Genomic DNA, 113,611 nt, shown 5'->3' on the forward strand with positions numbered 1-113,611 from the left:
TCTTCCACGGCGCGGTCGTCGAGCACCTCGTCGGCGTCGAGGTGCAACTGCCACTCGAAGTCCTGCTCGACCTGCGAGATGGCCCAGTTGCGCTGGTCGCTGTAGTTGCTGAAGGGCCGTTGCACCACGGTGCAGCCCAGCGCCGCGAGCAGTTCAGGGCTGCCGTCCTTGGAAAAGGAGTCGACCGCGAAGACCCGCGGGCTCACTTTCAGCGCCTGGGCCACCGTCTCCGGAATGATCTCGGCGGAGTTGAAGGTCAGGATGACGACGACGCAGCGGGAGGGTTCCATGGGGTTCGGGGCATCGCGCAGTTCAGGCAGAACGAGGGGGCGCGAGGAGTGGGGGAACGCCAAACTTTAGCACCAACTTCTTACTTTTCGACCCGCCTAGTCCGATTGGACAGGGTTGGATAGGCGCGTAAACACCGAAAAAAGTCACAAATGTGAACTGCGCGATTGGCCAGGGGGCTGGGGGCCGGCGTGGCCGCCGCCCGGCCGGCGCTGGTCAGCCCAGGCGCGCGCGGTGCCGCGCCACCTGGGCCCGGACCTGCGCCGGCGCGGTGCCGCCCAGCACGTTGCGCGCATTCAGCGAGCCGCGCAGGCTCAGCACGTCGTACACGTCCTTCTCGATCGACGGATTGAACTGCTGCAGCACGGTCAGCGGCAACTCGGAGAGGTCGACCTGGTGCGAAATGGCCGCCTTCACCGCGTGCGCCACCGTTTCGTGCGCGTCCCGGAAGGGCAGGCCCTTCTTGACCAGGTAGTCGGCCAGGTCGGTGGCGGTGGCATAGCCCTTGAGCGCGGCGCGTTCCATCGCTTCGGGCTTGACCGTGATGCCGCCGACCATCTCCGCGAAGATGCGCAGCGTGTCCTTGAGCGTGTCGACGGTGTCGAACAACGGTTCCTTGTCTTCCTGGTTGTCCTTGTTGTAGGCCAGGGGCTGACCCTTCATCAGGGTGATCAGCCCCATCAGGTGGCCGACCACGCGGCCGGTCTTGCCGCGCGCGAGTTCCGGCACGTCCGGGTTCTTCTTCTGCGGCATGATCGAACTGCCGGTCGTGAAGCGGTCGGCGATCTGGATGAAGCTGAAGTTCTGGCTCATCCACAGGATCAGCTCCTCGCTGAAGCGGCTGATGTGCACCATGCACAGGCTGGCCGCGGCGGTGAACTCGATGGCGAAGTCGCGGTCGCTCACGGCGTCCAGGCTGTTCTGGCACACGCCGTCCATGCCCAGCGTCCTGGCGACCAGCTCGCGGTCGAGCGGGTAGCTGGTGCCGGCCAGCGCGGCGGCGCCCAGCGGCAGGCGGTTCAGGCGCTTGCGCACGTCGACCAGGCGCTCGGCGTCGCGGCTGAACATCTCCACGTAGGCCAGCATGTGGTGGCCGAAGCTCACCGGCTGCGCCACCTGCAGGTGGGTGAAGCCCGGCAGGATCACCTCGACGTTCTTCTCCGCGATGTCGACCAGCGCCCTCTGCAGGTCGACCAGCAGGCCGCCGATCAGGTCGATCTCGCTGCGCAACCACAGGCGCACGTCGGTCGCGACCTGGTCGTTGCGGCTGCGGCCGGTGTGCAGGCGCTTGCCGGCGTCCCCGACCAGCTGGGTCAGGCGGGCCTCGATGTTGAGGTGCACGTCTTCGAGGTCGAGCTTCCAGTCGAAGGTGCCCGATTCGATTTCGTTGCGGATCTGCGTCAGCCCGCTTTCGATCGCGGCCAAGTCCTGCGTGCCGATGATCTTCTGGGCGGCGAGCATGCCGGCATGCGCCAGGGACCCCTCGATGTCCGCCTGCCACAACCGCTTGTCGAAGAACACGCTGGCGGTGTAGCGCTTGACGAGGTCGCTCATGGGTTCGGAGAACAGGGCCGACCAGGCTTCGGATTTCTTGTCGAGTTGGTTTTGGGTCATGGAAGGCCTTGGCAAGGCAATAATGGTTCGGTTACCCGATGTGTCTGTGATGCGCAACCCGTCGATTTTATCGGCCACCTCTTCGACGCCTTCGTCGCCTGCGCGGTCTGCGGTCCGCGGGCCTTCGCGCGCCGGAACCGGGGGGCTGTTCGACGCCTGCCAGATCGGGGTGGTGCTGCGCACCGTGCTGCTGGTGGAGGCCGTGGTGGCGGTCGCGACGCTCTTCGTCGGCGCCACACCCGGCGAGTGGCTGGTGCTGGCCGCGACGGTCACCGGCGGTGCCTTGCCCGCCACGCTGCTCTGGCTGGTGGCGGCCTGCGCCCTCAAGAAGATCCTGGCGCGCCTGTCGCGCCCCGCGCAGTACGCGGCGGGCGCCACGCTGGGGGCGCTGTCGGCCCTGTATGGCTGCGCCTTGCTCTGGCTGACCGGCGTGGTGGCGACGGCGCCCTGGGTCGCCAGTGCGGCGGCCGGCGCGATGTTCGCGGCCGTGATCATGGCGGCCCTGGTGCTGCGCGCCCGCGGCCAGACCCCCGCTGCCGTGACGGCGCGGCTGGAAGAACTGCAGGCCCGCATCCGGCCGCACTTCCTCTTCAACACCCTCAACAGCGCGATCGCCCTGGTGCGCGAGGAACCGGCCAAGGCCGAGGCCATGCTGGAAGACCTGAGCGAGCTGTTCCGCCGCGCGCTGGCCGACCCGGACGAATCGGTCACGCTGGCCGACGAGATCGCCCTGGCCGAACGCTACCTGGCGATCGAGCAGGTGCGCTTCGGCGATCGGCTGCGCATCCGCTGGGACATCGACCCGGCCGCCAACGCGGCGCGGCTGCCGCCGCTCTTGCTGCAGCCGCTGGTGGAGAACGCGGTGAAGCACGGCGTGGAGCCCAGCCCCGAGGGCGCCAAGCTGCGCATCCGCACCGAGCGGCGCGGCGGCATGGTGGTGATCGAGGTGGTCAACAGCCTGCCGCCGCTGCGCTGGGCCGACCAGCCGCTGCCGCGCGGCCACGGCATCGCGCTGGCGAACGTGCGCGACCGGCTGCGCCTGCTGCACGACATGCAGGCCCAGTTCAGTGCCGGGCTCGAACAGAAGAATTACCGCGTGCGGATCGTGATCCCGGTGGGTTCATGAGTTCAGCCGGTTCGCCGCGACGAGGAGACCACATGGCCCTGAGAACCCTGATCGTCGACGACGAGGCGCTGGCGCGATCCCGCCTGCGCACGCTGCTGGGCGACTGCACGTCGCCCGCGGCCGAGGTGGTCGCCGAGGCGTCGCACGCCGAGCAGGCGCTGCAACATCTCGACCGGCTCGCGCTCGACCTGGTGCTGCTCGACATTCACATGCCGGGCATGGACGGCGTCGACCTCGCGCGCCAGCTGCACGGCCGGCCGGGCGCGCCGGCCATCGTGTTCGTCACGGCGCACGCGGCGCATGCCGTGACGGCCTTCGAGCTGGACGCGGTCGACTACCTGACCAAGCCGGTGCGCGTCGAGCGGCTGCAGCAGGCGCTGCAGAAGGCCGAGCGCCATCTGAAGGACCGACGCGGCGCGGCGGCCGACGCGCCGCCGGCGGAGCACCTGCTCATCCAGGACCGCGGCCGCACCGAGCGCGTGCCGCTGGCCGAGGTGCTCTACCTCAAGTCCGAGTTCAAGTACCTCACGGTGCGCACCGCGACGCGCAGCCACATCCTCGATGGCTCGCTGGCGGAGTTCGAGGAGCGCTACCCGAGGCGCTTCGTGCGCGTTCACCGCAACGCGCTGGTGGCGCGTGCAGCGATCCGTTCGCTGGGCAAGCACGACGACGGCGAAGACGCCGAGGGCTGGGCGCTGCGGCTCGAGGGCGTGCCGGAGCCGGTGGTTGTTTCGCGGCGCCAGTTGGCGGCCGTGCGTGAAGCGTTGAAGGAATCCTCATCATGACCACGAACGTCGGCACATTGCCGGACGCAGAGCCGACCGAGCCGCCCGCCGTTCCCGTGCCGACGCCGGAAGGCACCACCGACGAGGAGCGCCGCGAACTGAAGGCGCTGGCCATGGCCGAGGCCGTGAAGGAAGAGCGCGAGCGCGTGCTGCTGCAGATGCCGGTGGACGTGCGCAGTGCGTCGCTGGTCGTGGTGGCCGCGCTGGCCTCCATCTTCGCGCTGCACTGGGCGCAGGCCGTGTTCATCCCGCTGATGCTGAGCCTGATCCTCACCTACGCGCTGTCGCCGCTGGTCGACCGCCTGGAGCGCTGGCGCCTGCCGCGGGCCCTGGGGGCGGCGCTCATCCTGCTGGGCATCGGCGGCGCCTTCGGCTGGACCGGCTATTCGCTCTCGGGCAGCGCGGCGCAACTGGTCGACTCGCTGCCGGTGGCCGCGCAGAAGCTGCGCCTGGCCGTCACCCGCGGGCCGCGCGACAACGCCAGCGCGCTCGACACCGTGCAGAAAGCCGCCGCACAGCTGGAGCAGGCCGCCGCCGCCGCGCCCGCCATCCGCCGGGGCGTGCAGCGCGTGATCGTCGAGCGCCCGCCCTTCAACGTGCGCGACTACCTCTGGAGCGGCACGGTCGGGCTCGTCACTGCCGCCGGGCAGCTCACGCTGGTGGCCTTCCTCACCTTCTTCGCGCTGTGTTCGGGTACCACCTTCCGGCGCAAGCTGGTCAAGATCACCGGCCACAGCCTCGAGAAGAAGAAGATCACGGTGCACGTGCTCGACGACGTCACCAGCCACATCGAGCGCTACCTGCTCGTGCAGATCGGCAGCAGCGCACTGGTCGGCGTGGCCACCGGCCTGGCGTTCTGGGCGCTGGGCCTGGAGAACGCCGCCGTGTGGGGCATCCTGGCGGCGGTCACCAACCTGATCCCCTACGTCGGCTCGATCATCGTCATGGGCGCCTCGGCGCTGGTCGCCTTCCTGCAGTTCAACGGGGTCGAGATGGCGTTGATCATCGGCGGCACGTCGCTGCTCATCCACACGCTGGTCGGCAACCTGCTGGTGCCCTGGCTCACCAGCCGCACCAGCCGCATGAACCCCGTGGCCGTCTTCATCGGCGTGATCTTCTGGGGCTGGATCTGGGGCATCTGGGGCCTGCTGCTGGGCATCCCGATCATGATGATCGTGAAGTCGATCTGCGACCGCGTCGAAGACCTGCAGCCGATCGGGGAGTTGCTGGGGGATTGATCGCGCGCGGCGTCAGTCGCCGTCGCTCACCGACAGCCAGACGGTATCGGGCCGGTCGGCCGAAGGCGCGCCCTCGGTGTCCTCGCTGCGCAGCGAGCGCCAATCGATCCAGCTGCCCGGCGCCAGCGCGATGCCCCGCGTTCGGGCGTCGCCCTGCTGCAGCCGAAGCACGCGCCCACCCAGCCGCAGCACCATCTCGAACCCCGGCCAGTGCGACGGCACGCGTGGCGTGATCGACAGCCGGTCACCGCGCACCACCAGCCCCAGCAGCGTCTCGACGGCGGCGCGGTGCAGCCACGCGGCCGAGCCGGTGTACCAGCTCCAGCCGCCGCGCCCGACGTAGGGCGCGGCGCTGTAGATGTCGCCGGCCATCACGTAGGGCTCCAGCTCGTAGGCCGGGCCGCGTTCGGGGTGACGGGCGCGGTGCGCCGGGCTCAGGCCCTCGAAGCTTTCCCACGCGGCTTCGGTGTCACCGGACAACGCCTGCGCCATCAGCGCCCACACGGCGGCGTGTGAATACTGGCCGCCGTTCTCGCGCACGCCCGGCGGGTAGGCCTGGATGTAACCCGGGTTGTTGGCCGAATGCGCGAGCGGCGGATCCAGCAGGCGCAGCAGGCCGGCCTGCGGGTCGTGCAGCTGCGCCTTCATCTCGGCCAGCGCCGGCTGCGTGTGCGCCGCGTCGGAGGCACCCGAGAGCACCGACCAGGCCTGCGCGATGAGGTCGATGCGGCATTCGTCGTTGCTCGCCGAGCCGAGCGGCGCGCCGTTGTCGAAGAAGGCGCGGCGGAACCAGGCGCCGTCCCAGCCCGCCTCGTGCAGGGCCGTGATCCAGCCCTGCCGGGCGATGCGCCAGCGCTCCGCGCGCTCGGCCTCGCCGCGCGCCTCGGCGATCGGCGCGTAGCGCTCGACCACGCTGCAGAGGAACCAGGCCAGCCACACCGATTCGCCCCGGCCTTCGTGGCCGACGCGGTTCATGCCGTCGTTCCAGTCGCCGGTGCCCATCAGCGGCAGGCCGTGCACGCCGACCGCCAGGCTGCGGTCGATGGCGCGCGCGCCGTGCTCGTAGACGCTGGCGGTCTGCGAACTGAGGCGCGGTGCGTAGTAGGCATCCTCGGCCCCGTCGGGGATGCCCGGTCCGTCGATGAAGGGCACCTCGTCGTCGAGCAGGCCGGTGTCGCCCGACACCTCGACGTAGTGCGCCACCGCGTAGGGCAGCCACAGCAGGTCGTCGGAGAAATGCGTGCGCACGCCGGCGCCACCGGGCATGTGCCACCAGTGCTGCACGTCGCCTTCGGGGAACTGGCGCGCCGTGTTGACCACGATCTGCTCGCGCAGCCGTGCCGGGTCGGTCAGCGCGAAGGCCATCGCGTCCTGCAGCTGGTCGCGGAAGCCGAAGGCGCCACCGGCCTGGTAGAAGCCGGCCTTCGACCAGAGCCGGCAGACCAACGTCTGGTAGATCAGCCAGCGGTTGACCAGCGCGTCGAACAGCGGGTCGGGCGTGCGCACCTGCAGCCGGCCGAGCAGGTCGTCCCAGAAGCCGCGGGCGTGGGCCAGCGCCCCGGCCACGTCGCGGGTCTGCCAGCGCTGTGCGAGCGCCACGGCGGCGTCGGCATCGTCGGCCTGGCCGAGCATGAAGCTGAAGGTCGCGTGCTCGCCGACCGCCAGCGTGAATTCACCCGCGATCGCCGCGCAGGCGTCGAGCCCGCTGCCGGCGCGCTGGCCCAGCGTGTCGGGCACTTCGATGCCGCCATGGCCGGCGAAGAACTCGCTGCGCTCGCAGGTCCATTGCGAAGGCGCATCGATGCCGGCGAGGGCGACGAAGGCGGTGCTGCCGCCGAAGCCCGCGCTCGACTCGCGCTGCTGGCCGAACACGGCCGGCAGGTCGTCGCCCTTCCAGCTGTGCACCGTGCGGCGCTCGCCGCGCGCGGCGCCCATCTGCCACTCGACCATGGCCAGGGCGCGCAGGCGGCGCCGGCCGCTGCTTGCGTTGCGCACGGTCACCTGCACCAGCTTCATGCGCTCGTCGCGGTCGGCGAAGAAGGTGGTCTCGAGCACCATGCCGCGGTGCAGGCACTCGAAGACGCTGTAGCCCTGGCCGTGCCGCACGCGGTGCCGTGCGGTGCTGGCGCCGCGGCTGGCGGGTGTCAGCGGCAGCAGCTCGCGCGTGTCCAGGTCCTGCAGCAGGTAGTGCTCGAAGGCCGGGTCCTGGACGGGGTCGTTCGACCACGGCGTCAGCTGGTGCATGCGGCTGTTGACGGCCCAGGTGTAGCCGGTGCCCGACTCCGACACCTGGAAGCCGAAGCCGGCGTTGGCGATCACGTTGACCCAGGGCTTGGGCGTGCGTCGGTCCAGGTCGACCTCGAAGCGGAACTCGCCGCTCGCTGCGTCGAAGCCGCCTTGCGGCGTCTGCGCGCCGTCGTCGATCCGGGTGGGCGGCGGCAGCAATGCGAGTGGCGTGTGAGGCACCGCCGTGGCGGCGCCCGCAGGCGTCGCGGCTTCGCGCAGGCCGGCCACCTGCGCATCGAGCGTGCGGCCATCGGCATTGAAGATGGCGCGCGCGAGGGTCGACAGCGCCGCCCTCTCCGACGGCGCCACCTCGGCGTCGCGCAGCAGGTAGAAGCCGGCGGCGTCGTTGCGCGGAAAGCTGTTCTGCGTCTCGAGGCTCACGCGGCTGCGCACGCCTTCGATCTCGCGCTGCAGCGGCATGAGGTACGAACCCGGTTCGCCGTTGAGCACCACCAGGTCGCAGGCCACGCCGCCGAAGCCCCACCAGGGCTGCGCCCGCAGCAGCGTGTTGACCAGGCCGATGCCGATCATCGAATGGATGCGCACCAGCACGATGGGCTTGTCGCCCGAGATGCCGAAGCGCCAGATCTGCCGCAGGTCGATCGGGCCCCGGTCGCTCATCACGCGCGGCGTGGTGTAGGTGAGGATGGTCGTCAGGTCCTGCAGCGCCCGCGTCTTCACCGGATCGATGGCCAGGTCGCGCAGCCGCACCTGCGCCAGCGTGGCGGCCATGCGCATCGCCCGGTCGACGTGCATCGGCTGCATGTAGCGGTCGATGCGTGGCAGCAGCGTGTCGACGTCCTCGTCCGCCGTGGTCGCGAAGGTGAAGCGTGCCGTCGCGCCCGGCGCGATCTGCAGGCGCACCCGCAGGCAGGCGATCGGGTCGAGTCCGTTGACCGGCGCGCCGGCGACGTCGACCGGTTGGGCCTCGAGCAGGGGCGTCGCCAGCGTGTGGTTGCGGCCGATGAAGGCGCGTCGGTCGGTCAGGCAGTCGACCGACAGCACATGCGCATCGGTCGAGGCCAGGAAATGCGCCACGACCACCACCGCGTCGCCCTGCAGCCGCGGCTTGCGCGACAGGATCAGGGCGCGCAGCGACGGCTCCCAGCGCGTCTGGACGAACAGGTTGGCGAAGGCCGGATGCGCCTCGTCGGCCTTAGGCAGGGACAGCACCGGCTCGAAGTAGGACACGAGTTCCAGCGTGCGCGCCGTGTCGCCGCTGTTGTGCAGGGTGACGGTGCGCAGCTCGGTGTCGTCCTCCGGGCTGATGAGCACGGTGATGCGGGTCTGCAGGCCGGCACCGCTCGCCTCGAACTGGGCCTGGTCGGCCAGGAAGCGGGTGCGGTAGGTCCAGCCCGGGCCCGGCGCGGGCAGGGCCGTGAGCGAGGTGGGCGCCAGCTGCCCGACGTCGCGCACGAAGAAGAAGGTGCCGTGGCCGTCGCGCAGCGGGTCGTCGCGCCAGCGCGTCACGTTGAAGGCGTGCCAGCGACTCACGCCGGCACCGTTGGCGCGCAGCGCCACGGTGTAGCGGCCGTTCGACAGCAGGTGCGTGGGCTGGAAGCCCGACGCCATCGGGTCGACCAGGCGCGGCTGGTGCGACGGCGCTACGTCGGCCGTGCTGGGCTCGGGCGGCGGCCGCGGGTCGGCGCTGCGGATGATCTGGCGTGGCGTGCGCTCGTGCAGCATCGCGGCGTGGGCCTGCACCAGCGGCGCGCTGCCGAACCAGCGTTGCGGCGCACCGCAGCGCAGCACGTTGCACAAGGCCACCAGCGACATGCCCTGGTGGTGCGCCATGAAGTTGCGCACCACGGTCAGCGGCTCGCCCTCGGGCTGCCGCGACAGGGTGAAGTCGACCGCATCGAAGAAGCCGAAGTCGCCCCGGGCGCCGAGCGACTCGAGCCGGCGCAGGTTGGCGACGGCGTCGCCGGGGGCGAACAGCGCGGCCATGGCGCTGGCATAGGGCGCGACCACACGGTCGGCCGGCGGCGTACGGCGCAGCGCGAGCCGGGGCACGCCGAAGGGCGAGTACTGGTAGGCCAGCGAATGGTCGCGCGCGAAGTACGCGGATTCGGACACGCCCCAGGGCAGGCCCTGCGCGCGGCCGAAGGCCTGCTGCTCGCGCACGGCCGCGAGGTTGGCGACCTGCAGCAGCCCGTCGTCGGGCTCGGCCATGACCAGCGCGGGCATCAGGTACTCGAACATCGAGCCCGACCACGATTTCAGTCCCGGCTGTGCGCCCACCGACAGGAAGGGCCGGCCCAGCGCCATCCAGTGGCGGCGCGGCACGTCGCCCTTGGCGATGGCGAGAAAGCTCAGCAGGCGCGATTCGGAGGCGAGCAGGTCGTAGTAGCTCGCGTCGAGCACGTCGTCGTCGACGCGCAGGCCGATGTGGAAGAGATGGCGCTTCGGGTCGTAGAGGCCGCGGAAGTCCATGCCGTGGCACAGCGTCTCGCAGCGCGCGGCGATCGAGCGGAGCGCGTCGCCGGTCGCCGTGTCGGCGGCGTCGGCGGCGTCGGCGCCGGCCGCGAAGCCGCGGCAGGCCTGCGCTACCGCCAGCAGGTGGCCGGCCAGGTTGCCGCTGTCCACGCTCGACACATAGGCCGGCTGCAGCACCGCGAGCGTCTGCGTGTCGTACCAGTTGTAGAGATGGCCGCGGTGCCTGGCGAGGCGGTCGACGCTGTCGAGCGTGGCGGCCAGGCGCGCGGCGAGCGCCGCGTCGTCGAGCCAGCCGAAGTCGCGCGCGCAGCAGCTCGCCAGCAGGTACATGCCGATGTTGGTGGGCGAGGTGCGGTGCGCGAGGCTCGCTTCGGGTTCGAGCTGGAGGTTGTCGGGCGGCAGGTGGTGGTCGGCCGCGCTCACCGCGTGCTCGAAGAAGCGCCAGGTGTCGCGCGCCAGTGTCTCCAGGTAGGCGTGCTGGTCGGCGGGCAAGGCGCCGTGGTCGACCGCCGGCACACGGCTCGCCCACCAGGCGGCGATGGGTGCCAGCGCCCACAGGCCGAAAAGCAGCAGGCCGGCCAGCGGGTGCGGGCTCCACAGCGCGGCGACGGCGAGCGCGATGCACAGCGCGCTGACCGGCATGCCGCCGCGCACGAAAGAGGCCAGCCGGTAGCGCGCCTGCGCCTGCGACTGTGCGGCGGTGGTCCATTCGAGCAGGCGGCGCCGGCTCGCGGCGAGGCGCCAGAGGGCGCGCAGCGTGGCATCGACCAGCAGCCGGGTCTGCGCCGCGAGCTGCGTGAACTGCCAGGCCGCGCCGGCCAGTGCGCGTCCGAGCTCGGTCAGTCCGACCACGAAGAAATGGCGCAGCGCGATCGAGCGGCGCGTGGGCACCAGCCCCGCGAGCGCACCGAGCGACGGCCCGAGGGCGAGCGCCGCGGCCACGGCGCCGAAGGCCCAGGCGAGCGGCAGCGCGTCGGTGAAGACGGTCACGGCGAGCAGCGCAAAGGCGGCCGGCACCACCAGCGCACGCCGCAGGTTGTCGCTCATCTTCCAGAGTCCGAGCGCGTCGATGCCGAAGCGGCCTGCCCGCGCCATCAGCGGCAGCAGTTGCCAGTCGCCGCGGGTCCAGCGGTGGATGCGCGAGGCGGCCACGCCGGCGTGGTGCGGGTGGTCCTCGATCAGCACCAGGTCGCTCACCACCGCGCAGCGCGCGATGCTGCCTTCGATCAGGTCGTGGCTGAGCACCGCGCCGTCGGGCAGGCGGCGGTCGAGCGTGGCGTGCACCGCGCGCACGTTCAGCAGGCCCTTGCCGGTGAAGGAGCCGGTGCCGAACAGGTCCTGGTAGATGTCCGATGCGCCGCTGCTGTACGGGTCGAGCCCGCATTGGCCGGCGAACATCCAGTGGAAGGCCGAGCGCTCCTCGCGCGTCGGGAAGGGCGTGACGACGCGCGGCTGCAGGATGCCGAAGCCGGCGACGACGCGTTGCGTGGTCGGATCGATCTGCGGTGCGTTCAGCGGATGGGCCGCGATCGCGACCAGCTCGCGCAGCGTGCCGGGCGGCAGGCCGGTGTCGCTGTCGAGCGTCAGCACGTAGGCGATGCCATCGGCCAGCCGCAGGCCGGGCGCCATCGGCGCGAAGCCCTCGGCGTCGCCGGCGGCGATCAGGCGCAGCAGCATCTCCAGCTTGCCGCGCTTGCGCTCCCAGCCGATCCAGCGCTGCTCGGTGTCGCTCCAGCGGCGCGGGCGGTGCAGCAGCAGGAAGCGCGGCGGCGCGCCCGTGTCGACCGGGTACGTGGCGTTCAATCGGGCGATGCGCGCGAGCGCGTCGTCGAGCAGCGCGCCGTCGTCGGGTTGCATGGCCTGCGGCGCGTCGGCCCAGTCGGTCAGCAGCGCGAACTGCGCATGCGGCTCGCGGTTCGCGAGCCAATGCAGTTCGAGTCGCTGCGCCAGCTGTTCGTTGGCGTCGACCGAGCCGAGCAGGGTGGGGATGACGACCAGCGCGCGGTGTGCCGCCGGAATGCCCGCGGCGAAGTCCAGCCGCGGCAGGGGCTGCACCCGAGTCGATTCCGCGACGATGCGGTTCACCAGCGCGATCACCGCCTCCGACAGCGGCCACGCCATCAGCAGCAAGGCGACGACCGTCGCGACGCCCGGTTCGTCGCGCCCCGCACGGTGCAGACCGTGGACCACGAGCGCGAGCAGCAGCGCCGTACCGAGTGCGATGCAGCCGAGGTACGTCGGCAGACGCCAGGCCCGTGTCGTGGCGGCGGCCGCGCGTCGTACGGGCGGCCCCGTGTAGGCCACTGCGAGCGCGGCGAGCAGGGCGGCCCGACCCGGGCCGAAGAGGTGGTAGCCGGCCGTGAGGTCGGCACCGGTGCCCGGATCGCGGGGTGCGACGCTCGCCCGGGCCCGCTGCAGCACCGCTTCGGCCACGCTGCGTTCGGTGCGTCCGCTGATGCGCGCCACCTGCTCCATGGCATGCGTGATCTGCTGGCGCGTGAGTTCGCTCTCCTGCGCAAAGCTCGGCAATTCGCGCAGCACCCGTAGCGAACGGCTCACCGGTTCGATCAGGTCGGCCCATTCGACCTGGCCGATCATGCGCAGCGTGGTGATGATGTTGCCGACCGTCAGGTTGGCGGCGGCCTGATCGGTCTGGGCCTGGTCGATCAGCGCCGGTCCGTGGGGGCAGTGGTGTTCGGTCCAGGCGACGAGCGCCGGCGGTCGCGCGGTGCGTTCGCCGGGCAGGCGTTGCCACAGCTGGGTGCAGTAGCTGTGTTCCAGTCCCCGCTCACGGATGGTGGCGAACAGCACGTCGAGGTCGCCCGCCGACAGCGTCTCGGCGCTGTCCCAGACGGCATGCGCCAGCTCGCGCGCCACCTTGTTCTGCGCGATGCTCTCCGCCACGCGGCGCAGGTTCTCCAGCAGCACCACGCGCAGGGTGGTGGGCAGTGCCCACAGCTCGCCCAGCGTGAGTTCGTCGACGTCCTGGTAGGCGTCGAGGAAGGCGGTGAAGAGATCGCTGTTGAGCACGCTGTCGGTGTGCGCGACGTACGCCCACGCGATGCCGTAGACGCGCGGCAACCCGGCCAGCGGTGCTTCGGCCAGCTTCGGCAGGCGTGCGTAATAGCTGCGCGGCACGCCTTCGCGGATCTGCTGGAGTTGCGCCTCGACCAGATGGAAGTTGTCGAGCAGCCACTCGGCCGCAGGCGACACGTAGCGTCCGCTCTGCGAAATCAGCGCGATGTAGTCGAAGGCGCCGCGCAGCGACGCCAGGTTCTCGTCGACGCGGGGGAAGAAGGGCGCATTGCCGCGCGCGGGGCCCTGCGCCTCGACCGGCTGCGCGCGGGCGAGGCTGCGCCCATGCTGGCGGAAGCGCTGCAGGCCGAAAAGTTCGGCGCGGATGGGGGGCTGGACCGGCGCGTGCGGCCGGTTGAGGAGCTGGCGGGCGTAGTCGCTGAGCGAAGCGAGGCGGTCGATCACCGCGGTGTCGCTCACCGGTCAGGCAGCGATGGCGAATCCGATGCCGACGACGACCGCCACGCAGGCGAGCGTGACGATGTGCCCCGCAGCGATCGCACGAACGTGCTGAAGGCGGCAGCGTGCCATCGACCAACGCCCGTGCGCCGTCGCGCATTGCTGCATGTGGGACGCCAGCGCATCGAAATCGCTTCGTATGAAGTCGATGTTCGACGGGGCGAGCGAGTGCGGATAAGACATGACACGGTTCCTGTGAAGACGTTGTTTCAACCACCGCGCGAGAGAGAGCGAAAGCCACTGACGTAACAGACAGGGTACTCCCCATGTCAAGTCGCCTCGGCACGTCGAGGCACAGGTCCACGTGTAGGAGGGCACGCACTCTTTTTGAGGGTGCACTGCCCGAGTGCCGGTGTCAGCCGGTGTTGCGCAGCCCGGCCGCCACCCCGTTGATCGAGATGTGGATGCCGCGCTGCAGCCGCTCGCCGCCTTCGCCGGCGCGGTAGCGCCGCATCAGTTCGACCTGCAGGTGGTGCAGCGGGTCGATGTAGGGAAAGCGATGGCGTACCGAGCGCTGCATGTCCGCGTTGCCTTCGAGCCGCTGCTTGGCGCCGGTGATGAGCGTGAGCGCGTCCGACGTGCGGTGCCACTCGGCCTCGATCAGGCCGAAGACCTTCTGGCGCAGCTTGCGGTCGGCCACCAGTTCGGAATAGCGCGAGGCGAGCGCGAGGTCGCTCTTGGCGAGCACCATGTCCATGTTCGACAGCAGCGTGCGGAAGAAGGGCCATTGCGCGTACATGCGCTGCAGCAGCGCCTGGCGTTCCTTCTTCGCGGCGGCCGTGGCACCGCCCGCGACGAACTGTTCGATGGCCGAACCGAAGCCGTACCAGCCCGGCAGCGTGAGCCGGCACTGGCCCCAGCTGAAGCTCCACGGCACGGCGCGCAGGTCTTCGATCTTGTGGCTCGGATTGCGCGACGCGGGGCGCGAGCCGATGTTGAGTTCGGCGATCTCGCGGATCGGCGTGGCGCTGAAGAAGTAGTCGCCGAAGCCGGGCGTTTCGTAGACCAGGTGCCGGTAGGCCGCCATGCTGGCCGAAGAGAGTTCGGCCGCAGCCGCCAGGAAGGTGGCCGGCGGCGCCTTGGCCATCGGCAGCAGCGTGGCTTCGAGCGTGGCGGCGACCAGTGTTTCGAGGTTGCGCCGGCCGATCTCGCGGTTGGCGTACTTCGAGCCGATCACCTCGCCCTGTTCGGTCAGGCGGATCTGGCCGCGCACCGTGCCCGGCGGCTGCGCCAGGATCGCCTGGTAGCTCGGCCCCCCGCCGCGGCCCACCGTGCCGCCGCGGCCGTGGAACATGCGAAGCCGGATCGACGGCTCCTGCGACTTGTCCTTTTTATTGCTGCTGTTCGTACCATTGAGCTCGTCGAACAGCGCCACCAGCGCGAGCCCGGTGCGGTAGAGCTCCCAGTTGCTGGTGAAGATGCCGCCGTCCTTGTTGCTGTCGCTGTAGCCGAGCATCACGTCCTGCAGCGCCCCAGAGCGCTGGACCAGCGCCTTGATGCCGGGCAGCGCGTAGAACGCCCGCATGATCGGCGCGGCATTGCGCAGGTCTTCGATCGTCTCGAACAGCGGCACGACGATGAGGTCGTTGGTCGCGTTTTCGTCCAGCGTGCCGCGCAGCAGGCCGACTTCCTTCTGCAGCAGCAGCGCCTCCAGCAGGTCGCTCACCGTCTCGGTGTGGCTGATGATGTAGTGGCGGATGGCCGCAGCGCCGTAGCGGGCACGCGCGGTGCGGGCGGCGGCGAAGATGGCGAGTTCGCTCTGTGTGAGCGGCGCGTAGTCCGCGTCGGGCACGCGCAGCGGGCGCGCCTCGTCGAGCAGTCTCAGCAGCAGCGTCTGCTTGGCGTCTTCGGCCAGCGCGGCGTAGTCGGGCTCGATGCGCGCCTTGGCCAGCAGTTCGGCGACCACCGCCTCGTGCTTGTCCGAACTCTGGCGCAGGTCGACGGTGGCCAGGTGGAAGCCGAACACCTCGACCGCGCGGATCAGCGGGCCCAGGCGCTGCGCGATCAGCGCGGCGCCGTGCTTGTCGGTGAGCGACTCCGCGATGGTGCGCAGGTCGGCCAGGAATTCTTCGGCGTTTGGGTACGGGTTCTGCGGCGCCACCGCATGGCGCGCTGCCTCGCCGCCGGTCAGCTCGCGCAGCGTGGCGGCCAGGCGCGAATACACGCCGGTCAACGCACGGCGGTAGGGCTCGTCGACGCGGTGCTCGCTGTGGTCGGGCGAGCGCTCGGCCAGCGCCTGCATCTCGACCGACACGTCGACCAGCGTGGCCGACAGCGACAGTTCGCCGCCGAGGTAGTGCACCTCGGTGAGGTAGTGGCGCAGCACCAGGTCGGCCTGGCGGCGCAGCGCGTACTCGAGCGTCTCGGCCGTCACGTTCGGGTTGCCGTCGCGGTCGCCGCCAATCCACTGGCCCATGCGCAGGAAGGGCGCGATGCCGTCGTGGCCCAGCGCGCGCTCGAGTTCGGCGTAGACGCGCGGGATCTCGCGCAGGAAGGTCGCCTCGTAGTAGCTCAGCGCGTTCTCGACCTCGTCGGCGACGGTGAGCTTGGAGAAGCGCAGCAGGCGGGTCTGCCAGAGCTGCGTGACGCGGATGCGGATCTGGCTCTCGTTCTCGGCGTATTCCAGGGGCGTGAGCGCGTCCTTCTTGCCGGCGAAGGCCTGGCGGCGCCAGCCGATCTCGTCGCGTGCGGTGAGCAGCTGCGCGATGGCGCGCTCGGCGTCGAGGATGCTCTTGCGCTGCACCTCGGTCGGGTGCGCGGTGAGCACCGGCGAGACGTAGCTGTGGGCCAGCGACTCGACCACGGCGGCGCTCGACACGCCGGCCTTGCGGATGCGGGCCAGCGCGGTCTCGAGGCTGCCGTCGGCGCTCTCGCCGGCGCGTTCTTCCTCGGTGCGGCGGCGGATCTGGTGGCGGTCCTCCGCCAGGTTGGCCAGGTGGCTGAAGTAGGTGAAGGCGCGGATCACGCGCACCGTCTCGACCGCGCTCAGGCCCTTGAGCAGGTGCTTGAGCGCGCGGTCGGCGGCGTGGTCTGCATCGCGCCGGAACGCGACGGACAGCGTGCGGACCTTCTCGACCAGCTCGTAGGTGTCCTTGCCCTCCTGCTCGCGGATCACGTCGCCGAGGATCCGGCCGAGCAGCCGGATGTCGTCGATGAGCGGCTGGTCTTCGCTGCGTGCACGCCTGGGCGTCTGCTGGGTTGCGGTTGCCGGCGCCTTCTTGCCTGTCGTCATTCGCGTCATCTCCTCGTTGGGGAAGGGTGCGCCGCCTGCGTTGTTGCGGCGCAACATGCTAGCATCCCGCGGGTCTTCTTCACCACTGGAATCCGGCCTTGAGCAACATCGTGATCGCCACGCGCGAAAGCCGTCTGGCCCTGTGGCAAGCCGAGCATGTGCAACGGCTGCTGCAAGAACGAGGCCACGCGGTCCGCCTGCTCGGCATGACCACCCGCGGCGACCAGATCCTGGACCGCTCGCTCAGCAAGGTCGGCGGCAAGGGCCTGTTCGTCAAGGAACTCGAACTCGCACTCGAAGAGGGGCGCGCCGACATCGCGGTGCATTCGCTCAAGGACGTGCCGATGGAGCTGCCCGAGGGCTTCGCGCTGGCCTGCGTGCTCGAGCGCGAAGACCCGCGCGATGCCTTCGTCTCGCCCGCCTACGCGTCGCTCGACGCGCTGCCGCAGGGCGCCGTCGTCGGCACCTCCAGCCTGCGCCGCGTGGTGCTGCTGCGTGCGCTGCGGCCCGACCTGCGCATCGAACCCCTGCGCGGCAACCTCGACACGCGGCTGCGCAAGCTCGACGACGGGCAGTACGACGGGATCATCCTGGCGGCCGCCGGCCTGAAGCGGCTGGGGCTCGAAAGCCGCATCCGCACCGCCTTCGAGCCCGAGACGATGCTGCCCGCCGCCGGGCAGGGCGCGCTCGGCATCGAGGTACGCGCCGATCGTGCCGACCTCATCGCACTGCTCGCACCGCTCGCGCACCGCGAAGACGGCCTCGCCACGGCTGCCGAACGCGCCGTGAGCCGCGCGATGGGCGGCAGCTGCTCGATGCCGCTGGCGGCGCACGCGCGCTGGCAGGCCGACGGCAGCCTGCGCATCGAAGCCGCCTGGGGCGACGTGGACGGCGTGGGCGCGCTGCTGCGTGTCGAGGCGCAAAGCGCCGTCGGCGACGCCGCGCAGGCGGAGGCGCTCGGCGACGAGGCCGCGGCCCGGTTGCGCGCGGCCGGCGCGCACTGACCGCTGCGTCGCGCGGATGAACCGCCGTGTGATCGTCACCCGACCGGCGCACGAGGCGTCGCGCTGGGTCGACGCCTTGAACGGCGCGGGGCTGAGCGCCGTGGCCTTGCCGCTGATCGCGATCGAGCCCTTGGAGGACACCCGCGCCTTGGAGGCGTCGCGCCGCACCGTGGCCCGTCGGCACGCGCTGATGTTCGTCAGCGCTGCGGCCGCGTCGCATTTCGTCGACGCCCGCGTGGCGGCCGACCTGGCCGCGGACCCCGCGCCGCGCTGCTGGGCCACCGGCCCCGGCACCGTGCGGGCGCTGCGGGAAGCGGGTGCGCCGGCCTCGTGCATCGATGCCCCGGGCGACGACGCGGCGCAGTTCGATTCCGAAGCCCTGTGGGCGGTGGTGCGTCCGCAGGTCGCGCCCGGCACGCGCGTGCTGATCGTGCGCGGCGGCGACGCCGCCGGCCAGCCGGGCGGGCGCGACTGGCTGGCGCGCGCCGTTCAGTCGGCCGGCGGCGAGGTCGAGGTCGTGGCGTCGTACCGGCGGCTCGCGCCGCGTTTCGGCGACGCCGAGCGCCGGCTGGCGACCCAGGCCGCCAGCGGGGGCAGCGTCTGGCTCTTCAGCAGTTCGGAAGGCATCGCGAACCTGCGCCAGGCGATGCCCGGGGCGGACTGGCGCGCGGCGTGCGCCGTGGCCACCCATCCCCGCATCGGCGAGGCCGCGCGTGCGGCCGGTTTCGGCACGGTCGTGCTGTCGCAGCCGGGGCTGGGTGCGCTGGCCGCGTCGATAGAATCGTTGCCATGAGTTCCGTGTCCGCGACCCCCGATGAAACCGTGCCGGAGTCTGTCGTGCGGACCACGGTGCCGGTCGCGATGCATCCGGCGCCCTCCCTCGGTGCCGTGGTGCTGTCGCGCATCGCCCTCGGCCTGCTGGCGATGATCGCGCTGGTGGCCCTGGTGCTGGTGATCGTGCTGTGGCAGAAGGTCGGCGGCATGCAGGAGCAGCTCGCCCGCCAGAGCGCGGACGCGATGGCGCAGTCGCTCGAGGCGCGCACGCTGGCACGGCAGGCGCACGAGACCGTGCGCGACACCGCCGCGCGGCTGGCGCTCACCGAAACCCGCGTGGCCGAGGTGACGCTGCAGCGCGCCCAGCTCGAGGAGCTGATGCAGAGCCTGTCGCGTTCGCGCGACGAGAACCTGGTGGTGGACATCGAATCGGCCGTGCGTCTGGCCTTGCAGCAGGCGCAGGTCACCGGCAACGTCGAGCCGCTGCTGGCCGCGCTCAAGGCGGCCGACGTGCGCATCACGCGCGCCGCCCAGCCGCGGCTGGCCCCGCTGCAGCGCGCCGTCCAGCGCGACGCCGATCGCCTGCGGTCCACCGCCAGCGGTGACGGTGGCGAGGCGCTGCAGAAACTCGATGAACTGATGCGCGGCGTGGATGATCTGCCCACGCTCAACGCCGTCGGCGTGCGCAGCGGCGGCGCCGGTGCCAGCGCGTTGCAGAACGAGCCGATCCCCGCCGATGCGCCCTGGTGGAAGCGCATCCTCATGGCGGTGCAGGCGGAGGCGCGCTCGCTGGTGCGCGTCGGCCGCATCGAGCGGCCCGAGGCCGTGCTGCTGTCGCCCGACCAGACCTTCTTCCTGCGCGAGAACCTCAAGCTGAAGCTGCTCAATGCACGCCTGGCGCTGCTGTCGCGCCAGGTCGACACGGCGCGCAGCGAACTGGCGCTGGTGTCGGCGTCGCTCAACCGCTATTTCGACCCGGCCTCGCGCCGGGTGCAGGCCGCGGCGACCCTGCTGCAGCAGTTGCAGCTGCAGGTGCGCACGACGGAAACACCGCGCGTCGACGACACGCTCGCCGCGCTGGCCACCGCAGCGGCCGGCCGCTGAGCGTCGACGATCCATGCGCGCCGCCCTCTGGCTCCTCGCTCTCTTCGGCATCGCCGCCGCGGTGGCGCTCTTCGCGGGCAACAACCAGGGCACGGTCACCGTGTTCTGGCCGCCGTGGCGGGTCGACCTCTCGCTCAACCTGGTGCTGCTGCTGCTGGCCGGCACCTTCGTGCTGCTGTACGCGGCGCTGCGGGCGTTGGCGGCGCTGTTCTCGTTGCCGCAGCAGGCGCGCCAGTGGCGGGTGCAGCAGAAGGAACGCGCCTTGCACACCGCGCTGCTCGACGCCATGGTGCAGCTGATGGCCGGGCGCTTCTCGCGCGCGCGCCGCGCGGCCATGGCCGCCCTGGCGCAGGAGCGCACGCTGGAGGCGCTCGATGTCGAACTGCCGCAGGCGCGCCAGCTGCGCGTGCTGTCGCATCTTCTGGCGGCCGAAAGCGCCCAGTCCCTGCAGGACCGGGCCGCGCGCGACGCGCACCTGCAGCAGGCCCTCAACGAAAGCGCCGAGCGCGGCGTGCTGAGCCCCGAGACGCGCGAAGGCGTGCAACTGCGTTCGGCGCGCTGGGCGCTGGAAGACCGCGACCCGTCGGCGGCCCTGGCGCGTTTGAAGGAGCTGCCGCAGGGCGTGCAGCGCCGCACGCTGGCGCTGCGCCTGCATCTGAAGGCGGCACGGCAGGAACGCCGCACGCTCGAGGCGCTTCAGACAGCCCGCCTGCTGGCCAAGCACCGCGCCTTTTCCGAATCGGCCGCGCAGAGCATCGTGCGCGGCCTGGCCGTGGAACTGCTCTCCGGTGCCCACGATGCGGCGCAGTTGAACCGCGCCTGGGCCGACCTGGAGGCCGGCGAGCGCGAGATGCCCGAGGTCGCCATCCATGCGGCGCAGCGGATGGTGGCGCTCCACGGCGATCTGGCCGTGGCGCGGGGCTGGCTGCTGCCGGTGTGGGCGTTCATGGTGAGCCACCCCGACGGTCTCGGGAGTGGCTTGCGGGTGAAGCTGGTCCGGGCCCTGGAAGCCGGTCTCGCATCGGTCGACGCCGACTGGCTCGCCCGCATCGAGTCGGCGCAGCGCAGCAATCCGCGTGACGCCCATCTCCAGTATCTGGCGGGCATGGCCTGCATGAAGCGCCAGCTCTGGGGCAAGGCGCAACAACTGCTCATGCAGGCCGGCATGGGCTTACAGGATGTCTCCCTGTACCGCAGCGCCTGGTGTGCCCTGGCAGAACTCGCCGAAGCGCGAGACGATGCCGCCCAGGCCCTGGTCGCCTGGAAGCGCGCTGCGCAGACCACAGACCTCTGAATTCGGTCGGGATTTCGGCGCAAGCGCGGGTTTCCGCGCAACCTGGCAACGCGCGGAATCCCGCGCTGTGTGAATTTTTTCACGGGTTTGATCGCATGTCGGAAGAGGTACGGCCAGAAACAATTCAACGCTGGGTCTGGAGCTGAGGTACAGTAGGAACTGTTTCCAAAAGTATTCATTTTGGTCAACGCGGAGCCAGATTTGAAAAGTTTCTTAGTACATGCCGCCTTGTTCACTTCTGCAGCCCTGCTGTTGCAGGGCTGTGCCCCGTTGGGGCCGGGCTTCAGTTCGGCCAGCGGCGATGCCGACCAGGCGGTGTCGCCTTCGGGGTTCTCGGGACCCAACGAGGATCCGCCGCCGGCCGGCGCACTGACGGCGATCACCCCCGCGCTGATCCAGGCGCAACGTGACAACGCGGTCAGGCCCGTCCCCTCGGAGGTCCAGGCCCTGATCGGCGAGGCCGAGCCATACCGTATCGGCGCGGGCGACGTCGTGGGGATCGTGGTCTACGACCATCCCGAGATCGCGTTCAGCGCCACGCCGGCCACCACCGTGGCCGACTCGGCCAGCATTTCGCCGGCGCCGGGCTTCATCGTGTCCAACACCGGGCAGCTGACTTTTCCGTACGCCGGGCCCGTCACCGCGGCAGGCCTGACCATCCAGGAACTCGAGGACATGCTGGTTCGCCGCCTGTCCCGCGTCTTCAAGAACCCGCAGCTCAGCGTGCGTGTGACCGCGTTCCGCAGCAAGCGTGCCTACATCGAAGGTGAGGTTCGCGCGCCGGGCCTGATGGTGTTCACCGACATCCCGATGACCCTGGCCGAAGCGCTCAACCGCGCGGGCGGTCTCTCGGCCAACGGGGACCGCTCGTTGGTGACGCTCACGCGCAACGGCAAGACGATTCCGCTCGATCTGATGGCACTGACCGACGCCGGTGTCGACCCGACCCGCATTCCGCTCAAGAACGGCGATCTGGTGATGGTCCGCGGCCGTGACGAACGCAAGGTGACGGTGATGGGCGAGGTGAGCCAACAAGCCGCCATCCCGATGCGCAATGGCCGTCTCAGCCTCAACGACGCGCTGATCGAAGCCGGCGGGGTGAACCTGAGCCAGGCGAACCCGCGTCAGATCTATGTGGTGCGCAACGAGCCGAAGGGCGGCCGGTCGCTGTTCCATCTGGATGCGCGCACGCCGATGGCGCTGGCACTGGCCGACCAGTTCGCGCTGCGTCCCAAGGACGTGGTCTTCGTCGATCCGGTGCCGCTGGTGCGCTGGAACCGCGTGATCAGTCTCGTCCTCCCGTCCACGACCACCGCCACGTCCGTACGCGAACTGAGCCGGCCGGTCGGCACGAACTGAACGACCGTGTCCATCCGGAACATCCTGATCGTGTGCATCGGAAACATCTGCCGCAGCCCCATGGCCGAAGGCCTGGTGAAGGCGGCCATGCCCGATCGCCAGGTCGTCTCGGCGGGCCTGGGTGCGCTGGTCGGCCAGGGTGCCGACCCGATCGCCTGCGCGCTCATGAAGGAGCGCGGGCTGAGCATCGATGCGCATCGTGCGCAGCAGATCCAGAGCGACATGTGCCGGCGTGCCGATCTCATTCTCGTGATGGACGGCGGGCAGCGGCGCGAGATCGAACAGCGCTATCCCTTCGCCCTCGGCCGCGTGTTTCGCCTGTGCGAACGCTCCGGCCAGGATGTGCCCGATCCGTACCGCGCCGGTGACAGCGCCTTTCGCACGTCCTTCGCGCTCATCGAGAACGGCGCGCAGCAGTGGGTCCAACGCATTTCAAGAGTGTCCAGCTGATGAATTCCACATTTCCCCATTCCACCAGCGCTGTCCCGTCCAACGCCGTCGATGACGACAGCGATCTGGACGTCGGCCGCTATGTCGATGTGCTGCTGGCGCACAAGTGGCTGATCCTCGCCATCACCCTGGTGGTGCTCGCGATCGGCACGGCCTACGCGCTCATGGAGCGGCCGGTCTATCAGACCGAGGTGCTGATCCAGGTCGAGGACTCCGACGGCAGCGCCAGCAAGGGCGTGCTGGGCGAGGCGGCCGGGCTGTTCGACGTGCGCACGCCGACCAGCGCCGAGATGGAGATCATCCGCTCGCGGATGGTGGTGGCGCCGGCGGTGGAGGCGACCAAGCTCTACATCTCGGCAAGCCCGCGCTACATCCCCTACATCGGTGGCTGGCTGGCGCGTCGCTCCAACGCGCTGTCCGACCCGGGCTTCCTGGGCTTGCAGGGCTATGTGTCGGGCACGGAGCGCATCGTGGTGTCGCAGTTCGACGTGCCGGCGCCGCTCGAAGGCGCGCTGTTCCGGGTGACGGCCAAGGGCGGCGGGCAGTACACGCTGGAGCATCCGCGCCTCGCGGCGCCGTTGACCGGCACGGTGGGCTCGATGCTCAACGCGCAAACCGAAGAAGGCCCGATCACGTTGCAGGTCGACCAACTCGCCGGAAAACCGGGCGCGGAGTTCGACCTGGTGCGCTCGGGCAAGTTGCCGACCGTGGCCGGCGTGCAGTCCGAGCTGGCGCTGAGTGAGCGAGGCAAGACCTCCGGCATCATCGCCGTGTCGATGATGGGGAGCGACCCCTACAGGATCACGCGGGTGCTCAATGCCGTCGGCGCGCAGTATGTGCGTCAGAACATCGAGCGCAAGGCGGCCGAGGCCCAGAAGACCCTGGCCTTCCTGGATGTGCAGCTGCCGCAGTTCAAGAAGCAGCTGGAGGCGTCGGAAGAGGTCTACAACCGCTTCCGCAACCAGAAGGCGACCGTGGCGTTCAACGAGGAAGCCACCGCGGTCCTGACCGAGTCCGTCGATCGGCAAACCCGCCTGCTCGATGCCCAGCAGCGCCGCCGCGAACTCGAGAGCCGCTTCACGGCCGCGCACCCGGCGGTGCAGACCCTCGATACGCAGATCGCCGCACTGCAGCGCGAGATCGCGAACATCCAGACCCGCATCAAGGGCCTGCCGGCCATCCAGCAGGAAGCCGTGCGCATGGAGCGCGACGTGAAGGTCAACACCGAGCTGTACCAGTCGCTCCTGAACAATGCGCTGCAACTGCGTCTGGTCAAGGAAGGCAAGGTCGGCAACGTGCGCGTGCTGGACGATGCGGTGGTGCCGGAGGTGCCGGTCAAGCCCAACCGCAAGGTCATCGTCGGCGCGGCGCTGGCACTGGGGCTGTTCCTCGGCATCGTTGTCGCCTTCCTGCGCAACGCCTTCATCGAGCAGCGCATTCGCGATCCGCACGAGGTCGAAACGCACACGGGCCTGCCGGTGTTCTCCACGATCCCGATGAGCAATGCCCAGGATGCGATCGCCAAGCGTCGCCTCACCGGTGCCACCGGCGTGCGGCTGCTCGCGATCGAGCACCCGGACGATCCTGCCGTCGAGAGCCTGCGGAGCCTGCGCACGGCCATGCAGTTCGCGATGCTCGAATCGCCCAACAACCGCGTGCTGATCACCGGCGCGACGCCGGGTCTGGGCAAGAGCTTCGTGTCGGCCAACTTCGCGGCGCTCATGGCTGCGGCGGGCAAGCGCACGCTGCTGATCGACGCCGACCTGCGCCGCGGTCATGCCCATCAGTACTTCGGGCTCCAGCGTCATGGCGGCCTGTCGGAACTCATCGCGGGCAGCTTGACGGTGCAGCAGACGGTGCATCGCCAAGTCGTCCCCGACCTCGACTTCCTGGCCACCGGCCAGCTGCCGCCGAACCCGTCGGAACTGCTGGTGTCGGAGTCGTTCAAGGCGACGCTGGAGCGGTTGTCCGAACTCTACGACCTGGTGGTCATCGATACGCCGCCGGTGCTGGTGGCGGCCGACACGATGACCGTGGCGATGCATGCCGGCACCGTGCTGCTGGTGGCGCGGGCGGATCAGTCGACGATGGGCGAGCTCAAGGAGAGCGTGCGCCGTCTGTCGCTGGGCGGACGGGCAGCCACGGGCGTGCTGCTGAACGCCATGAACGTGGACAAGCGGGCGTACAGTGCCTACAAGTACGGCCGCTATCGCTACACGAACTACAACTACGAGAGCATCCTGCCGGACGAGCAGTGATGCGGCGCCGGGACCGAGGGTCTCGGCCTTGTCATCAGGCGCGGATGTGCCAGACAAAAGGACCGCCGAGGCGGTCCTTTTGTCATGGGGCCGTGCTGCGATGCCTCACCGAGGCCGTGGCGCGATGCAGTCCAGCAGGTCGCGCTCGAAGCGGGCCAGCACGGCGTCGCGGGCCATGTGCTCTTGCGCGAAGCGACGGGCGCGCTCGCCCAGCGTGCGGCGCAGCGGCGCATCGGCGGCCAGGGCCTGTAGGGCGATGGCGAAGGCGGAGGCGTCCTCCGGTGGCACGATGCGGCCGCACTGCGCGACCACTTGCCCCAGTTCGGTCTCGGGCCGGGCGCCGGCCAGCACCGGGCGCCCGCTGCTGAGCATGCCGGTGAGCTTCGAGGGCATGACCAGGTCGGCGGCATCGGCACGCTGCGGCAGCAGGTGAACGTCGGCCAGGCCGAGCAGTTCGCCCAGTCGGTCGACCGGCTGGAGGTCCAGGAAATGCACGTTGGGCAGGCCGGCGCAACGTGCCATCAGTCCTTCGCGCCCGGCACCGTTGCCACAGAACACGAAAACGAGGTTCGGATCACTGCGCGTCTGCAGGGCCAGCTCGGCGAGCAACTCCAGGCCTTGCTTGGCACCCATGTTGCCCGAGTACAGTGCCACGACCGCATCGTCGGGGATGCCGAGTTCGCGCCGGTAGGGGCTGGGACTCGACAGAGGCTGGATGGCCGAGACATCGGCCCAGTTGGGAAAGGACAGCAGCCGCTCGGGGGCGACCCCCTTGCTGCGCGCGCGTTCCAGCATGCGCTGCGAGATCGTCGAGACCCGGTCGAAACGCTGCATCAGGTGGCGTTCGCCGCTGCTCACGATCGCGCGCAGGCGTTCGCCCTTGAGCAGGCCCAGTTCGAAGGCGGCATCGACCTCGTAGTCCTGGATGTGCAGCCAGCTGCGGGCCGACCGAATGCGGGCGAACAGCAGGCCCGCGGGCGTGCAGAAGAGCGGGGGCTCGGTCATCCAGACCACGTCGGGTTTCCAGCGCCATTGCGCCAGGAGCGCCGGGATGCTGGCGATCGCGAAGCTCGCCAGATGCAGCAGGCGGCGTGTGCCGTTGACCTTGCGAGGCACCCACAGCGGCGTGCGGAAGACCTGGGCGCCCCGCCATGCCTCGCGCGTGTAGCGGCTGCCGCTGTAGCCGGCGCGGACTTGCCAGTCGGGGTAGTACGGCGGTGCGGTGACGACCCGCACGTCGTGGCCGCGCGCGGCGAGCCAGGCGACCATTTCGCCGGTGTACTTGCCGATGCCCGTGAGTTCGGGTGCGAAATTGATGCCGTAGACGAGGAGTTTCATCGATGTGAGCAAGCGTGAGACCCGGCGTCTGGCCGGCCCCGTCTCACGAGGACGAGGAACGCGTCGAGAAGAAGTCGCCCGCCGGATATCGGAAGAGGAGGAGGAAGTATCCCAGCAGTACGCCGAGCAGTGCGTTGGCGGTCAGCTGACCGATGGCCGGCCAGGTCATCAGGCCCACCACCATGGCAATCCACAGCACCATGGGAAAGGCCGCGTGCCGAAGGATCGACAAGCGCAGCGCGTAGGCCAGGCCACCGATCAGCACGGCGAGCTTGAGCGCCACGAAGGCAAAGCCGAGCAGGCCGCCTTCCAGAACGATCCGGCCCGTTTCGGATTCGGCCAGCGCAAAGTTGGCGCCGCCGCGGTACAGGGAGGCCGCCAGGTTCGAGCCGGCCCCCAAGCCCTTGCCGAGCCAGGTCACCTGGTCGAGCACCCGGGGTTCGCCGATGAAGGTCGCAAGCAGGCGGTCCCAGAAGTTTTCGTCCGAGGCGGCCTGCTCGAAGCGCTGCTGCGTGACCAGGATCGCGTCGGAGAAGAAGAAGAGGAAGCCGGCGGCGAGCACCGCTGCCACCAGCGCGGCCCCGAGGGCGGCCGGCTTGTCACGCGTTCTGGCGAAGACGAGCCGTGCGACCAGGTACGCGCCGAGCATCACGCCAGCCGAAATCACGCCTGCGCGCGAACCGCTGACCACGCTGCCGACAACGAAGGCCCCGAAGCCGGTCAGTGCGAACAATCGCTGGATGTTCGTGCGCTTGCGTGCGCCCAGGAGCGCGAACACGGCCGGTGCGACCATGAGGAGGTAGGCCGAGTAGCCGGACGTGAAGCTGAAGGTGCCCGTGGTCCGCACCACGCCGGCGATCGCGACGAAGACCGAATCCTCGTCGCCGTCCAACTGGCGATTGATGGCGGCACCCGGCGGCGAATAGTGCTGCAGCACAGCCAGGGGCGCCAGGACGATCATGAGCAGGACGGCCATGCGGACGGCGGCGTTGAAGTCGGTCTCGGTCATCGCGGCGGCGGCGGCCACGGCGAACCAGAGGTACAGCAACCAGAAGCGCAGGCCGATGACGAAGACGGTCGGTGAGCTCTCGCCGCCGACCAGTTGCATCAAGCCCCATCCGATCACCAGCAAGGTCCAGGCGAGCATGGCCGTCACCACCTGGGGGTAGCGGCGGAGGTGGCCGCCCCGCCAGGCGTACAGCACCAGATAGACGGCCAGCAGGTCACGCAGCAGGACGAGGGGCAGGGTGGATGCGGAGGCCACCCATTTGCGGATGGCGCCCTCGAAGACCACGATCAGGAACACCGCCAGGAAGACGCGGCCTGCGCGGCTGAGGGCGGTGGGCCGGCTCGCCGCGCGCGCAGCGACGCGATGGGTGGGGGCGTGGCTGCTCATTGCAGAACCTTCGTGCTGCGCGCGGCGGTGGCGGAGGCTGTCGTCGGGCGCTCGGCCGGTACGCTGGCGCGTGCGTCGTTGTACAGCGCCTGAAGGGCAGCGGTGTGGGCGGCGGTGTCGTGCGGCTCGTACCAGCGCCGTGCGGCACGCCCGATGAGCCAGGGATCCAGATTCTTCGTGCCGTCGAGCGCGCGGAAGCCCGCGGCGTAGTGGACATTGGGCTGCATGCCGTCGTGTGCCGCCAGCTCGGGCCACAGCATGACGGGACAGGTGCCGTGTGCGGCGTAGGCCGCGAAGATGCCGCTCTTGCCGACGTGGTCGGCGGGATAGGACAGTGCGCCGAAGCGCGCCGTTGCCAGCGCCTGGCTCACCTGCTCGGGGGGCAGCATGCCGTGCCGGACCACATCGGCGTCGGCGAGCGAATTCGCCATCGTCGCATCCTGCATCGGTTTGCCGATGTCGTGAATCCGCAGGTTGTGGCGCTTGGCGAAGCGGAAGATCTCGCCGTCGCCGAAAGCGTAGGACTGCGAGCGGATGGCTTCGCTGCCGAACACGACGATCGACGCCTCGCGTTCGTTGTCCAGCACCGCGGGTTCGCCCACGTTCGAGAACACCGGCAGCACACGGTGCGGCGCGCTCGCGTTGTGCAAGCGCAGCCACTGCGCCGCCAGTTCACGGTTGGTGAGCCAGAAGTCGGCCTGATCGACCAACTCGCGTGCGATGCGCTTCTGGATACCGCTCAGCCAGAAGGCCGAACCCCAGGGCGGGCCGGAGGCATACAGCTCGTGGAAGACCACACCGAAGACCTTGAACCGCGTTCGCAGACGCTTCGTCTCGCTCAGCAACCAGGTCGGCACGCCGCGCTTCTGGAAGCCGTAGCCGCTGAAGTGGAGCAACAGCATGTCGCCCGACCACCCGCGCGTATCGGTCTGTGCCGTCAGTTCCTGGATCGGCGCGTCGAGCGAACCGCCGAGCATCGACGCGTAGTCGCGCACACCGCCGCCACCGGGCGGAATCACGGAGAGTGAAGGGGATTGCATACCGCAGTGTGAGCGATACCTGTCACGCGGCCACGGGCGCGCGCGAAAGAAAGTCCTGGTAGGCGCGTTCGATCCCCTCGCGCAGCCCGACCTGTGGCGCCCAGCCCAGTGCCCGCATCCGCGTGATGTCGAGCAGCTTGCGAGGCGCGCCGTCGGGCTTGCTGGTGTCCATGCGGATCTCACCCTGGTAGCCGATGACGTCACCGACCAGGCGCGCCAGATCGGCGATGGACAGGTCCTCGCCGCTGCCGACGTTGATGTGGCTGTTCATCGGATCGGTGCAGCCGGCATAGCGTTCCGGCTCGAGATTCATGACGTGCACGCAGGCGGCCGCCATGTCGTCGACGTAGAGGAATTCGCGCTTGGCCTTGCCGGTGCCCCAGATGACGACATCGGCTGCGTTGGCTTCGCGGGCCTCGTGGAAGCGGCGGATCAGCGCCGGCAGCACATGGCTGTTGTCCGGGTGATAGTTGTCGCCGGGCCCGTACAGGTTGGTCGGCATCACGCTGCGGTAGTCGGTGCCGTACTGGCGGTTGTAGCTCTCGCAGAGCTTGATGCCGGCGATCTTGGCGATGGCGTAGGGCTCGTTGGTCGGCTCCAGCTTGCCTGTGAGCAGTGCGTCTTCGGCCATCGGCTGCGGTGCGAGCCGGGGGTAGATGCAGCTTGAACCGAGGAACAGCAGCCGTTGCACGCCGCTGCGCCAGGCTTCGTTGATCACATTGGCTTCCAGCATCAGGTTGGCGTACAGGAATTCGGCTGGATAGGTGTTGTTGGCGTGGATGCCCCCGACCTTGGCGGCGGCCAGGTACACCTGTTGCGGCTTTTCTTGCGCCATGAACGCGCGCACTGCGGCCTGATCCGTCAGATCCAGTTCGGCGTGCGTGCGTGTGATGATGCGGGTGTGCCCCAGGGCTTCGAGGCAGCGGACAATGGCGCTTCCGACCATGCCACGGTGGCCAGCCACATAGATGGGCATATCGAGTTGGTTCATGAGATCAGATGGTAGTTAGCGGAGAACTGGCAGTACCCGTCTTCCGCGAGCGCGTTCGATCGGGGTTCTTCGTGCAGCCATCGGGGAAACACCGGGAGATGGTGCACGAGGTGCAGTGTGCATCATCATCTCTTTGCCGACCGGCCGGAAGACCGCGCGGCAGACCGACCGCTCAGCGCGAGCCCTCGCCAGAGATTACCGCCCTCGCCGTCTTCGCGAGGATCTTGAGGTCCAGCCAGAGCGACCAGTTGTTGACGTAGTAGGCGTCCAGTTCCACGCGCTGGGCGTAGGACAGCCGGTTGCGGCCGCTGACCTGCCAGAGCCCGGTGATCCCCGGACGCATGGCGCAATAGTGTTCCCAGTGCCGGCCGTAAAGGCTGCGTTGGCGCTCCATGCAGGGCCGGGGGCCGATCAGGCTCATGTCGCCCTTGAGCACGTTCCAGAACTGGGGCAGTTCGTCCAGGCTGATCTTCCGGATGATCCGGCCCAGCGGCGTGATGCGCGGGTCCTTCTCCAGCTTCTGGAAGGTGTCCCATTGGGTGCGGGCCGCATCGTTCCTGCTGAGGTAGTCGTCCAGAATGGTCTCGGAGTCGCGCACCATCGAGCGGAACTTGTAGAAACGGAAGCGCTGGCCACCTTCGCCGATCCGGACCTGCCAGAAATGCACCGGCCGCCCCATGCTGATGGCGACGCCGAGGGCCACGGCAAGGTAAAGGGGGCCGAACAGGGCGAAGAACACCAGCGCGGCGAGGATGTCGACGCTCCGCTTGATGCCCCGCTGGGCACGGGTCAGCTGGCGTGGCGAGGCCGTGATGGGGATCGGGGACGAGGGCTCGCCGCCGCCTGGATGACGCCGCATCAGATTTCCTTGCGCAGTCGAATCGGTACGAAACATGGATTTCCCCTTGGGGGCTACTTCACGGCGGAAGCAGCGTAACGCTTTAATACTAGTGGCAAGAATTTGAACACATTCGTTCTAGTCTGTCGTGCTGGCAAAAGCCGTACGCCTTTCCGCTGAATGTAAAACCGTGCAGTACTTCACGCCCCCCTGGGTTTGTGCGACGCAGCATTCTAGGCACGAAAGTAATTCTTTCGGCTGACGGATACATGCGGACACGTCAACGGCGATTCGCGAGTGAACGGCCGCTCTGACGGTGAGGCTGTCAAGGAGGGGGGATGTGTCGCAGCGCTGAATGGGCTGACGGACGGGGCGAAAGCGCCGCAACCGCGTATCCGGATGGAAGCGGTGCGGCTCCTTGGCAGGAAGCAGGAAAGGAGGCCGCCGTTGCAGCGGCCTCCGGGGGTCAGCGGCTGTCGCCGACCTCGCGCTCGAACGGCAGCGTGGTCGCCGCCAGATTGCGACGCGTCTCGACCAGCACCAGTGGGCCGTCATCGATGACGATCGCCGGAGGGCGCTCGCGCGGCATGTGGATCGGCTGGGGTTCGTTGGCGATCGCTGCGCGCACCTGCGCGACACGCTCGGCGTCGGAGTTCACCCAATGCAGGCCGGAGCCTTCGGCGACCTGAGCCAGGTCGGCCAGCGGCAGCTCAAACGGCTGCACCTTGGGCAGCGGACGTCGGCCGTGGCGGGGTGGTGCCGCTTCGACGGCGACGGTCGGTGCCGCCGGGCGAGGTGCGGGCTCGGCACGACGCGCTGGCGGTGTCACTTCGGTGGGTGCCTCGACAGGGGCCGGCGTCACAGGCGCCTCGGCTTCCACGGCGCTCGCTTCGGGAAGCGTCGTCACGCCGGACTCGTCACCCTCGCGCGGCGCACGTTCGCGGCGGTCGCGACCATAGCGGTCGCGTGTGCGGCCACGTCGCTCCTCGCCCTCGCGGCGCGCCGATGGATCGGCCGAGGGCGCGACGGCGCCCTGGCTCGTCTCGAACTCGTCCGACGGCGCATCGGCCATTTGGCCGGTCTGACTGTCCGAACGGACGGCGCCTTCGCCGCCACGCCGCTCGCGGCGGCCTTCGCCGCGCGGCGCACGTTCTTCGCGCGGGCCACGCTCCGACGCCACGGCGTCGGCAGACGGGGTGTCGCCGTTGAGCGCGCGCGCCGGCAGGTCGCCGTTGCTGCGTTCCCGTGCTTCGCCATTGCGCTCGCCACGCTCGCGACGTTCGCCTCGGCCGCGCGGTGCGCGCTCGATGGGGGGGGGGGCGCTGTCGCCTTCGACGGCCACCGCCGGCAACTGATCCTGCAGGCTCTCGGTGCCTTCCAGCGACACCGGACGATCGGTGTCACGACGCTCGCCGCGTCCGCCGCGGCGCTGCTCGCCGTCGCGCGGGCCCCGGCCCTCGCGCGGTTCCCGGGGTTCACGCGATTCACGCGATTCACGGGCTTCGCGCACCGGCGCGTCGCTGCGCGCCTCGGTGCTGCGCTCGCCGTTGCGGCGTTCGCCACCGCGTCCGCCGCGGCGCTGCTCGCCATCACGACCGCCGCGACCTTCACCGCGACCGCCGCGGCGCTGCTCACCGTCGCGTGCGCCGCGGGCCTCGCCGTCCCGGCTGCCGCGCCCGTCGCGTCGTGCAGGCTTGGGGGCTTCGACCGGGATGGCGCTGGCAGGGGCCGCGGCCGGCGCTGGCGCCGGCGCACCGCCACCGAACAGGCTCTTGATGAAGCCGAAGAAGCCACGTTCCGCAGGCGCGGGTGCCGCCACCGGTGCGGCGGGCGGTGCTACGGGCGCTGCGGCGGCGGGTGCTTGAACCGCCTCGGGCTTCACAGGCACGACAGGCGCCGGAGCGTCCGGCAACACGCCCTTGATCACCGGCGTCTGCCTGTTGGTCGGTTCCTGCGAGCGGCGGGTGACCGAGGTCGGGTCTTCCACCTCTTCGGCCATCTTGTAGCTGGCTTCGATGTGGTCGAGACGCGGGTCGTCGTGCTTCAGGCGCTCGAGCTTGTAGTTGGGCGTCTCGAAGGTCTTGTTCGGCACCATCAGCACGGTGACGCGCTGCTTGAGTTCGATCTTCGCGATCTCGGGGCGCTTCTCGTTCAGCAGGAACGAGGCGACTTCGACCGGCACCTGCACATGCACGGCGGCGGTGTTGTCCTTCAGGCACTCCTCCTGGATGATCCGCAGGATCTGCAGGGCGCTCGATTCGGTGTCGCGGATGTGGCCCGAGCCGCCGCAACGGGGGCAGGGGATCGACGAACCTTCGGAGAGCGCCGGCTTCAGGCGCTGGCGGCTCATCTCCATCAGGCCGAACTTGCTGATCGAGCCGAACTGCACGCGGGCACGGTCTTGCCGGAGCGCGTCGCGCAGGCGGCTTTCGACCTCGCGGCGGTTCTTCGACTCGTCCATGTCGATGAAGTCGATGACGATCAGGCCGCCCAGGTCGCGCAGGCGCATCTGGCGCGCCACTTCGTCGGCGGCTTCGAGGTTGGTGCGGGTGGCGGTTTCTTCGATGTCGCCGCCCTTGATGGCGCGGGCCGAGTTCACGTCGATCGACACCAGCGCTTCGGTGTGGTCGATCACGATGGCGCCGCCGGAGGGCAGCTGCACCGTGCGGGCGTAGGCAGATTCGATCTGGTGCTCGATCTGGAAGCGGCTGAACAGCGCCGCGTCGTCGCGGTAGCGCTTCACGCGGGCGGCATGCTCGGGCATGACGTGCGCCATGAACTGCTGCGCCTGCTCGTAGATGTCGTCGGTGTCGATCAGGATGTCGCCGATGTCGTGATTGAAGTAATCGCGAATCGCGCGGATGACCAGCGACGATTCCTGGTAGATCAGGAACGCGCCCTTGCCGCCCTTGGCCGCGCCGTCGATGGCGGTCCAGAGCTTGAGCAGGTAGTTCAGGTCCCACTGCAGTTCGGGCGCTGCGCGGCCGATGCCGGCGGTGCGCGCGATGATGCTCATGCCCTTCGGGTATTCGAGCTGGTCCATTGCCTCCTTGAGCTCGGCCCGGTCGTCGCCCTCGATGCGGCGCGAAACACCGCCGCCGCGGGGGTTGTTCGGCATCAGCACGACATAGCGGCCGGCCAGCGAGACGAAGGTGGTCAGGGCGGCGCCCTTGTTGCCGCGCTCTTCCTTCTCGACCTGCACGACCAGTTCCTGGCCTTCGCGGATCGCGTCCTGGATGCGGGCCTGGCTTGCCGACACGCCTTCGGCGAAATACTGCTTGGAGATTTCCTTGAACGGCAGGAAGCCGTGGCGGTCTTCGCCGTAGTCGACGAAGCAGGCTTCGAGCGAGGGCTCGACCCGCGTCACGACCGCCTTGTAGATGTTGCCCTTGCGCTGCTCGCGCCCTTCGATCTCGATTTCGTAGTCGAGGAGCTTCTGTCCGTCGACGATGGCCAGGCGGCGTTCTTCGGCCTGCGTGGCATTGATCAGCATCCGCTTCATGATGCGTTGTCCTTGTATGTATCGTTTTCACCGGCCCATGACGGGCCAACGATGCACGGACGACGCCTGCGAAACCAGGGGAATTGCCGCTGTACCCACACTGTCTGCCGGACGCCGCGCAAGCGCAGACGACCGCCGAGCGTCAGCTCAGGAACAGTGGAGGCGGGGGCGCATGGATGGGCGCGAGCCCGATGTGGTGTTGACGCGCCACGTTGTGGGTGGCGGGCTGCGCGACAGGGGTCGTGCGGGCCGCTGGAGATCCGATGCCGCGGGCCGCTGGCAACAGCCAGGTGGGCCAGCGCAGGCACAGTTGAATCAGCAGCATCAACACAAGAGAACTCGCTTCGATCCGCCGGCAGATTGGAGCCTGCCGGCTGGGTATTCCGTATCGGTGTTTCGTGGGCGTCGGCTTGACTTGTGCGTCTGGCCTGCCACTTTGCGCTCTAGCGCGGGGTTTGCAGGCTCGGGCGCCAAAGCGGCATCGACCTTCCAGCGCTTTTGGCGGTGCTCTAAACTTCTGTTTAATCAAGCACTTACAAGACCGCGCTGGTGAAAAACATTATAGGTGCGAAGCCGCAGCCCGGCGCATCGGAAGTCCGATTTATGACAGTCGACGAAGAATCGGCCGGTCAACGGCTGGACAACTTCCTGTTCCGCCAGCTCAAGGGCGTGCCGAAGACGCACGTCTACCGGATCATCCGGTCGGGCGAAGTCCGCATCAACAAGGGGCGCGCCCAGGCCGAGACGCGCATTGCCGCCGGTGACGTGCTGCGGCTGCCGCCCGTGCGGGTCGCGGCACGCTCGGAAGAGGGCGCCACGCCCCCCGCGCCCGCCCGCGAGTTCCCTCTCTTGTATGAGGACGACGCGCTGCTCGCCATCGACAAGCCCGCCGGCGTGGCCGTCCATGGCGGCAGCGGTGTGAGTTTCGGCGTCATCGAGCAACTGCGCACCGCCCGGCCGCAGGCGCGATTTCTCGAACTGGTGCACCGTCTCGACCGCGAAACCTCCGGCATCCTGCTGGTCGCCAGGAAGCGCAGCGCACTCACGGCGCTGCAGGATCAGTTCCGCGAGCGCGAAACCGGCAAGACCTACCTGGCGCTGGTCGAGGGCGCCTGGCCTGTCAACAAGAAGGTGCTGGATGCGCCGCTGGCCAAGTACCTGCTGGCCGATGGTGAGCGCCGGGTGCGCGTCGTCCCCAAGGACCATCCCGACGCGATGCATGCCGTCACGTTGGTGCGCGTGCTGGCGGCGGTCACCTTGCCGGGCGACGCGACGCCGATGTCGCTGCTGGCCGTCACCATCAAGACCGGGCGGACGCACCAGATCCGCGTTCACCTGGCATCGGCCGGGCACGCCATCGCTGGCGACGACAAGTACGGCCAATTCGAGCGCAACCGGACCTTGCAAAAACGGGGACTCAAGCGCATGTTCCTGCACGCGTGGCGGCTGCAGTTCAACCATCCCGCGACCGGTGAGCGCATGGCGCTGCAGGCCGATCTGCCGCCGGAGCTCGCCGCCCTGATGCCGCCGGAAGCCGCGGCCGCCTTGACCATCCCGTTTTCGACACCCGCCCCATGACCGAGTCTTCTTCACGCCGCTTCGATCTGATCGTCTTCGACTGGGACGGCACCCTCTACGACTCCACCCGGCTGATTACGCGCTGCATCCAGGCGGCCGTGGTGGACGTCGGCGGTGCCATGCCGGACGAGCGCGACGCCGCCTGGGTGATCGGTCTGGGCCTGGCCGAGGCGCTGGCGCGTGCGGCACCGGACGTGCCGCGCGAAAAATACGCCGAACTCGGCGCGCGCTATCGCTACCACTACCTGAAGCAGCAGGACGATGTGGTGCTCTTCGACGGGGTGCTGCCGATGCTCGACACACTCAAGGCGCGCGGCCATCTGCTGGCCGTCGCGACGGGCAAGTCGCGACGCGGCTTGAACGAGGCCCTGGCCGGCGCCCCGATGCGCCATCGTTTCGACAGCTCCCGCACGGCCGACGAAACCCACGGCAAGCCGCATCCGCGCATGCTGCTCGAACTGATGGAAGAACTGGTCGTGCCGCCCGAACGCACGCTGATGATCGGCGACACCACGCACGATCTCCAGTTGGCGATCAATGCCGGTTGCGCCAGCGTGGGCGTGAGCTACGGGGCGCACGAGCCCGACAGCTTCGAGCCCTTGAATCCCCTGCATGTCGCCCATTCGGTCGACGATTTGACCGCCTGGCTGCTCGGCCATGCCTGAGGGGCCGAACCCGCGCCATCAGAATCCGCCCATGACCGATACCATTGCGCTGTGCAACTCGTCCGATCTGGTGGAAGGCGGTCTGGCCGTCCCGTTCGATGTGGTCCACGGCGGAGAAACCTGCCGAGCCTTCGCGGTCCGCTTCGAAGGCCTGCCCCATGCCTATCTGAACCGTTGCAGCCACATCGCGATGGAGATGGACTACCAGCCCGACCGATTTTTCGACGACACCGGCCAATGGCTGTTGTGCGCCACCCACGGCGCCGTCTACCGGCCCGATACCGGTGCCTGCGAGGGCGGGCCGTGCCGGGGCGGACTCGTGAAGATCGCATTGAGCGAGAAGGACGGCGTGGTGCACTGGCATACTGACTGGAACCTCCAGCCGATCGCCTTCTAGGAATTCGACCCTTCATCACCTCGGGCACCTCGCGAGGTGGCCCGCCCCACCCTCATGACCGATCCCACCCGCACGGAACCGCAGGGTTTCGAGCCTTTTGAACGTCCCGCGCCGATCCCGGGCGCGCCATCTCCCACCCCCATGTCCAAGAACGATCCGACCTCGCAGCCCGGCTGGGAGCGTGCCACCCTCGAGAAACTCGCCTTTTCCTCGCTGCGCGAGCAGCGCGCCACACGGCGGTGGAAGACCTTCGTGCGCCTGTCCTGGCTCGCCTTCTTCGTCTTCCTGGTGTGGTTGGCCATGTCGCGCGCGGCGCCCAGCACCACCACCTCGACCGCGCACACCGCCGTGGTCGAGATCAAGGGCGAGATCGCCAACGGCGCCGACGCGAGCGCCGAGTTCGTCGTGGCGGCCATGAAGACCGCTTTCGAGGACGCGGGCGCCAAGGGCGTGGTCCTGCTCATCAACTCGCCGGGCGGCAGCCCGGTGCAGGCGGGCATCATCCACGACGAGATCCTGCGCCTGAAGGCCAAGCACGACAAGCCGGTGTACGCGGTCGTCGAGGAAAGTTGCGCCTCTGCGGCGTACTACATCGCCGCGGCCACCGACAAGATCTACGTCGACAAGGCCAGCATCGTCGGCAGCATCGGCGTGCTGATGGACGGCTTCGGCTTCACCGGCACGATGGAAAAGCTGGGCGTCGAACGTCGTCTGATCACCGCTGGCGAGAACAAGGGCTTTCTGGATCCCTTCAGCCCGATGAGCGACGCGCAGCGTGCGCATGCACAGCAGATGCTCAACCAGATCCACGCGCAGTTCATCGACGTCGTGAAGAAGGGGCGCGGCGATCGCCTCAAGACCGATACGCCCGGCCTGTTCAGCGGCCTGTTCTGGAGCGGCCAGCAGGCGGTCGACCTGGGTCTGGCCGATCAGCTGGGCAACGTCGACTTCGTCGCCCGCGAAGTGATCAAGGCGGAAGAGGTCATCGACTACACCCGTCGCGACAACGTCGCCGAAAAGCTGGCCAAGAAGTTCGGCGCGGCCATGGGCGACGCCTCGGTGCGCGCACTGCGCAGCGTGCCGGCGCTGCGCTGAGGCGGCTCAGCGCCCGATCGCGAAGACGGCTGGCAGGCGATCGTCCTGCGCAGGCGGCCGGGCGCGCCACGCCTTGACCGTGTCGCTGCGCACCTGCGCCGTGGCCAGCGTCAGGCCGCGTGCCACGGCCAACCGGGTGTGGTGCTGCAGGGTCTGCGTCAGGGCCTGCAGCAGGGCCGCATTGCGATAGGGCGTCTCGATGAACAGCTGCGTCTGACCGCTGCGCAGGGCCAGCGCTTCGAGCTCACGGATGCGCTGCACGCGGGCGGCAGCGTCCTGCGGCAGATAGCCCACGAAGGCGAAGTTCTGACCGTTCAAGCCGCTCGCCGCCAGCGCGAGCAGTAGTGACACCGGCCCGGTCAGCGGCACGACGGCGATCCCGAGCTCGTGCGCGGCACGCGCGACCGACGAGCCCGGGTCGGCCACGGCCGGCATGCCGGCTTCGCTGAGCAGTCCGACATCGTGGCCTTCGAGCGCCGCGGCCAGCAGCGGCCGGGCGTCGAACTGGCCGGCGTGGTCGCCCTTCTTGTGCACCTCGCGCGGCAATTCCTGGATGTGCTGCGCCTGCACGGGCGCGGCGAGCGGCGCGACCGCCTCGATCCGTTTGAGGTAGGCGCGTGCCGATTTGGCGTTCTCGCAGATCCAGTGCGTGATCTGCGCTGCGGCCTGGAGCGTGCCGAGGGGCAGCACGTCCTGCAGCGGCGCCTGGACATCGCAGCCGAAGTCGAGTGGCGCAGGAACCAGGTACAGCTTGCCGAGGACTTTCTCGGTCGGTGTTTCTGCCATTGGATGGGTGCTCACAGCAGGTCGACGCCTGCCGCGCGCAGCATTCGGCAGGTCCGAATCAAGGGCAGGCCGACGAGGGCGGTCGGGTCGTCGCTGTCGATCGCCTCCAGCAGGGCGATGCCCAGGCCCTCGCTCTTGGCGCTGCCGGCGCAATCGTAGGGCTGTTCGGCGCGCAGGTACCGTTCGATGGCGCCGTCGCTGAGTGCGCGGAAGATCACGCGCACCGGGGCGACGTCATGTGCGCTGAAGCCGGTGGCCGCGCAGACGACGGCCACCGCGGTCTGGAACACCAGCGTCTGGCCCCGCATGCGTTGCAGCTGGAGCGTGGCCCGCGCATGGTCGCCGGGCTTTCCGAGTGGTTCGCCATTCAGGTCGGCGACCTGATCGGAGCCGATCACGACCGCCTCGGGGAAGGCGGTCGCCACGGCATGGGCCTTGGCCAGCGCCAGGCGCTGCGCCAGCGCCAGTGGCGTTTCGCCGGCCAGCGGTGTTTCGTCGACGCCAGGCGCCTGCACCTCGAAGGGCAGACCGAGGCGGTTCAGGAGTTCGCGGCGATAGGGGGATGTCGAGGCAAGGATCAGCGTGCGTGGCATGGCGCCGATTGTGCGCGAGCGGTTTAGACTGACCGGGATGAACAGAGAATTTGCAGCATCACGGATCGACGTGAACGCGTTTGCGACCGCAGCGGACAGCCTGACCGGGGAGACGCCGGTGTCGGACTTCGAGCGGCTTCGCTCCGAGCTGGCCGAACCCGCCGCCGATGCCCGTGTCACCTGGGAAGCGACCGGCGAACGCCGCGCCGGCGGCGACGGTGCCCTGGCGCCCTGGCTTCATCTGCGCGTCGAGACGACCTTGCCTTTTGTCTGCCAGCGTTGCCTGACACCGGTCCGGCTGCCGCTGACGGTCGATCGCGCGTTCCGTTTCGCGGCCGACGAAGAGACGGCGGCCCTCGAGGACGAGGCGTCCGACGAGGATGTGCTGGTGGCTGCACGCGATTTCGATCTGCTCGCTTTGATCGAAGACGAGCTGCTGATGGAAGTCCCCGTCACGCCGCGGCACGAGGTGTGCCCGGTGCCGGTCCGACTGTCGGTGGCGGACCCCGGCTTCGAGGAGGCGGAGGAGGCCGCCCCGAACCCCTTCGCCGTGCTCGAAGCCCTGCGGGACCGCAAGCCGAAGTGAGGTTTTCCGGGCAGGTGGCGCATCGGGCGCGTCCGCGCTATAATCGTGGGCTTCGCGCGCGCCGCCATTGGCCAGGTCTTGAGGGATTCTGTGTCGATGCCGCCCCGCATGCCCACCACCCAACCGAATTCCAGGAGCCATCATGGCCGTCCAGCAAAACAAGAAGTCGCCTTCCAAGCGCGGCATGCACCGTTCCCACAACGCGCTGGGCGTGCCCGGCATCGCCGTCGAGCCCACCACGGGCGAGACGCACCTGCGTCACCACATCAGCCCGAACGGCTTCTACCGTGGCCGCAAGGTTCTCAAGACCAAGTCCGAGTCCTGATTTTCAGATTCAAGGCCAAGGCCCGAAGCTACTTCTTGCGTAGCGTCGGGCCTTTGTTTTGATGGTCATCCCTTCCTCTTTCGCATCCGCGCCCTCCGCAATCACGCTCGCCGTGGATTGCATGGGCGGCGACCATGGCCCGCGCATCACGCTGCCGGCCTGTCGTGCGTTTCTCGAGCGCCATCCTGAGGCGTCGCTGCGCCTGATCGGGCTGCCCGAGGCGCTCAAGGGCTTCGCACATCCCCGTGCCATGCTGATTCCGGCGTCCGAGGTGGTCAGCATGGACGACCCGATCGAGATCGCGCTGCGCAAGAAAAAGGATTCGTCCATGCGCGTGGCCATCCAGCAGGTCAAGGACGGTGGTGCTCAGGCTGCCATTTCTGCGGGCAACACCGGTGCTTTGATGGCCATCGCACGCTATCTCCTCAAGACCTTGGACGGCATCGATCGGCCGGCCATCGCGCCGCAGCTTCCCAACAGCAAGGGCGGCGCCACGACGGTACTGGACCTGGGGGCGAACGTCGACTGTGATGCCGAAGACCTCCTGCAGTTCGCCGTGCTGGGTTCCGCGCTGGTTTCGGCCTTGACCGGCAACGAGTCCCCGACCGTAGGCCTGCTCAATGTCGGTGAAGAGGCGATCAAGGGCAGTGAAACGATCAAGAAAGCCAGTCAGTTGCTTCGAGCGGCCGCCAAATCGAAGGATTTGAACTTTTACGGCAACGTCGAGGGCAACGACATTTTCAAGGGCACCACGGACATCGTCGTCTGTGACGGCTTCGTCGGCAATGTGACACTGAAGGCCACCGAGGGCGTGGCCGCCATGATCGTCGACTTCCTGCGCTTCGAGTATTCGAACGGCCTCTTCAGCAAGTTTGCTGCGATCGTGTCCTATCCGGTTCTAAAAGCTCTTAAAAAGAGGCTGGATCACCGTCGCTACAACGGTGCGGCGTTGCTGGGCTTGCGCGGCCTGGTCTTCAAGAGCCATGGTTCGGCCGACGAAGTGGCGTTCGGCTATGCGTTGGATCGCGCTTATGATGCCGCTCGCAACAACCTGCTCGATCGCGTGCGGGCCCGCATTGCTCACGCCGCGCCACTGCTCGCGCGAACGGAGCCGGCGGCGCCGGTAGACGCGACCTCGCTCCCCGTCTGATGACCCTCTTTTCTCGCATTTCCGGCACAGGCAGCTATCTGCCACCCCGCCGCGTGACCAACGACGACCTTGCCCGCGAACTGGCCGAGCGCGGCATCGAGACGTCCGACCAATGGATCGTCGAGCGCACCGGCATTCGGGCGCGCCACTTCGCCGAACCTGATGTGACCAGCAGCGACCTGGGCCTCGAGGCCTCCAAGCGCGCCCTCGAAGCGGCGGGCCGCAAGGCTGAAGACATCGACCTGATCATCGTCGCCACCTCGACGCCGGACATGGTGTTCCCCTCGTCGGCCGCGATCCTGCAGCGCAAGCTGGGCATCGCCGGCTGCCCCGCCTTCGACATCCAGGCGGTGTGCAGCGGTTTCGTCTACGCGCTCACGGTGGCCGACGCCATGATCAAGACCGGCAGCGCCCGCTGCGCGCTGGTGGTGGGTGCGGAAGTGTTTTCGCGCATCCTCGATTTCAGTGACCGCACGACATGCGTGCTGTTCGGCGATGGTGCCGGCGCCGTGGTGCTGGAGGCCAGCGAAACGCCCGGCATCCTGGCGAGTGATCTGCACGCCGACGGCAAATACGTCGATATCCTGTCCGTCCCCGGTCATGTGTCCGGCGGGAAGGTCCTGGGCACGCCGCTGCTCCATATGGATGGGCAGGCCGTGTTCAAGCTGGCCGTTCGCGTGCTGGAAGATGCGGCGCGTGCGGCGCTGGCGAAGGCCGGCAAGACCGAGGCGGACATCGACTGGCTCATTCCGCACCAGGCCAACCTCCGCATCATGGAAGGCACCGCGAAGAAGTTGAAGCTGCCTCTGGAAAAGCTGGTGGTGACGGTCCACGACCACGGCAACACCTCGGCTGCCTCGATTCCACTGGCGCTGGATGATGCGGTGCGCAGCGGCAAGATCAAAAAAGGAGAGACCGTCATGCTCGAAGGTGTCGGCGGTGGGTTCACCTGGGGCGCCGTGCTCCTGACCCTGTGATCGCCGAGGGCGAGCCGCAGGCCGCCCCGACGTCTGCATCAGACAAAGACAAGAGACCATGACTTCCTTCGCATTCGTATTTCCGGGCCAGGGATCCCAGGCGGTCGGCATGCTCGACGCGTGGGGCGACCACCCCGCCGTGGCAGAGACCCTACGGGAGGCTTCTGCCGCGCTCGACGAAGACCTGGGCGAGCTCATCCGGACCGGTCCGAAAGAGGCGTTGGCCCTGACGACCAATACCCAGCCGGTGATGCTGGTGGCCGGTGTGGCCGCATGGCGCGCCTGGTTGGCCGAAGGAGGGGCGACGCCGGACGTCGTCGCGGGCCATTCGCTGGGTGAATACTCGGCGCTGGTCGCTGCGGGTGTGCTGACGCTGGCACAGGCTGCGCCGCTGGTGCGCTTTCGCGCGCAGGCGATGCAGCAGGCCGTGCCGGTCGGCACCGGCGCGATGGCCGCGGTGCTGGGCATGGAGGCGGCCAAGGTGATCGCCGGCTGTGCCGAAGTGACCGCCGGTTTTGGAGCCGGCAGCGCCGAATGCGTCGAAGCCGTCAATTTCAACGACCCGATGCAAACCGTGATCGCCGGCAGCAAGGCCGCCGTCGACAAGGCTTGCGAACTGCTCAAGGCGAACGGCGCCAAGCGTGCGCTGCTACTGCCTGTATCGGCGCCGTTCCATTCCAGCCTGATGCGGCCTGCTGCCCAGGCGCTGCGCGAGAAGCTGGCGTCGGTCGAATTCGCGGCACCGCGGATCCCCGTGCTCAACAACATCGACGTCGCGGTCGAAACCACCTCCGAGCGGATCCGTGATGCGCTCGTGCGCCAGGCCGCCGGGCCGGTGCGCTGGGTCGAGAGCGTGCAGGCCTTGAAGGCGCGCGGTGTCGCGACCGTCGTCGAATGCGGGCCGGGCCGTGTGCTGTCCGGCATGGTCAAGCGCATCTCGCCTGAACTTGTCACGGCGACGGTCTACGATCCGGCGACGCTCGCCGAGACCCGACAACTGCTGAACACCCCATGAGCACCATCAAATTCGAAGGGCAGGTTGCCCTGGTGACCGGCGCATCGCGCGGCATCGGCGCCGCCATCGCCCTGGAACTGGCCCATCACGGTCTGAAGGTCATCGGCACCGGCACGACCGCTGACAGCGCACAGAAGATCACGACCGCACTCGGCGCGTTCGGCGGTCAGGGCCGCGCGCTCGACGTCAACGACGGCGCCGCGCTCGATGCGCTGGTCGAAGAGATCGTCAAGACGTACGGCGGGCTGCACGTCGTGGTCAACAACGCCGGCATCACGCGCGACATGCTCGCCATGCGCTTGAAGGACGACGACTGGGACGCGGTGCTCGACACCAACCTGAAGGCCGTCTTCCGCCTGTCCCGTGCGGCCATCCGCCCGATGATGAAGCAGCGCTACGGGCGCATCATCAACATCACGAGCGTCGTGGGCGCCGCCGGCAACGCCGGCCAGGCCAACTACGCGGCGGCGAAGGCCGGCGTGGCCGGCATGACCCGCGCGCTCGCACGCGAGCTGGGCAGCCGCAACATCACCGTGAACTGCGTCGCCCCCGGTTTCATCGAAACCGACATGACGGCCAGTCTCCCGGAAGCGCAACAGCAGGCGCTGCTCTCGCAGATTCCGCTGGGGCATCTGGGCAAGCCGTCCGACATCGCGCATGCGGTGGCGTACCTCGCTTCGCCGCAGGCTGCCTATGTGACGGGGCAGGAACTGCACGTCAACGGCGGCATGCACATGTAGCCGTCTGGCGCAATTCGTTTCCGTACGGCCCGTGAGGCAACTGGCCCAGGCCGGCCGGCTAAAATCCACCGATTCTTTACAAACCCTCAGAGGGAACCAAATGAGCGATATCGAAGCACGTGTCAAGAAAATCATCGCCGAGCAGCTCGGCGTGGAAGAGTCTCAAGTCACCAACGAAAAGGCCTTCGTCGCCGACCTGGGTGCCGACTCGCTCGACACGGTGGAACTGGTGATGGCGCTCGAAGACGAGTTCGGCATCGAGATCCCCGATGAAGATGCCGAGAAGATCACGACGGTGCAGAACGCCGTCGACTACGCCTCCAAGAATCAAAAGGCCTGATCGGCCGCGCATCGAACACCGGTCCCGGTCCGCGGCGCTTTGGCGCCGTGCGCTCCGCGAGACGGCCTCGATGCTTCCCCAGAAAGGTTTGCCGGCATGACCAAACGCCGCGTCGTCGTGACCGGACTCGGTTGCATCGCTCCTGTCGGAAACACGGTGTCCGAATCCTGGGCCAATCTATTGGCCGGGAAGTCGGGTATCGCGAACATCACCGCCTTCGATGCGAGTGCCTTCGCCTGCAAGTTTGCCGGCGAGGTCAAGGGTTTCGACATCACCCAGTACATCACGGAGAAGGAAGCGCGTCACATGGACCGCTTCATTCATCTGGGGTTCGCTGCCGCCATCCAGGCCGTGCAGGACAGCGGATTGCCCACGGGCGATGCCCTGGCGTATGAAGATGCCGTCCGCATCGGCTGCAACATCGGCTCCGGCATCGGCGGCCTGCCGATGATCGAGGAAACGCATGCTGAATACGCGAGCCGCGGTCCCCGCCGCATTTCGCCGTTCTTCGTGCCGGCCTCGATCATCAACATGATCTCCGGCCACGTGTCGATCAAGTACGGCTTCAAGGGCCCGAACATCGCCGTCGTGACCGCCTGCACGACGGGCCTGCACGCGATCGGCCTCTCGGCACGCATGATCGAATACGGCGATGCCGACGTGATGGTCGCCGGCGGTGCGGAGTCCACGATCTCGCCGCTCGGCATTGGCGGCTTCACCGCACCGCGTGCATTGAGCACCCGCAACGACGATCCGGCAACGGCCTCGCGTCCGTGGGACAAGGACCGCGACGGTTTCGTGCTGGGGGAAGGTTCCGGTGTGATGGTGCTCGAGGAATACGAGCACGCGAAGGCCCGGGGCGCCAAGATCTATGCGGAAGTCTCGGGCTTCGGCCTCACGGGCGACGCGTACCACATGACCGCACCCGACGTCGATGGCCCGCGCCGCTCGATGGCGATGGCGCTGACCAATGCCGGCGTCAACGCGGACGAAGTGCAGTACCTGAACGCGCACGGCACCTCGACGCAGATTGGCGACGTCAACGAGACCAATGCGGTCAAGCTGGCCTTCGGTGATCACGCGAAGAAGCTGGTCGTCAACTCGACCAAGTCGATGACCGGTCACCTGTTGGGTGGTGCCGGCGGTATCGAATCGGTGTTCACGGTGCTGGCACTGCACCATCAGAAGAGCCCGCCAACGATCAACATCTTCAACCAGGATCCGGAGTGCGATCTCGACTACTGCGCCAACGAGGCGCGGGACCTCAAGATCGACGTGGCCGTGAAGAACAATTTCGGCTTCGGCGGCACCAACGGCACGCTGGTGTTCAAGCGCGCTTGACGGACACGGCGCCATGCACAGCGCCCCGGCGGTGAGTTTCCCCGTGGGGCCGTCGCGCGCGGCGCAACTGCTTCTGTCTGCCATCTGGCTGGCCGGTGCCATCGGTGCCGGCTTTGCCGCGCGCGATGACTTCGGCGGCCGGGCGCTCCTCCTGCTGACGAGCGTGATGCTGGCCGGTGGCGTGGCGTGGCGCTTCGGCGGACATCGCCAGGTCGGCCTTCTGCGCTTCGACGGGCAGTGCTGGTCGTGGTCGGGTCGTACCCCCCAGGCTGCCGCGCGTGTGCAGGCGGGTCTCGACCTGCAGGCGCTGATGCTGGTGCGGCTGGTCGAGCCCGGCCGGCCCTCCTGCTGGTTGTGGCTGGAACGGCGCGCCGACCCCTCGCGGTGGGCAGCGCTGCGGCGTGCGGTATATTCGCGCGCCCCGACGACGGCACCGGACGGCATGTCTCCGGACGCATCGGCGCCTGGCGCGCCTCCTTCGTTTCGATGACAGCCTCTCCACCACCTGCTCCACCCGAAGCCGCCTCGACCGGCGATGCGGAGCCACGACCCGGCGAAGTCGACTTCCAGCTCGTCCAGCGCACGGTCGCGGGTGACCAGAAGGCCTTCGAGCTGCTCGTGATCAAGTACCAGCGACGCATCGAGCGCCTCATCGGCCGGATGGTGCGTGACGTCGATCTGGTCGAGGACATCGCGCAGGAAACCTTCATCCGTGCCTACCGGGCCCTGCACCAGTTCCGCGGCGAGGCCCAGTTCTACACCTGGCTCTACCGGATCGCGGTGAACACGGCCAAAAAGGCGCTGGTCGACATGAAGCGCGACCCGACGGTCTCGGAGGCGGCCTTGCGGCCATCTTCCTCGGACGAGGATGAAACTTACCGGCCGGGAAACGAACCAATCAGCGACGAAACCCCCGAAACGGTGATGGCTGCGAACGAAATCGCGGCTGCGGTCGAGGCTGCGATGGAGGCCCTGCCGGCCGAATTGCGGCAGGCGGTCACGCTGCGCGAAATCGAGGGCATGAGTTACGAAGAAATTGCCGAGGTCATGCGTTGTCCCATCGGCACGGTGCGCTCTCGCATATTCAGGGCACGCGAAGCGATTTCGGCACGGGTCAAGCCCATGCTCGACAACCAGTCCGGCAAGCGTTGGTAAGCAGGTGAACGAGATGAAACATACCCCAGAGTCAGTGCGCGAAGCGGTGTCCGCCTTGGCGGATGGCCAACTTCAGGGCGAGGCTTTTGCCCGTGCCGTCGATCGCGTCTGCGTCGACGGCGAACTTCAGGCGACGTGGCGCACGTACCACGTCGTGGGCGACGTGTTGCGTGCAGGCCGGCACTCGGCTTGTACCGACAGTGGACAGTTCCTGGCGCGCTTCCAGGCGCGGCTGGCGGCCGAGCCGGTGACGCCGCAGGCGGTACCGGTGGCGTTGCCCGAATCCGTGCCCCTCATGCACGTCGACGCCGCGAACGAACCCGTGTTCCGGTGGAAGTTGGTGGCCGGTGTGGCGTCGCTGGCCGCGGCGGCGGCGATCGGGTGGAACTGGGTCGGCAACGGCGCCGGCGTCCCGGCATCGGGTCCGCAACTGGCCTCGCAGCAGGTCCCGCCGGTGCAGTCGTCGACCGAGGGATCGGTGCTTGCAGCCATGCAGCAGAACGCCCCTGCCGCAAGCGTCGGTGCCACGACGCGCGTGCTCGTTGGCAGCGGGGCACCGCAGGTGATGCTGCGCGATCCGCGGTTGGACCAGTTGCTCGAAGCGCATCGGCAAGCTGCCGGCGGTGCCCAGATGCCGTCCGGCTTCCTTCGGAATGCCACCTTTGAAGGCGCTTCGCGCTGAGCCACCCCGATGATGCCCACCGTCGGACAGACGCCCCACCGATGAAACTACGCCGCGCCTTGCTGGTGCTGTCCGCCTTCTGCTTTGCGCAGTGGGCCGTGGCGCAGACCCGCGCGCCTTCGGCGCCGTCGAAGATGCCGGGCGCCGCGCCGGCTGAGCCGCCGACGCTGAGCACGGTCGATTGGTTGCGCCGCATGCATGCGGCCTCGCGCCAGCGCACCTATGTCGGCACCTTCGTGGTGTCCGCAGCGACCGGCAATCTGTCGAGTTCACGCATCTGGCACGTCGCCGACGGCGATGTCCTGATGGAGCGCATCGAGGCGCTGTCGGGCGCCCCGCGTTCCACGTTCCGCCGCAACGACCACGTGATGACCTTCTTCCCCGAGGACAAGGTCGTCAGGAGCGAGAAGCGTGAGAACCTCGATTTCTTTCCCAACCTGCCAGGCGCACCGGACTCGGCGATCGGCGACTTCTACGACGCGCGGGCGCTCGGCAAGGGCCGTGTGGCGGGCTTCGATGCCGACGTTCTTCAACTCGCCCCACGGGACGGGTTGCGTTTCGGCTACCGGGTGTGGAGCGAGCGCCGCTCGGGCCTCGTGGTGGCATTGCAGACCGTCGATGACGACGGTCGGGTGGTGGAGCAGTCGGCGTTCTCCGAATTGCAGTTCGAGGCGCCGGTGAAGACGCAGGCGCTGGCCCAGATGATGGGCAATACCGCCGGCTATCGGGTGGAGGAATCTTCGCTCGAGCGCACGACGGCTGCCGCGGAGGGCTGGTCGCTGCGCGAACCGGTGCCGGGCTTCAAGCCGGTCAATTGCTATCGGCGCGCGCTCGATGGCGAGGCCAGGCCGGAGCGCACGATGCAGTGGACCTTCACGGACGGGCTGGCCTCGGTGTCGCTCTTCGTGGAGCCCTACGATGCGCAGCGCCAGCCCCGCGAGGCCCTGATGGCATTGGGTGCGACCTACACGCTCACTCGCCGATTGAGCGACAAAGGTGGAGACTGGTGGCTGACGATCGTCGGTGAAGTGCCGCCGAAGACGCTGCAGGCTTTTGCCCAGGGGCTCGTCCGCACGCGCTGACGAACGCGCGTGCCGGAGCAGGGCGCGCGAGCGGGCCGATGGCGCTGAACCAATCAGCTCACCCGGATTCATAGCTCGGTATTTTTTGCAGTTTGCTTGAAAGAGATTTGAAGATGACGTTCCAAGTCGAGGGCAAGAGACTCCCGTCCTACGTGTTCGCATGCGCCCTGGCCTTGTCGGCCGTGGGAGGCGCGCTGCCGACCACGGCGGCGCAGGCGCAGACCCGGACGTTGCCGGACTTCACCGACCTGGTCGACCAGGTCGGCCCGTCGGTGGTCAACATCCGGACGGTGGAGAAGGTCGCCCAGCGTGGCGCAGGCAGCGGCGAAATGGACGAGGAGATGCAGGAGTTCTTCCGCCGCTTCTTCGGTCAACCGCTGCCCGGCCAACCGCGCCAGACGCCGCCACGGTCCAACCGCCCCCAAGAGCCGCAGGAAGAATCGCGGCCACGCGGCGTGGGGTCCGGCTTCATCCTGAGTCCGGACGGCTTCGTGATGACCAATGCGCACGTCGTCGAGGATGCGTCCGAGGTGCTGGTCACCCTGCCCGACAAGCGCGAATTCAAGGCCAAGATCATCGGCGCCGACAAGCGCACCGACGTCGCTGTCGTGAAGATCGACGCTACGGGCCTGCCCGCGCTGAAGATGGGCGACGTGTCGAAGCTGCGCGTCGGCGAATGGGTGATGGCCATCGGCTCGCCTTTCGGCCTCGAGAACACCGTGACCGCCGGCATCGTGAGCGCCAAGCAGCGCGACACGGGCGACTACCTGCCCTTCATCCAGACCGACGTGGCGATCAACCCGGGCAATTCCGGCGGACCGCTGATCAACATGCGCGGCGAGGTGGTCGGCATCAACAGCCAGATCTATTCGCGCTCGGGCGGCTTCATGGGCATCTCCTTCTCGATCCCGATCGACGAGGCGATCCGCGTGAGCGAGCAACTGCGCACCTCGGGGCGTGTCTCGCGCGGCCGCATCGGCGTCAGCATCGACCAGGTGACGAAGGACGTCGCCGAGTCGATCGGTCTGGGCAAGCCGCAGGGTGCGCTGGTGCGCAGCGTCGAGGCCGGCTCGCCGGGCGAGAAGGCCGGCGTCGAGCCGGGCGACATCATCACCAAGTTCGACGGCAAGGCGATCGAGAAGCCGAGCGATCTGCCCCGGCTCGTCGGCAACACGAAGCCGGGCACCAAGAGCACGCTCACGGTGTTCCGCCGAGGCAGCTCGCGCGATCTGTCCGTCACCGTCGCAGAGATCGAGCCGGACAAGCCCGCGCGCACGGCGGTCGAGCGCGAAGAGCCGACGCCCAAGCCGGCCGCTTCGGCCGCAGCGAAGTGGCTCGGCCTGGCCGTGAGCGACCTGACCGAAGCGCAGAAGAAGGAGATCAAGTTGCGCGGCGGCGTGAAGATCGAAGCTGCCACCGAGAACGCAGCGCGTGCCGGCCTGAAGGAGGGCGATGTCATCCTCGCCGTGGGCAACATCGAAGTGGCCAATGTCAAGGAATTCGAGGCCGCCGCAGGCAAGGCCGATAAATCGAAGCCGGTCAGCGTGCTCTTCCGACGTGGCGAGTGGGCGCAGTACACCTTGATCCGGCCCGCGCGCTGAATCGCCTCAACGCGTCAAGTGGCCCCACCCGGCAGTCGGGTTTGGGGCCTTTTTTTGGGGAGGAGCCAACGCTTTTGCCCGGCAGCGAGAATTTTTTTGGGTGCATCGAATGGTATTTGAAGTTAGTAATCACAAACTTGTTCGATGGACTAACGACGCATTTCAGTAGAATAGGGCCCCAACGCAGCGTTGGGTATGCATAAGGGCTGGCGGGCTCTCCACCATGCGGTAAGCCCTGCGACAGTCCACCGTCGCTCCACAGATCGCCCACAAGTTGTCCCATAAGCTACCCACCGATTTTGTTGATAAGCTGTTTATAACTTTCCTGTTGCTGACCTGCAACGAGCCTTCCTGACCCGGTTCCGACATGTACGCGCTCCCCTTTTTGCCTACAATGAAGCTCCAACTACTGCAGTTGCCATTGCTTGTTGGTTCAGGGCGCGTCTCTTTCGGACGCGCCCTTTTTTCTTGCCTGACGCGTTCTGCGTGCGTGGCAATTCAAGTACTTAAGCGTTCCCGTTGATGAATCACATCAGAAATTTTTCGATCATTGCGCACATCGACCATGGCAAGTCGACGCTCGCGGACCGACTGATCCAGCGTTGCGGTGGTCTCGAAGAGCGCCAGATGGAAGCGCAGGTGCTCGACTCGATGGACATCGAAAAAGAGCGTGGGATAACCATCAAGGCACAGACCGCTGCGCTGCACTACAAGGCACGTGATGGACAGGTCTACAACCTCAATCTGATCGACACCCCGGGCCATGTCGACTTCTCGTATGAAGTGAGTCGCTCGCTGTCTGCATGCGAAGGCGCACTGCTCGTCGTCGATGCGTCGCAAGGCGTCGAGGCGCAGACGGTGGCCAACTGCTACACCGCACTCGACCTCGGCGTCGAAGTGTTGCCCGTGCTGAACAAGATCGACTTGCCGAACGCGGATCCCGACAACGCCAGGTCTGAAATCGAAGACGTGATCGGCATCGACGCCACCGAAGCGATTCTGTGTTCTGCCAAGACAGGCATCGGCATCGACGACATCCTCGAAGCCGTGGTTGCCAAGGTGCCGCCGCCGCGTGGCAATCCCGATGCGGCGCTGCGCGCGATGATCATCGACAGTTGGTTCGATCCGTACGTCGGTGTCGTGATGCTGGTGCGGGTTGTCGATGGCCGACTGGTGAAGGGTGAGCGCATCAAGATGATGGCGTCTGGTGCGATGTACAACGCCGACAACCTGGGCGTGTTCACGCCGGCCACCGAAAAACGTGAGTCGCTGGAAGCGGGCGAAGTGGGCTTCATCATCGCCGGCATCAAGGAACTGCAGGCGGCGAAGGTCGGCGACACGGTGACCCTGATCAAGCCCGGCACCGGCGGCGCAGCAGCCACCGCGACCGAAGCGCTCCCAGGCTTCAAGGAAATTCAGCCGCAGGTATTTGCCGGGCTGTACCCGACCGAAGCGAGCGAATACGACGCGCTGCGCGACGCACTCGAAAAGCTCAAGCTCAACGACGCTTCGCTGCACTACGAGCCCGAGGTCAGCCAAGCGCTGGGCTTCGGCTTTCGCTGTGGCTTTCTCGGCCTGCTGCACATGGAGATCGTGCAGGAGCGACTGGAGCGTGAGTTCGACCAGGACCTCATCACGACCGCGCCGAGCGTGGTCTACGAGGTTGTCAAAAACGACGGCCAGGTGGTCATGGTCGAGAACCCGTCCAAGATGCCTGAAATCGGCAAGACCGCCGAGATCCGCGAACCCATCGTCACCATGCACCTCTACATGCCGCAAGAGTACGTGGGCGTGGTGATGACGCTGGCCAATCAGAAGCGCGGCGTGCAGATGAACATGGCGTACAAAGGCCGCCAGGTGGTATTGACCTACGAGATGCCGCTGGCTGAGATCGTGCTCGATTTCTTCGACAAGCTCAAGAGTGTCAGCCGGGGTTATGCCTCGATGGACTACGAGTTCAAGGAGTACCGCTCGGCCGAGGTGGTGAAGGTCGACATTCTGCTCAATGGCGAGAAGGTCGATGCGCTGTCGATCATGTTGCACCGCAGCCAGAGCGTGTACCGCGGCCGCGCCGTGGTCTCGAAGATGCGCGAGATCATTTCGCGCCAGATGTTCGACGTGGCGATCCAGGCGGCCATCGGGGTCAACATCATCGCGCGTGAGACAATCAAGGCGCTGCGCAAGAACGTGCTCGCCAAGTGCTACGGCGGCGACATCTCCCGCAAGAAAAAGCTGCTCGAGAAGCAGAAGGCGGGCAAGAAGCGCATGAAGCAGATCGGCTCCGTCGAAGTCCCGCAAGAGGCCTTCCTGGCGATCCTGCAGGTCGAAGACTAAAGAATGAACCACCCCCGTAGCGCCTGCGGCGCTTCCCCCTCGAGGGGGCGATACCGGCGGCCCGGCGAAGCCGGATCCGCGGTATCTCCGGCATCGGTTTTCGCCGGTTTCTAGCGCGGCGCACCCTCCAAGAAGACAAAGATGGCATTCCTTACCTCCCTCATCCTCGCCGCGTTCGCCGGCTATGTCGGCGCCTGGTATTTCGGCGCGGTCGAAGGCAATTTCGCGCTGTTGCTGTTCCTGGCGACCGTGGTGACCGGTCTCTACTGGCTGGCCGAGCGTTTCTATTTCCTGCCGCGGCGACGGCGTGCGGCCGAAACGCTCGAGGCCTCGCTGGCCCAGCGCCGCGAGAACCTGGCGCGCCAGGGCATCACCGAGGTCGACACCGTCGATACGAAGGCACGCGAGCGGCTGCTGATGCAGCCGTGGTGGCTGGACTGGACCGCCGGGCTGTTCCCTGTGATCCTGATCGTGTTCCTGCTGCGTTCCTTCCTGTTCGAGCCCTTCAAGATCCCGTCGGGCTCGATGATGCCGACGCTGCTCACGGGCGACCTGATCCTGGTGAACAAGTTCACCTACGGCCTGCGTCTGCCGGTGCTCAACACCAAGATCACCGAAGGCACCGGACCGGCGCGTGGCGACGTGATGGTGTTCCGCTATCCGCCCAAGCCCAGCCTGGATTACATCAAGCGCGTGGTCGGCCTGCCAGGCGATGAGGTGGCCTACCTGAACAAGAAGCTGACGATCAACGGGCAGCCGGTCACCAAGGACGCCATTCCCGACTACTTCGACGAGGAGACCATGCGTTACCTCAAGCAGTACACCGAGAACCTCGGCGGCAAGACGCACAAACTGCTCAACGACGACAGCCGCCGTGCCGGCATCTCGGAAGTGGAGGTCATGGGCTTCCCGAACCAGGAAAATTGTCGTTACAGTGTCGAGGGCGTGGTCTGCAAGGTGCCCGCGGGTCACTATTTCATGATGGGTGACAACCGCGACAACTCGCTCGATTCGCGCTACTGGGGTTTCGTGCCGGACAAGAACATCGTCGGTCGCGCATTCTTCGTCTGGATGAACTTCGGCGATCTCGGACGCATCGGCGCGTTCCAATAAAAGTCAATCCTTCGAGGGGTAGAGCAAATGGCAGTGAGGGCACATCGGTCGGTCTCGGCATCGAGGCAGCGCGGGATTTCGTTCATCGGGCTGCTGTTCGTCGCCATCGTGCTGGCGTGCGTCGGCGTGGTCGTGGCGCAGGTCATCCCGACGCTGATCGAGTACCAGGCCATCCAGAAGGCGGCGACCAAGGCTGCCGATGGCTCGACCGTGCCCGAAGTGCGGGCGATCTTCGACCGTGCCCAGGCCATCGACGACTTCAAATCGGTGAGCGGCAAGGACCTCGACGTGCAGAAAGTGGGCGACAAGGTGGTCGTGGCCTTCGCGTACGACCGCGAGATCCACCTCTTCGGCCCGGCCTACCTGTTGCTCAAGTACAGCGGCCAGGGCCAGTCCCGCTGACCGTGGCAGAAGGTGCTCTTGATGCGCTGCAGACGCGCCTGCGGCACACGTTCGCCGACGCGCGGCTGCTCCAACTCGCGCTCACGCACCGCAGCTTTTCCGCCGATCACAACGAGCGGCTGGAATTTCTCGGCGACTCCGTCCTGAACCTGGCGGTGTCGCACCTCCTGTACGTGCGGCTGTCCGAATTGCCCGAAGGCGATCTGTCACGCGTGCGGGCCAATCTTGTCAAGCAGGACACGCTGCATCAGCTCGCGGTCAAGCTCGCGCTGTCGCCGTTGCTGCGGCTGGGCGAGGGCGAAGCCCGTTCCGGCGGCCAGAACCGGCCCTCCATCCTGGCCGACGCGCTGGAGGCGCTGATCGGCGCCGTCTATCTCGACGCCGGCTACGCCGCGGCGCAGGCGCTGGTGCACCGGCTCTACGAGTCCGTCGAGATCACGCCGCGCATGGACGCGGCCGCCAAGGACCCCAAGACCGAATTGCAGGAATGGCTGCAGGGGCACAAAATGAAGCTGCCCGCCTACCGTGTGGTCGGCACGCTCGGGGCAGCCCACAAACAGACCTTCGATGTCGCGTGCGAGGTGGTCGAGATGGGCCTGACCGAGCGCGGCATCGGCGGTTCGCGCCGCGCCGGCGAACAAGCCGCCGCCGCGGCGATGCTGATCCAGCTCAAGGCGCGCGGCACGAAAGCAAAATGAACATCACCCACGACGCCCCTGGCGATCCCGAAGAAGACACCGCCCCCACGGCACCCGATGCGACGAGGCCGCAGGGCCCGCAGCATTGCGGTCTGATCGCCATCGTCGGCAAGCCGAACGTCGGCAAGTCGACCCTGCTCAATGCGCTGGTCGGCCAGAAGATCAGCATCACCTCGCGCAAGGCGCAGACCACGCGGCACCGCATCACCGGCATGCGCACGCTGGGAGCGACGCAGTTCGTCTTCGTCGATACGCCCGGCTTCCAGACGCTCCATGCCAACGCGCTCAACAAATCGCTCAACAAGACCGTGCAGGGTGCGGTCGGTGACGTCGACCTGATCCTGTTCGTGGTCGAGGCCGGCAGCTTCACGCCCGCCGACGAGCGCGTGCTCAAGCTGCTGGGCAAGGGCATCCCGACCGTACTGCTGGCCAACAAGCTCGACAACGTGCACCGCCGTGGCGACATCGCGCCCTGGCTGCAGACCATGCAGGGCAAGCACGCCTTCGCCGAGTTCGTGCCGATGTCGGCCAAGAATGCGAAGGACGTCGAGCGCCTGTTCGGCATCTGCGAGAAGTACCTGCCCGAGCAGCCCTGGTTCTACGACGAGGACGAGCTCACCGACCGCAGCGAGAAATTCCTTGCGGGCGAACTGGTGCGCGAGAAGCTGTTCCGCCTGACCGGCGACGAGCTGCCCTACACCTCGACGGTGATCATCGACAAGTTCGAGGAAGAGCCGCCGCAGAAGAAGGGCCAGAAGCGCCTGCTGCGCATCGCCGCCACCATCGTGGTCGAGCGCGACACGCACAAGGCGATGGTGATCGGCGACAAGGGTGACCGCATCAAGCGCATCGGCATGGAGACCCGCGTCGAGCTCGAGAAGCTGGCCGACGCCAAGGTATTCCTTGAGCTGTGGGTGAAGGTGCGGTCCGGCTGGGCCGACGACGAGGCGCGCGTGCGCAGCTTCGGGTACGAATAGCCCGCAGGTGGCCACCCACCGCGTCTCCCACGAGCCGGCCTACGTGCTGCACCGCTACGACTGGAGCGAGTCGAGCGTCATCCTGGAAGCCTTCACCCGCCACCACGGGCGCATCGCGCTGGTGGCCAAGGGCGCCAAGCGGCCCAGTTCCAACTTCCGTCCGGTGCTGCTGCCCCTGCAGCCGCTGCAGCTCAACTACGGCGGCGACGCCGAGATCCGCACGCTCAAGGGCGCCGAGTGGATGGGCGGCCATGTGATGCCGACCGGCGAGTCGCTGATGTCCGGCTATTACATCAACGAGCTGCTGCTGCGCCTGCTGGCGCGCGACGACGCGCACGAGGCGCTGTTCGACGCCTACGCCGGCGTGGTCGAGGTGCTGGCCGGCGACCATGCCGAGGCCCAGGCCGCCACGCAGGCGGCCGCGCTGCGCGCCTTCGAATTGTCGTTGCTGCGCGAGGTCGGCCTGCTGCCGGCGCTCGACGCCGAGACGCTGACACTGTCGCCGCTCTCACCCGACCTGCGTTACACGCTGCTGCCCGAGGCCGGGCTGCGCGAGGCGGCGCGCGAAGAAACAGCGCTCGCCGGTGCCGACTGGCAGGCGCTGCAGGTGGCGCTCGACGACCGGGCGCCGTTCACCGCGACGCTGCGCTGCGTGGCCATGCTCAGCGCGGGCAGCAACGGCGCCTTGCGCGGCCAGCTGCGCACTCTGCTGAACTACCATTGTGGCGTGTCCACCCTGCGGACCCGGCAGATGATGCGGGACCTGCAAGCCCTTTGAACGCCATGACCACGCCTTCCACCCTCACGGCCCTCTCGGTCAACCTGAACAAGGTCGCCCTGGTGCGCAACACCCGCCACCTCGGCATCCCGAGCGTGCTCTTCGCGGCGGCGGTCTGCCTTGACGCGGGCGCCAAGGGCATCACCGTGCACCCCCGGCCCGACGCGCGCCACATCCGCGCGCAGGACGTGCACGAGCTCTCCGACCTGCTGGCCCGCGACTGGCCCGATGCCGAGTTCAACATCGAAGGCAACCCCTTCCACAACCTGATGGACTTCGTGCGCGACTGCCGCCCGCACCAGGCGACCTTCGTGCCCGACAGCGAAACCCAGTCCACCAGCGACCACGGCTGGACCTTTCCCGATGACGCCGAGCGCCTGCGCCCGCTGATCGCCGAGGCGAAGAAGCTCGGCGTGCGCGTCAGCCTCTTCATGGACCCGGCGCCCGAGATGATGGCCGCGGCCAAGGCAGTCGGCGCCGACCGCGTCGAGCTCTACACCGAAGGCTACGCGGCTTCGCGCGGCACCTCGCGGGCCGATGCGGTGCTGGCGCTGTACGCCGAGGCCGCCCGCGCGGCGCAGGCCGCCGGCCTCGAAGTCAATGCCGGCCACGACCTGAGCCGCGAGAACCTCGCCGACTTCCTGCGCGCGGTGCCGGGCGTCAAGGAGGTGTCGATCGGCCATGCCTTCGTATCCGATGCGCTCGAGCTCGGCTACGCCGCCGCCACGCACGACTACCTGCGCTGCATCGACGAGGCGCAGCGCGCCGGTTGACCGCGTGATCTACGGCATCGGCACCGACATCTGCGACGTCCGCCGCGTCGCCGCGACCTTCGAGCGCCAGGGCGAGCGCTTCGCGCGCAAGGTCCTGAGCGACGCGGAGTTCGCCGTGTGGCAGGCGCGCAGCGTGCGCTGGCCCCAGCGCGGCCTGCGCTACCTCGCCACCCGTTTCTCCGCCAAGGAGGCCTTCAGCAAGGCGGTCGGCATGGGCATGCGCATGCCGATGAGCTGGCGCCTGTGCGAGATCGCCAACGAGCGCAGCGGCAAACCGGTGATCGTGCTGCACGGCGTGCTCAAGGAATGGTTCGAGGCGCGCGGGCTCACGGCCCACGTCACCGTCACCGACGAAACCGACTACGCGGCCAGCTTCGTGGTCGTCGAACAGAACACGGCCCCCACTGCATGAGTGCTTCCGTCACGCAACGCCCGCTCGTCATCGACGTGGCTGGCACCACGCTCGGCGCGGCCGACCGCCGCCGCCTCGCCCATCCGCAGGTTGGCGGCGTCATCCATTTCGCCCGCAACTGGGAAAGCCGCGCGCAGATGCAGGCGCTCAATGCCCAGATCAAGGCGATCCGGCCCGACCTGCTGATCTGCGTCGACCACGAAGGCGGACGGGTGCAGCGCTTTCGCACCGACGGCTTCACGCGGCTGCCGTCGATGCGTGCGCTGGGCACGCTGTGGATGGACGACCCAATGCGCGCCGTGCAGGCCGCCACGGCGGCAGGCTTCGTGCTGGCGAGCGAGCTGCGCGCCGTCGGCGTCGACTTCTGCTTCGCGCCGGTGCTCGACCTCGACCATGGTGAGAGTTCGGTGATCGGCGACCGCAGTTTCCACCGCGACCCGCGTGTCGCCGCGCTGCTGGCCAAGAGCCTGATGCACGGCCTGCTGCAGGCCGGCATGGCCAACTGCGGCAAGCACTTTCCGGGGCACGGTTTCGTCAAGGCCGATTCCCATGTCGCGATCCCGGTCGACCGGCGCAGCCTGAAGGCGATCCTGGCCGATGACGCGCGCCCCTTCGCGTGGCTCACCGGCACGCTCGCGGCCGTGATGCCGGCGCATGTCATCTACCCGAAGGTCGATGCACGGCCGGCGGGGTTCTCGTCGAAGTGGCTGCAGGACATCCTGCGCGGCCGGCTCGGTTTCGACGGCGCGATCTTCAGCGACGACCTCAGCATGGAGGCCGGCCGCTACATCGACGGCCGGCTGCTGAGCTACGCCGACGCGGCGCTGGCCGCGCTCGGCGCCGGCTGCGACCTGGCGATGCTGTGCAACCAGAGCATCGGCGATGGCGCACCGCTCGACGAACTGCTCGACGGCTTCGCTGCCGCGGCCCAGGCCGGACGCTGGCAGCCGGACGCGGCGGGCGAGGCGCGGCGACGGGCGTTGTTGCCCAAGGCCCCGGCGCCGGCCTGGGACGCGATGGTCGTGTCGCCGACCTACCGCAGGGCGCTGTCGCAGCTGCCGGCCTGACGCGCCGCGTCATCGGCCGCGGCTTCCACGTCCCACAGCCGCGGCCCGCCGGCGTCGAGGTGGGTCAGGTACAGCCGCAGGTCGAACTCGCGCTGGTGGTAGTCCGCCTCCATGTGCGTGCACAGCGCATAGAAGGCCTTGTCGTGCGCGCGCTCCTTCATGTGGGCGAGCTCGTGCACGACGATCATCCGCAGCCATTCGAGCGGCACCGCCTTGAACAGGCTGGCCACGCGGATCTCGCGCTTGGCCTTCAGCTTGCTGCCCTGCACGCGCGAAACGGTGGTGTGCGTGCCGAGCGCGTGGCGGATGACGTGCAGCTTGCTGTCGAACATCACCTTCGACAGCGGATCGGCGTTGCGCAGGAACTCGGCCTTGAGCGCCATCACGTAGTCGTAGAGCGCACGGTCGGTGCGCACCGCGTGCGCGGCCGGGTAGCGCTTCTGCAGCATCGGCCCGAGGCCCTGTTCGGCCATCAGTGCGCGCACCTGCGCCTGCAGGGCAGGCGGGTAGTGCGCCAGGTACTTCACGCCGTGCGCGCGCCGCGGGCCGCGTAGGCGAGGCCGGCCGCAACGCCGCCGAACAGGTCGCCCTCGACCAGCTTCACGCCCGCGAAGCCGCGCCGTAGCGCCTGCTGGAAGGGCCGCAGCGCGGACGAGCCGCCCGTCAGGTAGATCGCGTCGAGGTCGTGGCTGCGCAGGCCGGCGCGCCGCACGCACTCGTGCGCGCTGGCGACCACCTTGCCCAGCGATTCGGCGAGCTGCTGCGCCATGTCGTCCGGCGTCAGCGCGGCGCCGAGGCCGGGCTCGACGAAGGACAGGTCGATGGTCACGGCTGCATCGCTGACCGAACCGTCGATCTTGGCCTGCTCGACCTCGCTCGCGATGCGGTGCCCGTAGCGCTCCTCCAGCACCGTCATCAGTCGGTCGTGCAGCCGCGTGTCGGCATAGCTGGTGCGCAGCTCCTGCGCCTGGCGCACGGCCTTGGGCGCGTAGAGCCAGTTGATCAGGTGCCACGACGAGAGCTCGAAGAAGACCTTGCTCGGCACCTCGCGGCCGCGCGCGTCGTGGTGGCGAAAACCCAGCTGCGGCATCACGCGCTCGAGGTTCAGCCGCTGGTCGAAGTCGGTGCCACCGATGTGCACGCCGCTGGTGGCCAGCACGTCGCCGCTGCGGTCGGCTTGCGCGGCGCGCTCGGGGCCGAGGCGCACGACGGTGAAGTCGGAGGTGCCGCCGCCGATGTCGACGATGAGGATCAGCGATTCCTTCGTCACGCGCTGCTCGTAGTCGAAGGCCGCGGCGATCGGCTCGAACTGGAAGCCGATGTCGCGAAAGCCCGCCGCGCGGGCCGCATCGCGCAGGCTGTCTTCGGCCTGCCGGTCGCGCTTGGCGTCGTCGTCGACGAAATGCACCGGTCGGCCGATCACGACGCGCTGGGGTCGATGGCCCAGCGTCCGCTCGGCACGCGTGCCCAACTCGTGCAGGAAGCGCGCGACGATGTCCTGGAAGCTCACCAGGCCGTCGTACACCGCCGTGGTTTCCTGCATCAGCGAGCTGCCGAGCAGGCTCTTGAGCGACCGCATCAGCCGGCCTTCGACGCCTGCCAGGTACATCGCGATGGCATCGCGGCCGAAGTGCGTGCTGCGGTCCTCGGCGTTGTAGAAGAGGGCGGTCGGCATCGTCGTGGCCGCACCTTCGAGCGGCAGCGCCCGGGCGGCGCCGCCGTCGACCGCCCAGGCGATCGCTGAATTGGAGGTGCCGAAATCGATGCCGATCGCGGCGCGCGCAGCGTTCAAGATTCGCGACGCAGTGCGGGGAACAGGATCACGTCACGGATGCTCGGCGAATCCGTCAGCAGCATCATGAAGCGGTCGATGCCAATGCCGCAGCCGCCCGTGGGCGGCATGCCGTATTCGAGCGCGCGCACGAAGTCGTGGTCGAAGAACATCGCTTCGTCGTCGCCCGAGTCCTTGGCGGCCACCTGCGCGTTGAAGCGCGCGGCCTGGTCCTCGGCGTCGTTCAGCTCGCTGAAGCCGTTGCCGAATTCGCGGCCGGTGATGTAGAGCTCGAAGCGCTCGGTCACCTCGGGCCGCTCGTCGTTGGCGCGCGCCAGCGGAGAGATCTCGGTCGGGTGTTCCATGATGAAGGTCGGCTGCCAGAGCTTTTCTTCGACGGTTTCCTCGAAGTACATGACCTGCAGGCTGGCCAGGCTGCGCTGCGAGAGCTTGTCCTTCTCTTCGGAGAGGCCGATCTTGCGCAGGGCGTTGACGAGCCACGCGGTGTCGTCGACATTCGCGCCGGCGTCGGTGTGCTTGAGGATCGCCTCGCGGATCGTGAGCCGCTCGAAGGGCTGGCTCAGGTCGACGGCCTTGCCGCCGTAGGTGAGCTGTTCGCTGCCGACCGTCTTCTTCGCGATCGTGCGGATGATCAGTTCGGTGAAGTCCATCAGGTCCTGGTAGTTCCAGTACGCCGCGTAGAACTCCATCATCGTGAACTCGGGGTTGTGCCGCACCGAGATGCCCTCGTTGCGGTAGCTCCGGTTGATCTCGAAGACGCGCTCGAAGCCGCCGACGATCAGGCGCTTCAAGTACAGCTCGGGCGCGATGCGCAGGAACATCTCCTGGTCGAGCGCGTTGTGGTGCGTCTTGAAGGGCTTGGCGTTGGCACCGCCCGGAATGGGGTGCAGCATGGGCGTCTCGACCTCGATGAAGTCGTTGGCGACCATGAATTCACGCAGCGCGCTCACGGCCTTGCTGCGTGCCTTGAAGCGGTCGCGGGCCGTTTCATCGGTGATCAGGTCGACGTAGCGCTGGCGGTACTTCTGTTCCTGGTCGGCCATGCCGTGGAACTTGTCGGGGAGCGGGCGCAGGCTCTTGGTGAGCAGGCGCAGCCGGCTCACCTTGACCGACAGCTCGCCGGTCTTGGTCTTCATCAGCGTGCCCTCGGCACCGAGGATGTCGCCCAGGTCGTAATGCTTGAAGGCGGCGTAGGCCTCCTCGCCGAGCGCATCGCGCGTGACGTAGAGCTGGATGCGGCCGGTGCTGTCCTGCAGTGTCGCGAAGCTGGCCTTGCCCATCACACGCTTGAGCATCATGCGGCCGGCGACGCTGACCGCCACGGCCTGCGCTTCCAGCGGCTCGGCCTCGGTGCCGCCATGCGCCGCGACCAGTGCCGCGGCACGGTGCGCGGGCTTGAAGTCGTTCGGGAAGGCGACCTCCTTGCCACCGGCCTGCGCCACGCGCAGCGCCTTCAGTTTCTCGCGACGCTCGGCGATGAGTTGGTTGTCGTCGATCGCGGGCGCGGGGGAGGTGGTGGGTTCGGTCATGGGAAGCAGGCTGGATGGCACGGACGGTGCCGCGCAAAACCCGCCATTTTAGCGGGCAGCCCCTCGGCAGCGGGCCGGATGCAGCGCGCCCGCCTCAGCGCGCGATGCCGTTGCGCGCGAGCAGGTCGCTCACGAGTTCAAGCCGCATCAGGGGGCTGTCGAGTTCCATCAGCCGCTGCTTGAGTTCGGCCTGCATCGGCAGCAGCTCGCACCAGCGGTTGGCGACCCAGCCGCAGTCGTCGAAACGGTAGGGCTCGGCCATGGGCAGGCGCAGGTCTTCCTGGTGCTCCATGCGGCGGCGTTCCTCGAGGGTGTCGACCAGCCGGCGCAGCGCGTCGGCCGCGTGCTCCAGGTCGGCGGGGACCTCGACGGCCACGTCGGCCGCGATGGCGTCGACCTCGGCGGTCCAGAGGCCGTGCTTCTGCAGCTCGCTGCTGCGCACCCGGAAGCGCTGGGTGCCGATGCATTCGATCTGCATCAGTCCGGACTGCGGCGCCTCGAAGCTGCGGATGGTCGCCACGGTACCGACCGCCGCGAAGCGTTCTGCGCCGGCGCCCGCCACGCGCACCTCGGCGCCCTGGGTCAGGCTGACCACGCCGAAGGGCAGGCCATGCTTGTTGCAGCGTCCGATGAGGTCAAGGTAGCGCACCTCGAAGATGCGCAGCGGCAGGTAGCCGTCGGGGAAGAGCACCGAACCCAGTGGGAACAGCGGCAGCGGCGAGGGGATGGGCGTCGGCATGGTGGCGCAGGGCGGATGACTCTCGAACCTCACCCTAGCAGATCATCGGGCCGCAGAAACCCTTGGGGCCTTGCGCCGGACACGAGCGCGGAACCGGCGCCTGACTATCATCGCCTTCCTTTCACGCCGTCTGCGCGCCATGCTCTATCAGATTCCTTCCTTCCTGCTCGACGTCATCGTCGGCCTCCTGGGCGGCGCCTGCCTGCTGCGGCTGTACATGCAGTACCACCGGGTGCCCTTCGGCAACCCGCTAGGGCGCTTCGTCTTCGCTGTGAGCGACTGGATCGTGATGCCGCTGCGGCGCATCGTGCCGGCGGTCAAGCGCTGGGACCTGGCCAGCCTGATCGCCGCCTGGCTGCTGGTGATGGCGAAATTCCTGCTGCTGTGGCTCTTGATCGGCAACTTCAGCCGCATGGCGATCCTGCCGCTGGTGTCGCTGGTCGGGCTGGCGCAGCTGGCGGTGTCGGGCCTGACGGCGCTGCTGGTCGTCTATGCGGTGCTGTCGTGGGTGCCGGGCGCGTCGTCGGTGCTGCTCGACCTGGTGTCGCGCCTGGCCGAGCCGATCGTGCGGCCGCTGCGCCGCATCATCCCGCTGGTCGGCGGCGTCGACCTGTCGCCGCTCGCCGCCATCGTGCTGCTGCAGGTCGTGGCGATCGTGCTCGGCAGCGTGATGGTCAGCGTTTTCAGGCTGTAGGGCGTCAGGTCACTGCGTCGGCAGGCTGGCGCAGGAGCATGGCCAGCGTGCTGGCGATGGTCTTGCGCAGCGCGCGTCGGTCGCTGATGAAGTCGATCGCGCCCTTGGTCTGCAGGAACTCCGAGCGCTGGAAGCCCTCGGGCAGCGTCACGCGCACCGTCGACTCGATCACGCGCGGGCCGGCGAAGCCGATCAGCGCCTTGGGCTCGGCGATCACCACGTCGCCCAGGAAGGCGAAGCCGGCACTCACCCCGCCCATCGTCGGGTCGGTTAGCACGCTGATGTAGGGCAGGCCCTTCTTGGCGAGCCGGGTGAGCGCGGCGTTGGTCTTGGCCATTTGCATCAGCGAGAGCAGGCCTTCCTGCATGCGCGCACCGCCGGTGGCGGTAAAGCAGATGAAGGGCACCTTCTGCTCGATGGCGGTCTCGACGCCGCGCACGAAGCGCTCGCCGACCACGCTGCCCATGCTGCCGCCCATGAACTCGAACTCGAAGCAGGCGACCACCACGCTGATGCTGTGCACCGAACCGCCCATGACGATGAGGGCATCGGTCTCGCCGGTGTTCTCCAGCGCTTCCTTGAGCCGTTCGGGGTACTTGCGGCTGTCCTTGAACTTCAGGGCGTCGACCGGCAGCACTTCCTGGCCGAGTTCGTAGCGGCCTTCGGCGTCGAGGAAGGCGTCGAGGCGTGCCCGTGCACCGATGCGGTGGTGGTGGCCGCAGCTCGGGCAGACGTTCTGGTTGTGTTCGAGATCGGTCTTGTAGAGCACCGTCTCGCAACTGGGGCATTTGATCCAGAGACCTTCGGGCACCTGGCGGCGCTCGCTCGGGTCGGTCTGCTCGATTTTCGGGGGAAGCAGTTTTTCTAGCCAGCTCATGGATTCTCCTGGAGAGCGCGGATTATCGACCAGACGCGTTCTTGGGGGTGGCGGCCGGCAGGGCGTCGAGCGCCTGGCGGATGTCGGCCAGGAATTCGGCGACCAGTGGCACCACCCGCTCGCGCGGCTGGCCGTCGATCAGTTGAATGATCCGGGTGCCGATGACCACCGCATCGGCGGCCGAGCCGACCGCCTGCGCCGTGCGCGCGTCGCGGATGCCGAAGCCCACGCCCACCGGCACGCTGACGTGCTCGCGGATGCGCGGGATCATGCGGCCGACCGCCTCGGTGTCGAGGTGGCCGGCGCCGGTCACACCCTTGAGCGAGACGTAGTAGACGTAGCCGGTCGCGATGCGGCCGACCTGCGCCATGCGTTGGTCGGTGCTCGTCGGTGCGAGCAGGAAGATCAGGTCGATGCCCGCGGCGCGCAGGTCGGCCGCGAAGTCCTCGCATTCCTCGGGCGGGTAGTCGACGACGAGCAGGCCATCGACGCCGGCCGCTGCCGCATCGCGGATGAAGCTGCCCTTGCCGTGCACGCCGTCGTAGCGCTCGACCGGGTTGGCGTAGCCCATCAGCACGACCGGCGTGCGGTCGTCGGTCTGACGGAAGGCGGCGACCATCGCCAGCACCTGCTTCGTGCCGACGCCCAATGCCAGCGCCGCTTCGCCGGCCTTCTGGATCACCGGGCCGTCGGCCATCGGGTCGGAGAAGGGCACGCCGAGCTCGATGACGTCGGCGCCGGCGGCGACCATGCCGTGCATCAGCTCGGGCGTGATGTCGGCGTAGGGGAAGCCAGCCGTGACGTAGGGAATGAGCGCCTTGCGCCCATCTTGTTGAAGTGCCTCGAAGGCGGCGGCGATCCGGCTCATGCCTTGCCTCCCTTCACGCTCAGGCCGCGCATCGACGGCCGGTCGTAGAAGTCGACGCCCGACAGGTCGGCCACGGTGCCGATGTCCTTGTCGCCGCGGCCGGAGAGGTTCACCAGGATCGACTGGTCCGGCCGCATCGTCTTCGCCAGCTTCATCGCGTAGGCCACGGCGTGGCTCGATTCGAGCGCCGGGATGATGCCTTCGGTGCGGCACAGGTAGTGGAAGGCCTCCAGCGCCTCCGTGTCGGTGATGCCGACGTATTCGGCGCGGCCGATGTCCGCCAGGTGGGCGTGTTCCGGGCCGACGCCGGGGTAGTCCAGGCCGGCGCTGATGCTGTGCGTTTCGGTCACCTGGCCATCGTCGGTCTGCAGCAGGTAGGTGCGGTTGCCGTGCAGCACGCCGGGGCTGCCGCGCAGGATGGAGGCCGAATGCTTGCCGCTGTCCAGGCCCTCGCCGGCGGCCTCGACACCGATCAGGCGGGTGCCCTCGAAGGGGATGTACGGATGGAAGATGCCCATCGCGTTGCTGCCGCCGCCCACGCAGGCGACGACCACGTCGGGTTGCGGGTTCGCGATGCCGTCGTCGGCCAGCATGGCCGGCATCTGCTCGATGCATTCGGTGCCGATCACGCTCTGGAAGTCACGCACCATCATCGGGTAGGGGTGCGGGCCGGCAACGGTGCCGATGATGTAGAAGGTGTTCTCGACATTCGTGACCCAGTCGCGCATCGCCTCGTTGAGCGCGTCCTTGAGCGTCTTGCTGCCCGATTCGACCGGCACCACGGTCGCGCCCAGCAGGTTCATGCGGTAGACGTTGGGGCTCTGGCGCTTCACGTCCTGGCTGCCCATGTAGACCACGCACTCGAGGCCGTAGCGCGCGCAGATGGTGGCGGTGGCCACGCCGTGCTGGCCGGCGCCGGTCTCGGCGATCACGCGCGGCTTGCCCATGCGCTTGGCGAGCATCGCCTGGCCGATCACGTTGTTGATCTTGTGGGCGCCGGTGTGGTTCAGGTCCTCGCGCTTGAGGTAGATCTGCGCGCCGCCCATCTCGCGGCTGGTGCGCGCCGCGTGGTAGACCGGCGAGGGCCGGCCGACGAAGTGCTTGAGCTCGTAGTGGAATTCCGCGAGGAAAGCCGGGTCGTCCTTGAACTTCGCGTACGCCTCGCGCAGTTCGGCGATGGCGTGGGTGAGCGTCTCGCTCGCGAAGGTGCCGCCATAGGGGCCGAAATGGCCGGTGGCGTCGGGTTGCTGGTAACTTTTCATGGGTTCTCGATCGATGGGGCCGCGCCCGTCGAACGAGACGGTGCGGCCGGTCAAAGGGGTGCGAGGTCGGCTGCGCGCACGGCAGCGATGAAATCGCGGATCTTTCCGGCGTCCTTGATGCCCTTGGAGGCTTCGACGCCGGAACTCACGTCAACGGCCAGCGATCGGCATCGCGGCCGGAGCTGGCGAATGCCATCGGCCACGTTTGCAGGTGTGAGTCCACCACTCAAGACGAGGTGAGCGTCGACGGCGGTTGGAAGAAGTGACCAATCGAATGCCTTGCCGCCCCCGCCGAACCCGTCGACATGGGCGTCGAGCAGGATGGCCTGGGCGTGGGAGAAATCGGAAGCGTATTTTACGAGGTCGAAGTCCGCCCCCGCCGCGCCGAGCGGAATCCGGGCCGCGCGCATGTAACGGTAGGTTCCCCGGCCGCTGGCTTCCCGGCACTGGTCAGGGGTCTCGTCGCCATGGAACTGGGCCATCGCGCCGGGCACGGCAGCCAGCGCGCCCATCACCTGCGCGGGCGCCTCGTTCACGAACAGCAGTACTGGCGTGACGAAGGGTGGCAGGCGCGATGCGAGCGCCACCGCGCGCTGCGCGGTGACGGCCCGCGGGCTGGCCGGGTAGAGCACGAAGCCCACGGCGTCGGCACCCGCGTCGACCGCCGCATCCACGTCGGCTTCACGCGTGAGGCCGCAGATCTTGATGCGGCTTCGGTGGGGGGCGGGCGCGCTCATGGCGGGCCATCATACGCAGCGCCGCTGGCGCCCAGGGTCGCCTCGGCGGGGAGCCCCCAGGCCGCGTCGTACAGCGGGCCGACGAAGTAGAGGCCGGCCGGCGAGAAGGTGGGCGCCGCCACCTTGCGGCTGCGCGCCGCCAGCACTTCGGCGATCCATTCCGGCCGCTCGTCGCCGTGGCCGATGCGGACCAGGCAGCCCATGATGTTGCGGATCATGTGGTGCAGGAAGGCGTCCGCCTCGAACTCGAAATGCCACTGGCAGCGCTCGCCGTCGGGCGAGACGTCCTTTTGCGTGACCGTGATGCGGCGCATCGTCTTGACCGGCGACTTCGCCTGGCAGGCGGAAGCCCGGAACGAGCTGAAGTCCTGCTCGCCGATCAGCCGGGCCGCCGCGCTGCGCATGGCTTCGCCGTCGAGCGAGCGCATCGACCACCCGACGCGCCCCGCGTCGAGGCTGGGCCGCACCGGCGACTGCGAGAGCACGTAGAGGTAACGCCGCGCCACCGCGCTGGCCCGGCAGTGGAAGGCATCGGGCACCGGATGCGCCCACTGGATCGCGATGTCGTTCGGCAGGTAGCGGTTGGTGCCGCGCACCCAGGAGAAGGGCGTGCGTGCGATGTCGGTGTCGAAGTGCACCACCTGCATCAGGCCATGCACGCCCGCATCGGTGCGGCCGGCACACAGGGTGGAGATGGGGCGATCGGCAAAGCGGCCCAGGGCTGCCTCGAGCTTGTCCTGCACGGTCTGCCCGGACAGCTGGCTCTGCCAGCCCTGGTAGGCCTGGCCGTTGTAGCGAACGCCGAGGGCCAGCCTCACGTGGGTCGAACGGGCGGCCGGCGCATGCGTCGTGCCGGCCCCTCAGGCCAGTTGCGCCAACAGTTGCTTGGCCTGGACCTTCAGGTCGCCGGAGCTTTCGGCTTCGACTTCCTCGACCAGCGAACGCGCGCCTTCGGTGTCGCCCAACGCCTGCAGTTCGCGCGCCAGCGACAGCTTGATGGCGTGCGGGTTGTCATTGGCCTCGTCCAGCGGCTCGAGCCGGCCGGGCTCGGTGTCGTTGGAATCGCGCTGGTTCAGGCCGGCGAGGGCGCTCATGTCGAACTCGATGAAGCCGGAATCGCCGGGCAGGCCCGCACGCAGCGTGGCCGGCTGGGTGTGTTCCTCGGTGCCCATCGAGCGCGACATGCCGGGCATCTCGAGCGCGGCGGGCGCGGTGTTGAAGTCGGTGTCGAAGTCTGCGGGCGGGCTCATCGGCGACAGGTCGCGCAGCGTGTCGCGGGAGGTCGGCGCGAAGCGTTCCGGCGCAGGCGCCTGAACCGGCGGCAGGCTCGCGCTCACGGGCGCCGGCTCGGTGATCGGCGCCGGCATGGTCGTCGTCGTGTCCAGGGGCGACGGCCTGCTCAGGTCGAGGTCGAAGTCGAGCGGGGCCACCGACGGGACGAAGGCGGGCGGCGGCGCGGCGACGGGTGCCGCCATCGGCGCAGCCACCACGGCAGCGGCCGTTGCCGCAACGGCTGCCGGCGCGGCGCTGTCGCCGGCCGGGCGAGCGCCCGCCTCGTACAGCGGGTTGCCCGGGTCGAGTTCCTTGCCCATCTCCACCACGCGGTTCCAGTCGTTGCCCTGGCCGCCGGTCAGCTTGTGCACGTCCGACGCCAGCGCCTCGTAGGCGCGCAGGTCACGCCGCTTGGCGTGGATCTCGAGCAGCTTGAGGTGGATGGCGATGCGCTCGGGGTTGATGCGCAGCGCCTCCCGCAGGATCTCCTCCGCCTGGAGGTCGCGGCCGTAGGCCAGGTACACGTCGGCCTCGGCCACCGGGTCGACGTCGCCGGCGTCCAGCTGGCTGGGCGAGTACGACAGCGACGAGACGACCGAGCGGTTCTTGGTGTCGACCGATTCACCGCCGCTGGCGGCGAAGAAGGAGTCCTTGGGCAGACGGCTTTCCAGGAAAACGCTGTCGCCGGCGTCCTGGCGGCGGCGCTTGACCGCCCTGTAGCCGAGGAAGCCCAGGAGCAATAGGATGAGTGCGCCGCCGCCGAGCATCAGCGGGTTGTCGAGCAGATCGTCGAGGAAGCTGGGTTCCGGGGGGGGCGGTGGTGCTGCGGGCTTGGCGGCCGGTTTCGGCGCTGCTGCCGCAGCGGGGGCGGGTGCCGGCGCCGGGGGCGGTGTCAGGGCGGCCCCGGCGCCTGCCGGGGCGACCACCGTCGGTGCCGGGGTCGATGCGGCAGGCGCAGGTGCCGTGGCCGCCCGTGCTGCGGGTGTCGGCGTGGCAGCCGGTGCGGCGGGGGCGCTGGCCGACGCGGGCGCGGCCGGTGCGGCACCCGCCGGCGCAGCGACGCCGGCCGACTGCAGCTTGTTCAGGTCGCTGATGTTCTTGGCCAGTTCGGCCACGCGAGCGTTGCTTTCCTGCGCCTGACGCGTCTGCGCGAGCTTGTCCTCGGCAGCGCGGGCCTGTGCAATGGTGAGCTTGTCGGGTGCTGCGGCGGCCGCGCTGCGGTCCTCGACACTGGCCTGCAGCTTGCCGGAGCTCTGGCGGTCGGCCCGGGCCACGGCCGAGGCTGGCGCGTTCTCGGCCAGGCGGCGGCGGTAGTCACCGAAGTCGCGGCTCTGGGCGACCACGGTGCGACGGGCCTCGGGCGCCGGCGTGGCGGCGGCTTGCGACGCATCGGGCAGGTCGAGCACCGCGCCGGCCTTCATGCGGTTCATGTTGCCGCCGATGAAGGCATTGGGGTTGGCGCGCAGCATCGCGACCAGCATCTGGTCGAGCGAAATGTCGGCAGGCTTGTAAGCGCCCGCGATCTTGCTGGCGGTATCGCCGGGCTGCACGGTGACCTGCTGGCCCGCGCCGCCGCCGTCGGTGGTCCGCACCGCGGGTGCTTCGGCCGGGGTGGGCGCGGCGGCGATCGCCGGACGCGCGGGACGGCGGGCCGACGGTGGTGGAACCGAGGCGGGACCGGTGCCGATGCTGATCTGCGGCGGCACGGGCGCCTGCGCGGCAGCCGTGGCCGTCGAGCGGCTGCTCGGCGGGTCGAGCAGCACGGTGTAGTCGCGGACGATGCGGCCCGTGTTCCAGGTGGCTTCGAGCAGCAGATCGATGAAGGGGTCGGAGACCGAGCGATTGCTGGTCAGCCGGACGACGTAGCGGCCATCGGCGCGGCGCTGCAGTGAACTGCGCACGTCGGACAAGGCGGCGTTGTAGGGTACGCCCGCAGCGCGGAAGGCGTCTGGCGAGGCGATGTTGACGCGCAGGCCGTCGGCCTCGGCGGCACTCATCTCGGCAATCTCGATCTCGGCGCGCAAGGGCTCGCCGATGGCCGATTGTACGTTCATGCGGCCCAGCGACAGCGCGTGGGCATCGACGAAGACTGCCCCCAATCCCAGGGCGACCGCCGCGCTGAGCAGCGAGAGTCGGGCACGACCACGTGACGTCGTGTTCAGGCGGGTGGCCGAATCGCGGGCCGCAGGCAACGGAGGTCTTGTCATGCTGAAAGAGGGGCACCGCGGCCCAAAGTGTAAGAGGACGTTAACATCATCGTTCAGCACTGACAAGGCGACAGCCGTTTCACCCCAGTGCGCGCCAACTTCGGCATGGTCTACCCGTTGCAGCAGAGCAACGGGCGCCCATTTCTGGGCCCCCGTGTGAAGTATTACGCGTTCAGCAGGATGCGCAGCATGCGGCGCAGCGGCTCCGCAGCGCCCCAGAGCAACTGGTCGCCGATGGTGAACGCGCCCAGGTATTCCGGCCCCATCGCCAGCTTGCGCAGTCGACCGACCGGGATGCTCATGGTGCCGGTCACGGCGACGGGGGTCAGGTCCTTGACGGTCGCTTCCCGGGTGTTGGGCACGACCTTGACCCATTCGTTGTCGGCTGCAATCAAGGCCTCGATGTCCGCCACCGGGACGTTCTTCTTGAGCTTGAAGGTCAGCGCCTGGCTGTGGCAGCGCATGGCGCCGACGCGCACGCAGAAGCCGTCCACGGGAACCGGGGCGACATCGAAGCCCGGCCCCTGGCCCAGGATCTTGTTGGTCTCGGCGCCGCCCTTCCATTCTTCCCTGGACATGCCCCACTCGGCATCGTCCGAGTTCTTGCCGATCCCCAGGTCCTTGTCGATCCAGGGGATGAGCGAACCGCCGAGCGGCGCGCCGAAGTTCGCCGTCTCGCTGGCCGACAGGGTCTGCTGCTTGTGCAGCACCTTGCGGTCGATTTCCAGGATGGCCGACTTCGGGTCGTCCAGCAGCGCGCGCACTTCGGCGTTGAGCGTGCCGAACTGCGTCAGCAGCTCGCGCATGTGCTGCGCGCCGCCGCCCGACGCGGCCTGGTAGGTCATGCTGGTCATCCACTCGACCAGACCGGCCTTGTAGAGCGCGCCCACGCCCATCAGCATGCAACTCACGGTGCAGTTGCCGCCGATCCAGTTCTTGCCGCCCTTGGCCAGCGCGTTCTGGATGACCGGCAGGTTGACCGGGTCGAGCACGATGATCGCGTCGTCGCTCATGCGCAGCGTGGAGGCGGCGTCGATCCAGTGGCCGTTCCAGCCGGCCGCGCGCAGCTTGGGGAAGACTTCGGTCGTGTAGTCGCCGCCCTGGCAGGTGATGATGATGTCGCACTGCTTGAGTGCGTCGATGTCGTGCGCGTCCTTCAGGGTCGTCTCGTTCTTGGTCATCGCCGGGGCCTTGCCGCCGGCGTTGGAGGTCGAGAAGAACATCGGCTCGATGAGACCGAAGTCGCCTTCGGCCTGCATGCGGTCCATCAGGACCGAGCCGACCATGCCGCGCCAGCCCACGAGGCCGACCAGAGGTTGAGATGCGTTCGCCATTTGAATATGCCCTTCGAAGAAAAAACTAGGAGATCAGGTTTTCTTGGCGCCCGGCTCGTCGAGCCGGGGAGGGGCGTGACGAAGCGGGCTGCGGTTAGCCGGTAATGCTCGTCTTTTTGATGACGGAAGAAGAGAGTGCTGCTACGACCGCGTCGCCCATCTCGCGGGTGCCGACCCGCTTCGTGCCTTCCGACCAGATGTCGCCGGTGCGCAGCCCGGAGGCGAGCACCGACTTGACCGCCGACTCGATTCGGTCGGCAGCTTCGGGTTGTTGGAGGGAGAAGCGGAGCATCATGGCAGCGGACAGGATTGTAGCCAATGGGTTGGCGACCCCCTTGCCGGCAATGTCGGGCGCACTGCCGTGGCTCGGCTCGTACAGGCCCTGGCTGCTCGCATTGAGCGAGGCCGAGGGCAGCATGCCGATCGAACCGGTCAGCATGGCCGCCTCGTCCGACAGGATGTCGCCGAACATGTTGCCGGTGACCACGACGTCGAACTTCTTGGGCTCCTTGACCAGTTGCATGGCTGCGTTGTCGACGTACATGTGGTCGAGCGCGACGTCCGGGTATTCCTTGCCGACCTCGGTCACGATGTCCTTCCAGAACTGGAAGGTTTCGAGCACGTTGGCCTTGTCGACGCTGGTCACGCGCTTGCTGCGCTTGCTGCGCTTGCGGGCGGCTTCGAAGGCGACGCGGGCGATGCGCTCGACCTCGGGGCGCGAGTAGCGCATCGTGTCGAAGGCTTCCTCGGCGCCGGGGAAGTGGCCGTCGACCGCGGTGCGGCGGCCGCGCGGCTGGCCGAAGTAGATGTCGCCGGTCAGCTCGCGAATGATCAGGATGTCGAGGCCGGCGATCAACTCGGGCTTGAGGCTCGATGCGTCGACCAGTTGCTCGTAGCAGATGGCAGGGCGGAAGTTGGCGAACAGGCCCAGGTTCTTGCGCAGGCCGAGGATGGCCTGCTCGGGGCGGAACTGGCGCTCGAGCGTGTCGTACTTCCAGTCGCCGACGGCGCCGAACAGCACCGCGTCGGCTTCCTTGGCGAGCTTCAGCGTGGCCTCGGGCAGCGGATGGCCATGTGCGTCGTAGGCGGCGCCGCCGACCAGGGCGGTTTCCATCTCGAAGTCGAGCTCGAGCGCGTCGAGCACACGGACGGCTTCCGCGACGATTTCGGTGCCGATGCCATCACCGGGGAGGACTGCGATTTTCATGAAGGGTCTGTCTCGTTCAGGTTGAAATGAAGGGCGCTCACACCAGCGAGGCCTTGGCCAGCCAGGGCTTGGTCGCGAGGCGTTCGGCCTCGAAGGCCTTGATCTTGTCCTTCTTCTGGAGCGTCAGGCCGATGTCGTCCAGGCCGTTGATCAGGCAGTACTTGCGAAAGGCCTGCACGTCGAAGGCGAGCTCGGTGCCGTCCGGCTTGACGATCACCTGGCGTTCCAGGTCGACGGTGAGCGTGTAGCCCGGAAAGGCAAAGGTCTCGTCGAACAGCTGGGCGACCTGTGCCTCGGGCAGCACGATCGGCAGCAGGCCGTTCTTGAAGCTGTTGTTGAAGAAGATGTCGGCGTAGCTCGGCGCGATGATGGCGCGGAAACCGTACTGGTCCAGCGCCCAGGGCGCGTGCTCGCGCGACGAACCGCAGCCGAAGTTCTTGCGCGCCAGCAGCACCGAGGCGCCCGCGTAGCGCGGCTGGTTCAGCACGAAGTCCGGGTTCGGCTTGCGGCTGGCCGGGTCCTGGCCCGGCTCGCCGTGGTCGAGGTAGCGCCATTCGTCGAAGAGGTTGGGGCCGAAGCCGGTCTTCTTGATCGACTTGAGGAACTGCTTGGGAATGATCGCGTCGGTGTCGACGTTCTCGCGGTCCATCGGCGCCACGAGGCCCTGGTGCACGGTGAATTTCTGCATGGTTTATCTCCTGGCTCAGGCGAATTGGCGGACGTCGACGAAGTGGCCGTGCACCGCGGCGGCGGCGGCCATCGCCGGGCTCACCAGGTGCGTGCGGCCGCCGGCGCCTTGCCGGCCTTCGAAGTTGCGGTTGCTGGTGCTGGCGCAGCGCTCGCCCGGCTCCAGCCGGTCGGCGTTCATGGCCAGGCACATCGAGCAACCCGGCTCGCGCCACTCGAAGCCCGCGGCCTTGAAGATCACGTCGAGGCCTTCGCGCTCGGCCTGTTCCTTCACCAGGCCGGAGCCGGGCACCACCATCGCGAGCTTGACGTTCTTCGCGACCTTCTGGCCCAGCTTCTTCACCACGGCAGCGGCTTCGCGCATGTCCTCGATGCGGCTGTTGGTGCAGGACCCGATGAACACCTTGTCGATGAAGATGTCGTTCATCGGCTTGTTCGGCTCGAGGCCCATGTAGGTCAGCGCGCGCTCGATGGCGCCGCGCTTGTTGGCGTCCTTCTCCTTGTCGGGGTCGGGCACGCGGCCGCTGATGGCCGTCACCATTTCGGGTGAGGTGCCCCAGGTGACCTGCGGCTGGATCTGCGTCGCGTCGAGTTCGACCACCTGATCGAAGTGCGCGCCGGGGTCGGACTGCAGTGTCTTCCAGTAGGTCACGGCATGGTCCCATTCGACGCCGGTCGGCGCGAGCGGGCGGCCCTTCACGTAGGCGATGGTCTTCTCGTCCACCGCGACGAGGCCTGCGCGCGCGCCGGCCTCGATCGCCATGTTGCAGACCGTCATGCGGCCTTCCATGCTCAGGTCACGGATGGCCGAGCCGGCGAATTCGATCGTGTAGCCCGTGCCGCCTGCCGTGCCGATGCGCCCGATGATGGCCAGCACGATGTCCTTGGCGGTGCAGCCCAGCGGCAGCTTGCCCTCGACCTTCACCAGCAGGTTCTTGGCCTTCCTGGCGAGCAGTGTCTGCGTGGCCATCACGTGCTCGACTTCGCTGGTGCCGATGCCGTGCGCCAGTGCGCCGAAGGCGCCGTGGGTGGAGGTGTGCGAGTCGCCGCAGACCACCGTCATGCCCGGCAGCGTCGCGCCCGACTCGGGGCCGATCACGTGCACGATGCCCTGGCGCTTGCTCAGGAAGGGATAGAAGGCGGCGGCACCGAACTCGGCGATGTTGCTGTCGAGCGTGGTGATCTGCTCCTTGCTGATCGGGTCTTCGATGCCGTCGTAGCCGCGCTCCCAATGGGTCGTCGGCGTGTTGTGGTCGGCCGTGGCGACCACCGAGCTGATGCGCCACAGCTTGCGGCCGGCCACGCGCAGGCCCTCGAAGGCCTGCGGGCTGGTCACTTCGTGCACCAGGTGGCGGTCGATGTAGAGGATCGAGGTGCCGTCGTCCTCGGTGTGGACGACGTGTTCGTCCCAGAGCTTGTCGTAGAGCGTGCGTGCCATGACTGTCTTCTTTCGTGGGGGAGGGTGAGGGGTCGTGCTCAGGCTGCGAGCCCGAGCGTTTCTTGTTCGGAGGCGGCGCCGGATGCCTGCAGGTGGGCCACCAGCGCACGTGCGGCCACAGGCAGCGTCGAGAAATCGCGTGCGACCAGCCGGATCTCGCGCCGCGCCCAGGGGTCGGTCAGCTCGATGCTGACCAGCCGCTGGCCGATGCCGCCGCGCATGAGCTCGAAGGCATGGCCGGGCATCACGCCGATGCCCAGGCCGTTCTCGATCATCCGGCACATCGCGTCGAGGCCGGTCACATGGATCCGCAGCTTGATGCTGCGACCCGCGTCGAGCGCGGCCTGCCGCGTGGCCACATAGATCGAGCTGTTCGTGTGCAGGCCGACGTGGTCGTACTCCAGCGAGTCCGCGAAGGCGATCGCGCTGCGGCTTGCCAGTGCGTGGTCGGCCGGCACGATGAGCACGAGCCGGTCGTGCCGGTAGGGCAGGCTCTGCAGGTCGCTGGCACCTTCGCCGGCGTGGCAGATGCCGAGGTCGGCCGCGCCCTCGTGCACCGCGCGCAGCACCTCGGTGCTCAGGTGCTCCTCGAGGTCGATCTTGATGGCTTCATGGTCGCGGCGGAAGGCGCCGAGATCCTCCGGCAGGAACTGCACGATGGCCGAGATGTTCGCGTGCACCCGCACGTGGCCGCGCACGCCGTCCGCGTATTCGCTGAGCTCGCCCTGCATCTTCTCCAGGCTGTAGAGCACCGAACGGGCGTGGTGCAGCAGGCTCTCGCCGGCGGGCGTGAGGTCCACGCCGCGCGCATGGCGGTAGAGCAGCGGCGTGCCCAGCGTGGCCTCGAGGTCGGACAGCCGCTTGCTGATGGCCGAGGCCGCGATGAACTCCCGCTCTGCCGCGCGCCCGATGCTGCCCAGCTCGCACACCGCCACGTAGAGCTGGAGCGAGGTCAGGTCGATTCGGCGGGCGAAGGTCCGTTCGGACGCGATCACGGCATCGTGTGGGAAGAGGTGGGGTTGCTATTCTCCCTGAGAGAGTCGGCTCTTGCCATCGTGATCCGAGATGGCCCGATTGCCGTCCGGCGATGAGGCCCGGGCGGGGTGCTCGCCCGGAAAGAAAAAGCGGGCTCGAGGCCCGCTTTCTTGCGCCGTCGATGGCGGTCGATGGTCTTTACTGGCGCTTCTTGGCGGCGTCTTCCATCTTTTCGCCACCCTTCTGGATGTCCTGACCGGCACCCTTCACGGTGTTGCAGCCGGCCAGGGGGACGCCGAACGCAAAAACAACGGTGATCAGTGCGGTAAGTCTTTTCATGACAGAACTCCTTCGAGCAGTTTGTTGACGGTAATGAGCATGGAGTCACCCTCCGCCGACGAAGTTATCGAGGCGAGCGCGTCATCCCTGTAAGCCAAGACGCAAAAAAGCTGCCCGAAGGCAGCTTTGCGAGGCGAAGGCCGAGGAGGCCTCCTGGGGCGTTCAGCGTTGGGCGATGGGCTTCACGTCGCGCGGGGTGAAACCTTCGAACAGCTGGCGCGGACGGCCGATCTTGTACTCCGGGTCGCCGATCATCTCGTTCAACTGGGCGATCCAGCCGACCGTGCGCGCCAGGGCGAACACGGCGGTGAACAGCGGCACCGGAATGCCGATGGCGCGCTGCACGATGCCCGAGTAGAAGTCGACGTTCGGGTAGAGCTTGCGCGACACGAAGTATTCGTCTTCCAGCGCGATCTTCTCGAGGGCCATGGCCAGCTTGAAGAGCGGGTCGTTTTCCAGGCCCAGTTCGCTCAGCACTTCCTTGCAGGTTTCCTGCATCAGCTTGGCCCGCGGGTCGTAGTTCTTGTACACGCGGTGGCCGAAGCCCATCAGCTTGACGTTGGAGTTCTTGTCCTTGACCTGCTTGATGAACTCGCCGATCTTGTCGACGCCACCCGCCTTCTGGATGTCGTAGAGCATGTTGAGCGCCGCCTCGTTGGCGCCGCCGTGCGCCGGGCCCCAGAGGCAGGCCACGCCGGCTGCGATCGCCGCGAAGGGATTGGTGCCCGACGAGCCGCACAGGCGAACGGTCGAGGTCGATGCGTTCTGCTCGTGGTCGGCATGCAGGGTGAAGATGCGGTCGAGCGCGCGCTCGAGCACCGGGCTCACCTTGTACTCCTCGCACGGCGTGGCGAACATCATGTGCAGGAAGTTGCCCGCGTAGCTCAGGTCATTGCGCGGGTACATGTACGGCTGGCCGATCGTGTACTTGTACGCCATGGCCACCAGCGTGGGCATCTTGGCGATCAGGCGGATCGCGGCGATCTCCCGGTGCTTCGGATTGTTGATGTCCGTGCTGTCGTGATAGAAGGCCGACAGCGCGCCGACCAGGCCCGTCATGATGGCCATCGGGTGCGCATCGCGGCGGAAGCCACGCAGGAAGAACTGCATCTGCTCGTTGACCATCGTGTGGTTGGTCACGAGCTTGGTGAACTCCTGCTTCTTGCCGGCGTCGGGCAGTTCTCCGTACAGCAGCAGGTGGCAGGTCTCGAGGAAGTCGCAGTTGGTGGCGAGCTGTTCGATCGGGTAGCCGCGGTAGAGCAGTTCGCCCTTGTCGCCGTCGATGTACGTGATCGCCGACTGGCACGACGCCGTCGACATGAAGCCCGGGTCGTACGTGAACATGCCGGTCTGTGCGTACAGCTTGCGGATGTCGATCACGTCGGGGCCCATCGTGCCCTTGTAGACCGGCAGGTCGACGTTGTCTCCACCGTTGCTGAAGGACAGGGTGGCTTTGGTGTCGGAAGCTTTCATTTCGACTTTCTTTCTCTTGAGATTGATGTTCGGGAAGACTTGAACAGGGCGCGTGGTCACACGCGCATCAGCCGCAGCAGTTCGACCACGTCCGCCCCGGCCCATGCGGGCTCGGGCTCCTTTCGCTGCAAAAGGAGATCGAGCAGATCGTGATCCGACAGATCCATCAATGTCTCCATCGCCTTCGCCTGGCGCACGGTCAGGCGGCTTTCGTGCTGCTCGAAGAAGCGCGCGATGAAAAGGTCGTTCTCCAGCAGGCCGCGTCGCGTGCGCCATTTGAGCTTGCTGAGCGCGCGGGCGCCCAGCGGCTGGTCGAGATCGGCGTCGGCGTGCATGTGGCGGATGCTTCCCGGGTCAGATGGCGCGACGCACCATCAGTTCCTTGATCTTGCCGATGGCCTTCGTCGGATTCAGGTTCTTCGGGCACACGTCGACGCAGTTCATGATCGTGTGGCAGCGGAACAGGCGGTACGGGTCTTCGAGGTTGTCCAGGCGCTCGGCGGTGGCTTCGTCGCGGCTGTCGGCGATGAAGCGATAGGCCTGCAGCAGGCCCGCGGGGCCGACGAACTTGTCCGGGTTCCACCAGAAGCTCGGGCAGCTCGTCGAGCAGCTCGCGCACAGGATGCACTCGTAGAGGCCGTCGAGCTCTTCGCGCTCTTCGGGGCTCTGCAGGCGCTCCTTCTCGGGCGGCACGTTGTCGTTCTGCAGGTACGGCTTGATCGAGTTGTACTGCTTGAAGAACTGCGTCATGTCGACGATCAGGTCGCGGATCACCGGCAGGCCAGGCAGCGGCTTGAGCACCACGGTGCCCTTGAGCGTGTTCATGTTGGTCAGACAGGCCAGACCGTTCTTGCCGTTGATGTTCATCGCGTCGGAACCGCAGACGCCTTCGCGGCAGGATCGGCGGAACGACAGCGTCGGGTCCTGCGCCTTGAGCTTCATGAGGGCGTCGAGCAGCATGCGTTCGTGGCCGTCGAGTTCGATCTCGATGGTCTGCATGTAGGGCTTCGCGTCCTTGTCCGGGTCGTAGCGGTAGATCTGGAATGTGCGCTTCATCGTGTGGACCTTGTGAGTGCTTTTTGTGAGCTGAGCGTCAGAACGTGCGGACCTTGGGCGGCACGCTGTCGACGGTCAGGGGCTTGAGCCGGACGGGCTTGTAGGCGAGGCGGTTGTCGCCGCTGTACCAGAGCGTGTGCTTCATCCAGTTCGCGTCGTCGCGGCCGAGCGGTGCGACCGGGTCGTCGGCGGGCCGCTCGTAGTCTTCCACCGTGTGGGCGCCGCGGCATTCGGTGCGGGCGGCGGCCGACACCATGGTGGCCTGGGCCACTTCGATCAGGTTGTCGACTTCCAGCGCCTCGATGCGCGCCGTGTTGAACACCCGCGACTTGTCCTTGAGCGTGATCGCCTTGACGCGCTCGCGCACCTGGGCGATCTTGCCCACGCCTTCGTTCATGGAGGCCTGCTTGCGGAACACCGCCGCATGCTGCTGCATCACGGTGCGGATCTCGTTGGCCACGTCCTGGGCGTATTCGCCGCTGGTCGAGGCTTCGAGCTGGTTCAGGCGCTCCAGCGTGCGGTCGGCCGCATCGGCCGGCAGCGGCTTGTGCTCCTTGAGCTTGTCGTTGAACTGGACGATGTGGTTGCCGGCCGCGCGGCCGAACACCAGCAGGTCGAGCAGCGAGTTGGTGCCCAGGCGGTTGGCGCCGTGCACGCTCACGCAGGAGCATTCGCCCACGGCATAGAGGCCGTTCACCGCCACGCTCTGGTTGTCCGCATCCTGCAGCACGACCTGGCCGTTGATGTTGGTCGGGATGCCGCCCATCTGGTAGTGGATGGTGGGCACGACCGGGATCGGTTCCTTCGTGACGTCGACGTTCGCGAAGTTGATGCCGATCTCGTAGACCGACGGCAGGCGCTTATGAATCGTTTCGGCGCCCAGGTGGTCCAGCTTCATGTGGATGTAGTCCTTGTTGGGACCGCAGCCGCGACCTTCCTTGATCTCCTGGTCCATCGAGCGCGACACGAAGTCGCGCGGTGCCAGGTCCTTCATGGTCGGCGCATAGCGCTCCATGAAGCGTTCGCCATTGCTGTTGAGCAGGATGGCGCCTTCGCCGCGGCAGCCTTCGGTCAGCAGCACGCCGGCGCCGGCCACGCCGGTGGGGTGGAACTGCCAGAACTCCATGTCCTGCAGCGGGATGCCCGAACGCGCGGCCATGCCCAGGCCGTCGCCCGTGTTGATGAAGGCGTTGGTGGAGGCCTGGAAGATCCGGCCGGCGCCGCCGGTGGCCAGCAGCACGGTCTTGGCCTGCAGGATGTGCAGGTCGCCGGTTTCCATTTCCAGCGCGGTCACGCCGACCACGTCGCCTTCGGCGTCGCGGATCAGGTCGAGGGCCATCCATTCGACGAAGAACTGGGTGCGGGCTTCGACGTTCTTCTGGTAGAGCGTGTGCAGCATCGCATGACCGGTGCGGTCGGCGGCGGCGCAGGCGCGCTGCACCGGCTTCTCGCCGTAGTTCGCGGTGTGGCCGCCGAACGGACGCTGGTAGATCGTGCCGTCGGGGTTGCGGTCGAAGGGCATGCCGAAGTGCTCGAGCTCGTACACCACCTTCGGGGCTTCGCGGCACATGAACTCGATCGCGTCCTGGTCGCCGAGCCAGTCGGAGCCCTTGATCGTGTCGTAGAAGTGGTAGTGCCAGTTGTCCTCGCTCATGTTGCCGAGCGAGGCACCCACGCCGCCTTGTGCGGCGACCGTGTGCGAACGCGTGGGGAACACCTTGGAGAGCACGGCCACGTTGAGGCCGGCGCGCGCCAGTTGCAGCGAGGCACGCATGCCCGAGCCGCCGGCGCCGACGATGACGACGTCGAACTTGCGCTTGGTGATTTGGTCTTTGGTATAGGCAGTCATGGGGTCACAGTCTCCAGAGCACTTGAATGGCCCAACCCGCGCAACCCACAAGCCAGACGATCGTGAAAATTTGCAGGGCGAGTCGGATGGCGACCGGCTGGACGTAGTCCATCAGCACGTCGCGCATACCCACCCATACGTGGTAGAGGATCGAAGCGATCACCACGAAGGTGAGGACTTTCATCCATTGGGTCGAAAAGATACCGGACCAGGTGTCGTAGCCGATCGGGCCGCGCGAGAAGAGCAGCTGCGCCAGCACCAGGATGGTGAAGAGGGCCATCAGGCCACCGGTGATGCGTTGGCTGAGCCAGTCGCGCAGACCGTAGTGCGCACCGACGACGATGCGCTTGGTGCCGTAATTCACAGACATGTCGGGTTCCTTCTCAGTACAGGCCGAAGAGCTTCGCGCCGAGGACGACGGTCAGCAGGATGCTCAGGGCGAGCGTGGCGATGGCGGAGCTCTTGCCGAACTCCTTGTTCACCGCGGCGTGGCTCACGTCCATCCAGAGGTGGCGCAGGCCGGCGATGAAGTGGTGCAGGAAAGCCCAGATGAGTGCCAGCGCCACGAGCTTCATGAACCAGCCCGGAACGAAACCAAGGCCGCTGTTGAAGGCGGCCTTGAAGCGCGAAAACGAGATCTCGGAGGAGACGGAGGCGTCGAACATCCAGATGATGAACGGCAGCAGCAGGAACATCAGGACGCCGCTGACGCGGTGCAGGATCGAGACGATGCCGGCGGGCGGGAGGCGGTAGGTGGTGAGATCGGTGAAGGCATTGATGTTGCGGAACTCGCGTCTCGGCGGACGGGGTGTTTTGGCAAGCTCTGTCATGGGGGGCTTTCGTTGCTTTTTCGGGGTGGCTGCTTGTCTTCGACGGAAATGCAAACAACGCAAAATTCTATTGCAATGCACCATCGGGCAGCGGACGTCGCCGCGTCACCGCACTGGAATGGTCGGACGCTGCCGGGTCCGATGCGTTGTTGGCGGGCAGGCTGCTCCCTGCCGGTGCGTGGTGTTGGCGATTCACTTCAACCCAATTCGTTGCGGTAGTGGTGGGTGTCGGTGCGGTAGAGGCCGCGCCGAAGTTCCATCGGGGTGTCGTTGTAGGTGTGCGCGACGCGCTCGACGCTCAGCAGCGGCGTGCCGGCGGCGACATCGAGCAGCAGGGCCTGCTCAGCATCGGGCAGCACGGCGCGGATCTTCTCCTCGGCGCGCACCATGCGCACGCCGAATTCGGCCTCGAACATCGCGTACATCGGCCCGCGCGATGCGCGCAGCCGTTCGGCCGTGAGCCCCTTGAAAAAGGCGCCCGGCAGCCAGAGGTCTTCGAGGATGGTCGGGACGCCGGCATAGGCCAGCACGCGGCGCACCTGAAGCACGGCGTCGCCGGTGCGCAGGGCCAGCGCACGTGCCACGTCGGCGGAGGCGCGCAGCCGCTTGCAGTCGACGATGGTCCGCTCGGCCGGGCCTTCGGTGGCGGTGTCGCCGCTGTCGGGCACCAGCTTCAGGAAGCGGTACTGCACCTGCTGCTCGGCATGGGTCGCGACGAAGGTGCCCTTGCCCTGCCGGCGCAGCACGAGGTTCTCGCTGGCGAGTTCGTCGATGGCCTTGCGCACCGTGCCCTGGCTGACGCGAAAGCGCGCCGCCAGGTCCATCTCGCTGGGAATCGGCTCGCCCGGCTTCCATTCGCCCGCCTGCAGGCTCTGCAGGATCAGCGCCTTGATCTGCTGGTACAGCGGACTGAAGGACGGCGTGGCGGGGTCGGGGAGGGTGGGCGTGTTCATGGCGGCTCGCGCACCGTGCGGCGTGCAGACGGGGCGTATCTTATATAAGACATAAGACCCGTGCACCCGAAACCGCGAATCGGCATAAAATGCGAGGCTGTTCCGCCACACGGGTCAGCCCGCTGCGGGCACGCCGGCAGCCGCAGTGCTGGCCGACACCGTTTTCACCACCTTCTGGAGTCTTTCCCATGAGCAAAAAGCCTGTTCGCGTTGCCGTCACCGGCGCCGCCGGCCAAATCGGTTACGCCCTGTTGTTCCGCATCGCCTCGGGCGAAATGCTCGGCAAGGATCAGCCGGTCATCCTGCAACTGCTCGAAGTGCCTGTCGAAGGCCCGCAAAAGGCGCTCAAGGGCGTGATGATGGAGCTCGACGACTGCGCCTTCCCGCTGCTGGCCGGCATGGAAGCGCACAGCGATCCGATGACCGCCTTCAAGGACGCCGATTACGCGCTGCTGGTCGGTTCGCGTCCGCGCGGCCCCGGCATGGAACGCGCCGAACTGCTGGCCGTCAACGGCGCCATCTTCACGGCACAGGGCGCTGCGCTCAACGCCGTGGCCAGCCGCAACGTCAAGGTGCTGGTGGTCGGCAACCCCGCCAACACCAACGCCTACATCGCGATGAAGAGCGCACCGGACCTGCCGCGCAAGAACTTCACCGCCATGCTGCGCCTGGACCACAACCGCGCTGCCAGCCAGATCGCTGCCAAGACCGGCAAGGCCGTGGCCGACATTGAGAAGCTCACCGTCTGGGGCAACCACTCGCCCACGATGTACGCCGACTACCGCTTCGCCACCATCAAGGGCGAGAGCGTCGCCAAGATGATCAACGACCAGGAATGGAACGCCAACACCTTCCTGCCGACCGTCGGCAAGCGCGGCGCTGCCATCATCGAGGCGCGCGGCCTGTCGTCGGCCGCTTCGGCTGCCAACGCCGCCATCGACCACATGCGCGACTGGGCGCTGGGCACGAATGGCAAGTGGGTCACGATGGGCATCCCGTCGGACGGCCAGTACGGCATCCCGAAGGACGTCATGTTCGGCTTCCCGGTCACCTGCGAGAACGGCGAGTACAAGGTCGTCGAAGGTCTGGCCATCGATGCCTTCAGCCAGGAGCGCATCGACAAGACGCTCAAGGAACTGACCGACGAGCAGGCCGGCGTCGCCCACCTGGTCAAGTAAGCACGGCCCACGTCGATGCTCGATTGGAACCCCGCGCTCTACACCCGCTACGAGGATGAGCGCACGCGTCCGGCGGCCGAGCTGCTGGCGCGCGTTCCGCTGGCGGAGGCGGCCCGCGTGGTCGACCTCGGCTGCGGGCCGGGCAATTCCACCGAACTGCTGGCACGCCGCTTCCCGCAGGCGGACGTGCTGGGCATCGACAACTCCGAGGCCATGCTGGTCAGCGCGCGCAAGCGGCTGCCGCAGGCCCGGTTCGACTTCGGCGACATCGGCCGCTGGGCGCCCGATGTCGCGCCCGATCTCATCTATGCCAATGCGGCGTTGCAATGGGTGCCCGACCACGACACGCTGGTCCCGCGCCTGTTCGCCGCTCTGGCCCCGGGTGGCGTGCTCGCCATCCAGATGCCCGACAACCGGGCGGAACCCACGCACCGTCTGATGCGCGAAGTCGCATCCGAGGCGCCGTGGAAGGCACCCATCGGCGACGCCGACAAGCTGCGCACCGAGCTGCTGGGGGTCGGCGGCTACTACGACCTGCTGGCGCGCGATGCGGCCCATGTCGACGTCTGGCACACCATTTACCAGCATCCCATGGCCTCGGCTGCGGCCATCGTCGAATGGGTGAGCAGCACCGGGCTCAAGCCCTTCGTCGACCCGCTCGACGCCGCGCTGAAGGCGAGCTACCTGGCGACGTACGAAAGCCGCATCGCGCAGGCCTATCCGCCGCGCGCAGATGGAAAGCTGCTGCTGGCCTTCCCGCGCATGTTCATCGTGGCCCGCAAGGCATGAGCGCTTCGCCGACGCCCACGACCCACCCGCGCGACGTGCTCCTGGGCGCGCAGGCCGGCGCCATCGTGCTGCCGGTGTGCGACCACTACAGCGGTGTCGAGGCGCGCATGAGGAAGAGCCTCGCGCTCCAGGCCGAGATGGCCGAGGAGTTCGGCGCCTGCGTGTTCGACGTCACGCTCGACTGCGAAGACGGCGCCCCCGTCGGTGGCGAAGCCGAGCACGCGCAGCTCGTCACCGAACTGGCGTTGGCGGCCGCCCCCGGCATGCGCGTCGGCGTGCGGGTGCACCCGGTCGACCACGCGGCCTTCGAGGCCGACATCGCCACCATCGCCGGCCGTGCCGGCTCGCGGCTGAGCCACCTGATGGTGCCCAAGGTCGAGTCGGTCGCCGACGTGGCCAAGGCCGCGGCGGCGCTCGACGCCGCCGGCGCTGCGCAACTGCCGCTGCACGTTCTCATCGAATCGCCGCTGGCGGTGCACCATGCCTTCGACATCGCCGCCCATCCGCGCGTGCAGTCGCTCAGCTTCGGGCTGATGGACTTCGTGTCGGCCCACGCCGGCGCCATCCCGGCCGACGGCATGGGTGTGGCCGGGCAGTTCAGCCATCCCCTCGTGGTGCGCGCCAAGCTCGAGATCGCCTCGGCCGCCCACGCCCATGGCAAGGTGCCTTCGCACTGCGTCGTGACCGAGTTCAGCAACGCCCTGGCCCTGCGTGCCGCGGCGAAACGGGCCGCCGACGCGTTCGGCTACACCCGCATGTGGAGCATCCACCCGAGCCAGATCCGTCCGATCCTCGAGGCCTTCGCGCCCGACGAGGGCCAGATCGACCTGGCCACCCGCATCGTCGATGCCGCGATACGCCAGAATTGGGCCCCGGTCAGCATCGACGGGGCGCTCCACGACCGCGCGAGCTACCGCCATTTCTGGCAGGTGCTCGAACGCGCCCATGCCACAGGCCGTCCGCTGCCCACCGAGGCGCAGGCCTGGTTCAACACGCCGAACCACTGACCTTCATCCCCCAAGGAAACCACCCCATGAACAAGACCCTCGCACTGATCGCTGCCGCAGCGCTGGCGCTGCCCCTGGCCGCCAACGCCCAGACCGCTTCGCAGACCAACACACCGGCCAAGCCGACTGCCAAGGCCGCCGCCAAGCCGGCCGCCAAGTCCACCACCGCCGCCAAGAAGCGTCAGGTGACCCCGCGCGCCGCCAAGGCGGTCGAAGAGGTCACGCCCATCGACACCAGCACCGACATCGCACTGAACGAGGCCGACCTGGCCGTCGCCCAGCGCGTGTACACCGGCAAGATCCAGTGCGAGCTGGGCGCCGACGTCACCATCACCGCCGACGACAAGAAGGCCGGCTTCTTCACCGTGTCGACCAAGGGCGCGCACTACCGCATGCACCCGGTCGAAAGCCGCACCGGCGCCATCCGCCTGGAGGACCCGAAGGCCGGCGCGATGTGGCTGCAGATCGCCAACAAGTCGATGCTGATGAACCAGAAGCAGGGCCTGCGCCTGGCCGACGAGTGCATGGCGCCGGCCCAGGTGGCTTTTGCCGAAGAAATGAAGAAGAACCCGCCCAAGAGCCTGTTCGAGGGCGCCGACGCCCCGAAGAAGTAAGCAGGCACGGCGCCCCCAAGAGCCGCTTGCGCGGCGTGGCTCTTGCTTGGGCGTGAGCGCGAGCCGCAGTTGTCCCAGTTTCCGGAGAAAAAAAGATGTTGCAAGCCTACGTTGACCATGTCGCCGAGCGCGCCGCGCTCGGCATCCCGCCCCTCCCGCTCACCGCCAAGCAGACCGGCGAAGTGATCGAGCTGATGAAGAACGCCACGTCGAAAGACGGCGAGTTCCTCTTGAACCTGCTCACGTACCGTGTGCCTGCCGGCGTCGACGATGCGGCCAAGGTCAAGGCCAGCTATCTGGCGGCGGTGGCGCATGGCACCGAAAAGAGCCTGCTGCTGTCGCGCGCCCGCGCCACGGAACTGCTCGGCACCATGCTCGGCGGCTACAACATCAGCCCGATGATCGACCTGCTCGACGACGCCGAAGTCGGCGCCGTCGCGGCCGAAGGCCTCAAGAAGACGCTGCTGATGTTCGACCAGTTCCACGACGTCAAGGAAAAGGCCGACAAGGGCAACGCCAACGCCAAGGCGGTGCTGCAGAGCTGGGCCGATGCCGAGTGGTTCACCAGCCGCCCTGAAGTGCCGCAGAGCATCACCGTCAGCATCTTCAAGGTGGCCGGCGAGATCAACACCGACGACCTCTCGCCCGCACCCGACGCGACGACGCGCCCGGACATCCCGATGCACGCCCTGGCGATGCACAAGAACGCGCGCCCCGGCATCGTGCCGGAAGAAGACGGCAAGCGCGGCCCGGTGAAGTTCATCGAAGACCTGCGCGCCCGCGGCCACCTCGTGGCCTACGCCGGCGACGTGGTCGGCACCGGCTCGTCGCGCAAGAGCGCGACCAACTCCGTGCTGTGGTTCACCGGCGAAGACATCCCCTATGTGCCGAACAAGCGCTTCGGCGGTGTCTGCCTGGGCGGCAAGATCGCGCCGATCTTCTACAACACGATGGAAGACTCGGGCGCGCTGCCGATCGAACTCGACGTGACGCAGATGAACATGGGCGACGTGGTCGAGCTGCGTCCCTACGAAGGCAAGGCGCTCAAGGACGGCAAGGTCATTGCCGAGTTCCAGGTCAAGAGCGACGTGCTGTTCGACGAAGTGCGCGCCGGCGGCCGCATTCCGCTGATCATCGGCCGCGGCCTCACGGCCAAGGCGCGCGAGGCGCTGGGCCTGCCCGTCTCGACACTGTTCCGCCTGCCGACCAGCCCGGTCGACACCAAGAAGGGCTTCTCGCTCGCGCAGAAGATGGTCGGCCGCGCCTGCGGCCTGCCCGAAGGCCAGGGCGTTCGCCCCGGCACCTACTGCGAGCCCAAGATGACCTCGGTCGGCTCGCAAGACACCACCGGCCCGATGACCCGCGACGAACTGAAGGACCTGGCCTGCCTGGGCTTCAGCGCCGACCTCGTGATGCAGTCGTTCTGCCACACCGCGGCGTACCCGAAGAAGGTCGACGTGAAGATGCACCACGAGCTGCCGGACTTCATGGCCAACCGCGGCGGCGTCTCGCTGCGCCCGGGTGACGGCGTGATCCACAGCTGGCTCAACCGCCTGCTCACGCCCGACACCGTCGGCACCGGCGGCGACAGCCACACGCGGTTCCCGATCGGCATCAGCTTCCCGGCCGGTTCCGGCCTGGTGGCCTTCGCGGCCGCCACCGGCGTGATGCCGCTGGACATGCCTGAATCGGTGCTGGTGCGCTTCAAGGGCAAGATGCAGCCCGGCGTCACGCTGCGCGACCTGGTCAACGCGATTCCGCTGTACGCGATCAAGGACGGCCTGCTGACGGTTGCCAAGCAGGGCAAGAAGAACATCTTCTCGGGCCGCATCCTGGAGATCGAAGGCCTGCCGGACCTCAAGGTGGAACAGGCCTTCGAGCTGAGCGACGCCTCGGCCGAACGTTCGGCCGCCGGTTGCACGGTGCACCTGAACAAGGAACCGATCATCGAGTACATCAACAGCAACATCACGCTGATGAAGTGGATGATTGCCGAAGGCTACGCCGACGCCCGCACGCTGGCCCGCCGCATCTCCGCGCAGGAAGCCTGGCTGAAGGACCCGCAACTGCTCAAGGGCGACGACGACGCCGACTACGCGGCCGTCATCGAGATCGACCTGGCCGACATCCACGAACCGATCGTGGCCTGCCCGAACGACCCGGACGACGTGAAGACGCTCTCCGACGTGGCCGGCGCCAAGATCGACGAGGTGTTCATCGGCTCGTGCATGACCAACATCGGTCACTTCCGCGCGGCGTCGAAGCTGCTCGAAGGCAAGCGCGACATCCCGGTCAAGCTGTGGATCGCACCGCCGACCAAGATGGACGCGCACCAGCTGACCGAAGAAGGCCACTACGGCGTCTTCGGCAACGCCGGCGCCCGCACCGAGATGCCGGGCTGCTCGCTGTGCATGGGCAACCAGGCGCAGGTGCGCGAAGGCGCGACGGTGATGTCGACCTCGACCCGCAACTTCCCGAACCGCCTGGGCAAGAACACCTTCGTGTACCTCGGCAGCGCCGAGCTGGCCGCGATCTGCTCGCGCCTGGGCCGCATCCCGACGAAGGAAGAGTACATGTCGAGCGTCGGCGTGCTGGATGCGTCCAGCGCGCAGATCTACCAGTACCTCAACTTCGACAAGCTCGAGGAATACAAGGACGTGGCTGCCGGCGTCGCGGCCTGATCGCTCCGCGCGCATGAACGAAAGGCCCACCTCGGTGGGCCTTTTTCATTCGGCCATCCGAGGCGCATGGGTGGCGGCCAGGCTCGCCGAGATCACCGCCAGCAGCGTGTCGCCGAAGCCGCCGCGCGCCCGCGCATCGTGGCGTGCGCTGGTCGACACGCGCGGCGCGGCGCTCCACGCAATGCGGGCGCCCGTTTCTTTCAGCGCTTCGACCAGGGCCACGTCTTCGCTGCAGGCCAGCGCAGGAAAGCCGCCGGCGCGCACATAGGCCTTCGCAGAGACGCCGAGGTTCGCGCCGTGCACATGGCGATGCCCATCGGCGTCGGTGTAGGTGCGGGCGAAGTGCGCGCGCAGTGCGTCGGCGTGCGTGCCGTGGGCACTCCAGTCGTCCACGCCGATCGAACCGCAGACTGCATCGACGCCCAGTTCGAGCTGACGCAGCAGCCACTCCGGCGAGACGCGGGTGTCGGCGTCGGTGAAGGCCAGCCAGCGCGCGCCTTCATCGAGGAGCTGGTCGGCGCCCGCGGCCCGCGCCCGGCCCACGTTGCAGGCGTCGACGGCCACCGTGCGCGCGCCCGCGAAGCGGGCGATGGGGCCGGTCGCGTCGTTGCAGCTGTCGAGCACCACGAGCACTTCGACCGCCTCGCCCTGCAGCGCGGGGTGGGCCGCCGCCACGCGCAGCGCGGCGACGGTGTCGCCGATGTGGGCTTCCTCGTCGTGCGCGGGGACGACGACGCCGATCACCGGATGCCCTCCCGCTGTGCCACCGAACGTGCGTCACGGCACCACAGCTCCAGCAGGAAATCGTCTTCGGCATGGCGCACGGTACGCGCCAGCCCGGTGTTGGCGAAGGCGCCGTGCACCGCGTCGGTCGCGAGGGCGCGTTCGTCGAAGTCGGGCCGCCAGTCGCAGGCGACCAGGACGCCGTCGGGCGCCAACGATGCTGCGCAGTGCTCGGCCAGCGTGCACATGGCCGGCGCATCGAGGAAGTAGCCGAGTTCGCACACCACGATCAGGTCGAAGGGTGCTTCGTCGTGGGGCCAGCCGTCGGGCAGGGCGTGCGATGCGATGCGGACGTTTGAAAGGCCGGCCGTGCGGCGCCGGGCGGATTCGACGGCGCGCGCACTGAAGTCGCTGGCGAGCACCGCGTCGCAGCGCGCGGCCAGGGCCACCGTCAGCTCGCCCGCGCCGCAGCCCGGCTCATAGGCCGTGGCATAGCGCCGGTGCGGCAAGGCCGCGAGCAGCACGTTGCGCTTGCGCTCCTCGTACCAGCGGGTGCGCAGGCCATAGGGGTCGTCGTCGCTGTCGTAGAGCGATTCGAAGTAGGGCAGGCGGTCCGCCGGCTTCTGTCCATCGTCGGGAGTCATGGGGCTAGGCGAAGAAGATCTCGAAGGGGCGGTGCGCCCGTTGCACGGTGGTGCTGCGCAGGATCGGGCCGGCGCCCGTGGACGGGTCCGCCTGCAACTGGCTGGTGAACGCGCCGACCGCGTGGCGCTTGCGCGCGGCGCTGGGCGCGTCGAGCGGCAAGCGGACGGCACGGTGCCAGGGCAGGCGCGCGTCGCCGGGCTCCGCCCAGTGCCATGCCCACACGGGCACCTCGACCAGCGTGCTGCCGACCTGCGCACAGGCCACGGCGCAGGCCCGTCCGGTGGCCTCGTGATCGGGGTGGCCGTCGTGCCGCCAGGTGGTGAAGACGACGTCGTCCGGCCGCAGCAGCGCTGCGATGCTGCCGATGAGCGCCTCGCGGTGCGGCCGCACGCCACCGTCGGGCAGCCCCAGCCGTTCGCATGTCGGCTGCCCGAAGCCCAGCCGGCGCCAGGCTTCGGCGCTTTCGAGCGGACGTTCGGCGGCCAGCCGCACGGGCGGCCACTGCGCGGAACCGGCGTGGCTGCCCTCGCCGTCGGTCACCGCCACGATGAGCACGTCGGCGCGCAGGGTCGACCACTGCGCGAGCAGGCCACCGATGGCCAGCACTTCGTCGTCGGGATGCGGGGCGACCATGACCAGCCGGCGGTCCTCGACCAGCAGGTCGGCGACCGATGCCGGCCGCAGCGGCTGCGCCGCCAGCCACGGCAGCCAGGCGTCTTCGGCCGTGCCGGGTCCGGCGATGGCCTTGTCGGCTACAGCGCCCACGGGGCCTCCTGCGGCGGCAGCAGCGCTTCACCCAGCGCCGCCAGATCGCGCTCGGCATGGCTTTGGCGCAGGAACACGGGAAGGTCGGCCACGGCGCGGGCGAAGCGTGGGTCGCGGCACAGCGGGCCGGCGCCCAGCGCGCGGCCGGCGTGTTCGAGCACCGCCGATGCGGCCGCTTCCGTCACCAGCCGGGCGCGCAAGGCGCACGGGTGGGCGAGCGAGGAGGGCTGTTCGTCGATCCACGCGGCGGTCTCGCGGAGCACGGCGGCGGCGCCGGCCAGTGCGACATCGATCGCGCCGAGATGCGCCAGCCGATGCGCATCGGGCCGGGGGCCGCACAGCGCTCTCGTCATCTCGGCGATGCCCGATGCACCGCCGTACCAGCATGCGGCGATGCCAGCGCCGCCGTGCCAGAAACCGGGCCGCGCCACGTAGTCGCCCGGCTCGCCGACCGGCAGCGCTTGCGCGCCGTCGAACTGCACGTCGACGCTGCCGGTCGCCGACATGCCCACGGCATGCCAGCCCTGGTCCGTGATGCGGACGCCCGGTTGCGCCATGGCGACGGCCGCCAGGCGCTGCGCGCCGCCCTCATCCCAGCAGCTGACGACCGCGTGGGTCACGTCGGCCGCCCCGGAGCACCAGGCCTTGGTGCCTTCGAGCAGCCACCGGCCACCGCGTTGGCGAAGGGCCAGCCGCGCCGTCGGTGGTTCGGCGCACCAGGTGCCCCATCGGCTGCCCTCGGGTGCTGCTGCCCCGCCGAGTTCGGCCAGGATGGCGAGCGCGTCGGTATGACCCTCGAAACGCTTGACCAAGGACAAATCGCAGGCGGCGACCGCCGCCAGCGCCTGCCAGCGCTCCAGCGTGCGCCCGGTGCCGGGCAGTGCAAGCCGATCGAGCCCTGCCGCCACCAGGTCGGCCAGGGCGGGCGGCTCGGGGCGTGCGCGGTCCAGCAGGACGTCGAGGCGCCTGTCGAGACGAGGGGTGAGCATCGCGTCCCCGCTCAGCCCACGTTGAGCGTCTTGTGGTCGCCCACTTTCCTGGGCGGCTCGCCGGTGATGGCGGCCTTCATCATCTTGAAGATCTGCACCATCTTGCTGTCGTCGACATCCCAGAATTCGGCGCTGTCGATGTGGACCGTGAGCAGGCCGAGGTTGGGGTCGGTCACGCCCTTCGGGAACCAGGCCTTCGCCATGGCGGTGAAGAGTTCTTCCTTCTTCGCCGGGTCGTCCAGCAGGGCGGCCCGCCCGGACACCGACACATAGCTGTTCTTGTCGGTATGGGCGTAGGCCACGTTCACGGCGTTGTCCGCGGCGACGTTGCGGGCGATCTCGCCGTCCTTCGGGACGAAGAAGTACAGCGTCGCGCCTTCGTCGAGGGCCTTGTTCTGGGTGGTCAACGGATGGCTGTGCAGCAGGCCATCGTGGTGGCGGTGCGTGAACATGCCGAAGCGGGTGTCCTTGATGAGGTCCCAGAGTTTCTGATGGTCGTTCGTGGTGGTCATGGCGCTTGTCTTCCTTGGTACTTGAGTCGCAGGTGTCGCATCAAGCTAAGGAGTGCGATGCGGCCCGAGGGCGCATCAATGCCGCGCCTTCGTGTGGGCCGTCGCCGACGGCTGCTGTGGTCAGCGCGCCAGCGCGCCCAGGGCGGCGGCGGTCTGCGCGTCGGCCGGGAAGAAGGATTCCACCGCCAGTTCCTGCAGCGTCACGTCGACCGGCGTGCCGAAGACGGTGGTGGTGCTGATAAAGCTCAGCACGCCCGATGGCATCGCCAGCTGGAAGGGCACGACCACGCCCGCCAGTTCGCCGCCTGCGGGCGTGGCGTCGCGGCCGGGTCCGGCGACCGGGTAGGCGGCGAGTTCGTCATGCAGTGCCTCGAGGACGGCGTCGCCGGTGGCGGCCACCTGCTGCTGCAGGCGCTCCAGCAAGTGCGCGCGCCATTGCGCAAGGTTGGCGATGCGCGGCGCCAGCCCTTGCGGGTGCAGGCTCAGGCGCAGCACGTTGATCGGCGGCTTCAACAGCTTGGGCGCCGCACCGGCCATCAGCAGGGGCACGATGCGGTTGGCCGCGACCAGGTGCCAGTGGCGGTCGATGGCCAGCGCCGGGTAGGGCTCGTGGCCCTTGAGCACCAGGTCGACCGCCTGACGCGCGGCGGCGAGGGCCGGGTCGTCGAGCGCTCGCTGGCGGTACATGGGCGCGAAGCCGGCCGCCACCAGCAGCGCGTTGCGCTCGCGCAGCGGCACGCCCAGCCGTTCCGCCAGGCGCAGCACCATCTCGCGGCTGGGCGTGGCGCGGCCGGTTTCGACACAGCTCAGGTGCCGGGTCGACACCTCGGCCTCCTGTGCCAGGTCGAGCTGGCTCAGCCGGCGGCGTTGGCGCCAATGGCGCAGATGGGCGCCGAAGGGCTCACGGGCGCCCGGGGCGGCGGGAGGGTGGGTGGGGCTGGGCATGGCGGCGATTCTGCGATGCCACGCGCGCCCAGGCCATGACCTCCCGGGTCATCGACGTGCTGACGTCTCGCGGAAATCATCGACTCCACGCGGCAGGAAGGGCCTGCCGCGCCACACCCACTTGAAGGAGTTCCCACCATGTCGATCCTTGCTTCCCCGCGTTTCCTGCCCCGTGTGATGGCCGCCGACGCGATCTCCTGCGCCGCGACCGGCGCCGTGCAACTGGGCCTGACCGATACCCTGGCGCGCCTGACCGGCCTGCCCGCTGTCTTGCTCACCGGCACCGGTCTCTTCCTGCTGGCCTACGCCGCGCTTGCGGCGTGGATGGCCCGCCGCCCCGTGCCGCCGCGCCGGCTGATCGGGCTGGTCGTCGCGGGCAACCTGGCCTGGGCCGTGGGTGGCGTGGCGCTGCTGGCGAGCGGCCTGGGCGCGCAGACCCCGCTCGGCGTCGCCTGGGTGCTCGCACAAGCGCTGGTCGTGATCGCACTGGCGCAATTGCAGTGGATGGGGCTGCGTGCAACGCGCCCCGCGCACGGCCGCATGGCGGCGGCCTGAGCCGCTCCGCTGGTGCCTCTGCCGAAGGAGGGAACGGGTCGCCGCCCGAAGGGAGCGGACCGCCGGCGGGTGCGGTTTTACGGCCATCCCTCTGACAGCGAATGACTTCGAAGCCTGCTATCTTTGAGGCGCTTCCACGAATCACAGGAGTCCCCATGGCCAAAACACCGGCACACCCTTTCGCATCCGCCCTCAAGACATTCAAGACGGCGTCGGGAGGGTCCGGCAAATACTGGTCGCTGAAGGAACTCGCCAAGCAGTACCCGAACATCGCGAAGCTGCCGGTCTCGCTGCGTATCGTGCTCGAGTCGGTCATGCGCAACTGCGACGGCCAGAAGGTCGGTGCCGAGAACGTCGAGCAGTTGGCCAACTGGCAGCCCAACGCGGAGCGCACCGAGGAAATCCCCTTCGTCGTCACCCGCGTGGTGCTGCAGGACTTCACCGGCGTGCCGCTGCTGGCCGACCTGGCCGCCATGCGCAGCGTGGCGCAGAAGCTCGGCAAGAGCCCCAAGACCATCGAGCCGCTGGTGCCGGTCGACCTGGTCGTCGACCACTCCGTGATGGTCGACCACTACGGCACGCCCAAGGCGCTCGACCTGAACATGAAGCTGGAATTCCAGCGCAACAACGAGCGCTACCAGTTCATGAAGTGGGGCATGCAGGCCTTCGACACCTTCGGCGTCACGCCGCCGGGCTTCGGCATCGTGCACCAGGTGAACCTCGAATACCTCGCGCGCGGCGTCTACAAGGCGGCCGACGACCAGGCCGAGGTGCCGACGTACTACCCCGACTCGCTGGTCGGCACCGACAGCCACACCACCATGATCAACGGCATCGGTGTGGTCGGCTGGGGCGTGGGCGGCATCGAGGCCGAGGCCGCGATGCTGGGCCAGCCGGTCTACATGCTGACGCCCGACGTGGTGGGCTTCGAGCTCACCGGCACGCTGCGCGAAGGCGTGACGGCCACCGACCTGGTGCTCTTCGTCACCGCCATCCTGCGCAGCGAGAAGGTGGTGGGCAAGTTCGTCGAATTCTTCGGTCCCGGCGCCGCGTCGATCGCGGTGCCCGACCGCGCGACCATCGGCAACATGGCGCCCGAGTACGGCGCGACGATGGGCTTCTTCCCGGTCGACGAGATGACGCTGGCCTACTTCAAGGGCACCGGCCGCACCCAGAAGGAGATCGAGCGCTTCGAGGCCTACTACAAGGCGCAGGGCCTGTTCGGCATGCCGGCGCCCGGCGAACTCAGCTACACCAAGATCGTGCGTCTCGACCTGGGCACCGTGTCGCCCAGCCTGGCCGGGCCGAAGCGCCCGCAGGACCGCATCGACCTCGGCCACCTGGCCACCAAGTTCTCCGAGCTCTACAGCAAGCCGAACGAGGCCAACGGCTTCAACCAGCCGGCCGACAAGCTCAAGATCCGCTACCCGCTCACGAAGAACGGCCATGGCAGCGACGAGGAAGCGCCGGCGCCCGCGCCCGGCGCGCCCCGCCAGGTGGTCGAGATGGTGGCCAACCGCTCGACCAAGGCCGCCGCCCATGTGAGCGCCACGGCACCGGCGGCACCGAAGGGGCAGGTGACCATCGGCAACGGTGACGTGCTGATCGCCGCCATCACCTCCTGCACCAACACCTCGAACCCCAGCGTGCTGCTGGCCGCGGGCCTGCTGGCGAAGAAGGCCGTGGAGGCGGGCCTCACCGTCAAGCCGCACGTCAAGACCTCGCTGGCGCCGGGCTCGCGCATCGTCACCGAGTACCTCGAGAAGGCCGGCCTCATGCCGTACCTGGAGAAGCTGGGCTTCTACCTGGCGGGCTACGGCTGCACCACCTGCATCGGCAACGCCGGCGACCTCACGCCGGAGATCAACGAGGTCATCACCGACAACAACCTGGTGGCCGCCGCGGTGCTCTCGGGCAACCGTAACTTCGAGGCTCGCATCCACCCGAACCTGAAGGCGAACTTCCTGGCCTCGCCGCCGCTGGTGGTGGCCTACGCCATCGCCGGCAACGTGATGGTCGACCTGATGACCCAGCCGGTGGGCAAGGGCAAGAACGGCAAGGACGTGTACCTGGGCGACATCTGGCCGAGCGCCAAGGAGATCGACGAGAACCTGCACTTCGCGATGAACGCCAAGGCCTTCCGCAAGAACTACGAGCAGATCGCCGAGAACCCAGGGAAGTTGTGGAGCAGCATCGAGGGCGTCAGCGGCGACGTCTACAACTGGCCGACCTCGACCTACATCGCCGAGCCGCCGTTCTTCGAGGGCTTCAAGATGAAGCCGGCCGCCACCAACCCGGGCTTCTCGGGCGCGCGGATCATGGCGCTGTTCGGCGACTCGATCACCACCGACCACATCTCGCCGGCTGGCTCCATCAAGGAAAGCTCGCCCGCGGGCATCTGGCTGAAGGCGCACGGCGTGCAGAAGGCCGACTTCAACAGCTACGGCTCGCGCCGCGGCAACCACGAGATCATGATGCGCGGCACCTTCGCCAACGTGCGCATCAAGAACCTCATGCTGCCGCCCGACGATAAGGGCACGCAGGAAGAGGGCGGCCTCACGCTGTTCCAGCCGGGCAACGAAAAGATGTTCATCTACGACGCCGCGATGAAGTACATCGCGCAAGGCGTGCCCACCGTGGTCTTCGGTGGCGAGGAATACGGCACCGGCTCGTCGCGCGACTGGGCCGCCAAGGGCACGCAGCTGTTGGGCATCAAGGCCGTGGTGGCGCGCAGCTTCGAGCGCATCCACCGCGCCAACCTGGTCGGCATGGGCGTGCTGCCGCTGCAGTTCCGCGGCGCCGATTCGTGGCAGAGCCTGGGCCTGACCGGCCACGAGAAGATCGACGTGGTGATCGAGGGCGAACTCAAGCCCATGATGGACGTGAAGCTGGTGGTGTACCGCCCCGACGGCACGCACCAGGAAGCCACGGTGCGCCTGCGCATCGACACGCCGATCGAGGTCGACTACTACAAGCACGGCGGCATCCTGCCCTTCGTGCTGCGGCAGCTGCTGGCGGCCTGATTCCGGCGGCAAGACGGCTGACCAACGGCTGACTCGACGCCGATGCCCCCTGCGGGCATCGGCGTTTTTCCGTTCCGGATTCCTCTTGTCGCACTGCGACCGAGGGACATAGCCGAGCCTGATGTGGTCACGCGGGGTGTTTTCGAGAATAATTCTCATCTTTATCTCGATGGAATGTTCGGGTGACAACAACGACTTTGGCGGCCCCCGGGGCTGCGGGCGCAGCGGCCGCCACGCTGAGCCTCGACCGGCTGCCGATCAACGAATGGGCCACGGTGCTCGATGTGCTGCGGCCCGAGGCCGCCCAGGACCGCGAACTGGTGCTGCGCCTGACCGAGATCGGCTTCGTGCCCGGTGAAGCCGTACGCATCGTGGCCACCGGCATGCCCGGCGCCGACCCGCTGGCCGTGCGCCTGGGGCACACCACTTTCGCGCTGCGCCGCCACGAAGCGGCTTTTGTCCACGTCACCCGGGGAGCGAGCCGCCATGGTTGAAGCCACGCTCGACTTTCGTCCCAACGCCACCCGCGCCGCGGCCGCACCGCCGGAGCGCGTCGCGCTGCTCGGCAACCCCAACTGCGGCAAGACCGCGCTCTTCAACCTGCTGACCGGCAGCCGCCAGAAGGTGGCCAACTACGCCGGCGTGACCGTCGAGCGCAAGGAGGGCACGCTGCTCACCGCGGGCGGGCGTCGGGTCTTCGTGCTCGACCTGCCCGGTGCCTACAGCCTCAACGCGCTGTCGGCCGACGAAGCCGTCACGCGCGATGTCGTCACCGGCCGGAGCAAGGAGCCGCCCCCCGACCTGCTGGTGTGCGTGACCGACGCGACCAACCTGCGCCTGAACCTGCGGCTGGTGCTCGAAGCCAGGAAACTCGGCCTGCCGATGGTGGTGGCCCTCAACATGGCCGACATGGCCAAGCGACAGGGCATCGTGGTCGACGCCGCCGTGCTCTCGCGCGAGCTCGGCGTGCCGGTGATCGAGACGGTCGGCGTGCACGCGGGCGGCGCACGCGACCTGCTCGCCGCGCTCGACACCCCGGTGGTGGCGGCGGCGCCGGCCCCCTGGGTCGCCCCCGGGCTCGACGACGTGCTCGCCACCCAGCGCGAGGTGCGCCGCATCCTCGGCCTGGCCGTGACCGAGCCGGTCGGCAGCCTGGCCACCAGCGACCGCATCGACCGTGTGGTGCTGCACCCGCTGTGGGGCATGTTGGTGCTGGCGGTCACGCTCTTTTTGATGTTCCAGGCCGTGTTCAGCTGGGCCAACGTGCCGATGGACGCCATCAAGGCCGCGACCGAATGGCTGGGCGAGGCCGTGAAGGCAGTGGTGCCCGAGGGCATGCTGCAGAGCCTGCTGGTCGACGGTGTGGTGGCCGGCGTCGGCGGCGTGATCGTCTTCCTGCCGCAGATCCTGATCCTGTTCCTCTTCATCCTGGCGCTGGAAGATTCCGGCTACCTGCCGCGTGCGGCCTTCCTGCTCGACCGCGTGATGGGCACCGTCGGCCTGTCGGGCCGCTCGTTCATCCCGCTGCTGTCGAGCTTTGCCTGCGCCATCCCGGGCGTGATGGCCACGCGCACCATCAGCAACTGGCGCGACCGGCTGACCACCATCATGATCGCGCCGCTCATGACCTGCTCGGCGCGGCTGCCGGTGTATGCGCTGCTGATCGCGGCCTTCATCCCGGCGCGCACCGTGGGCGGCATCTTCAACCTGCAGGGCATCGTGCTCTTCGCGCTCTACGTCTTCGGTATCGTCTCGGCCATGGCCGTGGCCTGGGTGATGAAGCGCTTCCGCCAGCGTGGTGCCGGCCAGCAGCATTCGCCGCTGATGATGGAGCTGCCCGCGTACCGCTGGCCCAATGTCCGCAACCTGCTGCTCGGCCTGTACGAGCGCGCCTGGATCTTCCTGCAGCGCGTGGGCACGATCATCCTCACGCTGACCATCCTGCTGTGGTTCCTGTCGACCTTCCCGTCACCGCCCGAGGGCGCGACCGGGCCGGCCATCCAGTACAGCCTGGCCGGCAGGATCGGTGGCGCGTTGCAGCACATCTTCGCGCCGATCGGCTTCAACTGGCAGATCTCGATCGCGCTGGTGCCCGGCATGGCGGCGCGCGAGGTCGCGGTGGGCGCACTCGGCACGGTGTATGCGCTGTCTGCGACCGGCGACAACGTCGCCACGGCGCTGGAACCGCTGATCGCGGGCAGCTGGTCGCTGGCGACCGCGCTGTCGCTGCTGGTCTGGTTCGTGTTCGCGCCGCAGTGCATCTCGACGCTGGCCGCCGTCAAGCGCGAGACCAATTCGTGGAAGTACGTGTGGATCATGGCGGGCTACCTGTTCGGACTGGCCTACCTGGCCTGCTTCATCACCTATCGAATCGCGCTCGCACTGGGCTGGGGTTGAAACGAATGGCACAGAACCTGATCGTCGGAGTCATCGTGGCGCTTGCCGCCGTCTATGCCGTGTGGCGCTGGATGCCCGCGGGCTGGCGGCGCTCGGCCGCGACGAAACTCGCCGCCGGCTCGCACCGCGCCGGCCTGGTCGATGCGCAGCGCGCCGACGCGCTGGCCGCTTCGCTCGCCAAGAGCTCGGGCTGCGGCGCGTGCGACAGCTGCGGAAGCTGCGGCTCGGCGAAGACCGGCCAGGCCGCCCCCGACGCGCCGGCCGGCGCGCCACGCTGAGGGATGGCGCTGCAGCTCCTGGTCGCCGGTGGCGGCATCGGCGGCCTGGCCAGTGCGCTGGCCCTGGCGCAGGGCGGCCACCGGGTCGAACTGTTCGAGCAGTCGGCCGTCTTCGCCGAAGTCGGCGCCGGCATCCAGCTCGGGCCGAACGCGGTGCGCCGCCTGCATGCCCTCGGCCTGGCGGACGCGCTCGACACCATCGCCGCGCGGCCCGGCATGCTGGTGGTGCGTGCGGCCCATGACGACCATGAACTGGCCCGCCTGCCGCTGGGCGACGCGGCCTTGCAGCACTACGGCGCGCCGTACTGCTGCGTGCATCGCGCCGACCTGCATGGCGTGCTGCTCGCTGCGGTGCGCGAGCGCGCCGACATCGCGCTGAACCACCCGGCGCGCCTGGCGCAGATCGAGCATTCCGACGATGCCGTGACCGTCGCGACCGATGGGCCGCGGGCGTGGGAAGGCGATGCCCTGATCGGCGCCGACGGCCTGTGGAGCCTCGTGCGTGCCGAGCTCGAAGCGCCCGGCCCCGCGCCGCGGCCCACCGGCCACACCGCCTGGCGCGGCCTGCTCTCGCAGTCAGCCCTGCCGCTGGCGCAGCGCAGCACGCAGGTGCGCGTGTGGCTGGGCGACCGCCTGCATGCGCTGGTCTACCCGGTGCGCGGGGGCGAGTTGCTCAACGTGGTGGTGCTGGCCGAAGCCGCGCCGGCCGGCGATGCGCGTGACTGGGACCAGACGACCAGCCTCGAGGCCCTGCAGCGCGCCACCGGACGCTGCTGCGCGACGCTGCAGAGCTACCTGCTCGCCGTGCCGACCTGGCGCGCCTGGACGCTGCACGACCGCGCGCCGCTCGCCGGCCCGGCCCAGATGGCGCACGAGCGCATCGCGCTGGTCGGCGACGCGGCGCACCCGATGCTGCCGTACCTGGCGCAGGGTGCCGGCATGGCGATCGAGGATGCCGTCGCGCTGGCGGCGTCGTTGCAGAGCGCCGTCACGAGCGATGTGCCGTCGTCGCTCCAGCGCTATGCGCAGGCGCGCTGGCAGCGCAATGCGCAGGTGCAGGCACGGGCCCGCCGCAACGCGCAGATCTTCCATGCCGCCGGGCCGCTGCGCGTGGCGCGCGATGCAGCGATGCGCCTGCTGGGTGCCCGCCTGCTCGACCAGCCCTGGCTGTACGGCGGGTAGGGCGGTGCCTCAAAGGTTGGTGCGCAGGCGCCAGATCTCGGGGAACAGCACCACGTCGAGCATCTTGCGCAGGTAGCTCACGCCGCCGGTGCCGCCGGTGCCGCGCTTGAAGCCGATCACGCGCTCCACCGTCGTCACATGCCGGAAGCGCCAGAGCCGGAAGGCGTCTTCGATGTCGGTGAGCTTCTCGCCGAGCTGGTACAGGTCCCAATGCTGGCGCGGGTCGCGGTAGACCGCGAGCCAGGCCGCTTCGACCTCGTCGCTCGCCGCGTAGGGCTGCGTCCAGTCGCGTTCCACGTAGCCCGACGGAACGGCCAGGCCGCGTCGCGCGAGCAGGCGCAGCGATTCGTCGTAGAGCGAAGGCGCGCGATAGGCCGCGTCCACCTGTGCAAGAAGGTCGGCGCGATGCGCGTGCGGCTTGAGCATGGCCGCGTTCTTGTTGCCCAGCGCGAATTCGATGCAGCGGTACTGCGCGCTCTGGAAGCCGCTCGAGCTCGCCAGGTACGGCCGCATCGCGCTGTACTCGGGCGGTGTCATGGTCGAGAGCACGGTCCATGCGCCGACCAGCTGTTCCATGATGCGCGTCACGCGCGCCAGCATCTTGAAGGCGTCGGGCAACTGCTCGGTGGCGATGCAGTGGGTGGCGGCCGTGAGCTCGTGCAGCATCAGCTTCATCCACAGCTCGCTGGTCTGGTGCTGGACGATGAACAGCATCTCGTCGTGCGCCGGCGAGAGCGGGTGCTGCGCGTTCAGGATCTCGTCGAGGTGCAGGTAGTCGCCGTAGCTCATCGACTGGCTGAAGTCGAGTTGCGCCTTCTCATCGTGGACGATCTTTTCGGTTTCGCTCATGTCAGGTCACTGCGTTTTTCTGGTTGAACTCGGGACGCTTCCATTCTTCTTTCTCCATCACCTGCACCAGGTGCTCGACCGAGTTCCACACGTCTTCGAAGCTGAGATACAGCGGCGTGAAGCCGAAGCGCAGGATGTGCGGCGTCTGCGCGTCGCCCGCACGGAAATCGCCGATCACGCCGCGGGCGATCAGCGCTTGCACGATGGCGTAGGCGGCGTTGCCCTGGGCTTCGGCCGCATCGGCCATCGACAGGCACACCTGCGAGCCGCGCCGGGCATGGTCGCGCGGCGTGACCAGCGTGAAGCGGCCGGGGCAGCGCGCCTCGACCACCGCGATGAAGGCGTCGGTCAGCGCGAGCGACTTGGTGCGCAGCGCCGCCATCGGGCCGAAGTCGGCGTTGAAGGGCTCGGCCGCCAGCAGCGTGTCCAGCCCGCATTCGAGCGCCGACAGGCTGATGATCGGCTGCGTGCCGCACAGGTAGCGCGCCACGCCCGGTGCGGGCCGGTAGTGCGGCGTGAACTCGAAGGGCGCCGCGTGGCCGAACCAGCCCGACAGCGGCTGCTCGAAGCGGCTCGCGTGGCGCGTGTTCACCCACACGAAGGCCGGCGCGCCGGGGCCGCCGTTGAGGTACTTGTAGCCGCAGCCGATCGCGAAGTCGGCGTTGCTCTCGTTGAGCGTCACCGGCACCGCGCCGGCGCTGTGCGCCAGGTCCCACACGGTGAGCGCGCCCACCGCGTGCGCCGCGGCCGTGACGGCGGCCATGTCGTGCATGGCCCCGGTGCGGTAGTTCACGTGCGTGAGCATCAGCACCGCGACCTCGGGCGTGAGCGCCGCAGGCAGGGCGTCGACGCTGTCGACGAGCTTCAGCGTGAAGCCGCGTTCGCGGCACAGCGACTCGGCGATGTACAGGTCGGTCGGGAAGTTGCTGCGCTCGCTCACCACGGTGCGTCGCGTCGCGTCGTCGCTGTCGATGACTTGGCTCATCGCCGCGAACAGCACCTTGTAGAGGTTGATCGATGTGCTGTCGGTGCACATCACCTCGTCGGGCGCGGCGCCGATCAGGCGCGCGAGCTTGTTGCCCAGGCGCTGCGGCAGGTCGATCCAGCGGGCCGTGTTCCAGGAGCGGATCAGGCCGGTTCCCCATTCCTGCGACACCACCTCGGCGATGCGTGCGGGGGCGGCCGCGGGCATGACGCCCAGCGAATTGCCGTCGAGGTAGATCACGCCCTCGGGCAGCGTGAACAGGGCGCGCAGGTCGCGCAGCGGGTCGGCGCGGTCGAGGGCGCGGCAGTCGTCGAGGGTCATGGTCATGGGGTTCATTCGAGGAGCTCGCGCAGCACGGCGACTGGATTCGGAAGTTCGCGCAGCACGGCACGCACGGGGGAAGCGTCGGCGCTGACCAGCTTCAGCGGCAGCGCGATGAGTTCGTAGTCGCCTTCGGGCACGTCGTCGAGCACCAGGTTTTCGAGCACGCGCAGGTTCAGGCGGCGGATCACCTGGTGGCTGTCGAGGGTCTTGCTGTCGGCCGGGTCGATGCTGGCGGTGTCGATGCCGACCAGCGTCACGCCGAGCGCGGCCAGGCGCTCGATGGTGGCGGGCGTGTAGGCGGCGAGGGCGCCGTCCCAGCGCTCGACCGGCGCACGCTGGTAGGTGCGCACCAGCACGCGCGGCGGCAGGTCGGCCACGGCATGTTCGATGTGCGACCACTCGATCAGCGGACCGCATGCGATGGCGTGGATCACGCGGCAGCGGCCGAGGAAAGGGGCGAGGTCGACATCGCCGATGGTGGCGCCGGCCGGGTCGTAGTGCAGCGGTGCATCGGCGTGCGCGCCGACGTGCGGCGACAGCGTGATCTCGCTGACATTCACGGGGCAGCCCGGGCCGATGCTGGCGGCCCAGCGCTGCTGGTAGGGCGTGTCGCCGGGAAAGACCGGCGCGCCCTCGTGCACGGGGGGGGAAATGTCCCAGAGGCGTTGCGTCATGGCGCGAAGTTAGCGCCGCGCGACGGGTCGTGGTGTCGGTTATTTCCAACGGCCGAGAGAAAACGTCGGTGCGGGACGCGCGCGCTATCCTCGCGGCCCACCGTCATCGAACACGCATGAACACCTACCTCACCCTCGGCGCGGCCATCGTGCTGGAGATCATCGCGACGTCCTGCCTGAAGGCCTCCGAGGGCTTCACGCGCCTGTGGCCGAGCCTCGTCACCGCGGTGGGCTACGCCGGTTCCTTCTATTGCCTGTCGTTGACGCTGAAGGTGCTGCCGATCGGGGTCGTGTACGCCATCTGGTCCGGCGTGGGCATCGTGCTCACCGCGGTCGTCGGCTGGTTCATCTTCAAGCAGCGCCTCGATGCGGCGGCGATCGGCGGCATGGCGCTGATCGTCGCGGGCGTGCTGGTGATCAACCTGTTCTCGAAGAGTGCGACGCACTGACGCACCGGCGGTTCACGCGTCGTCGATGGCTTCGATGCTGCGCGCGCACTGCAGTACGCGCGCGTCCTCGTAGCGCGGCGCCACCACCTGCAGCCCGACCGGCAACCCGCGCACCGTGCCCGCGGGCACCGAACACGCCGGCACGCCGCAGTAGTTGAAGAGCGGGGTGAAAGCGGCATGGCCGCGCGGCCCAGCGGGGCGGCCACCGATCACCGCCGGGCCGAGCTGGTCGAGCGGCCATGCCGTCACCGGCGTGGTCGGGCACAGCAGCACGTCGAAGGATTCGAAGAAGCGCGACAGGCTGGCGGCGATGCGTTCCTTCAGCCGCAAGGCACGCGCCACGTCGGCCGGCGTGACCGCCGCGCCGGCCTCGATCTGGCCGACCAGCACCGGGTCGATGCGCGCGCGGTCGGTCGCGAGGCGTTCGCCGTACTGCGCATGCAGGCCGGCCACCTGCAGCGCCATCAGCGGGTACTCGCGCGCCTCGGTGGGCCAGGGCGGGTCGGCATCGGCGATCTGCCAGCCGGCGGCGCGCAGGGCATCGACGCGCCGCTGCAGCGCCGCGAGCACGTCGACATCGACCGCGAAGTCGCAGCCCAGCTGCGGGCTCCACGCGACGCGCAGCCCGTCGGATGGCGCGTCGAGCGTGGGCAGCGCGTCGAGCCCGGGGGCGATCGGCACGCCGGCCGGGTCCCCCGCGTCGTAGGCCAGCAGGTGGTCGTAGAGCCAGGCGCAGTCGGCCACGTTGCGCGCCATCGGGCCGATGACCGACAGGCCGTAGTTCGGCTCGGCGAAGCCCCAGGGGTGCGGGATCAGCCCCGGGCTGGGCTTGAAGCCGACCAGCCCGCAATGCGCGGCCGGCCGACGGGTCGAGCCGCCCGCGTCGGTGCCCAGCGCCAGCAGACCGAGGCCGGAGGCGAGCGCCGCGACCGCGCCGCCCGACGAGCCGCCGGGCGTGAGCGACGGATCGACCGGGTGCCGCGTCGCGCCGTACAGCAGGTTGGTCGTCACGCCCTTGCAGGCGAACTCCGAGCAGTTCGTGATGCCCAGCACCACGCCGCCCAGCGCGCGCAGCCGCGCCACGGCCCAGGCGTCGCGCGGCGCGATGAAGTCCTCGAACAGCTTCGAGCCCTGCGCGATGCGGCGGCCCGCGACCCAGAGGTTGTCCTTGACGGTGAAGGGCACGCCGGCCATCGGCAGCGATTCACCGGCGGCGATGCGCCGGTCGACCGCCTCGGCCTCGTCGATCACCTGCTGCGGGTCGAACTGCACGATGGCATTGAGACCCGGGTTCAGCCGCTCGACCCGTGCGATGAAGTGCCGCGCGACGTCGACCGCGCGCAGCGCGCCCGACGCCACCTGCGCCGCGAGGGCGCGCGCCGTCCACGTGTGCAATGGGCTGTCGTGCGTGGGGGTATCGGTGTGCATGTGCCTAGCTTCACAAGAAGCATGCCAACGGAGAGCGGATGTCCGTGCATCCATTGGCTCCAATGTATTTTTTAATTGGACACAATGTGAAGTGGATTTGTGCACATATGGTGCGCGCCACGCCATCTTGGCGCGCTGACCGCACCGGCCTGGGTAGCGCCGTCCATCTGGCGGAACGGGACGATGCATCGCCCGATGGCATGAAGATTGCGCACAACCCGCTGTCCGGGATCGATCGATCCCGCGGAGTTTTCATGAGATGGGTCCGATGAAACGTGTTCTGCTGGGGATGCTGACCCCGTCGTCCAACACCGCGCTGGAGCCGATCACCTCGGCGATGGTCGCGGGCCTGCCCGAGGTGTCGGCGCATTTCGCGCGCTTTCGCGTGACCGAGATCTCGCTGCGCTCGCAGGCGCTGGGGCAGTTCGACATCGCGCCCATCCTCGAAGCGGCGCGGCTGCTGGCCGATGCGCGCGTCGACGTGATCGCCTGGAACGGCACCTCGTCGGGATGGCTCGGCTTCGAGGCCGACGAGGCGCTGTGCGCGCGCATCACGCAAGAGACGGGCATCCCGGCCTGCACCTCGGTGCTGGCCTTGAACGAGGCGATGCAGCTGTCGGGCCGCAAGCGCTTCGGCCTGGCCACGCCCTACCTGGCGGATGTGCAGGCACGCATCGTTGCCAACTACCGTGCCAACGGCTACGACTGCGTCGCCGAGCGGCACCTGGGGCATCAGGTGAACTTCGAGTTCGCCGAGGTCACGCAGGAGGCGATCACGCGCATGGTGCGCGAGGTCGCGAAGGCCTCGCCGCAATGCATCAGCACCTTTTGCACCAACCTGCGCGCGGCGCACCTGGTGCCGGCGCTGGAGGCCGAGCTCGGCATTCCCGTCTACGACACGGTGAGCACGGCGGTCTGGAAGGCGCTGCGCCTGTGCGGTGTGGACACGCGCCGCGTCCAGGGCTGGGGCAGCCTGTTCGGCGAATGGCACTGACACCGACGGTGGCGCGGCCTTCTGGGTACCATCCGGCCTCTGTCGCACCTCTTCCCGAACACAGCCGCACCATGGCCATCTCCACGTCCCGCCGCGCCCTGAAGCCGTCGTCCAAGACGGCGTCCAAGGCCGACATCTACGAACGCATCTACGAAGCCGTGGTCGAGCACCGCCTGCTGCCCGGCACCAAGCTGTCGGAAGAGCGCGTGGCCGAGCTGTTCTCGGTGAGCCGCACGCAGGTGCGCGGCGTGCTGCAGCGCCTGGCGGTGGAGCAGCTGGTCACGCTCATTCCCAACCGCGGCGCCTTCGTCACCACACCCAGCGTGGACGAGGCGCACGATGTGCTCGAAGTGCGCCGTACGCTCGAGCCGGCGGTGGTGCTGCGGCTCATCGACCGCATCGCCGAGGGCAAGGCGCCCACCGCCATCAAGCAGCTGCGCGCGCTGGTCAAGCGCGAGCAGCAGGCCCACCATGTGGGTGATCGCCGCGCGGCCGTGCGGCTGTCGGGCGAGTTCCATGTGCAGCTGGCGCAGCTGTCGGGCAGCAGCATCATGGCGCGCATGATGCGCGAGCTCACGCCGCTGACCTGCCTGGCCATCCTCACCTTCGAAGCGCCCACCGTGGCGGCCTGTCCGAACGACGAGCACACCCTGCTCATCGACGCCATCGAGGCCGGGCAGAAGAAAGCGGCGGTCGCCCTCATGACCGACCACCTGCATCACATCGAGAAATCGCTCAACCTGCATGTCGAGGACGAGCCCGAGATCGACCTGGCCGAAGTGCTGCTGGGCTGAGGGCTGCCGGCTAGCCGCCGGAAGATTGGATACAAAATGCGGCACGGCCATTGCTTCGGCAAGGGCATGGACAACGCCGCATCCTCCGCTCCCTTCTTCGATCTGCTGCTGCTTGACGCCATCGCGCTGACGGCCGACCCCGCTCGCCCCGAGATCCGCGAGGGCGCCATCGGCATTCGCGATGGCCGCATCACCTGGCTCGACGCGCAGCCGCCGGCGCAGTACACGGCCACGCGCACGCTGCACCTATCGGGCCACTTCGTCACACCGGGTTTCGTCAACGTCCACACGCACAGCATCCTGACGATGGTGCGCGGCGTGGCGGCCGACCTGGGCTTCGCGCCGTCGTACACGCCCGGCATTCCCAAGGGCACGCGCGTGAACCCCTCGCAGGCCCGGGCGCTGGCGCGGCTCGGTGCGCTGGAGGCGCTGCTGTTCGACTCGACGGTGATCGGCGACAACTTCGTGCACGCCGACGTCGGCACCGACGCGATGGTCGAGCTCGGCATGCGCCTGTGCCCGAGCTGGCGCATCCACGACGTCGACTTCGCGCGCGTGGCGCATGGCGACTGGCACCACGATGCGGTCATCGGCCGCAAGACCCTCGACGCCGGCCTGGCGCTCCATGCGCGCTGGCAAGGCCATCCGCGGGTGAGCGTCAACCTGGCGGCGCATGCCGTCGACACCTGCTCCGACGGCTTCCTGAAAGAGGTGGCGGCCGCCTCGGCGGCGCACGGCCTCACGGTCAGCACGCACCTGGGCCAGAGCCAGATCGAGGTCGACCGCGTGCGCGAGCGCAGTGGCCACACGTCGACCGAGGTGCTGGCCGACGTCGGCCTGCTCAACGAACGGCTGATGGGCGGGCACTGCATCTACGTGACGGAATCGGACGCGCAGAAGATGGCCGCGGCCGGCGCGCACGCGGTGCACATCCCCAAGTGCAACGCCACCTCGGGCCGCCTCGCGCCCACGCCGATGCTCCAGCGTGCCGGCGTCAACATGGCGCTGGCCACCGACACGCAGCACGGCGACATGGTCGAGCTGATGCGCTGGGCGCTGGTCACGGCGCGGGTGCAGGAAGGGCGCGTCGACGACAGCTGGCAACCGCACCACGTGTTCCACATGGCGACGATGGGTGGCGCCAAGGCGCTGGGCATGGCGGGCGAGATCGGGAGCCTCGAGCTCGGCAAGGCGGCCGACCTGGTGGTCTTCGACGCCAACCGGCCGCACCTGCGCCCGCACGTGAACCCGTTGGGCAACCTCGTGCACACGGGGCAGGGCCGCGACGTGCGGATGGTGGTGGTGGCGGGCGACATCCTGGTGGAGGACGGCCTGCCGACGCGTGTCGACATGGAAGCCGTGTGCGCGGAGGCGGAAATGGCCGCGCGCGAACTGTGGGGCGACGAGGGCAAGCGCTACTGGGAGCGGGTGCAGGGCTGAACCCTGCACCCGTGCGCGCCCTTGCATCGGTGGGGTGCGTCTTGCACCATCGCTGCACACTTTGTATCCAATCTGGTCATCTCATTGGATTCAAAGCTGGCATGGTGTTTGCACGACAGGAGGAGGTCCCGCGTGCGGGCTCCCTCCAACCTTCGAGGAACACCATGTTCAAGTTCATCGCGAAACTCATCTTCGTGGCCGCCGCCATCGTGCCGCTGGCCAGCCAGGCGCAGGACGCCATCAAGCTCGGCTACGCCAAGTGCGCCCATTGCACGCCGCTGGCCCTCGCTCCCGAGAACGCCACCGGCGTGAAGCTCGAGGCCATTGCCTTCAACACCGGCAACGACGTGTTGACCGCACTGCTCTCCAAGAGCATCGACGTCGCCCAGGTGACCTACCTGCACTACGCCACGGCGCTGGACAAGGGCTTCGACGTGGTGGCCATCTCCGGCCAGATCAACGGCGGCTCGCAGATCCTGGTGGGCAACGACCTGCCGCTGGCCGAGAACGACTGGGCCGGCCTGAAGAAGCTCATCGCCGACTACAAGGCGCAGGGCAAGCCCTTCCGCGTGGCCGCGTCGCGCGGCAATGCGCAGGACATCCACATGCGTGGCGCCTTCGCCAAGCAGGGCATCGACATCAACAAGGACGTGCAGTTCATCAACATCCCGAACCCGTCGGACCACATGCAGGCGCTGCGCCGCGGCGAGGTGGAGCTGATCTGCTCGGTCGATCCTTTCGCCACGCAGATCCGTGAAGTGAAGGCCGCCAAGTTCTTCGCCTTCCCGTACGACCAGGCCGCCGGCAAGCTGACCAACCTGATCGTCACGCGGTCCGACGTGATCGCCGCCAAGCCGAAGGGTGTGGAGCAGACCGTGCGTTCGATCATCAAGGTCAACGACATCATGGCCAGCAACAAGCCGCTGTTCGTCGACACGATTCAGAAGGTTACCGGCCTCGACAAGGCGATCGCCACCGGTGCCGTCGCCAACCTGTACCCCGACTACCAGATGCACCGCGCCTCGGCCGTCGCCATCGCGCAGATGATGCGCGAGCTGAAGTACATCAACACCGACGTGAGCGCCGCGGTCGAGAAGAACATGGACTACCGCTTCCTCGAAGCGGCCACGGGCAAGCCGAAGTCGGCTTTGGGCTACTGACGCGCGGCGGCTCACGATGGCGCTCTCTTCGTCCGCACCGACCCTGCCCGTGCCGCAGCCGACCGCTGTTGCCCGGCCGGCGCTGATCAGGCGGCTGTACCGCCGCATCGAACGCGCCATCGTCCCTTTCCTGCTGCTGATTGGCTGGGAGATCTTCTCGCGCTCGGGCGTGCTGCCGCCCGCCCTGCTGCCGGCGCCGTCGCAAGTGCTCGTCGCCTGGGCCGACTGGGTGTTCGCCACCGACGGCAACACGCAGACCTACAGCGGCCACTGGATCTTCGACGTGGCCGCGAGCGCCACGCGCGTGTTCGCAGGCTTCGCGATCTCGACGCTGCTGGGCGTCTCCATAGGCATGGCGATCGGCTGGTCGCGCACCGTCGAACGCCTGATCGAGCCGGTGCTGCAGATCCTGCGGCCGGTGCCGCCGGTGTCGTGGATTCCGCTGGCCATCATCTGGTTCGGCATCGCCAACAAGCCGGCCATCTTTCTGGTGTTCCTCGGCTCGTTCTTCCCGATCCTGCTGAGCACCATCCACGGCGTGAAGACCTGCGACCGCAACCTGCTGCGCGCCGGCGCGATGACCGGCGGTACGCCGGGCAAGCTGCTGCGCTACATCGTCTTTCCCGCGGCGCTGCCGAGCATCTTCTCGGGCCTGCGCATCGCCGTCGGCTCGGCCTGGATGCTGACCGTCACCGCCGAGATGGTGGCGGTCAAGAGCGGCGTCGGCTACGTGCTGTGGGATTCGTATTACTTCCTGCGCTACGACATCGTGATCGCGGCGATGGTGAGCATCGGCCTGCTCGGCTACCTGAGCGACCTCGCCATCCAACTGATCGCCGGTCGCGTGCTGCGCTGGCAGCGCGGCTCGACCCTTCAGGCCAAGGAGGGCTGACCATGAGCCTCATCACCATCCAGAACGTCACGCGGCTGTTCGACGACCCGAAGCGCAAGAGCGCGGTGAAGGCGCTCGACAACGTGAGCGTCGAGGTCGGCCGCAACGAATTCCTGTGCCTGCTGGGGCCGAGCGGCTGCGGCAAGTCGACGCTGCTCAACCTCATCGCAGGCTTCGACAAGCCGACCGAAGGCACCGTGAAGGTCGGCGGCCACGTGATCACGGCGCCCGGTGCCGACCGTGGCGTCGTCTTCCAGCAGCCGACGCTGATGCCCTGGCTCACCGTCTGGGAGAACGTGGCCTTCCACCTCACGATGCAGGGCGTCGGCAAGGACATTCGCCGAAAGAAGGCGCAGCACTTCATCGAGATGGTCAACCTCAAGGGCTTCGAGAACCATTTCCCGAGCGAACTGTCCGGCGGCATGAACCAGCGTGTGGGCATCGCGCGCGCGCTGCTCATGAACCCGGAGGTGATCCTGATGGACGAGCCTTTCGGCGCGCTCGACGAGCAGACCAAGATGGAGATGCACGGCGAACTGGTGCGCATCTGGCGCGAGAGCCAGAGCACCATCGTCTTCGTGACGCACGGCATCGATGAGTCGCTGTCGCTCGGCACGCACGTGGCCGTGATGTCGGCGCGGCCGGGGCGCATCCGCGAGATGATCAAGATCGATCTGGCCCGGCCGCGGGACCCCACCAGCCCGCAGTTCAACGACTACAAGCGCCACATCCTGTCGCTGCTGCGCCCCGAACCGGCGGTCGTGGATGCCTGAGGTGTCGACCTTCATCACCGGTGCCTGCGGCTTCGTCGGCCCACGCGCCGTGCTCTTTCTGGCCAGCAGCGACACACGCTTCTTGACCGGCGCAGAACTCATGATCGACGGCGGGTGGATGGCCGCCTGAACCGCCGACCGCTCCACATTTTCAAGAGACGCACCCCATGCCTGACTTCGACCTCGTCATCCGCAACGCGAAGGCCATCACGGCCAGCGACACCTTCATCAGCGACATCGGCATCCGCGACGGCCGCATCGTGCAGCTCGGGCTCGGCATCGGACCGGGCGCGCGCGAGATCGACGCGGCCGGCCGTGCCGTGACGCCGGGCGGCGTCGACGCGCACTGCCACCTCGACCAGCCGATGCCGCCGCCCACGCGCAACGCCGACGACTTCGACACCGGCACGCGCTCGGCGGCCTGCGGCGGCACGACCACCGTCATTCCCTTCGCGGCGCAGCAGAAGGGCCAGTCGCTGCGCGCCGCGGTGGAGGACTACCGCGCACGCGCCGCCGGCAAGGCGCACGTCGACTACGCCTTCCACCTGATCGTGAGCGACCCGACGCCCGAGGTGCTGACGGTCGAGCTGCCCGCGCTCATCCGCGAAGGCTTCACCTCGTTCAAGATCTACATGACCTACGACGACATGAAGCTCGACGACGGTCAGATCCTGGACGTGCTCGACGTCGCGCGCCAGCAGGGCGCGATGGCGATGATCCACGCCGAGAACGCCGACTGTATCGAGTGGCTGACCAAGCGGCTCGAGGCCGCCGGCCGCACCGCGCCGCGCTACCACGCGCATTCGCGGCCGATGCTGGTGGAGCGCGAGGCGACGCACCGCGCCATCGCGCTGGCCGAGCTGGTCGACGTGCCGATCCTGATCGTGCACGTCTCGGGCCGCGAGGCGGTCGAGCAGATCCGTTGGGCGCGCGCGCATGGCCTGAGCGTGTTCGCCGAGACCTGCCCGCAATACCTCTTCCTCACGGCCGAAGACCTCGGCATCGACGACAGCTACAAGGGCGCGAAGTGCGTCTGCAGCCCGCCGCCGCGCGACAAGGCGAACCAGCAGGTGATCTGGGACGGGCTGAACGACGGGCTCTTCACCGTGTTCTCGTCCGACCACGCGCCCTTCAAGTTCGATGCGGCCGAAGGCAAGAAGCCCAACGGTGAAGAGGTGGGCTTCCGCCACATTCCCAACGGCATCCCCGGCATCGAGACGCGCATGGCATTGCTGTGGTCCGAAGGCGTGCTGGCCGGCCGCATGACGCCGCACCGCTTCGTCGAGCTGACCGCCACCGGCCCGGCCAAGGCCTACGGCCTGCACCCGCGCAAGGGCAGTATCTCGATCGGCGCCGACGCCGACCTGGTGATCTGGGACGAGCGCGACTTCATCCTGAAGAACGAGCAGTTGCACCACGAGGTCGACTACACGCCCTACGAAGGCATGCGCCTGAAGGCCTGGCCGGGCCTGACGCTCAGCCGCGGCGAGGTGGTGTGGGACGGCCGCGAGTTCCATCCGCAACCCGGCCGCGGCCAGCTGCTGGCCTGCGGCGCGCCGTCGCTGATGCCGGCACGTCGCGCGGCCCTGAGCGCTTGATGCCATGCGCCTGCTCATCATCAACCCCAACATCTCGGAGAGCGTCACGGCGCTGATCGAGGCCGAAGCGCGCCGCACGGCCGCGCCGGGCACCGAGATCACGATGCAGACGGCGCCCTTCGGCGTGGCCTACATCGAGACGCGCTTCGAGGCGCTGATCGGCGCCTACGCCACGGCGCAGGTCGCGGCCGAGCATGTCGAAGGCCACGACGCGGTGATCGTCGCGGCCTTCGGCGACCCGGGCCTGGGCGGGCTGCGCGAGGCGCTACCGGTGCCGGTGCTGGGGCTCAGCGAATCGGCG

105 protein-coding genes (2 of these 105 only partly in view) are annotated in these 113,611 nt (G+C 68.3%); 58 read left to right on the top strand and 47 right to left on the bottom strand.

The genetic code is table 11. The features are described 5' to 3' along the window. A protein-coding gene (locus N8A90_RS00505; RefSeq protein WP_262072690.1) for a glycosyltransferase family 2 protein crosses the window boundary here: on the bottom strand, positions 1-290 show its beginning. The gene continues 553 nt to the left of window position 1, outside the view; only the first 290 of its 843 coding nucleotides appear in the window; its start codon is at positions 288-290; its stop codon lies off the left edge, out of view. A 214-nt stretch (positions 291-504) separates the two neighbouring features. Continuing rightward, a complete protein-coding gene (gene argH, locus N8A90_RS00510; protein WP_262072691.1) occupies positions 505-1,902 on the bottom strand; it encodes an argininosuccinate lyase in 1,398 nt (465 codons plus the stop codon). Between the two features lie 49 nt (positions 1,903-1,951). On the opposite strand from argH, the gene N8A90_RS00515 reads away from it, so the two are divergent. From N8A90_RS00515 to N8A90_RS00525, 3 genes are read left to right on the top strand one after another with little or no spacing between them, the layout of a single operon-like run. After that, complete coding sequence (locus N8A90_RS00515) at positions 1,952-3,028, top strand: sensor histidine kinase (RefSeq protein WP_410087606.1); 1,077 nt, start codon at positions 1,952-1,954, stop codon at positions 3,026-3,028. Positions 3,029-3,060: 32 nt separating this feature from the next. Continuing rightward, positions 3,061-3,813 carry a LytR/AlgR family response regulator transcription factor gene (locus N8A90_RS00520; protein WP_262072693.1) on the top strand — a complete coding sequence of 251 codons (753 nt, stop codon included), beginning with the start codon at positions 3,061-3,063 and terminating at the stop codon, positions 3,811-3,813. After that, on the top strand, positions 3,810-5,051 hold the full coding sequence (locus tag N8A90_RS00525) for an AI-2E family transporter (RefSeq protein WP_410087607.1): 1,242 nt from the start codon (positions 3,810-3,812) through the stop codon (positions 5,049-5,051). The genes N8A90_RS00520 and N8A90_RS00525 overlap by 4 nt, the downstream gene beginning before the upstream one ends. A gap of 12 nt (positions 5,052-5,063) precedes the next feature. Here the strand turns inward: N8A90_RS00525 and N8A90_RS00530 are convergent, their stop codons facing one another. The 3 genes from N8A90_RS00530 to ppc form a co-directional block, all read right to left on the bottom strand. Then, the gene (locus N8A90_RS00530) at positions 5,064-13,268 is read right to left on the bottom strand and encodes a GH36-type glycosyl hydrolase domain-containing protein (protein ID WP_262072694.1); all 8,205 of its coding nucleotides are present in this window, start codon (positions 13,266-13,268) and stop codon (positions 5,064-5,066) included. Positions 13,269-13,271: 3 nt separating this feature from the next. Beyond that, positions 13,272-13,490, bottom strand: coding sequence for a hypothetical protein (locus tag N8A90_RS00535; protein ID WP_262072695.1), 219 nt, complete (start codon positions 13,488-13,490; stop codon positions 13,272-13,274). Positions 13,491-13,662: 172 nt separating this feature from the next. Beyond that, entirely contained in the window at positions 13,663-16,539 is a 2,877-nt protein-coding gene (ppc, locus tag N8A90_RS00540; protein WP_262072696.1) for a phosphoenolpyruvate carboxylase, read from the bottom strand. A 98-nt stretch (positions 16,540-16,637) separates the two neighbouring features. Here ppc and hemC point away from each other — a divergent pair, with 98 nt between their 5' ends. The 7 genes from hemC to N8A90_RS00575 all read left to right on the top strand — a co-directional run bounded on the left by hemC (position 16,638) and on the right by N8A90_RS00575 (position 24,782). Then, positions 16,638-17,543, top strand: a complete 906-nt coding sequence (gene hemC, locus N8A90_RS00545) for a hydroxymethylbilane synthase (protein WP_262072697.1) — start codon at positions 16,638-16,640, stop codon at positions 17,541-17,543. 16 nt (positions 17,544-17,559) lie between these two features. Then, complete coding sequence (locus N8A90_RS00550; protein WP_262072698.1) at positions 17,560-18,336, top strand: uroporphyrinogen-III synthase; 777 nt, start codon at positions 17,560-17,562, stop codon at positions 18,334-18,336. Further along, positions 18,333-19,421 carry a uroporphyrinogen-III C-methyltransferase gene (locus tag N8A90_RS00555; protein ID WP_262072699.1) on the top strand — a complete coding sequence of 363 codons (1,089 nt, stop codon included), beginning with the start codon at positions 18,333-18,335 and terminating at the stop codon, positions 19,419-19,421. Before N8A90_RS00550 ends, N8A90_RS00555 begins: the two co-directional genes overlap by 4 nt. 13 nt (positions 19,422-19,434) lie before the next feature. Next, positions 19,435-20,715 (top strand): heme biosynthesis protein HemY, encoded by a 1,281-nt coding sequence (locus tag N8A90_RS00560; protein WP_262072700.1) that lies wholly within the window; start codon positions 19,435-19,437, stop codon positions 20,713-20,715. Positions 20,716-20,895: 180 nt separating this feature from the next. Further along, positions 20,896-22,074, top strand: a complete 1,179-nt coding sequence (locus N8A90_RS00565; protein WP_262072701.1) for a polysaccharide biosynthesis/export family protein — start codon at positions 20,896-20,898, stop codon at positions 22,072-22,074. Positions 22,075-22,086: 12 nt separating this feature from the next. After that, entirely contained in the window at positions 22,087-22,524 is a 438-nt protein-coding gene (locus N8A90_RS00570) for a low molecular weight protein-tyrosine-phosphatase (protein ID WP_262073128.1), read from the top strand. Continuing rightward, positions 22,524-24,782, top strand: coding sequence for a polysaccharide biosynthesis tyrosine autokinase (locus tag N8A90_RS00575; RefSeq protein ID WP_262072702.1), 2,259 nt, complete (start codon positions 22,524-22,526; stop codon positions 24,780-24,782). The genes N8A90_RS00570 and N8A90_RS00575 overlap by 1 nt, the downstream gene beginning before the upstream one ends. Positions 24,783-24,887: 105 nt before the next feature. Here the strand turns inward: N8A90_RS00575 and N8A90_RS00580 are convergent, their stop codons facing one another. The 7 genes from N8A90_RS00580 to N8A90_RS00610 all read right to left on the bottom strand — a co-directional run bounded on the left by N8A90_RS00580 (position 24,888) and on the right by N8A90_RS00610 (position 34,212). After that, positions 24,888-26,120, bottom strand: a complete 1,233-nt coding sequence (locus N8A90_RS00580) for a glycosyltransferase WbuB (RefSeq protein ID WP_262072703.1) — start codon at positions 26,118-26,120, stop codon at positions 24,888-24,890. Between the two features lie 43 nt (positions 26,121-26,163). Next, a complete protein-coding gene (locus N8A90_RS00585) occupies positions 26,164-27,516 on the bottom strand; it encodes a hypothetical protein (RefSeq protein WP_262072704.1) in 1,353 nt (450 codons plus the stop codon). Next, positions 27,513-28,556 carry a hypothetical protein gene (locus N8A90_RS00590; protein ID WP_262072705.1) on the bottom strand — a complete coding sequence of 348 codons (1,044 nt, stop codon included), beginning with the start codon at positions 28,554-28,556 and terminating at the stop codon, positions 27,513-27,515. Before N8A90_RS00590 ends, N8A90_RS00585 begins: the two co-directional genes overlap by 4 nt. Positions 28,557-28,578: 22 nt before the next feature. Then, the gene (locus tag N8A90_RS00595) at positions 28,579-29,547 is read right to left on the bottom strand and encodes a GDP-L-fucose synthase family protein (RefSeq protein WP_262072706.1); all 969 of its coding nucleotides are present in this window, start codon (positions 29,545-29,547) and stop codon (positions 28,579-28,581) included. Between the two features lie 172 nt (positions 29,548-29,719). Further along, positions 29,720-30,406 carry a sugar transferase gene (locus N8A90_RS00600; RefSeq protein WP_262072707.1) on the bottom strand — a complete coding sequence of 229 codons (687 nt, stop codon included), beginning with the start codon at positions 30,404-30,406 and terminating at the stop codon, positions 29,720-29,722. 445 nt (positions 30,407-30,851) lie between these two features. Then, complete coding sequence (locus tag N8A90_RS00605; protein WP_262072708.1) at positions 30,852-33,887, bottom strand: ribonuclease E/G; 3,036 nt, start codon at positions 33,885-33,887, stop codon at positions 30,852-30,854. Positions 33,888-34,029: 142 nt separating this feature from the next. Next, a complete protein-coding gene (locus N8A90_RS00610) occupies positions 34,030-34,212 on the bottom strand; it encodes a hypothetical protein (RefSeq protein WP_262072709.1) in 183 nt (60 codons plus the stop codon). 224 nt (positions 34,213-34,436) lie between these two features. Between N8A90_RS00610 and N8A90_RS00615 the strand changes: the two genes are divergently transcribed. The 4 genes from N8A90_RS00615 to N8A90_RS00630 are packed head-to-tail and all read left to right on the top strand — an operon-like array spanning position 34,437 to position 37,622. Then, entirely contained in the window at positions 34,437-35,465 is a 1,029-nt protein-coding gene (locus N8A90_RS00615; RefSeq protein ID WP_410087608.1) for an RluA family pseudouridine synthase, read from the top strand. Continuing rightward, on the top strand, positions 35,462-36,130 hold the full coding sequence (locus N8A90_RS00620) for an HAD family hydrolase (protein WP_262072711.1): 669 nt from the start codon (positions 35,462-35,464) through the stop codon (positions 36,128-36,130). Before N8A90_RS00615 ends, N8A90_RS00620 begins: the two co-directional genes overlap by 4 nt. A gap of 31 nt (positions 36,131-36,161) precedes the next feature. Next, positions 36,162-36,527, top strand: coding sequence for a Rieske (2Fe-2S) protein (locus N8A90_RS00625; RefSeq protein WP_262072712.1), 366 nt, complete (start codon positions 36,162-36,164; stop codon positions 36,525-36,527). A 54-nt stretch (positions 36,528-36,581) separates the two neighbouring features. Further along, positions 36,582-37,622 carry a S49 family peptidase gene (locus N8A90_RS00630; RefSeq protein WP_262072713.1) on the top strand — a complete coding sequence of 347 codons (1,041 nt, stop codon included), beginning with the start codon at positions 36,582-36,584 and terminating at the stop codon, positions 37,620-37,622. 6 nt (positions 37,623-37,628) lie between these two features. Here the strand turns inward: N8A90_RS00630 and N8A90_RS00635 are convergent, their stop codons facing one another. Both N8A90_RS00635 and N8A90_RS00640 read right to left on the bottom strand, forming a co-directional pair. After that, entirely contained in the window at positions 37,629-38,408 is a 780-nt protein-coding gene (locus N8A90_RS00635; protein ID WP_262072714.1) for an SAM-dependent methyltransferase, read from the bottom strand. Between the two features lie 11 nt (positions 38,409-38,419). Further along, positions 38,420-39,001 carry a Maf family nucleotide pyrophosphatase gene (locus N8A90_RS00640; RefSeq protein ID WP_262072715.1) on the bottom strand — a complete coding sequence of 194 codons (582 nt, stop codon included), beginning with the start codon at positions 38,999-39,001 and terminating at the stop codon, positions 38,420-38,422. A 37-nt stretch (positions 39,002-39,038) separates the two neighbouring features. Between N8A90_RS00640 and N8A90_RS00645 the strand changes: the two genes are divergently transcribed. The 22 genes from N8A90_RS00645 (at position 39,039) to nagZ (ending at position 58,549) form a co-directional block, all read left to right on the top strand. Beyond that, positions 39,039-39,587, top strand: a complete 549-nt coding sequence (locus N8A90_RS00645; protein WP_262073129.1) for a YceD family protein — start codon at positions 39,039-39,041, stop codon at positions 39,585-39,587. 142 nt (positions 39,588-39,729) lie between these two features. Beyond that, positions 39,730-39,912, top strand: a complete 183-nt coding sequence (rpmF, locus tag N8A90_RS00650; RefSeq protein WP_262072716.1) for a 50S ribosomal protein L32 — start codon at positions 39,730-39,732, stop codon at positions 39,910-39,912. Between the two features lie 61 nt (positions 39,913-39,973). After that, entirely contained in the window at positions 39,974-41,062 is a 1,089-nt protein-coding gene (gene plsX / locus N8A90_RS00655; RefSeq protein ID WP_262072717.1) for a phosphate acyltransferase PlsX, read from the top strand. Then, positions 41,062-42,039 (top strand): beta-ketoacyl-ACP synthase III, encoded by a 978-nt coding sequence (locus N8A90_RS00660; protein ID WP_262072718.1) that lies wholly within the window; start codon positions 41,062-41,064, stop codon positions 42,037-42,039. The genes plsX and N8A90_RS00660 overlap by 1 nt, the downstream gene beginning before the upstream one ends. Before the next feature lie 58 nt (positions 42,040-42,097). Then, positions 42,098-43,054: an ACP S-malonyltransferase gene (gene fabD, locus N8A90_RS00665; protein WP_262072719.1), complete on the top strand. Its 957-nt coding sequence runs from the start codon at positions 42,098-42,100 to the stop codon at positions 43,052-43,054. Beyond that, complete coding sequence (fabG, locus tag N8A90_RS00670; protein ID WP_262072720.1) at positions 43,051-43,794, top strand: 3-oxoacyl-ACP reductase FabG; 744 nt, start codon at positions 43,051-43,053, stop codon at positions 43,792-43,794. Before fabD ends, fabG begins: the two co-directional genes overlap by 4 nt. A 100-nt stretch (positions 43,795-43,894) precedes the next feature. After that, the gene (gene acpP, locus N8A90_RS00675) at positions 43,895-44,134 is read left to right on the top strand and encodes an acyl carrier protein (protein ID WP_140843300.1); all 240 of its coding nucleotides are present in this window, start codon (positions 43,895-43,897) and stop codon (positions 44,132-44,134) included. Positions 44,135-44,230: 96 nt separating this feature from the next. Continuing rightward, positions 44,231-45,475 (top strand): beta-ketoacyl-ACP synthase II, encoded by a 1,245-nt coding sequence (gene fabF, locus N8A90_RS00680; protein WP_262072721.1) that lies wholly within the window; start codon positions 44,231-44,233, stop codon positions 45,473-45,475. Between the two features lie 13 nt (positions 45,476-45,488). Further along, a complete protein-coding gene (locus N8A90_RS00685; protein ID WP_262072722.1) occupies positions 45,489-45,965 on the top strand; it encodes a hypothetical protein in 477 nt (158 codons plus the stop codon). Continuing rightward, on the top strand, positions 45,962-46,630 hold the full coding sequence (rpoE, locus tag N8A90_RS00690) for an RNA polymerase sigma factor RpoE (protein ID WP_262073130.1): 669 nt from the start codon (positions 45,962-45,964) through the stop codon (positions 46,628-46,630). The genes N8A90_RS00685 and rpoE overlap by 4 nt, the downstream gene beginning before the upstream one ends. A gap of 13 nt (positions 46,631-46,643) precedes the next feature. Beyond that, the gene (locus tag N8A90_RS00695; protein ID WP_262073131.1) at positions 46,644-47,312 is read left to right on the top strand and encodes a sigma-E factor negative regulatory protein; all 669 of its coding nucleotides are present in this window, start codon (positions 46,644-46,646) and stop codon (positions 47,310-47,312) included. A 41-nt stretch (positions 47,313-47,353) separates the two neighbouring features. Beyond that, positions 47,354-48,394 (top strand): MucB/RseB C-terminal domain-containing protein, encoded by a 1,041-nt coding sequence (locus N8A90_RS00700; RefSeq protein WP_410087609.1) that lies wholly within the window; start codon positions 47,354-47,356, stop codon positions 48,392-48,394. A 113-nt stretch (positions 48,395-48,507) separates the two neighbouring features. Further along, a complete protein-coding gene (locus N8A90_RS00705; RefSeq protein ID WP_262072723.1) occupies positions 48,508-49,995 on the top strand; it encodes a DegQ family serine endoprotease in 1,488 nt (495 codons plus the stop codon). A gap of 522 nt (positions 49,996-50,517) precedes the next feature. Next, positions 50,518-52,329 (top strand): translation elongation factor 4, encoded by a 1,812-nt coding sequence (gene lepA / locus N8A90_RS00710; RefSeq protein WP_262072724.1) that lies wholly within the window; start codon positions 50,518-50,520, stop codon positions 52,327-52,329. A 141-nt stretch (positions 52,330-52,470) separates the two neighbouring features. Beyond that, positions 52,471-53,442, top strand: a complete 972-nt coding sequence (gene lepB, locus N8A90_RS00715) for a signal peptidase I (protein ID WP_262072725.1) — start codon at positions 52,471-52,473, stop codon at positions 53,440-53,442. Positions 53,443-53,469: 27 nt separating this feature from the next. Further along, positions 53,470-53,844 (top strand): DUF4845 domain-containing protein, encoded by a 375-nt coding sequence (locus N8A90_RS00720; RefSeq protein ID WP_410087610.1) that lies wholly within the window; start codon positions 53,470-53,472, stop codon positions 53,842-53,844. A 2-nt stretch (positions 53,845-53,846) separates the two neighbouring features. After that, positions 53,847-54,542: a ribonuclease III gene (gene rnc, locus N8A90_RS00725; protein ID WP_262072726.1), complete on the top strand. Its 696-nt coding sequence runs from the start codon at positions 53,847-53,849 to the stop codon at positions 54,540-54,542. After that, on the top strand, positions 54,539-55,519 hold the full coding sequence (gene era / locus N8A90_RS00730) for a GTPase Era (RefSeq protein ID WP_262072727.1): 981 nt from the start codon (positions 54,539-54,541) through the stop codon (positions 55,517-55,519). Before rnc ends, era begins: the two co-directional genes overlap by 4 nt. 7 nt (positions 55,520-55,526) lie before the next feature. Further along, positions 55,527-56,297, top strand: coding sequence for a DNA repair protein RecO (recO, locus tag N8A90_RS00735; RefSeq protein WP_262072728.1), 771 nt, complete (start codon positions 55,527-55,529; stop codon positions 56,295-56,297). Positions 56,298-56,302: 5 nt separating this feature from the next. After that, a complete protein-coding gene (locus N8A90_RS00740; protein ID WP_262072729.1) occupies positions 56,303-57,070 on the top strand; it encodes a pyridoxine 5'-phosphate synthase in 768 nt (255 codons plus the stop codon). Between the two features lie 4 nt (positions 57,071-57,074). Further along, positions 57,075-57,482 (top strand): holo-ACP synthase, encoded by a 408-nt coding sequence (acpS, locus tag N8A90_RS00745; protein ID WP_262072730.1) that lies wholly within the window; start codon positions 57,075-57,077, stop codon positions 57,480-57,482. Continuing rightward, a complete protein-coding gene (gene nagZ / locus N8A90_RS00750) occupies positions 57,479-58,549 on the top strand; it encodes a beta-N-acetylhexosaminidase (RefSeq protein ID WP_262072731.1) in 1,071 nt (356 codons plus the stop codon). The genes acpS and nagZ overlap by 4 nt, the downstream gene beginning before the upstream one ends. On the opposite strand, the gene N8A90_RS00755 is transcribed toward nagZ, so the two are convergent. The 4 genes from N8A90_RS00755 to N8A90_RS00770 all read right to left on the bottom strand — a co-directional run bounded on the left by N8A90_RS00755 (position 58,516) and on the right by N8A90_RS00770 (position 62,609). Next, on the bottom strand, positions 58,516-59,076 hold the full coding sequence (locus tag N8A90_RS00755; protein WP_262072732.1) for a YgjP-like metallopeptidase domain-containing protein: 561 nt from the start codon (positions 59,074-59,076) through the stop codon (positions 58,516-58,518). The genes nagZ and N8A90_RS00755 overlap by 34 nt on opposite strands. Beyond that, positions 59,073-60,341 carry an Hsp70 family protein gene (locus N8A90_RS00760; protein ID WP_410087611.1) on the bottom strand — a complete coding sequence of 423 codons (1,269 nt, stop codon included), beginning with the start codon at positions 60,339-60,341 and terminating at the stop codon, positions 59,073-59,075. Before N8A90_RS00760 ends, N8A90_RS00755 begins: the two co-directional genes overlap by 4 nt. Beyond that, positions 60,338-61,870 carry a lysine--tRNA ligase gene (gene lysS, locus N8A90_RS00765; RefSeq protein WP_410087612.1) on the bottom strand — a complete coding sequence of 511 codons (1,533 nt, stop codon included), beginning with the start codon at positions 61,868-61,870 and terminating at the stop codon, positions 60,338-60,340. The genes N8A90_RS00760 and lysS overlap by 4 nt, the downstream gene beginning before the upstream one ends. Positions 61,871-61,964: 94 nt before the next feature. Beyond that, positions 61,965-62,609 (bottom strand): LON peptidase substrate-binding domain-containing protein, encoded by a 645-nt coding sequence (locus tag N8A90_RS00770; protein WP_262072734.1) that lies wholly within the window; start codon positions 62,607-62,609, stop codon positions 61,965-61,967. Between the two features lie 139 nt (positions 62,610-62,748). Here N8A90_RS00770 and N8A90_RS00775 point away from each other — a divergent pair, with 139 nt between their 5' ends. After that, complete coding sequence (locus tag N8A90_RS00775; protein WP_262072735.1) at positions 62,749-63,303, top strand: YggT family protein; 555 nt, start codon at positions 62,749-62,751, stop codon at positions 63,301-63,303. A 4-nt stretch (positions 63,304-63,307) separates the two neighbouring features. Here the strand turns inward: N8A90_RS00775 and accD are convergent, their stop codons facing one another. From accD to N8A90_RS00870, 19 genes are all read right to left on the bottom strand, one after another. Next, positions 63,308-64,180, bottom strand: coding sequence for an acetyl-CoA carboxylase, carboxyltransferase subunit beta (gene accD / locus N8A90_RS00780; protein WP_262072736.1), 873 nt, complete (start codon positions 64,178-64,180; stop codon positions 63,308-63,310). Positions 64,181-64,202: 22 nt separating this feature from the next. Then, entirely contained in the window at positions 64,203-65,048 is an 846-nt protein-coding gene (trpA, locus tag N8A90_RS00785) for a tryptophan synthase subunit alpha (RefSeq protein WP_262072737.1), read from the bottom strand. Further along, the gene (gene trpB, locus N8A90_RS00790) at positions 65,045-66,310 is read right to left on the bottom strand and encodes a tryptophan synthase subunit beta (RefSeq protein WP_262072738.1); all 1,266 of its coding nucleotides are present in this window, start codon (positions 66,308-66,310) and stop codon (positions 65,045-65,047) included. The genes trpA and trpB overlap by 4 nt, the downstream gene beginning before the upstream one ends. Before the next feature lie 50 nt (positions 66,311-66,360). Then, entirely contained in the window at positions 66,361-67,047 is a 687-nt protein-coding gene (locus tag N8A90_RS00795; RefSeq protein ID WP_262072739.1) for a phosphoribosylanthranilate isomerase, read from the bottom strand. After that, positions 67,044-67,865 (bottom strand): tRNA pseudouridine(38-40) synthase TruA, encoded by an 822-nt coding sequence (truA, locus tag N8A90_RS00800; RefSeq protein ID WP_262072740.1) that lies wholly within the window; start codon positions 67,863-67,865, stop codon positions 67,044-67,046. Before truA ends, N8A90_RS00795 begins: the two co-directional genes overlap by 4 nt. 42 nt (positions 67,866-67,907) lie before the next feature. Beyond that, positions 67,908-70,526 (bottom strand): FimV/HubP family polar landmark protein, encoded by a 2,619-nt coding sequence (locus N8A90_RS00805; protein ID WP_262072741.1) that lies wholly within the window; start codon positions 70,524-70,526, stop codon positions 67,908-67,910. A 164-nt stretch (positions 70,527-70,690) separates the two neighbouring features. Continuing rightward, the gene (gene asd / locus N8A90_RS00810) at positions 70,691-71,860 is read right to left on the bottom strand and encodes an aspartate-semialdehyde dehydrogenase (protein ID WP_262072742.1); all 1,170 of its coding nucleotides are present in this window, start codon (positions 71,858-71,860) and stop codon (positions 70,691-70,693) included. Positions 71,861-71,954: 94 nt separating this feature from the next. Then, complete coding sequence (gene leuB, locus N8A90_RS00815; RefSeq protein WP_262072743.1) at positions 71,955-73,067, bottom strand: 3-isopropylmalate dehydrogenase; 1,113 nt, start codon at positions 73,065-73,067, stop codon at positions 71,955-71,957. Between the two features lie 37 nt (positions 73,068-73,104). Next, entirely contained in the window at positions 73,105-73,755 is a 651-nt protein-coding gene (gene leuD, locus N8A90_RS00820) for a 3-isopropylmalate dehydratase small subunit (RefSeq protein ID WP_262072744.1), read from the bottom strand. A gap of 15 nt (positions 73,756-73,770) precedes the next feature. Continuing rightward, positions 73,771-75,192, bottom strand: coding sequence for a 3-isopropylmalate dehydratase large subunit (gene leuC, locus N8A90_RS00825; protein WP_262072745.1), 1,422 nt, complete (start codon positions 75,190-75,192; stop codon positions 73,771-73,773). 38 nt (positions 75,193-75,230) lie between these two features. Beyond that, positions 75,231-76,187 carry a LysR substrate-binding domain-containing protein gene (locus tag N8A90_RS00830; protein ID WP_262072746.1) on the bottom strand — a complete coding sequence of 319 codons (957 nt, stop codon included), beginning with the start codon at positions 76,185-76,187 and terminating at the stop codon, positions 75,231-75,233. Between the two features lie 178 nt (positions 76,188-76,365). Beyond that, positions 76,366-76,506, bottom strand: coding sequence for an entericidin A/B family lipoprotein (locus N8A90_RS00835; RefSeq protein WP_262072747.1), 141 nt, complete (start codon positions 76,504-76,506; stop codon positions 76,366-76,368). 162 nt (positions 76,507-76,668) lie between these two features. Continuing rightward, entirely contained in the window at positions 76,669-77,979 is a 1,311-nt protein-coding gene (gene gltA / locus N8A90_RS00840) for a citrate synthase (protein WP_262072748.1), read from the bottom strand. A 56-nt stretch (positions 77,980-78,035) separates the two neighbouring features. Continuing rightward, positions 78,036-78,314 (bottom strand): succinate dehydrogenase assembly factor 2, encoded by a 279-nt coding sequence (locus tag N8A90_RS00845; RefSeq protein ID WP_262072749.1) that lies wholly within the window; start codon positions 78,312-78,314, stop codon positions 78,036-78,038. A 19-nt stretch (positions 78,315-78,333) separates the two neighbouring features. After that, positions 78,334-79,035: a succinate dehydrogenase iron-sulfur subunit gene (locus N8A90_RS00850; RefSeq protein ID WP_262072750.1), complete on the bottom strand. Its 702-nt coding sequence runs from the start codon at positions 79,033-79,035 to the stop codon at positions 78,334-78,336. A 37-nt stretch (positions 79,036-79,072) separates the two neighbouring features. Continuing rightward, complete coding sequence (gene sdhA, locus N8A90_RS00855; protein WP_262072751.1) at positions 79,073-80,884, bottom strand: succinate dehydrogenase flavoprotein subunit; 1,812 nt, start codon at positions 80,882-80,884, stop codon at positions 79,073-79,075. A 4-nt stretch (positions 80,885-80,888) separates the two neighbouring features. Further along, entirely contained in the window at positions 80,889-81,254 is a 366-nt protein-coding gene (gene sdhD, locus N8A90_RS00860; protein WP_262072752.1) for a succinate dehydrogenase, hydrophobic membrane anchor protein, read from the bottom strand. Between the two features lie 13 nt (positions 81,255-81,267). After that, positions 81,268-81,714: a succinate dehydrogenase, cytochrome b556 subunit gene (gene sdhC, locus N8A90_RS00865; RefSeq protein WP_262072753.1), complete on the bottom strand. Its 447-nt coding sequence runs from the start codon at positions 81,712-81,714 to the stop codon at positions 81,268-81,270. A gap of 197 nt (positions 81,715-81,911) precedes the next feature. Next, positions 81,912-82,667 carry a GntR family transcriptional regulator gene (locus N8A90_RS00870; RefSeq protein ID WP_262072754.1) on the bottom strand — a complete coding sequence of 252 codons (756 nt, stop codon included), beginning with the start codon at positions 82,665-82,667 and terminating at the stop codon, positions 81,912-81,914. A gap of 188 nt (positions 82,668-82,855) precedes the next feature. Between N8A90_RS00870 and N8A90_RS00875 the strand changes: the two genes are divergently transcribed. The 5 genes from N8A90_RS00875 (at position 82,856) to N8A90_RS00895 (ending at position 88,936) form a co-directional block, all read left to right on the top strand. After that, a complete protein-coding gene (locus N8A90_RS00875; RefSeq protein ID WP_262072755.1) occupies positions 82,856-83,845 on the top strand; it encodes a malate dehydrogenase in 990 nt (329 codons plus the stop codon). A gap of 15 nt (positions 83,846-83,860) precedes the next feature. Beyond that, on the top strand, positions 83,861-84,634 hold the full coding sequence (gene tam, locus N8A90_RS00880) for a trans-aconitate 2-methyltransferase (RefSeq protein ID WP_262072756.1): 774 nt from the start codon (positions 83,861-83,863) through the stop codon (positions 84,632-84,634). Continuing rightward, positions 84,631-85,641 (top strand): HpcH/HpaI aldolase/citrate lyase family protein, encoded by a 1,011-nt coding sequence (locus tag N8A90_RS00885; protein WP_262072757.1) that lies wholly within the window; start codon positions 84,631-84,633, stop codon positions 85,639-85,641. The genes tam and N8A90_RS00885 overlap by 4 nt, the downstream gene beginning before the upstream one ends. Before the next feature lie 26 nt (positions 85,642-85,667). Beyond that, a complete protein-coding gene (locus tag N8A90_RS00890; RefSeq protein ID WP_262072758.1) occupies positions 85,668-86,255 on the top strand; it encodes a hypothetical protein in 588 nt (195 codons plus the stop codon). 95 nt (positions 86,256-86,350) lie between these two features. Next, positions 86,351-88,936, top strand: a complete 2,586-nt coding sequence (locus N8A90_RS00895) for a bifunctional aconitate hydratase 2/2-methylisocitrate dehydratase (protein WP_262072759.1) — start codon at positions 86,351-86,353, stop codon at positions 88,934-88,936. A gap of 45 nt (positions 88,937-88,981) precedes the next feature. On the opposite strand, the gene N8A90_RS00900 is transcribed toward N8A90_RS00895, so the two are convergent. The 6 genes from N8A90_RS00900 to N8A90_RS00925 all read right to left on the bottom strand — a co-directional run bounded on the left by N8A90_RS00900 (position 88,982) and on the right by N8A90_RS00925 (position 93,515). Then, entirely contained in the window at positions 88,982-89,680 is a 699-nt protein-coding gene (locus tag N8A90_RS00900) for a glycosyltransferase (RefSeq protein WP_262072760.1), read from the bottom strand. After that, positions 89,677-90,303 carry a class I SAM-dependent methyltransferase gene (locus N8A90_RS00905; RefSeq protein WP_262072761.1) on the bottom strand — a complete coding sequence of 209 codons (627 nt, stop codon included), beginning with the start codon at positions 90,301-90,303 and terminating at the stop codon, positions 89,677-89,679. The genes N8A90_RS00900 and N8A90_RS00905 overlap by 4 nt, the downstream gene beginning before the upstream one ends. Positions 90,304-90,307: 4 nt before the next feature. Further along, positions 90,308-91,069: a PIG-L deacetylase family protein gene (locus N8A90_RS00910; protein ID WP_262072762.1), complete on the bottom strand. Its 762-nt coding sequence runs from the start codon at positions 91,067-91,069 to the stop codon at positions 90,308-90,310. Next, the gene (locus N8A90_RS00915; RefSeq protein WP_262072763.1) at positions 91,057-92,058 is read right to left on the bottom strand and encodes an acyl-CoA dehydrogenase family protein; all 1,002 of its coding nucleotides are present in this window, start codon (positions 92,056-92,058) and stop codon (positions 91,057-91,059) included. Before N8A90_RS00915 ends, N8A90_RS00910 begins: the two co-directional genes overlap by 13 nt. Positions 92,059-92,069: 11 nt before the next feature. Next, positions 92,070-92,570 carry a pyridoxamine 5'-phosphate oxidase family protein gene (locus N8A90_RS00920; protein WP_262072764.1) on the bottom strand — a complete coding sequence of 167 codons (501 nt, stop codon included), beginning with the start codon at positions 92,568-92,570 and terminating at the stop codon, positions 92,070-92,072. A 120-nt stretch (positions 92,571-92,690) separates the two neighbouring features. Continuing rightward, positions 92,691-93,515 (bottom strand): helix-turn-helix domain-containing protein, encoded by an 825-nt coding sequence (locus tag N8A90_RS00925; protein ID WP_262072765.1) that lies wholly within the window; start codon positions 93,513-93,515, stop codon positions 92,691-92,693. Positions 93,516-93,653: 138 nt separating this feature from the next. Between N8A90_RS00925 and N8A90_RS00930 the strand changes: the two genes are divergently transcribed. From N8A90_RS00930 to N8A90_RS00955, 6 genes are all read left to right on the top strand, one after another. Next, the gene (locus tag N8A90_RS00930; protein ID WP_262072766.1) at positions 93,654-94,070 is read left to right on the top strand and encodes a hypothetical protein; all 417 of its coding nucleotides are present in this window, start codon (positions 93,654-93,656) and stop codon (positions 94,068-94,070) included. A gap of 155 nt (positions 94,071-94,225) precedes the next feature. Then, on the top strand, positions 94,226-97,093 hold the full coding sequence (locus N8A90_RS00935) for an aconitate hydratase (protein WP_262072767.1): 2,868 nt from the start codon (positions 94,226-94,228) through the stop codon (positions 97,091-97,093). Positions 97,094-97,275: 182 nt separating this feature from the next. Then, the gene (locus N8A90_RS00940; protein WP_262072768.1) at positions 97,276-97,587 is read left to right on the top strand and encodes a ferrous iron transport protein A; all 312 of its coding nucleotides are present in this window, start codon (positions 97,276-97,278) and stop codon (positions 97,585-97,587) included. Continuing rightward, complete coding sequence (locus N8A90_RS00945; RefSeq protein ID WP_262072769.1) at positions 97,580-99,490, top strand: ferrous iron transporter B; 1,911 nt, start codon at positions 97,580-97,582, stop codon at positions 99,488-99,490. The genes N8A90_RS00940 and N8A90_RS00945 overlap by 8 nt, the downstream gene beginning before the upstream one ends. Before the next feature lie 5 nt (positions 99,491-99,495). Beyond that, positions 99,496-99,768, top strand: coding sequence for a DUF6587 family protein (locus N8A90_RS00950; RefSeq protein ID WP_262072770.1), 273 nt, complete (start codon positions 99,496-99,498; stop codon positions 99,766-99,768). Between the two features lie 3 nt (positions 99,769-99,771). Then, the gene (locus N8A90_RS00955; protein WP_262072771.1) at positions 99,772-100,950 is read left to right on the top strand and encodes an FAD-dependent monooxygenase; all 1,179 of its coding nucleotides are present in this window, start codon (positions 99,772-99,774) and stop codon (positions 100,948-100,950) included. Between the two features lie 9 nt (positions 100,951-100,959). Here the strand turns inward: N8A90_RS00955 and kynA are convergent, their stop codons facing one another. Genes kynA through kynB form a run of 3 tightly spaced genes read right to left on the bottom strand, consistent with a single transcriptional unit; the run spans position 100,960 to position 103,782 of the window. After that, positions 100,960-101,799 carry a tryptophan 2,3-dioxygenase gene (gene kynA / locus N8A90_RS00960; protein ID WP_262072772.1) on the bottom strand — a complete coding sequence of 280 codons (840 nt, stop codon included), beginning with the start codon at positions 101,797-101,799 and terminating at the stop codon, positions 100,960-100,962. Between the two features lies 1 nt (position 101,800). Next, complete coding sequence (gene kynU, locus N8A90_RS00965) at positions 101,801-103,111, bottom strand: kynureninase (RefSeq protein ID WP_262072773.1); 1,311 nt, start codon at positions 103,109-103,111, stop codon at positions 101,801-101,803. 5 nt (positions 103,112-103,116) lie between these two features. Further along, positions 103,117-103,782, bottom strand: coding sequence for an arylformamidase (gene kynB / locus N8A90_RS00970; RefSeq protein ID WP_262072774.1), 666 nt, complete (start codon positions 103,780-103,782; stop codon positions 103,117-103,119). A gap of 116 nt (positions 103,783-103,898) precedes the next feature. Between kynB and N8A90_RS00975 the strand changes: the two genes are divergently transcribed. After that, a complete protein-coding gene (locus N8A90_RS00975; RefSeq protein ID WP_262072775.1) occupies positions 103,899-104,231 on the top strand; it encodes an SMR family transporter in 333 nt (110 codons plus the stop codon). Between the two features lie 12 nt (positions 104,232-104,243). On the opposite strand, the gene N8A90_RS00980 is transcribed toward N8A90_RS00975, so the two are convergent. After that, a complete protein-coding gene (locus tag N8A90_RS00980; RefSeq protein ID WP_262072776.1) occupies positions 104,244-105,659 on the bottom strand; it encodes an amidase in 1,416 nt (471 codons plus the stop codon). A 259-nt stretch (positions 105,660-105,918) separates the two neighbouring features. Here N8A90_RS00980 and N8A90_RS00985 point away from each other — a divergent pair, with 259 nt between their 5' ends. From N8A90_RS00985 to N8A90_RS01025, 9 genes are all read left to right on the top strand, one after another. Beyond that, complete coding sequence (locus N8A90_RS00985) at positions 105,919-106,653, top strand: aspartate/glutamate racemase family protein (protein ID WP_262072777.1); 735 nt, start codon at positions 105,919-105,921, stop codon at positions 106,651-106,653. A gap of 71 nt (positions 106,654-106,724) precedes the next feature. Then, the gene (locus N8A90_RS00990) at positions 106,725-107,447 is read left to right on the top strand and encodes a GntR family transcriptional regulator (protein ID WP_262072778.1); all 723 of its coding nucleotides are present in this window, start codon (positions 106,725-106,727) and stop codon (positions 107,445-107,447) included. A 36-nt stretch (positions 107,448-107,483) separates the two neighbouring features. Then, positions 107,484-108,887, top strand: coding sequence for an amidohydrolase family protein (locus tag N8A90_RS00995; RefSeq protein ID WP_262072779.1), 1,404 nt, complete (start codon positions 107,484-107,486; stop codon positions 108,885-108,887). 164 nt (positions 108,888-109,051) lie between these two features. Then, the gene (locus N8A90_RS01000) at positions 109,052-110,047 is read left to right on the top strand and encodes an ABC transporter substrate-binding protein (RefSeq protein WP_262072780.1); all 996 of its coding nucleotides are present in this window, start codon (positions 109,052-109,054) and stop codon (positions 110,045-110,047) included. 16 nt (positions 110,048-110,063) lie between these two features. Then, positions 110,064-110,939, top strand: coding sequence for an ABC transporter permease (locus N8A90_RS01005; protein ID WP_262072781.1), 876 nt, complete (start codon positions 110,064-110,066; stop codon positions 110,937-110,939). 2 nt (positions 110,940-110,941) lie between these two features. Continuing rightward, positions 110,942-111,712, top strand: a complete 771-nt coding sequence (locus N8A90_RS01010; protein WP_262072782.1) for an ABC transporter ATP-binding protein — start codon at positions 110,942-110,944, stop codon at positions 111,710-111,712. Between the two features lies 1 nt (position 111,713). Continuing rightward, positions 111,714-111,842 (top strand): hypothetical protein, encoded by a 129-nt coding sequence (locus N8A90_RS01015; protein WP_262072783.1) that lies wholly within the window; start codon positions 111,714-111,716, stop codon positions 111,840-111,842. 37 nt (positions 111,843-111,879) lie between these two features. Then, entirely contained in the window at positions 111,880-113,310 is a 1,431-nt protein-coding gene (hydA, locus tag N8A90_RS01020; protein WP_262072784.1) for a dihydropyrimidinase, read from the top strand. Between the two features lie 4 nt (positions 113,311-113,314). Then, positions 113,315-113,611, top strand: the 5' portion of a protein-coding gene (locus tag N8A90_RS01025) for an aspartate/glutamate racemase family protein (protein WP_262072785.1). The gene runs 456 nt beyond the window's last position; only the first 297 of its 753 coding nucleotides appear in the window; its start codon is at positions 113,315-113,317; the stop codon falls past the right edge of the window.

This window comes from Variovorax sp. N23, from assembly GCF_025486315.1.
In the GTDB taxonomy this organism is placed as follows: domain Bacteria; phylum Pseudomonadota; class Gammaproteobacteria; order Burkholderiales; family Burkholderiaceae_C; genus Variovorax.

Coding starts and splice junctions, on each gene's coding strand:
- N8A90_RS00905 (WP_262072761.1), bottom strand. CDS start 90,303: ATGACTCCCGACGATGGACAGAAGCCGGCGGACCGCCTGCCCTACTTC.
- N8A90_RS00595 (WP_262072706.1), bottom strand. CDS start 29,547: ATGAACCAACTCGATATGCCCATCTATGTGGCTGGCCACCGTGGCATG.
- N8A90_RS00775 (WP_262072735.1), top strand. CDS start 62,749: ATGCTCTATCAGATTCCTTCCTTCCTGCTCGACGTCATCGTCGGCCTC.
- N8A90_RS00835 (WP_262072747.1), bottom strand. CDS start 76,506: ATGAAAAGACTTACCGCACTGATCACCGTTGTTTTTGCGTTCGGCGTC.
- N8A90_RS00580 (WP_262072703.1), bottom strand. CDS start 26,120: ATGAAACTCCTCGTCTACGGCATCAATTTCGCACCCGAACTCACGGGC.
- N8A90_RS01000 (WP_262072780.1), top strand. CDS start 109,052: ATGTTCAAGTTCATCGCGAAACTCATCTTCGTGGCCGCCGCCATCGTG.
- N8A90_RS00660 (WP_262072718.1), top strand. CDS start 41,062: ATGACCCTCTTTTCTCGCATTTCCGGCACAGGCAGCTATCTGCCACCC.
- leuC (WP_262072745.1), bottom strand. CDS start 75,192: ATGGCACGCACGCTCTACGACAAGCTCTGGGACGAACACGTCGTCCAC.
- N8A90_RS00925 (WP_262072765.1), bottom strand. CDS start 93,515: ATGCCCAGCCCCACCCACCCTCCCGCCGCCCCGGGCGCCCGTGAGCCC.
- leuD (WP_262072744.1), bottom strand. CDS start 73,755: ATGCAGAAATTCACCGTGCACCAGGGCCTCGTGGCGCCGATGGACCGC.
- N8A90_RS00525 (WP_410087607.1), top strand. CDS start 3,810: ATGACCACGAACGTCGGCACATTGCCGGACGCAGAGCCGACCGAGCCG.
- N8A90_RS00885 (WP_262072757.1), top strand. CDS start 84,631: ATGAGCGCTTCGCCGACGCCCACGACCCACCCGCGCGACGTGCTCCTG.
- N8A90_RS00945 (WP_262072769.1), top strand. CDS start 97,580: ATGGTTGAAGCCACGCTCGACTTTCGTCCCAACGCCACCCGCGCCGCG.
- N8A90_RS00640 (WP_262072715.1), bottom strand. CDS start 39,001: ATGCCACGCACGCTGATCCTTGCCTCGACATCCCCCTATCGCCGCGAA.
- asd (WP_262072742.1), bottom strand. CDS start 71,860: ATGGCGAACGCATCTCAACCTCTGGTCGGCCTCGTGGGCTGGCGCGGC.
- acpP (WP_140843300.1), top strand. CDS start 43,895: ATGAGCGATATCGAAGCACGTGTCAAGAAAATCATCGCCGAGCAGCTC.
- tam (WP_262072756.1), top strand. CDS start 83,861: ATGCTCGATTGGAACCCCGCGCTCTACACCCGCTACGAGGATGAGCGC.
- N8A90_RS00850 (WP_262072750.1), bottom strand. CDS start 79,035: ATGAAGCGCACATTCCAGATCTACCGCTACGACCCGGACAAGGACGCG.
- era (WP_262072727.1), top strand. CDS start 54,539: ATGAACATCACCCACGACGCCCCTGGCGATCCCGAAGAAGACACCGCC.
- argH (WP_262072691.1), bottom strand. CDS start 1,902: ATGACCCAAAACCAACTCGACAAGAAATCCGAAGCCTGGTCGGCCCTG.
- hydA (WP_262072784.1), top strand. CDS start 111,880: ATGCCTGACTTCGACCTCGTCATCCGCAACGCGAAGGCCATCACGGCC.
- N8A90_RS00555 (WP_262072699.1), top strand. CDS start 18,333: ATGAGTTCCGTGTCCGCGACCCCCGATGAAACCGTGCCGGAGTCTGTC.
- lysS (WP_410087612.1), bottom strand. CDS start 61,870: ATGACCGAACCCACCACCTCCCCCGCGCCCGCGATCGACGACAACCAA.
- N8A90_RS01005 (WP_262072781.1), top strand. CDS start 110,064: ATGGCGCTCTCTTCGTCCGCACCGACCCTGCCCGTGCCGCAGCCGACC.
- N8A90_RS00915 (WP_262072763.1), bottom strand. CDS start 92,058: ATGCTCACCCCTCGTCTCGACAGGCGCCTCGACGTCCTGCTGGACCGC.
- N8A90_RS00955 (WP_262072771.1), top strand. CDS start 99,772: ATGGCGCTGCAGCTCCTGGTCGCCGGTGGCGGCATCGGCGGCCTGGCC.
- N8A90_RS01010 (WP_262072782.1), top strand. CDS start 110,942: ATGAGCCTCATCACCATCCAGAACGTCACGCGGCTGTTCGACGACCCG.
- kynA (WP_262072772.1), bottom strand. CDS start 101,799: ATGAGCGAAACCGAAAAGATCGTCCACGATGAGAAGGCGCAACTCGAC.
- N8A90_RS00890 (WP_262072758.1), top strand. CDS start 85,668: ATGAACAAGACCCTCGCACTGATCGCTGCCGCAGCGCTGGCGCTGCCC.
- N8A90_RS00520 (WP_262072693.1), top strand. CDS start 3,061: ATGGCCCTGAGAACCCTGATCGTCGACGACGAGGCGCTGGCGCGATCC.
- sdhD (WP_262072752.1), bottom strand. CDS start 81,254: ATGTCTGTGAATTACGGCACCAAGCGCATCGTCGTCGGTGCGCACTAC.
- ppc (WP_262072696.1), bottom strand. CDS start 16,539: ATGACGACAGGCAAGAAGGCGCCGGCAACCGCAACCCAGCAGACGCCC.
- N8A90_RS00590 (WP_262072705.1), bottom strand. CDS start 28,556: ATGCAATCCCCTTCACTCTCCGTGATTCCGCCCGGTGGCGGCGGTGTG.
- N8A90_RS00870 (WP_262072754.1), bottom strand. CDS start 82,667: ATGAACACGCCCACCCTCCCCGACCCCGCCACGCCGTCCTTCAGTCCG.
- N8A90_RS00985 (WP_262072777.1), top strand. CDS start 105,919: ATGGGTCCGATGAAACGTGTTCTGCTGGGGATGCTGACCCCGTCGTCC.
- gltA (WP_262072748.1), bottom strand. CDS start 77,979: ATGAAAGCTTCCGACACCAAAGCCACCCTGTCCTTCAGCAACGGTGGA.
- fabF (WP_262072721.1), top strand. CDS start 44,231: ATGACCAAACGCCGCGTCGTCGTGACCGGACTCGGTTGCATCGCTCCT.
- N8A90_RS00575 (WP_262072702.1), top strand. CDS start 22,524: ATGAATTCCACATTTCCCCATTCCACCAGCGCTGTCCCGTCCAACGCC.
- N8A90_RS00700 (WP_410087609.1), top strand. CDS start 47,354: ATGAAACTACGCCGCGCCTTGCTGGTGCTGTCCGCCTTCTGCTTTGCG.
- N8A90_RS00625 (WP_262072712.1), top strand. CDS start 36,162: ATGACCGATACCATTGCGCTGTGCAACTCGTCCGATCTGGTGGAAGGC.
- trpB (WP_262072738.1), bottom strand. CDS start 66,310: ATGAAAAGTTACCAGCAACCCGACGCCACCGGCCATTTCGGCCCCTAT.
- N8A90_RS00990 (WP_262072778.1), top strand. CDS start 106,725: ATGGCCATCTCCACGTCCCGCCGCGCCCTGAAGCCGTCGTCCAAGACG.
- plsX (WP_262072717.1), top strand. CDS start 39,974: ATGGTCATCCCTTCCTCTTTCGCATCCGCGCCCTCCGCAATCACGCTC.
- N8A90_RS00770 (WP_262072734.1), bottom strand. CDS start 62,609: ATGCCGACGCCCATCCCCTCGCCGCTGCCGCTGTTCCCACTGGGTTCG.
- fabG (WP_262072720.1), top strand. CDS start 43,051: ATGAGCACCATCAAATTCGAAGGGCAGGTTGCCCTGGTGACCGGCGCA.
- rpmF (WP_262072716.1), top strand. CDS start 39,730: ATGGCCGTCCAGCAAAACAAGAAGTCGCCTTCCAAGCGCGGCATGCAC.
- N8A90_RS00995 (WP_262072779.1), top strand. CDS start 107,484: ATGCGGCACGGCCATTGCTTCGGCAAGGGCATGGACAACGCCGCATCC.
- N8A90_RS00635 (WP_262072714.1), bottom strand. CDS start 38,408: ATGGCAGAAACACCGACCGAGAAAGTCCTCGGCAAGCTGTACCTGGTT.
- N8A90_RS00585 (WP_262072704.1), bottom strand. CDS start 27,516: ATGAGCAGCCACGCCCCCACCCATCGCGTCGCTGCGCGCGCGGCGAGC.
- N8A90_RS00550 (WP_262072698.1), top strand. CDS start 17,560: ATGAACCGCCGTGTGATCGTCACCCGACCGGCGCACGAGGCGTCGCGC.
- N8A90_RS00795 (WP_262072739.1), bottom strand. CDS start 67,047: ATGAGCGCGCCCGCCCCCCACCGAAGCCGCATCAAGATCTGCGGCCTC.
- N8A90_RS00560 (WP_262072700.1), top strand. CDS start 19,435: ATGCGCGCCGCCCTCTGGCTCCTCGCTCTCTTCGGCATCGCCGCCGCG.
- N8A90_RS00845 (WP_262072749.1), bottom strand. CDS start 78,314: ATGCACGCCGACGCCGATCTCGACCAGCCGCTGGGCGCCCGCGCGCTC.
- lepB (WP_262072725.1), top strand. CDS start 52,471: ATGGCATTCCTTACCTCCCTCATCCTCGCCGCGTTCGCCGGCTATGTC.
- N8A90_RS00920 (WP_262072764.1), bottom strand. CDS start 92,570: ATGACCACCACGAACGACCATCAGAAACTCTGGGACCTCATCAAGGAC.
- N8A90_RS00930 (WP_262072766.1), top strand. CDS start 93,654: ATGTCGATCCTTGCTTCCCCGCGTTTCCTGCCCCGTGTGATGGCCGCC.
- lepA (WP_262072724.1), top strand. CDS start 50,518: ATGAATCACATCAGAAATTTTTCGATCATTGCGCACATCGACCATGGC.
- N8A90_RS00935 (WP_262072767.1), top strand. CDS start 94,226: ATGGCCAAAACACCGGCACACCCTTTCGCATCCGCCCTCAAGACATTC.
- N8A90_RS00620 (WP_262072711.1), top strand. CDS start 35,462: ATGACCGAGTCTTCTTCACGCCGCTTCGATCTGATCGTCTTCGACTGG.
- N8A90_RS00605 (WP_262072708.1), bottom strand. CDS start 33,887: ATGAAGCGGATGCTGATCAATGCCACGCAGGCCGAAGAACGCCGCCTG.
- N8A90_RS00975 (WP_262072775.1), top strand. CDS start 103,899: ATGAACACCTACCTCACCCTCGGCGCGGCCATCGTGCTGGAGATCATC.
- trpA (WP_262072737.1), bottom strand. CDS start 65,048: ATGAGCCGGATCGCCGCCGCCTTCGAGGCACTTCAACAAGATGGGCGC.
- rpoE (WP_262073130.1), top strand. CDS start 45,962: ATGACAGCCTCTCCACCACCTGCTCCACCCGAAGCCGCCTCGACCGGC.
- sdhA (WP_262072751.1), bottom strand. CDS start 80,884: ATGACTGCCTATACCAAAGACCAAATCACCAAGCGCAAGTTCGACGTC.
- N8A90_RS00950 (WP_262072770.1), top strand. CDS start 99,496: ATGGCACAGAACCTGATCGTCGGAGTCATCGTGGCGCTTGCCGCCGTC.
- N8A90_RS00630 (WP_262072713.1), top strand. CDS start 36,582: ATGACCGATCCCACCCGCACGGAACCGCAGGGTTTCGAGCCTTTTGAA.
- kynU (WP_262072773.1), bottom strand. CDS start 103,111: ATGACCATGACCCTCGACGACTGCCGCGCCCTCGACCGCGCCGACCCG.
- N8A90_RS00980 (WP_262072776.1), bottom strand. CDS start 105,659: ATGCACACCGATACCCCCACGCACGACAGCCCATTGCACACGTGGACG.
- N8A90_RS00895 (WP_262072759.1), top strand. CDS start 86,351: ATGTTGCAAGCCTACGTTGACCATGTCGCCGAGCGCGCCGCGCTCGGC.
- N8A90_RS00695 (WP_262073131.1), top strand. CDS start 46,644: ATGAAACATACCCCAGAGTCAGTGCGCGAAGCGGTGTCCGCCTTGGCG.
- N8A90_RS00740 (WP_262072729.1), top strand. CDS start 56,303: ATGACCACGCCTTCCACCCTCACGGCCCTCTCGGTCAACCTGAACAAG.
- leuB (WP_262072743.1), bottom strand. CDS start 73,067: ATGAAAATCGCAGTCCTCCCCGGTGATGGCATCGGCACCGAAATCGTC.
- N8A90_RS00610 (WP_262072709.1), bottom strand. CDS start 34,212: ATGCTGCTGATTCAACTGTGCCTGCGCTGGCCCACCTGGCTGTTGCCA.
- N8A90_RS00515 (WP_410087606.1), top strand. CDS start 1,952: ATGCGCAACCCGTCGATTTTATCGGCCACCTCTTCGACGCCTTCGTCG.
- sdhC (WP_262072753.1), bottom strand. CDS start 81,714: ATGACAGAGCTTGCCAAAACACCCCGTCCGCCGAGACGCGAGTTCCGC.
- N8A90_RS00600 (WP_262072707.1), bottom strand. CDS start 30,406: ATGCGGCGTCATCCAGGCGGCGGCGAGCCCTCGTCCCCGATCCCCATC.
- nagZ (WP_262072731.1), top strand. CDS start 57,479: ATGAGTGCTTCCGTCACGCAACGCCCGCTCGTCATCGACGTGGCTGGC.
- kynB (WP_262072774.1), bottom strand. CDS start 103,782: ATGACGCAACGCCTCTGGGACATTTCCCCCCCCGTGCACGAGGGCGCG.
- N8A90_RS00705 (WP_262072723.1), top strand. CDS start 48,508: ATGACGTTCCAAGTCGAGGGCAAGAGACTCCCGTCCTACGTGTTCGCA.
- N8A90_RS00685 (WP_262072722.1), top strand. CDS start 45,489: ATGCACAGCGCCCCGGCGGTGAGTTTCCCCGTGGGGCCGTCGCGCGCG.
- accD (WP_262072736.1), bottom strand. CDS start 64,180: ATGAGCTGGCTAGAAAAACTGCTTCCCCCGAAAATCGAGCAGACCGAC.
- N8A90_RS00720 (WP_410087610.1), top strand. CDS start 53,470: ATGGCAGTGAGGGCACATCGGTCGGTCTCGGCATCGAGGCAGCGCGGG.
- fabD (WP_262072719.1), top strand. CDS start 42,098: ATGACTTCCTTCGCATTCGTATTTCCGGGCCAGGGATCCCAGGCGGTC.
- N8A90_RS00645 (WP_262073129.1), top strand. CDS start 39,039: ATGAACAGAGAATTTGCAGCATCACGGATCGACGTGAACGCGTTTGCG.
- N8A90_RS00805 (WP_262072741.1), bottom strand. CDS start 70,526: ATGACAAGACCTCCGTTGCCTGCGGCCCGCGATTCGGCCACCCGCCTG.
- N8A90_RS00875 (WP_262072755.1), top strand. CDS start 82,856: ATGAGCAAAAAGCCTGTTCGCGTTGCCGTCACCGGCGCCGCCGGCCAA.
- N8A90_RS00535 (WP_262072695.1), bottom strand. CDS start 13,490: ATGTCTTATCCGCACTCGCTCGCCCCGTCGAACATCGACTTCATACGA.